The sequence below is a fragment of the Paenibacillus sp. JT22N15 genome (assembly GCF_059383755.1).
This window is the reverse complement of the sequence record NZ_JBXENV010000015.1, coordinates 115,343-198,604: the sequence shown is the minus strand read 5'-3', so window position 1 is coordinate 198,604 and position 83,262 is coordinate 115,343. Positions and strand designations below refer to the sequence as shown.

The window sequence follows — 83,262 nt, the reverse complement described above, 5'->3', positions numbered from 1 at the left end:
ACCGAAAACGTTCAAACAGCACGCTTGGCTACATGTCACCCTTGCGTTTCGAACAGCTTTATTACGAAAAAATAGCATAATGGGCGTGTCTACTCTATTGACAGAAGAGCACAGGAGCAGCTAATGCGATGCCACTAGCCATTTTGACGACAAAATGAGGACGATAGCGGATTTCCTGTCCGCTTATGGCTTGAAATGGATTGAAAAGCCAAAATAGCGGAATCTCAGTCCTCAAAAAAGAAATGAGCGCCCCGCCCCGAGCTCTCAAGCACCCGAGCACCCGAGCTCTCAAGCACCCGAGCACCCGAGCTCTCAAGCACCCGAGCACCCGAGCTCTCAAGCACCCGAGCACCCGAGCTCTCAAGCACCCGAGCACCCGAGCTCCCGAACTCCCGAACTCTCAAGCTCCCAAGCTATGAGGTCTTAGCAACAATGGTCTTAGCAACAAGAGTCACAGAGCTACAGGGGGTCTCAGTAGCAATCGCATGCTTCGGTTCTCAGGCCCACGGTTCTCAGGCTTCGAATCGCCAGATGGGATTGGCCACGATTAAGCTCTGAACAAGGAGTGGCAGAGCTGCTCAGATTTACATACACACCCTAGCATCCAACAGCTAATAGCCAGATTTGGGCCAGTGAGCATCCGCGGGCTGCGGTTATGCTGCTGGCTCCGTTTTTATCCAAGCGTATGGTATACTTACGGGAGTATACAGACTAGAAGGATGACTATAACAGAGCAAGGATTGAAGGATAGAGATGACTACGACGAAGGTATGGCGCATGACGGATGAATATGCGGAGGCGTCTATCGCGGAAGCAGCAGAACTGCTTCGCGGTGGAGAGCTTGTAGCTTTCCCGACGGAGACGGTATACGGGCTTGGTGCCGATGCTCGCAGCTCGGAGGCGGTGGCGCAGATTTTTCAGGCCAAAGGCCGCCCCTCCGATAATCCGCTTATTGTTCACATCGCAACGATTTCGCAGCTTGATGAGCTGGTGCTGCCTTACTCGGCACTTGCGAAGCAATTGATGGAGCAGCTGTGGCCAGGACCGCTTACGCTTGTGCTTCCCGTTCAGCCGGGAGCGGTGTCGCCGCTTGTAACGGCTGGCTTATCCACTGTTGGCGTTCGGATGCCTTCCCATCCGGTGGCGCTGCGCCTCCTTGCAGCTGCGGGCTGTCCGGTTGCCGCGCCAAGCGCTAATCGTTCGGGCAGGCCAAGCCCTACGCTCGCCGAGCATGTGGCTGAAGACCTCAGCGGCCGGATCAGCGGCATTGTCGACGGCGGCGCTACAGGCATCGGCCTTGAATCGACCGTCATTGAACTGACGGGCGAACAGGCGCTTCGCATTTTGCGCCCAGGCGGCGTAACGGTGGAGCAGCTGTGCAAAGCGGCGCCGCAAGCGGAAATTGACGCACCTGCGGAAGCTGAGTCGGCCGTGGAGGAGCTATCTGCGCCACGTTCGCCAGGCATGAAATATACGCATTATGCACCGAAGGGCGAGCTAAGCGTCGTACAAGGAAGCTCAGCCGCCAAGCGTGTTGCTTATATGCAGGAGCAGGTGTCGCAAGCCGTGAACGCCGGACTGAAAGCAGGCGTTCTTGTATTCGATGAGCAGGCCGCTGTTATGGAGGACGGCTCCGCTCTCGTGCTGACCTACGGGAGCGGGCAGCAGCTGGAGCAGGCTGCGCACCGCCTGTATGCAGCATTGCGGCAGTTTGATGCTGCTGGCGTTCAGCGAATTTGGGCAGAAGGCTGCGAGCCAGATGGTATCGGAGCCGCACTTATGAATCGGCTGCTCAAGGCAGCCGGTCATCGCACCCATCAGGTATAAGACAAGACCAGCTTAAGCCGGCGAACTATTTTTTCACTAGTAAAATTAAGCTCGTGCCGGTTATACCGATCGTGCCTGTCATGCGATTTTTTGACTCAAGTTTTGCGGTTTGCCTGGCGCTTTACAAGGGTAAGAATATCTCCAAGACCGATTAAACAAGCTATAGTATGTTTGTCCCCATTGCCGCATATGTTGGGTTAAGAGTGTTTGCGGACGTGGGGGGAGATCATTTTGTGGAGTAGCCATATGCTTGGAGGGCAATTTATTACACTGCTGCTTATGGCGGTTGCGCTTGGCATGGATGCTTTTTCGCTAGGAATTGGAATCGGGCTGCGTGGCATTCGCTGGCTCCATATAATAAGATTAAGTGCTATTATCGGTATATTTCATATTATTATGCCGCTCGGGGGCATGTACGCTGGGAGCTTCGTCAGCGGCTTGCTTGGTCATGTAGCGACTGCGGCTGCTGGCGTACTGCTGGTGCTGCTCGGCGGGCATATGATTTATAGCTCCTTGCGGGGAGAAGATGTGCAAGCCTTTGATTACCGCACCATTTGGGGAACGGTGCTGTTCGCGCTGGGCGTCAGCGCTGATTCTTTTTCCGTTGGCGTTACGCTCGGCATGTTCGCAGCTGATTTGATGCTGACGGTGCTGCTGTTCGGTTTTTTTGGCAGCTTGATGTCGATTATGGGACTGCTGCTTGGAAGAAGAGTCAGCCATAAGCTAGGCGGCTACGGCGAAGCATGCGGCGGTGCGGTGCTGCTGGTGTTCGGTATAATGTTTATTTTCTGAAAATATAAGAATTTATAAGTTTACATGTATAAATAGGCTTATATTTCATCGCGAAACGGAAGCTTTGCCATCAAAGGATGGCATCAGCCGTTTACGCTTGATACACATAGAAAGGGGCATGCGGCGTGAAGCACATTTTGTTCATTTGTACGGGAAATACTTGTCGTTCTCCGATGGCGGAGGCGATGCTCAAAAATATGGCGGGCCAGCAGGGTGTAGCAGTAGAAGTGCGTTCGGCAGGCATCTCGACCATTGACGGTTTGGCCGTTTCCGGCCATGCGACAGAGGTGCTGCGCGGTTATGGCATTGAACATCAGAGCTCTTCGTGCGCGCTGACAGCAGAAGCGGTAAAATGGGCTGACCTCGTACTGACGATGACCGCCAGCCACAAAAGAGGACTGCTCCAATGGTTCCCAGAAGCCGTTGATAAAGCGCACACGCTCAAAGAGTATGTCAATCAAGATACGGGCGTACTGGCAGACATTAAGGAACTGGAGCGGCTGTATACGGAGCTGCACATGAAGCAGACGCTGGGACAGCAGCTGACGGATGGCGAACGCAATCGTCTGCTGGAGTTGGAGCGCCGTATACCAAGCTTTGATATTATAGACCCGTTTGGCGGAACACTCGGTAATTACAAAAGCTGCGCCGAGGAAATTCGTAGCTGCTTGCAGCAGCTGCTCTTGCGGTTAAAGCAGGAATAAGCGAATGGTTGTGGCAGCGCAAATGTAAAAGCGCGAATTTAGGCGCGGAACCGATTGATTTTTCACAAAAATTCGGCTATGATGAGTACAGATATACGGTTTCCGATGTGACTGGCGACGGAAGTGGGTAACCACGGTGGAGCATCGGAACATACGGCCGGTCGCCTGGGCAAAGAGCAGCATGCTGAAGAGCATGTCATGCTCTTTTTTCGTCTTTTAGGACAAATTTAGGTATAATAAAAGCGCCGAATTGCGGAAGCGGAGTTCATGTGCCGAGCGCCGCAAGTATCATTGCAAGTGCAGCATCGTCATACTGTGGAGGAGGTTTATACGTGAAAATTGCCATTGGCGCCGATCATGCCGGCTACCGGCTGAAGGACGAAATTGTACCATTTCTGCTATCGCTTGGTCACGAAATTGAAGATTTCGGTTGCGACTGCAATCAATCGGTCGATTACCCGGATTATGCACTGCCTGTAGCAGAAAAGGTGGCAAACGGGGAAGTGGATCGCGGTATTCTCATTTGTGGAACAGGCATTGGCATGTCGATTGCCGCTAATAAGGTTAAAGGCATCCGCTGCGCGCTGGTGCACGATTTATTTTCCGCCAAAGCGACGCGCGAGCATAATGATACGAATGTGATTGCACTGGGCGAGCGGGTCATTGGACCGGGGGTTGCACAGGAAATTCTTCGTATTTGGCTGGACACGCCATTCTCCGGCGGCGAGCGTCATGCGGGACGCATTCATAAAGTAGGCCAAATCGAGCAAAAATATAACGCTTAAGCTAAATCAACAAGTAAGAAGGCTTTGTTCCATGCTTGCATGGATACGGTTAGTTAGACAAGGAGGCCGCCTGCTATGGAAGCAAACGAGGAAACGATAGCGATAACAAGCGCAGTAGAGACGGTCGTTCGCGAGCTTGCGGCAGCGGGCAGCCTGCGGGCTGGACAGCTTCTCGTCATCGGCACGAGTACGAGCGAGGTGCTGGGCCATCGCATCGGGACGTCAGGCACGCTGGAAGCTGCTGCGGAAATTTTCGCTGGAGTGGAGGCTGTGCGCCGCGATATTGGTTTTTATCCGGTGTATCAATGCTGCGAGCATTTGAACCGCGCGCTCGTTATCGAGCGTGCAGCGGCTGAACGTTACGGACTAGAGCAGGTTGCGGCGATTCCCGTTCCGAAGGCGGGCGGCTCTATGGCGGCTTATGCGTATCGGCATATCAGCGATGCCTGTCTCGTTGAGACGGTAGCCGCGCATGCTGGAATAGATATCGGCGATACTTTCATCGGTATGCATTTGCGCAGAGTGGCGGTTCCGGTGCGGCCTTCGATTCGCAGCATTGGCGAGGCGCATGTCACGATGGCGGTTACGCGGCCAAAGCTTATTGGCGGTGTACGAGCGGTGTATGAGCTGGACGGTGTGGCAGCCAGCCGTGATGCTGTTGTCTTGTCTCCGGAGCAATCAGCTGGGACATGCGATTAATCGCAAGCATTCTATAAAGATTTTATTATTGGCGGATGGAGCATGTAACCCGTAGAACAAATATCTGACGAGTCTATCATGCTTAATCCTTATCTATATAACAAGCACACACAACTAAGGAGGCATTTATAATGGAAAATCTACGTAAACAAGATCCGGAAGTTTTGAAAGCAATGGGACTGGAATTGCAGCGTCAACGCGATAACATCGAGCTAATCGCATCGGAAAATATCGTAAGCGAAGCTGTGCTTGAAGCATTGGGTTCTGCTTTGACGAACAAATATGCAGAAGGCTACCCAGGCAAACGTTTCTACGGCGGCTGTGAGCATGTCGACATCGTGGAAGATATCGCACGCGATCGTGCAAAAGAACTGTTTGGCGCAGACCATGCCAACGTACAACCGCATTCCGGCGCACAAGCGAACATGGCTGTTTATTTGGCGGCGCTTAAGCCTGGCGACACGGTACTGGGCATGAATTTGGCTCATGGCGGCCACTTGACGCACGGCAGCCCGGTTAACGCTTCCGGCTTGCTTTACAATTTTGTAGCTTACGGCGTAAATGAAGATTCCTTCACGATTGATTATGAAGAAGTTCGCAAAGCGGCCTTCAAGCACCGCCCTCGCATGATCGTAGCTGGTGCATCTGCGTACCCGCGCATTATTGATTTCGAAAAAATGGCTAAAATCGCCAACGATGTAGGCGCCCTATTTTTCGTAGATATGGCTCATATTGCAGGTCTTGTAGCTGCTGGTCTTCACCCGAGCCCAGTGCCTCATGCGCATTTCGTTACAACGACAACGCACAAAACGCTTCGCGGTCCTCGCGGCGGCTTGATTCTTTGCCGTAAAGAGTGGGCAGCTGCGATCGACAAAGCGGTATTCCCAGGCACACAAGGCGGTCCTTTGATGCACGTTATTGCTGCTAAAGCAGTGGCACTGGGCGAAGCTTTGCAGCCATCGTTCAAGACGTATGCGCAAAATGTTGTGAAAAATGCGGCGGTTCTTTCCGATACACTCGTTGCAGCAGGCATTAACATCGTATCCGGCGGCACAGACAACCACCTGATGCTGATCGACACGCGTTCCCTGAACATCACAGGCAAAGAGGCGGAGCACGTACTGGATTCAATCGGTATTACAGCTAACAAAAACGCGATTCCTTTCGATCCAACTAGCCCGTTCATTACTAGCGGTATCCGTCTTGGAACACCTGCAGCGACATCGCGCGGCATGGATGAGAAAGCGATGAAAGTGATCGGCGAAGTGATCGCTGTAACGCTGAAAAATCCAAAGGATGAGGCGACGCTTGAAAAATCCCGTCAAATCGTTCGCGATCTGACTGCGCAATATCCGCTTTATCCAGAATTGAAATACTAATTTTTAACTTTTGAAAAATGCCGCATGGGGCCTCGGCCTCTATGCGGTATTTTTGCGTGTAAACAAGCGTTTGAAGGCTGTCGTCACGTTATTAAAAGGAATTTTTATTCATTTATGGTAGATATAATATGCAGAAAATCCATTCGGCATGCTACAATAGTACAGACTATGCTAATTGGAGGGTGATGGTACAACCATGAGCAATACGATTCTTGTCGTTCTGATTTTTGTTGTATTCCTGGTAATCATAAGCATAACTCAATCCAATCGTTCGCGAAAAAGAAATGATACTAGCCATTCGCCGGGCAAGCGAAGCTTGTCGTTAGCTTCATGGCCGTCTGAGGAGCCGCCGCTTGCATTAGGCGTGCCTTACGAGCATCCTGCCCGTCCAGTTGCTGAACGTCTTGAGGCCGCCCTTACGAGTGACTTTGAAAGCCGGATTAAGGATCGCGTGCTCAAGCAGCTGCCGAGTCTGTCCGATAAGGAATGGAAATGGACCTTCTTCGAGCTGAAGCGCTTCTTCCTAATGTGCGGCCTGCTGCGCGGCGTGCCGATGTATAGCAGCAGGGCCGATGTCATTTGGCATGAAATGCTCATGTTTACACGGGAGTACGAGCAGTTTTGCACTGCCTTCTGCGGCGGGCTGATTCATCATGCTCCGCATGCCGAAAATGAGCGCCCAAATGTCGATGGCCGGGCCTGGTTTGACTGGGTATACGGCGAGCTTTTCCAGCAAACGCCGGCAAGCGGACGGGTGTGGGGCGCATTTTTCAAGACGCCGCTTCCTCGCGATTGGGCGGATGAGTTTGCCGGGCAATCCGAGCAGGCATTGACGGAAAAATGGTTTAATGCCAAAGCCGCGGGAGCCTATCCCGATATGCAGAAGACGATCGATTATTTGCTGTGGCGCTTGAAATCGCAGCTTCATAATAGCGATGATGAGCAAGTTAAGCCTTATCCGGTAGGCGCCTCTTCCTCCTGGAAGGGCGGCTATGATCCTGTAATCGGAGCGACGGGCATGCTGTCCGGCATGCTCATTTTCCACTCCATCTCCGCTTCATCTCCTAATGATTTTGCCGAGCAGATGAATGCAGCGCAGACAAAGGCCCAGAGAGAAGCGAATGGCAGCGGGTCCTCGACATACGGCTGTGACGGCTTGGGCTCCACACATGACCGTCATGATTCTGACGGGGGTCATGATAGCGGTGGCCATGATAGTGGCAGCGATTCATCCAGCTCCTGCGGAGGCTCCAGTGGAGGAGACGGCGGTGGAGGCTGTGGCGGTGGCTGCAGCAGCTAAAAACGGACGATTTTTCAAAGAGAAAAATCACAGGATGCAACAGGCCTTTTACAATGCTATAATATACGGGATTGTGTCTACTGATACAGAAATAAGTTATCACACAGGAGGAATAACGCTCCATGAGCAAATTGGTCATCTGCGACCATCCGTTAATCCAGCATAAGCTGACCTTTATTCGGAATAAAGATACGAATACGAAAGATTTTCGGGAACTGGTTGATGAAGTAGCAACATTAATGGCATATGAGATTACAAGGGACATCCCGCTTGAAACGATTACCGTACAGACGCCGGTTGCTGAGACGCCATCGAAGGTCGTATCGGGACGCATGCTGGGGCTTGTTCCCATTTTGCGCGCCGGCCTTGGCATGGTAGAAGGCATTTTGAAGCTGATTCCTGCTGCGAAGGTTGGCCATATCGGCTTGTTCCGCGATCATGAAACGCTCCAGCCAACGGAATATTATATCAACCTGCCAACGGATGCTCCGAATCGTCTGCTCGTTGTTGTAGACCCGATGCTGGCAACTGGCGGCTCCGCAATCGCGGCTATTACTGCGCTCAAAAAACGCGACTGCGAGCATATTAAGCTGATGTGTCTAATTGCCGCGCCTGAAGGCGTGAAGGCAGTACAGGAAGCGCACCCGGACATCGATATTTATATTGCTGCGCTTGATGAGTGTCTGAACGAGAAGGGCTATATTGTTCCAGGTCTTGGCGACGCGGGCGACCGCATGTTCGGCACCAATTAGCGCCTGCCTGGCGCAAGCAGATTATAGGAGTGAATTGTTTTGTCCAAATTAAAAGTAATGACTATTTTCGGTACGCGCCCGGAGGCAGTTAAGATGGCGCCGCTTGTTCTCGAACTGAACAAGCACTCGGACGATATTGAATCCATCGTCTGCGTAACTGCGCAGCACCGTCATATGCTCGATCAGGTGCTAGATTTTTTTGAAATCCAGCCAAATTATGATTTGAATGTGATGAAGGACCGCCAGACGCTAACGGAAACGACTGTGCGCGTTTTGGAGGGCCTTGATCCGATTTTGACGGAAGCGAAGCCGGATATCGTGCTTGTCCATGGCGACACGCAGACGACGTTCCTTGCCAGCTACGCGGCTTTCCTGAAGCAAATTCAGGTTGGCCATGTGGAAGCGGGCCTTCGGACTTGGAATAAGCTGTCCCCGTACCCGGAAGAGATGAACCGCCAGCTTGCAGGCGTGTTGTCCGATGTGCATTTTGCTCCAACCTCTTGGTCGGCAAGCAATTTGCTCAAGGAGAACAAGTCGGAATCGACCATTTATGTTACGGGCAATACGGCAACGGACGTATTCCAGTACACGGTTGATCCTTCCTTTGCTCATCCGGTTATCGACTGGGCGAAAGGCAAACGGATGATTTTGATGACGGCGCATCGCCGCGAGTCGCTGGGCGAGCCTCATCGCAATATTTTCCGTGCGGTAAAACGCATTGCCGATGAGCATGAAGATATTGCCATTGTGTATGCCGTTCACCCGAATCCAGCCGTCAAAGAACCGGCAACGGAAATTCTCGGCGGACATCCGCGTATTCAGCTTATCGATCCGCTGGATGTGTTCGAATTCCACAATTTTTATCCACATGCCTACATGATTTTGACCGATTCCGGCGGCCTGCAGGAGGAAGCTCCTTCGTTTGGAGTGCCAACGCTGGTGCTGCGCGATACAACAGAGCGTCCTGAGGGCATTGAGGCGGGTACACTTGAGCTTGTAGGTACGGATGAAGAGGTTGTTTACAGCCGGGCCAGCGCCTTGCTGAACGATGCTTCCTTGTATGAAAAGATGAGCCATGCGGCAAATCCATACGGTGATGGACAAGCTTCGACACGTATCGTGCAAGCTTTGCTGCATCATTTTGGAAGAAATTCTGAGCGTCCCGATCCGTTCACACAACGTTCATAGTTTACACATGGTCTTATAAATAGCGGCGCAATGCACAGCATACAGTTGTACTGTATGGTTTTGTCGGCTCTGAGGGCTTGATTTGACTGGCTTTTGGGCAATCTGTACAGTAAAACTATACAGGATTATCAATTGACAAACCTTGCGCCGCTTGGATAAAATAAATGAGGATTGACAGGGGTATGGGCCATGGATAAAAAGAACAGAAGAGACAATCCGCTGTTTGCCGCAGGTCTTGTCGGCGGACTCGGACTGCAAGTCGCTATTTGTATCTTTTTAGGGTACTTTCTCGGATCGTCGCTCGGTAAACGCTTTGGCGGAGGTTCGGGTTGGACGGTTGGAGGCATACTGGTCGGTCTGGCTGTCGGTCTTCTCTCAGGCATTCTGCTTGTGAAGAAGGTAATGGAGGATGCCGATGGATAAAATAATGAACACTGCAGTAAGGTCACTGCTCTTCGTGATGGGTGTATGTCTGCTTGTCTGGGCGTTTATGCCGAACTTGCGAACAGCCGCACTCGGTCTTCTACTGGGTCTTGCAGCGAGTTTCATGAATGCGTTTTTACTGAGGCGCAGAGTGGAAATGATTACGCTTAAAGCAGCAGGAGGAACCTCTCGCAGAATGGGTATGGGACTTGGAAGCCGCATCGCTATGGTGCTGCTGGTTGCCATGGTTGCTTATCGCTTTCCGGAAGACTTCAGCATGCCAGCCGCATTAATTGGCTGTATGGTTATGCCTTTTATTCTTCTGGTAGCAGCTTATATTCATAATAGAAATAAACTTTAGTGGAAAGGGGTGAGAATTTTACATGCATGAATTTCCGGTGTGGCAGCTCGGATCGCTACAGATCGACATTTCAACGTTTATTGCGATAACGGTTTCCGCCATCATCACCTTTGTTGTGGCGAGACTTGCTGTGCGCAATTTATCGGTGGACAACCCTTCCAAGATGCAAAACTTTTTGGAATGGGTCGTCGAATTTGTTCACAATCTGATTTCCAGCGCAATGCCGCTTAACCGCGTCAAGCCTTTCATTTCCTTGGGTATGACGTTGATTATGTTTATTTTCATCTCCAACCTGCTTGGTTTGCCTTTCGGTATCGTGACGGATGTCCATCACGCTTACCCGGCACTAGGTATTACAGAGGAGCTGCTTCAGGAGAAGGGTGGACATTTGGAGCTGGCTTGGTGGAAATCGCCAACGGCTGACCTTTCCGTAACGGCTGGTCTGGCGCTGATCGTATTCATCCTCGTGCATTATCTGGGCGTGAGATTGAACAGCAAGCATTACGTGAAACACTATTTCCATCCGTTCCCAATTTTTCTGCCGATCAACTTGATCGAGACAATCTCGAAGCCAGTAACTTTGGCACTACGGCTATTCGCCAACATTTATGCGGGCGAAGTGCTGATCTCGACCATATTGATGCTGGGAGTTATCGGAACTCCGTTCCTCGCTGCTTGGCAAGCATTTAGTATCTTTGTCGGTGCGATTCAGGCTTTCTTGTTCACTATGCTTACGATGGTGTACATTTCACAGGCTGCAATTCACGAGGAAGACCATTAATTTAAGCTTTATGCCTAGGATTTAATTACCCCCTAGGTCAGCAATACAAAACCAAAACGAGATATTATTGAGGAGGATTTTTAAAATGGAAGTATTGGCAGCAGCATTGGCAGTTGGTTTGGCCGCAATTGGCGCAGGTGTAGGTAACGGTATGATCGTCAGCAAAACAGTTGAAGGTATCGCTCGTCAGCCTGAGCTTCAAGGCAAATTGCAAACAACAATGTTTATCGGTGTAGGTATCGTCGAAGTTGTGCCGATTATCGGCGTAGTTATCGGCTTCCTTGCATTCTTTAAATAATTCAAAACACGCATCTGGCGGGGAAGGCCTAGCCCTCTTCGCCTTCGTTGTGATTTAGACAATTTTGTGGTAGGAAAGGAGTGTCTTTAATGGGATGGCATTGGGAATCGACAGTATATGCGATAGTAGCTTTTCTAGTATTGTACTGGTTGCTGAACAAGTACGCATTCGGTCCGCTGCTCAGCGTTATGGAGAAACGGAGACAACTCGTGCTTGAACAGATGAATACAGCTGAATCCAGCCGTAAGCAAGCTGAGCAGCAAATGGTTGAGCAGAAAGCGGCTCTTGAGCAGGCTCGTAAAGAGGCTTATGAAATTATTGAGCAATCAAGAGTTACAAGCAGCAAGCAAGCCGATGAGATCGTGAACACTGCTAAGACAGAAGCGTCGCGCTTGAAAGATGATGCTCTTAAAGACATCGAAAGTGAGAAAAACAAGGCAATTGCAGCACTTCGTTCTGAAGTTGGCGGTATTTCCGTTCAAATCGCTTCGAAAATCATTGAGAAGCAAGTTGACGAGAAATCGCAAGAGCAGCTTGTTAATCAATACCTGAAAGAAGTAAGCGGCAAATGAGCCGGGACGCAGCGGTAGCGAAGCGCTACGCCAAAGCGTTGTTCGAGCTTGCACAGCAAGGCGGCATTATTTCTGAGGTAGAGCAGCAGCTGCAAGCTATTGCACAAACGCTTGGAGAAGATTTGGAAATCCGTAAATTTCTAAGCTATCCGAATATTGATGCTTCGAAGAAGCTGGCTGTTCTTAAAGCCGCTTTCGGCGGAAGCATTTCCGAATTGCTGCTGAATACGCTGGAGCTGGTTTTTGTGCGCGGGCGTCAGGAGCTAATTGTGGAAATCTACGAAGCATTTACAAAAATCGCAGGCGATGTGCTTAAGCAAGCGCATGCGACGGTATATACAGCTCGTCTTTTGAATGACGCGGAACTGGCAGAGGTTGCAGCACAGTTTGGCGGATTGACAGGCAAAACTATTATTGCTGAGCAAGTCGTAGAGCCTGCCCTACTGGGTGGAGTGAAGGTCCGCATTGGCGACCGCCTTTACGATGGAAGCTTGTCTGGCAAGCTTGAACGGTTAGAAAAACAGTTAAAATCTAAAGCACTGTAGATAGGGGTGAGCGAATTGAGTATCAGACCTGATGAAATCAGCACGCTGATTAAGCAGCAGATCGAACAATATAAATCCGAAATTCAAGTCGTGGATGTTGGCACCGTTATTAGCATCGGTGACGGTATCGCTCGCGTTCACGGTTTGGAAAATGCGATGCAAGGCGAATTGCTCGAATTCTCCAACGGTGTTGTCGGCATGGCATTGAACCTTGAAGAAAGCAACGTCGGTGTCGTTATTCTCGGTCCTTACAAGGACATTCGTGAAGGCGATCAAGTAAAACGTACAGGCCGTATCATGGAAGTTCCAGTTGGCGAAGAGCTGCTGGGCCGCGTCGTGAACCCGCTTGGACAGCCGCTTGACGGCAAGGGTCCAATCAACACGAAGCATTCCCGTCCGGTTGAATCTCCAGCTCCAGGCGTTATCGACCGTAAATCGGTTCATGAGCCTATGCAAACAGGTATTAAAGCGATCGACGCAATGGTTCCAGTTGGCCGTGGCCAACGTGAGCTTATTATCGGCGACCGTCAAACAGGTAAAACAGCTATCGCAATTGATGCGATCATCAACCAAAAAGGCAATGGCGTAAAATGTATTTATGTCGCTGTCGGACAAAAGCAATCCACTGTTGCTAACGTTGTAGAAACGCTTCGCCGTCATGGCGCTTTGGAATATACAATCGTTGTAACTGCGGGCGCTTCCGAGCCAGCTCCACTCTTGTTCCTGGCTCCTTATGCAGGCTGCTCGATGGGCGAATACTTCATGTACAAAGGCGAGCATGTACTCGTTATTTACGATGACTTGTCGAAACAAGCGGCAGCATACCGTGAGCTTTCCTTGCTGCTTCGCCGTCCACCGGGTCGGGAAGCTTACCCAGGTGACGTATTCTATCTTCACTCCCGTTTGCTTGAGCGCGCAGCTAAGCTGAGCGATGCAAGAGGCGGCGGTTCCTTGACTGCCCTGCCTTTCATCGAGACTCAAGCTTCTGACGTATCGGCTTACATCCCGACGAACGTTATTTCGATTACTGACGGTCAAATCTTCCTGGAAGCAGACCTGTTCTACTCCGGTCAACGTCCAGCGGTTAACGTTGGTATCTCGGTATCCCGTGTCGGCGGTTCTGCACAAATTAAAGCGATGAAAAAAGTTGCCGGTACGCTCCGTCTTGACCTTGCGGCTTACCGTGAGCTTCAAGCGTTCTCGCAATTCGGTTCCGACCTTGATAAATCAACGCTTGCCCGTCTAAACCGTGGTGCTCGCACAATGGAAATTCTGAAACAAGGCGTTAACCAGCCGATGCCGGTTGAGAAGCAAGTAATCTCGATCTACTCTGCGGTTAAAGGTCATCTGGATGAAATTCCGGTTGCCGACATTTTGCGCTTTGAGAAAGAATTCCTGGCGTTCCTCGATTCCAATCACCCGGAAATCGGCAATTCGATCCGCGATACGAAGGATCTGGTTGCTGATAACGAGAAAGCCCTTGTTGATGCGATCAACAAATTTAAGAAAAGCTTTGCCGTATCGGCTTAATTTTGGAGCTTGAGAGGAACGATAGGTTCCTCTAAGTTCTTATATATGCTGCTCGTACCAATCATTAGGCTTCGCAGCCATCCCTTATAGCTTGTGCGGCTCTATCCGGGCTTGCGTACAGGAGAGCTGCGAGGCAACAAAGGCGGGTGAAACCAAATGGCTAAAGGTATGCGCGATATTAAACGCGAAATCAAGAGCAAACAAAATACGAAGCAGATTACGAAGGCGATGGAAATGGTCGCGGCTTCCAGGCTGAGAAGAGCGCAGGAAGCTGCACAGGCATCCCGCCCGTATTCAGAAAAGCTGAAGGAAGTTGTGGCAAGCATCGCTGCTGGCACGAAAGACGTTAAACACCCGATGCTGGAAACCCGTCCGATCAAAAAGACAGGTTATCTTGTCATCACGTCTGATCGCGGTCTGGCAGGCGGCTACAACGCCAACGTGCTTCGTAAGGTAACGGACACGATTCGCAGCAAGCATAAGTCGAACGATGATTTCGTATTGTTCGTCATCGGCAAGAAGGGCCGGGATTATTTCCGCCGTCGCAATATGCCGATCGTAGAAGAAGTAACGGGTCTTCCGGATGCTCCTACGTTTGCAGATATCAAGATCGTAGCTTCAACAGCAGTTCAGAAATTTGCCGACGGCACTTTTGACGAGCTGTATGTGTATTACAATAAATTCGTTAATGCCATTACCCAAATTCCTACGGAAATGCGCCTGCTGCCGCTTGAATCGGTAGACGGAAGCGCAGCTTCAACAGCAGCGTACGAATACGAGCCATCGCCGGAAGGCGTGCTGGAGGCATTGCTGCCTAAATATGCGGAGACGCTTATTTACAGCGCATTGCTGGACGGCAAGGCAAGTGAGTTCGGCGCCCGGATGACGGCTATGGGCAGTGCGACGAAAAATGCGACGAAGATGATCAGCAATTTGACGCTTACGTACAACCGTGCTCGTCAAGCGGCAATCACACAGGAAATTTCCGAGATCGTTGCAGGAGCAAATGCTCAATCTTAGGTAACACACTACGCCGCCAGAAGCCTGAGAGAGGCTGCTCTGCCGGCTAGTAACAAGAAGGAACCAGGAGGGAATACCATGAAAAAAGGACGCGTTGTATCCGTCATGGGTCCGGTCGTCGATCTAGAGTTCGAACGCGGCAACCTGCCGGAAATTTTGAACGCTGTCAAAATCGAGAAGAAGGGCGAAAATGGCGGTGTAGATATTAATCTGACGCTTGAAGTCGCTGTTCACCTCGGTGACAATAAAGTTCGTGCTGTAGCAATGAGCACAACGGACGGTCTTGTACGCGGTACTGAAGCCATTGATACTGGCGCTCCAATCACGATTCCAGTTGGCGCTCCAACACTCGGCCGTGTATTTAACGTACTAGGACAACCGATCGATGAAGCTGGCGATGCTACTTCTTCAATCAATCTTCCTATTCACCGTGAAGCTCCTGCTTTCGACGAATTGTCGACACAATCGGAAATTCTCGAAACAGGAATTAAAGTTATCGACTTGCTGGCACCATACGCAAAAGGCGGTAAAATCGGTCTCTTCGGCGGCGCGGGCGTAGGTAAAACGGTAACGATTCAAGAGCTGATCAACAACATCGCACAAGAGCACGGCGGTATTTCCGTATTCGCAGGTGTTGGTGAGCGTACGCGTGAGGGTAATGACTTGTACCACGAGATGAAAGACTCCGGCGTACTTAGCAAAACAGCAATGGTATTCGGACAAATGAACGAGCCGCCAGGCGCACGTCAGCGTGTAGCTCTAACGGGTCTGACAATGGCTGAATATTTCCGTGATGAGGAAGGCAAAGACGTGCTTCTGTTCGTCGATAACATCTTCCGTTTCACACAAGCAGGCTCCGAGGTTTCGGCCCTTCTAGGCCGTATGCCTTCCGCAGTAGGTTACCAGCCAACGCTGGCAACTGAAATGGGTCAACTGCAAGAGCGTATTACTTCAACGAAAAAAGGCTCGGTTACATCGATCCAAGCGATCTACGTACCTGCCGATGACTATACGGATCCAGCTCCAGCTACGACGTTTGCCCACTTGGATGCAACGACTAACCTTGAGCGTAAAATTTCCGAGATGGGTATTTTCCCAGCGGTAGATCCACTTGCTTCATCTTCCCGTATCCTTAGCCCGGATATTCTTGGCGAAGAGCATTACAATGTAGCTCAAGGCGTTAAGAAAATTCTTCAGCGTTATAAAGAGCTTCAAGATATTATCGCGATTCTTGGTATGGATGAGCTGTCCGAGGAAGATAAATTGACCGTTGCTCGCGCACGTAAAATTCAACTCTTCTTGTCCCAGCCGTTCCACGTTGCCGAGCCTTTCACAGGCATTAAAGGTAAATATGTACCAGTTAAAGAATCCGTGCGCAGCTTCAAAGAAATTCTCGAGGGCAAACATGACGACCTTCCGGAAGAAGCTTTCCGGTATGTAGGTGTGATTGAAGAGGCCGTGGAGAAAGCCAAAACGCTGTAGTAGCGAAAGGCGGGAGGAATCCACATGAGTACCTTTTTGGTAGAAGTCGTTACTCCTGAGCGTAAAGTGTACGCGGAGAATGCGAATATGATTAGTGTAAAAGGTGTTGAAGGTGAGCTTGGCATATTGCCAAACCACATTCCACTCGTAACACAGCTTCGTATTGCACCAGTTGTAATCAAGCGCGATGGAAAAGTTGATGTAATTGCTGTAAATGGTGGTTTTATCGAGGTTCGTAAAGATAAAATCGTTATTTTGGCGGAAAGTGCCGAGCTTGCGACCGATATTGATGTTGATCGTGCGAAGGCAGCGAAAGCACGCGCGGAGCAGCTTCTGTCTGCCAAACGCGATGAGATCGATTTCCGCCGTGCGGAGCTTGCTTTGCAGCGTGCAATGAACCGTATTGGCATAGCGCATAAATAATATTTGATACCCAAACACCGTTAATGTCCTGTAAGAGGCGTTAGCGGTGTTTTTTGTAAATAAAACAGCAGGAGAGGAGCCCCCCACTATGATTGATATTCATACACATATTCTTCCCGGTATTGATGATGGTGCGGCCCGCCTGGAGGATTCGCTTGCGCTGGCAAGAGCGGCTGCTGCCGAGGGAATCAGAACCATTATCGCTACCCCCCATCACCATAACGGTCGTTATGTGAATCCGGCTCAAGTTGTAGAAGAGCTGACCCGTACGCTCAATAAGCAACTTCAGGAGCTGAATATTCCGATTGTCGTACATGCCGGTCAGGAGGTTCGGCTGCACCGGGAGCTGCTCGACCACTTTCAGGAAGGAAGCTTGCTGACGCTAGCGGGTTCATCCTACATGCTGCTGGAGCTGCCATCCTCCCATATTCCGAAAAATACGGAGCAGACCGTCTATGAGCTTGGACTGCTTGGCATTCATGTGGTTATCGCTCATCCAGAGCGGAACGCAGCCATCATTCAGCAGCCTGAGCGGCTGGCAGAGCTTGTTCGTTTGGGGGCATTTGGCCAAGTGACGAGCCATTCCTTGCTTGGCGCTTTCGGCAAGACGGTAGAGCGGGCTTCATGGAAGCTGTGTGAAGCGGGCCTCATTCATCTTGTGTCCTCTGATGCGCATCATGTGGAGCGCAGAGGATTTAGGTTGAAGGAAGCTTATGACCGGATACAGAAAGTTATGGGCACGGAGTGGTCGGACTATTTTCAGCAAAATGCTGCTTCGCTGTTAAGGGGCGATGCTCTTGCTGATGCACCAGAGTGGCAAGGCGGGGCAGTGGCAAACCGCTGGCAAGCTTTGAAAGCTTTTTTCAAGAAATAAGCGGATTTTCGTTTATCCATATCAAATGAGCCTTTTGAACTAATCATTCAATTTAATGAGTAAACCAATCAATTGTACGGAATTCGTACAGATGATTGGTTTTTTTCACTCATATCACATTTAAATCAACATTTTTGGTTATAAAAGCTAACATTCTCCTAGGAAAACGGTTCAAATGTATGTTAATATACTTTACATACAAGAAAATTAAGGAAGGGCATAGGGGGAGTGCGTATGTTTGATTGGCTAGGTACAAGGACGGGGTTTCCACTGTGGGTATCATGGAAGCTCAATTCTGGCATTAAGGAAGATGTCGAGCACATTTTCGAAGGTGTTGCAGATACTCGCAAAGAGCTGCTGCTGCAATGGGCGGATGAGTATTGGGGGCATATGGAGCGCCTGTCGAATCAATTATCGGATGGCCTATCCGCATTGCAAGCTGCTGCATTCTCTAAAGAACAGCAGAAGTGGATAGCTCCTTTGCTCGAACGATCCTATGCGAGGGGTATGGATTTTACGGAGCTGTTCCTCCTAGACAACCACAATCATGTAGCTCACTCCACCTATCCCACACATATAGGCACACATTATGGAGAGGGCAGCGCGCTGTCTCCGGGCATGCAGTTTTCCCAAAAAGGCGATTCAGCAGGCAAACGCTGTTTTTTTGGTCCTTACGAAGACGGAATTACACTCAAGCTAGGGGCCCGAACCTCCTCTTTTCACGACAAAATGACAATTATGTTCATGCAGCCGCTGCTTGTGAATGGCAGCCGTGTCGGCACCTTATGCGGGAGAGTGCCTAATGATGTGCTGGGCGATTTGATCCAGCGCGAGTCAGGACATGTATATCCGGATTCGGGCGATAATTATTTGTTTATGGCCGAGCCTAGTTTGCAGCGTAATATCGTACCCGGTACAGCGTTATCCCGCAGCCGCTTTGAGGACCGTACGTTCACCCATGGCGAAAATTTAAAGGATGGCGTAACGACAGACTGGGGTACCGTGTCGATTAAGGAGCATACCGAGTTGGAAATTGTTTTTACCGATCCAGCAACGGGAGAGCTGCATCCTGGCGTCGCAGGAACCATTCGCAATGGCAGCAATTTGTTCGTTCAGTTTCCTGGCTACTCGGACTATCGCCATATTGCCGTCATCGGCAAAGGCGTCACCTTCCGAATGCCGCATTGCCCTGATCTATGGGGGATGATGTGCGAGGGCGATCTGGAAGAGGTGTATCGGCTGCGCAGTATTGGCTGGCGGCAGCGCAAGCTGCAAATGTATGCAGCGCTGCTGCAAAGCGTTCTAACGTTTCTGCTTGCTTCTCTAGTCATCGGTTATATGCCGCTATGGGGAGCAGCAGCTGTGCTTGGCGGATTTAATTTGCTGTTCGGTGTTTTGTTTGCGATGTCGGTGCAGCGCAAGGAATCGCAGCGGGTAACTGGGCATCTAGAGCGGATCAACCGATTTATTCGCATTAATGCCGAGGGGAAAGGTGATTTGACCCAGCGGCTGTCGACGAAAGAGTTCGATTGCGACGAGACGCAGGAGCTGGCAAAATGGATTAACAATATGATCGATTCACTCGAAGGCATTATGCTGCAGGTGAAGCTCACCGCTGCCGAGGTGCTGAGCAGCCAGTCCGTCATGAATGAGTCGTCTGCCCATACCGCCTTGTCAACGGAGCGTGTAGGCAGCAAGGTGGGCCATATGATTGGCAGCATTCGTCACCAGTTGAAGGATATCGACAAGGCAAAAAATGCTGCGGGTGAAATGCGCGATACGCTATCTGTACTGGAGCGCCAAGCGGCCGAGCAAATTGCGGTGGCGCAAAGCGAGGTTGGCCGCATTGGGGAGAAGATGCAGCATATTTCCACCAAGGTAGAAGATACGAACGGTACGATTCGCAAGTTCATGAAGACGGTTGAAGAAATTCGCGATGTGCTTCAAGTGATTGAGGAGATATCGTCGCAAACCAATTTGCTGGCACTTAATGCTTCTATTGAAGCGGCGCGTGTTGGTGAGCAGGGCCGAGGCTTCGCGGTCGTTGCTTCCGAAATCCGCAAGCTGGCGGAGTTGACGAAGAAATCGACAGAGGAAGTGCACGGCATTACGCGGCAAATTTATTCAGAAGCCGAGCAGGCTTATCATTCAATGGACGAGGGTACGAAGGTTGTAGAAGAGGGTACTGATCTCGTTGCTGCAGCAGCCCGCACACTTCAATCGGCGCAGGCGGACGATCAGCGCAAAACGCAGGTTGTAGAGGAAGTGGTAAAACTGATGGAGCAAATTGCCGAAGTCAGCTTGCAAAACCGCTCGGTTTCCTCTGATGTGGAAGGACAAGTGCAGGAGTTGATTGTGGAGATGGACAACGTTCGCCATACCTCAACGAATGTCGAATCTATTACAATGCTGCTTCAACAGCTCGTGGGCCAATTCAAATTAACAGAGTCTAGAGTCAGATAGTGGCCCAGAGCGTCCCAATAACAGAATAGTAGAGTGGAAAAAGGCTTGCGAATCGCGGTTTCCAGCGGTTTGGCAGGCCTTTTTGCTAGGGGTGCACCTAAAACTCCATCATAGACGGTAGTGGGAGCATTTGTTATAATTGTAACTATTATTAGATTAGAAAAGCAGCAAAATTCAACCCTTTTTCATCGGATAGTTGAAGGTGACGCCAAAGGGACGATAACGCCAGGTTAAGCAGGCATGCATTGGCGAGGCAAATCCCTTTTTTTACAAGGACCGACGCTTATGATTAGCTCGGTCCTTTTGTGTTAAACTTAGGAGAGGGAGAGTGCGGTTCATTGTTTAATGGATGGTTTACGGCAGAAACAACCGCGTTCTTCCTTTATTCGGCCCTTGTTGTGACGGGCTCTATCATTATGATTCATGCCAGAATGCTGCCTAGGCTGGCTCTGGGCGTAGTGTTGACGATTATTGGAAATTCAGGGCTGCTCGTCCGGCTGGATGCCGGTCTGATTGCGCTTTTTCAGGCACTTCTATATGTGGGAACAATGGGAATTTTGCTAGGGTCAGAAATTAGGAGGCATTCGGAAATAGGCCGGCATAACCGGTCGATTGGAATCGCTTCCCGGGAAATGGCAGCTGCTGCAGGCATTCCGTTTTTGCTCGCTATTCTGATGTGTGTCATTGTTAAGATGCCCTATTCTGGCGAAGAAATGCCGCTGCTCCCTGCCCATTTGATGACGGCGGCGACGCTGATGGCTATTGGTGTGTACGGGGCAATTGTCAAAAGAAATTCATTGGTGGCCTTGTTGTGTGTAAGTATCATTTTATGCGGAGCCCAGTTGAACATTGCTGCTTTAAGCTTATATGTGCAAGGAATAGCAGAAGGGCTTCGAACGCTTCCTTTGGTAGTTTTTTTCGCGCAGGCTTCAATTGGAGCGGCCGTATTAATTGTATTATACAAACGAGACTCCACCACCTCTAATCATGAATAATAGTTAAACAGGAGGTGATCGTAGCAGATGCAAATGTATGCTGAGGCTGCTTTTCTTATTCCGCTGCTGCCGCTAGCTTCTTTTTTGATCCTGCTGGCGCTTGGCCGAGGGTCTCATTCTGCTGGCGCCTGGGTTGGAACAGGAGGCGCTGCTGCCTCGCTGCTGTTGTCGCTTCTGGTATGGATTGAGCGATTCCGCTATAGGGCAGTCGATTATAATGATAGCTTTAACTGGATTTCGATAGATCGCCTTACGCTGCGAATTGGATTTGAGGTTACCAGTATGAGCGCACTGCTGCTGGTAGGTGTCAGCTTGCTGAGCGTATTGGTTCATATTTATGCCGCTGGTTATATGAAGAAGGATGAACGCTTGACGGTGTTCTACAGTTATATGTCCTTATTCACCTTCTCGCTGCTGGCACTAACTCTCGCAGATAACGTACTGGCGTTTTATTTGTTCTGGGAGCTTGCCTCCGTTAGTCTATTTTTATTGTTTGGTTTCTGGTACGCGAAGAGCGCGGCGCGTGCGGCTGCCAAGAAAGCTTTTATAATGATGCGTTTAGCGAGTGCGGGATTGCTGCTTGCAACGCTGATGCTGTTCTGGTTTATGCCGGAGCATGCGCTTGATTTTGCTGCTATACATAACGTATTTGAAGGGCAATCTGGTGCGATTGCGAAAAATATAACGGCATTGATCGCAAGCTTGCTGCTGCTTGCGGCGGCAGGAATGGCTGCGCAGTTTCCGCTCTACGCTTGGCTGAGCAGTGCTGAGCAGGCTCCTGCTCCAGCGAGCGCGCTGCTGCAAGGAGCAGGCATGATGACAGGAGCGCTGCTTCTGTCCAAAACGACAGAAATCTTCCAATCGGCTCCAGCCGTAACGGACGCAGCGCTCTATATTGGCGCTGCGACAGCGCTCTATGCTGCTGCAAGGGCGCTAATGGAGCGGAATGTGAAGAAAATATTGATCTATTCGACGATCAGCCAGCTAGGTATCGTTCAGCTTTCGCTCGCCCTAGGGGCCGCCACAAGCAGCATGCTTTATGTGCTGGTCCATGCAATTTGCAAAACGCTGCTTGTACTGGCAGCAGGTCAACTATTGAAGGCAGTTGGAACAGCGGATATAGGGAGCATGGGTGGTTTGCGCAAGCAAATGCCGCTTGCAGCGTGGACGTTTTTCATTGGCGGCCTGGCTTTATGCGGCATTCCCCCGCTCACGGGCTTTTGGCTGCAGCAGTCGATTTGGGCGGAAGCATCAGAGCGGCATCTATTGTGGCTGGCTGCGATGATGCTTGTACTGCTTTTGACCGCGGCTTACATGTCCCGCATGTATTTTCTTATATTTGAAGGGAAGCCGCGTTCAACTGCAACGGCCGTGCTTGATCAAGGCCATAAGCGTTCGCGCCTTATGAGCTATTCGGTAATTGCGCTTGCCGCGATCGTTGTCCTTTCAAGCTTCTTTCAATTGGTCTGGGGCAGCTTGCCTGAACGATGGCTCGATGGGGAAGCGGTTGGCGCGCAAGGCAATATGTCCTTAGGATTAATGCTGGCCGCTACTGCAATCCTTATAGGCGGCGCTTGGCTCGGATGGCTGAAAAACAAACGTGAGGCGAGCGCGATGCGCTCTGACCCAAATCAGCTGAAGGATGCTTCTGCTGGATGGGCAGCAGGCAAAGCGAGTGCGATCAAGCAGCCGTTTGCCGCTGCTGGTGAGGCATTAGCGGCGATTGAACATGCGATGGGCATGCCGCTCCAGCTGGCGGCTCGACTGTTGTATGCGATGGGGAGGCTGGCTGTTAGCTGGAGCCTTCGCAGTACGATTCGAGGAATGGGACTAGCGATCATTTTTGGACTGGTCATCACGATCATCATCATGGCTGCAAAGGGGGAGTGGTAAAATGGCATTTTTGACAGAGCTGCCGCTTTTGTCTTTAATGTGGCTGGCCCCTGCTGCCGGCATGCTGCTTATCCTGCTCACGCCATCCGGTCAAGGAAGAGCGATGCAGACGCTTGCCGTGCTTGCGGCACTGCTTCCGCTGCTTTTCGCCGCTTTTTTATATGCGACATTTAATCAACAGCAAGGGGGCGGCGCTTATACGGAGCAGTATCCGTGGATTGAGGTCCCGCTCCCTTTTGCTTCAACTGTGGGACAAGTATATAGCGAAGCAAAATTATCCTTTTCCTACACGGTTGCGGTAGACGGGCTCTCGCTGCCGTTGCTGCTTGCCGCCGCGCTGGTGACGGGGCTCGCTGCTGTAACTGCTGTTCAGCTTAGGAAGCGGCGCAAAGCGTTTTATTTTTGGCTGCTGTGGCTGGAAGCTTCACTGCTGGGGCTTTTTATCGCCAGGGATGTTTTGCTGTTTATCGTATTTTTACAGGCCGCGCTGGTCGCGCTTTATTTTCTGCTGGGCATATGGGGCAATCCGGACGGTGAGCGGACGGCGAATCGGCTATTGGCTGGGGCAGGGCTAGGTTCTATGCTGTTGCTTGTCGTATTTCTCATTTTGACCTGTACGGCGGGCCTTCGTGTTGAAAAGGCTGGCGAGCAGCTCCAGGCGGTATACAGCGGAGGATACGGCGGAATCGCCCGTGGACTGCTTGCAGGAGAGATGGCAATGAGCCAAGAGGTGCCGGATGTGAGAGCGGCTGCCGCAGCGCCATTGTCCGAAGGTGTGAAGATGGCGCTGTTTATTTTGCAGCTCATCGGCTTCGGGTTGTTTATGCCGCTTCTGCCATTTCATACATGGCTGATGAAAGCGCAGGCCAGCGCACCAATACCGGTCGTGATGATTATTTCGGGTCTGCTTCCGGCTGCCGGGGCGTATGGACTGCTGCGCTATGGCGTATTTTTGTTTCCAGAGCAAGCGGAGAAAATGGCCCCGGCTCTCGCTGTTCTCGGTATTATTCAGCTTCTGTACGGAGCTTTGCTGGCTCTGCGCCAGACGGATATGAGGCAGCTGCTTGCTTATGCCTCACTTAGCCAAATGGGATTGATTTGGCTTGGCATTGCCGCCTTTAATGAGACAGGGCTGCAGGGGACGATCTTTCAGCTCATGGCGGGCAGCTTATGCTTTGCCCTGTTATGGCTCGTTGTCGGCAGCTTGCAGGAGCGAGCTAAAACAACGGCAATTTCCGAGCTTGGCGGCTTGGCCCGCTCGCTTCCGTTTATTTGCGGCATACTCATGGCCGCGGGGTTGTCGCTTATCGGCATTCCCGGCTTGGCTGGCTTTCCCGGGATTTTACTGTCGCTGCTCGGCTTATTCGATTCGCTGCCATGGCTCGCTGCTGCCGCAATACCGGGAATCGTACTCACTGCCGCTTATATGCTGCGAGGCCTGCTGAGCGTAAGCTTCGGGCCGATTGATGAGCGGCATGCGGCTTTCAAGGATGCCCGCCTTATTGAGGCGGCACCGATGATTATATTGCTTGCTTTTATCGTGCTGCTCGGCTGCTTTCCGTCATTTTTGACCGATACGGTGCAGCAAAGCATTACGGGGCTTTATAGTCAATTGCTGGCAGGCAGGATGGAGGGATGAGCTCATGACAAATAGAGAAGCGCTGGGATCGCAGTTTTGGTTAGGTACGGTGCAGCTAATTCCTGAGCTGCTCCTCCTTTTGCTGCTGATTACACTTGCTGCTGGCCTCCGGTTTCGCTTGTGGCACCAAGCGGGATTGGCGTCAGGCTGGTTGACACTGCCATGGCTGGTCGTCGTATTTACAGCGGCCTTATGGCGGATGGCAGCGAACGGCACAGAAGCGGCGATAGCGATTGCCAAGGGCAGACAGTCAGGCGGAGTCGCGGGAATCCCCTATCTGGGCTTGAATGCGGAAAGCTTCATGTTTTTGCTGGCAATTGCGGGAGCTATCGTAGTGGTGCTGCTCAGTCTGGGAGAAGAGCGGGAGCAGCGTATTAACGATTATTTATATATTCCTGCTGCGCTGCTTGGCATACGTTTGCTGCTTGCGCCTTCCAATCTTATTACGCTCTATATGGGAATTGAGCTATTTAGTTTGGCGGCATTGAGCCTGGTTTTGACTACGTTGAACAAGCGGCATAAGCATTTGTCTCGGCCTGAGCGCCCGGCAGTGCGCTTCTCGGCCCGTTCTGGCGTTGGAACTGCCCTGCTGCTGTTCGGCATGTCTTATATTTATGGCTTGACTGGCGATATGGACTTAGCTGCTATTCGGGCATCCATTTCTGATATGCAGTCGTATGCTTCGCTTGTATACTTGGCCATTTTGCTAATGGCATGCGGTTTGGGCGTAAAAGTGGCGGCTCTGCCATTTAGCATTTGGATGTCCAACGAGAATGGTAAAAACACGGGCTTTCCTTATACGGCTGGCGCGATGTTTCTGGTGGTAGCAGGCCAAGGCGCAGCCGCGGCTGCATTGTATCATCTGCTCCATGAAACGGAGATAGTCCAGCTATTGGGTTTAAACAGCGCCTATATCGGCTTGCAGGCGATTGCGGCCTGCCAAATTGCTTGGGGCACAGTCGCGATGCTGAGGCAAAAGCAGGCTGCTAACCTATTAGGCTGGGCGAGCGTCATCAACAGCGGCTATTTGCTTGTTCCGGTCGCACTTAGTCTTGCACCCGCTCATAGCAGTTTATTCGCACCGCTCGGCTATCAATTCGCTGTGTATATGCTGGCGATGTTTGGAGCTGCAGCTATTTTGGCAGCTGTTCGGGAAGCGACAGGGCATGGAAAGCTCAGCGGACTGGCTGGTTTGTATCATCGGTCGCCTTGGCTTGCGGCAGCGATGGCTGTTTTCGTGCTGTCGCTTGCAGGCCTGCCGCTAACGGGTGGCTTTTTTGCCAAAGTGTATATATGGCTGGGCAGCGCTGCGGCAGAGGCATATTGGCTGCTGGGCGTCATGGCCGCATGCAGCCTCGTTGCCGCGTATGCTTATTTCGGCTTCATCCGGCAAATGTTCATGAGAACGGGCAGCAACGAGCGTGCGCTTTCGCTTCCGCTTGCTGCATCTTTAGGCATTGCTATTTGCGCCGTCGGACTTGTCGTGTTGGGCTTGTTCCCAGGCTTGCTGATGAAGTAAACACCACCCTGATTGGAAGGAACCCAATAGGGTAAGAAAACAATATGGCATCAGAAAGCTGGGCCTTTGGTCGCTATCTTATGCCGGAACAAGGACAAGCCTGCTCCAAGCGCGAAAGTTAATGGGAGAGTTAGCAGATACAACGGTATGCGAATGAGAGAGTTAGCAGATACAATGGCAAGCGACAGAATAAGGTACGAGGGAATATGAAGCCAAGTGATGATGTAGGTAGGGATAAGTAAACGGAATTAAGTACGAATGTAAGTGCGGAAGTTAAGTGCGGATGTAAATGCGAGAATTACACGAATGGTAATTACGAATGCCAAGTGCAGATGATAAGGTACAAATGTTAAGTACGAATGTAAAGCAAGAATAAAAAGCTCTAGAAAAATACGAATGCAAAGGCAGAATAAATAACATGAAGTTTAATCATGGTAGGTTCCGCAGTTTGCGCCGCCAGCTTGCTGCGCTGCTGGCGGTTATGTTGCTCTGCGGCGTTGTATCCGCCGCAGAGCCTTGGGCGGCGGAGCGTATTGACGCCGCCCCAAGTGCAAAAGAGGAGCCGCCGCAAAGCTGGCTCCTCAAATGGAGCGACCCCGCGCAAGCAGCTGAGCTGCGCGGGACGCTCGTGATCCGCCGCCAGGCTGAGGCGGCGGTCGATGTCGTACGTCCGGCCGAAGCATCGGCGGACGTCGAAGCATGGCTGCGCCGGCTGCGAAGCACGCCGGGCGTCGAATACGTGTACCCGAATGGACGGGTACACGCCTTAGAGCTGTCCGCCGCACAGCAGGCGGACGACAGCCCTCCAGCCGAGGCTGCCTACGGCGAGGCCTCAGCCCTCACAGCCGCCGCCGCGAAGGCAGCGGCGGCCAGCGATCCCGAGCTTGCGAAGCAAAGCTATCTCAAGCAGATTGGCGCGCTAGCCGCTTGGAAAACCGTGCGCGAGCAAACCGCGCTGACGATCGCGATTGTCGATACGGGCATCGATCTCGACCATCCCGATCTCAAAAAAAATCTAGTCCCCGGCATCAACTTGATCGACACGGATACGCCGCCTGAGGACAATAACGGCCACGGGACAAGCGTGGCCGGAGTAATTGCCGCTTCCGGCAACAATGGCATTGGCGTATCCGGCATTTTGTGGAAGGCGAAGCTGATGCCGATTAAAGCGCTTGATCATAATGGCGATGGGACAGAGCAGGATTTGGGCGAAGCGATTTTGTACGCGGTGCGCAAGCAGGCCAAGATCGTCGTGCTCTCTGTGGGATTATATCGTTATTCTCCTTATATGCAGGACATTGTAAATTATGCAGAGAGCAAAGGGGTGCTGCTGGTAGCAGCAGCGGGCAATGATGGACAGACGCTCGGAAGTATGGCAGCTGTAAAATACCCCGCCGCCTATTCGACGGTGCTGGCAGTTGGCGGCGTAAAAGCGGACAGTTCGCCAGATTTGCGTTCGAATCCCGGTACGGAGCTGGATTTGTCAGCAGCTTGGAACGTTTATACGACAGCGCTAGGCGGTAGCTACAAGAAGGAAGAGGGCACGTCGATGGCCGCACCTCAGGTAGCAGCAGCGGCGGCACTCATCTGGGCCCGTTATCCGAAGCTCAAAACGTATCAAGTCAGGGAGCTGCTGCGCCAAACGACGCGCAACATTGGCGAGTCGGGCTTCGATAATCGCACAGGCTATGGGCTGCTGCAAATCGATAAAGCGCTGAGCACACCTCTTATAGCAGATGGTTTTGAGCCGAATGATACGAGGGGCACAGCTGCCTTTCTCCCCTTGAATAAGCAAATATCTGCCGTACTCAATACGGGCAAGGATATCGACTGGTATACCGTGGAGGCGCCATATGACGGCAAGCTCACGATGAAGTACCAATCACTGACTGAATCAGGGGCTGCTCTTCCCCCTATTCGGCTGCTGCATTATGTGAACGGTGTCCAGAAAAATACTTATACGACGAAGCTTGCCAGCGGCAATGCCGAGTTCACGGTAAAGAAAGGGACGCAAAAAATAGGCGTCCAGTTCATGAACAGCGATAACGGGACCCGTCAGCCCTATTTGCTGGACTCCTCTTTTATTATGAAACCTGATGCTTATGAATCGAATAACCAGACATACGAAGCGTTCGCTTTGTCGCCGCGCAGCCAGACGGTAGTGGGCAATTTCCATCAGAAGGCGGATCGCGACTGGTATGCGATTACCTTCAAGCAAAGCGGCACGCTGCGGCTTGCCTTGGAGGGGAATACGGCGCGAATCGACCCGGGCCTTGCCGTTCAGCGGGCCGGACAGTCGCTTCGAACCTATGATGAGGAGTCGGAGGGCCAGGCAGAAATATCGCCAACATTGACAGTAACACCCGGGAAATATTATATTCGTGTGCATAATGCTATTTCGTCTGAGGCCAGCCCCGTCATTGGGCAATATACGCTGAAAATCAATTATGTGCCGAAATACGATGATCCCAATGAGCCGAATAATCAATATTACGAAGGCTTGAGCATACGCAGCGGCACAGAATATGTAGGGGTCATTGACAGCAGCACCGATGTCGATTGGTTCCAGCTGCGCCTCACCCGAGCGAGCCAAATTGATTTGCAAGTGTTTAATGTTCCTTCAGGAAAGGTAATGCAAGTCATAGCATACGATAAAAAGCAGCAGCAGCTTTTTACACAGAAAACAGGCAGCACAGGCAAGCTGGATGTGAAAAACAAGCGGCTTCCTGCGGGTGTTTATTATTTTAAACTGACAGCCAATGAGCCCTTCGACAAGCAATATTACCGTTTCAAGGTAACGGTCAAAACGGCCTTTGCCAGCGCTCCTGGGATTGCAGAGCAACAGCTTCCGGCCAGCGAAGCGGGAGGCAATGAAGCACGCCGCATGTTTAAAGTGGAGGACCCTGCCGTGGAAAGCAGTGGAGAGCCATTTGCAAAAGAGCGGCTGCTCGTGCAGTAGTTGAGTAAATGAGCAATCAAGCGGCATACCGGAACTTAAGGCGAAAAAAAGGAGGCAGCTGGAGCACAGATGGGTTTGACTCAGGATATGTTGAACAATATGCAGACAGCCACAGGAGTAACGGGGCTGTTCTCCATCGTTGTAACGCTCGTTAGCATTGTACTTATATGGTTTATTATGCAGGAGATAAAATGGGAAGCGTTTTTTGCGTTTCCCCGCAGCCCCAAGGCTCGCATGTTTCAGGCGGTTCTTGCGATCATACTTGGGCACGCTTTTGCCAGCTTCATTTTGGATTACTGGTCTTGGACGACAATGCTGAAGAGTTTTGTCGAATAACGAGAGCGGAATATGTTAACAATGGGTAGTACATGACGGACTTAAAATCCCGCCTGCTTCCGAACGCTATACAAGTGCGGGAATTTTGTTCCAGTATCAGGCAGGGCAACACCTAAAAGCATCGTTCAGCATAGGATGTTAGGGTCAGGATCGGGCTGCTTTAAATGCTGCGGTTACATGGAAATTTAAAGCTTGTCGATTAGTGTAGATAAGTGTTAATATGGAGTTTGGATTAAGACGGGAATTTTTCACTTTTAAACAATAATTTTAAAGCGAGAGACAGAAATTCAGTTCGCGGAGGGAACCATAAGATGACCAAAATTATCGTCCGCGGAGGCAAGCGTTTATCGGGAACGGTACGTGTCAGCGGTGCAAAAAATGCAGTACTCCCCATTCTAGCAGCCTCTTTACTTGCGACGGAAGGAGACAGCGTCATCTGTGACGTTCCCCTCCTCGACGATGTCATGACTATACAGAAGGTATTGGCATCATTAGGCGCAACGATATCGTATCAAGATACAACAATGAGAATTTCGGCGGGAACGATTGCTTCTTACGAGGCGCCTTATGAGCTGATTCGCAAAATGCGTGCTTCCTTCCTTGTTATGGGACCACTGCTTGCACGGATTGGCAAGGTGCGTATTTCGCTTCCGGGCGGCTGCGCGATTGGAACACGTCCGATTGATCAGCATTTGAAAGGCTTCGAAGCGATGGGAGCGGAAATTACGCTCGGACACGGCTTCATTGAAGCAAGCACAAGCACGCGTCTCAAGGGCGCAAAAATATATCTCGATGTAGCAAGCGTAGGCGCTACTGAGAACATTATGATGGCTGCTGCACTCGCAGAAGGCACAACACTGCTTGAAAATGCTGCAAAGGAACCGGAAATCGTCGACCTCGCTAATTATTTGAATGCGATGGGCGCGAAGGTTCGCGGCGCAGGCACAGGCCTCATTCGCATCGAAGGCGTTGAAAGCTTGCACGGTGTGACGCATCATGTTATTCCTGACCGTGTAGAAGCGGGCACTTATATGATTGCTGCAGCGATTACAGGCGGCGACGTGTTTGTAGAAGGAGCAATTGGCGATCATTTGACACCGGTCATTTCCAAGCTGCAAGAGATGGGCGTGGAGGTGCTGGAGTCGGATAACGGCATTCGGGTTAAAGCGGACCATCCGCTGAAATCGGTAGACGTGAAGACGTTGCCGCACCCGGGCTTCCCGACGGATATGCAATCGCAAATGATGGCGCTGCTGCTCGTATCCGAGGGTACGTCGGTCGTAACCGAAACGGTATTTGAGAATCGCTTCATGCATGTGGAAGAATTCCAGAAGATGAATGCACATATTAAGATCGAAGGCCGTTCCGCTATCGTTAGCGGAAATATGCCGCTAACTGGCGCGAAAGTATGTGCGACGGACCTGCGTGCAGGAGCAGCCTTGATCTGTGCAGCATTGCGTGCTGATGGCGAGACGGAAGTAACGGGTATCCACCACGTAGATCGCGGTTATGTAGATATTACAGGCAAACTGGCTTCGCTTGGAGCGCTTATTCACCGCGTTGAAGCGGAGGAGGAAGAGAAGCAGGCGGCTGTTGTGGAAAATGTACTTCAAGCTAAAGTGGTCGCTGCTGTAGAACAAGCGAAGGAAACGGCCGCTGTTATCGCAGCAGTTGAGCTGGATTCGGCTTCAAGCTTCAAGCGTGAGAAGGAAGCAACGGTTTTGAAGGTTCAGCCTACTTGGGCGTAACCATTTTAATAAGCATAAGAGCAGAGCTGTTTGCAGACGCGCCGGATGGGGCGATGTGAACGGCTCTTTTTTTGAAATTAAAGCCTTATAAGCTGCTCTTTTGTACCCGCGTTTCTATTTTCTCCGTTATACGAGCGTTGCCATCCATAACGGGCAGCGCCGTTTGCATTTTAAATATAAAGATTGTTTTCGTGTGGTATGATGAAAGCATAATTTGTAAGCGTATAACTTTCTGGATAATGAGAAGGAGATTTTATGGCTACTATTCATGATGTCGCGAAGAAGGCGAAAGTATCGGTTACGACGGTCTCCCGCGTATTAAACAACAGGGGGTATATTAGCGAGACGACTCGCAATAAGGTGTTCCAGACGATGAAGGAGCTGAATTATCAGCCGAACGAGCTGGCGCGTTCTTTGCTGCGCAAGCAGTCCAATGTGATCGGGCTCATTATTCCAAATGTGGCGCATCCTTTCTTCGCTGAGCTGGCCAGCTATGTTGAACGTTATGCCTACGAGAACGGCTATAAAATTATGCTCTGCAACTCGCATCTTGATCCTGTGAAGGAGAAGGAATACATCGATATGCTCAAGCGCAACCGGGTAGACGGCATTATTATGGGCAGCCATACGCTTGAGGTTAAGGAGTACAAGGAGCTGCATTCCCCGATTGTGACGATAGACCGGCAGATTAGCGAGGAAATCCCGTTTATTTCATCGGACAATTACGAGGGTGGCAGGCTCGCGGCACAGCTGCTTGTAGACAAAGGGTGCAGAAAAATTGCGCATATTTGCGGGAATTTAGAGCTTCAGCTGCTGGCGAACCAGCGAACGGCTGCCTTTCGTGACGTGATGGCGGAAAATGAGATTGAGCCAATTATCATCCAGACGGATATGAACGTATTCGACGAGCAGCAGTACGAGCAGATTATGAGCCGTCTGTTCGCGGAGCATCCTGATATCGATGGTTTGTTTGCGACAAGCGATATTATCGCTTCCTTCGCGGTGAAGGAATGCCGCAAGGCGGACAAGTCTATTCCGGAGCAGATCAAAATAGTAGGCTATGATGATGTGAGCGCGGCCAATTGGATAACGCCGGCGCTAACGACGATTCGCCAGCCGATTGCCGAAATCGGGCGGATCGCGGTTGATTCAATCATCCGGCAAATGAACGATGAGCCGCTGGAGCACCGGTATGTTTTGGATGTCGAGCTGGTGGAGCGCCTGACGACTTAGGAACAGCTGAAATCCCTTATACAGCAAGGGATTTTTATTTTTATTATTGAATGTCAATCGTTTGACATGTCAAACGATTGACATATTTTTTGACACCGACTATAATACGTTATGAAAGCGGTTTATAAATCGGTTCCAGCATAGAATATTTATCATTTAGAATCGGGGGACGAACGAATGAAATCTTGGAAAAGCTTGCAGGCTCTGCTCGTATCTTTAGTGATGGTTATGGTCGTAACAGCGTGCGGAGGAAATGCCGGCTCAACACCTGCAGATTCATCCACAGCTGAAGGCAGCGCAAATAGTGGAAGTGCTTCAGGAGAGGTGAAAATTACGCTGCTGAATTCCAAAGGGGAAATTCAAACGCAGCTTGAAGATGCAGCGAAAGCGTTTAAAGAGGATTATCCGAATATTACGCTGGAAATCATTCCGGTTCCGGCAGGACAGTCGCCATTCGAGAAAGCATCCGCGCTGTATGCGGCGAACAGCCCGTCGACGATTACGATGCTGGATACAGGGGATGTCGAGAAGTTCAAAGATCGCCTCCTCGATCTGAGCGGGGAAAAATGGATGTCCGACAAGGTCGACGGCAGCACGGATCTGACAACCTTCGATGGCAAAAACTATGCGTTCCCGCTTTCAATTGAAGGCTACGGTTTTATTTACAACAAAGCGGTCGTAGACAAAGCGGTTGGTGGCAGCTTCGATCCGGCAACCATTACGACGACACAGGCACTGGAAGATTTGTTTAAAAAGATCGAAGCCTCCGGTACTGGCGCGCTCATCGTCTCGCCAATGGATTGGTCGCTTGCAGCCCACTACCTTCCGCTCGCTTATGCTGGACAATCAGCAGATAAAGCGGTGGTAAACCAGTTTATTACTGATCTGAAGGCTGGCAGCGTAGATCTTTCGTCCAACAGCGTATTTAACGGCCTCATGGATACGTTCGACATCATGAAGGAGCATAACATCGATAAAGCTTCGCCGCTCGCAGGCACCTATGAGAAGGGTCCTGAGGTGCTGGGCAAAGGCGAGGTTGGCATCTGGTTCCAGGGCAACTGGGCTTGGCCGCAAATCAGCAGCTTTGATACGGCGAGCGGCGCATATGGCTTCCTGCCAGTGCCGATCAGCAATAACCCGGATGATTTCGGCAATACGCAAATTTCCGCAGCTGTCTCGAAACGCCTTGTTCTAGACAAAGAGAAAAGTACGCCAGAGCAGCAGTCGGCAGCAAAAACGTTCCTGGAGTGGATGGTCTACAAAGAGAAAGGCCAAGACTTCCTGATCAATAAAGCGAACATCGTGCCTGCGTTCAAAAACATTACACTGGAGCCGCAAGACCCGCTCGCTAAGTCGATTGGGGCCTATATCACTGGAGGTAAAATCGAGGAATCGATGAGTGCGCTCCCGGCGGATCACTGGAGCAAGGTAGGCGCTTCGATGCAAAAATATTTGGCTGGAGCAGCTGACCGCGCCACGCTTGCCAAGGAAATTCAGGAATACTGGACGACTGTAAAGTAGCGTGAACTAGACGACAAACAACAGCTTAGAAGAGGATGCGATGGACAGGCCTGCATGACTTGTCCATCGCTTCGCTTCCATGAAACGTTAGTGAGGGATTACGATGATATCGGAAAAAGGACTTTGGAGCCGTCTTCGGCTGCGGCTATTGTTCACCGGGCCTACTCTGTTTGCTTTTGCCACCGTCATGATAGTACCGTTTTTGTACGGGATTTATTTAACCTTTACGAATTGGGATGGCATTTCCACGACGAGTACGATGGTCGGTTTCGAAAACTATGCCTACGTATGGAAAGACGCGGTATTTTGGAAGTCATTTTATTTGACGCTTAAATATGTGTTTATCAGTGTGGCGCTCGTCAATGTGGTGGCCTTTTTGCTAGCCTATTTTTTATCAAGCGGCTTGAAGGGCCAGAGCTTTTTTCGGGCCGGATTTTTCATTCCAAATTTGGTCGGCGGCATTGTGCTTGGATTTGTATGGCAATTTATTTTCTCGAACGTACTTGTATCGATTGGACAAAAAGCAGGCATCTCCGTATTCGGCACGTCCTGGCTCGCTGATCCGGATAAAGCATTTTTGGCGCTTATAATTGTAACGGTGTGGCAATATGCTGGTTATATGATGGTTATTTATGTGGCGGGTCTCATGAATGTGCCGAAGGACATTATGGAGGCGGCCAGCATTGATGGGGCAACGGCATTCCGCAAGCTGCGGACGATGATTTTGCCGCTGATGGTGCCATCTTTTATCGTATGTGTATTTTTATCGCTGCAGCGCACGTTTATGGTTTACGATTTGAACCTGACGCTGACAAAGGGCGGACCGTTCAAAAGCACGGAAATGGTCTCGATGCATGTGTATGAGAAAGCGTTCCTCTCAAGAGATTATGGGGTAGGGCAGGCGGAAGCGCTTGTACTGTTCCTGCTCGTAGCGGGCATTACGCTATTGCAAGTGTATTTCAGCAAGAAGCTGGAGGTGGAGGCCTGATGAAGCGCTGGAAAGCCTCTATGGAATGGAGCAAGTTTATTGTTTTGCTGGTTGGCCTTGTGGCCTTCGTCTTTCCATTTATTTTGCTAATCGTCAATTCCTTTAAGGAAAATAAAGCGATCACCGCTTCGCCGCTTTCTCTGCCTGACAGCTTCAATCTGGCGAATTACGAGTCGGCGTTTACGAAAATGAATTATGTATCCGCGTTTACGAACACGGTTATCATTACGGTGTTGAGCGTATTGCTTATCTCGGTGCTTGCGGCCATGACAGCCCATTTCTTTGTGCGAAACCAAAGCAAATTTAATCAATATACGTTTTTCCTGATGGTAGCAGCGATGATTATCCCGTTCCAGGCGATTATGATTCCGCTTGTGAAGGTGTATGGCAATCTGCATTTGCTGGATAACAAGTGGACGCTGATTTATATGTATCTCGGCTTTGGAAGCCCGCTTGCGGTGTTCATTTATCACGGTTTTGTGAAAAGCATTCCGGCGGAGCTGGAGGAGGCCGCAATGATTGATGGCTGCACGCGGACACAGACGTTTTTCCGCATTGTGTTCCCTGTACTCGCACCAACGTCGGTGACAATTGCGATTTTGAATGTATTATGGATCTGGAACGACTTCCTGCTTCCATCGCTTGTGCTGACCTCTTCGGAGCAGCGTACGCTGCCGCTCTCGACCTTTTATTTCTATGGCACTTATACCGTCGATTACGGGCCGCTGATGGCAGGACTGCTGCTAACTATTTTACCGATACTCGTCGTCTATTTGTTCGCACAGAAATTTATTATTCAAGGCGTCATGCAAGGCTCCATTAAATAAACGCGTAAGAATAGGATGATTGATCATGTTGTATACGCTCGACAATGCCGAGCAGTTTGTGGCGGAAAGAAAGCATCTGCTGCGGCCTCAGTACCGTCTTGGCTATCATTTGATGGCGGAGTTTGGCTGGATGAACGATCCGAACGGCTTTATTTTTCATAATGGGCATTATCATTTATTTTATCAATATTATCCGTACCAGCCGGTATGGGGACCGATGCATTGGGGCCATGCGATCAGCCGCGATTTGGTTTCATGGGAGTATGCGCCGGTTGCGCTCGCTCCAGACCAGCCGTATGACAGTGGGGGCTGCTTCTCTGGAAGCGCGATTGTCCATGAAGGCAAGCTTCATCTTATGTATACGGGGCATGTCGTGACAGGGCCGAATGGGGATACGGACTATTATCAGACGCAAAATATAGCGGTATCAGATGATGGCCGGGCATTCGCTAAGCTGGCGAGCAATCCGGTGCTGGGGCTGGAGCAAATTCCGGCTGGAGCGAGCCGCAAAGATTTTCGTGATCCGAAGGTGTTTGAGCGTGACGGCTCCTATTATACAGTCATCGGCTCGAATGATGGTGCAGGGCATGGCTTGATTTTGCTCTACCGTTCACAGAATCTCGTGAATTGGACCTTTGTTGGCGAGATGGCGCGCAGCGATGGACAGATGGGCGACAATTGGGAATGCCCGGATTTGTTCCCGCTAGGGGACTATGATGTACTGATGATGTCGCCGCAGCGGATGCCAGCACAAGGCGACAACTATCGTAATTTGCATTCCACCACTTATATGGTAGGAAAATTAAATACGGAGACAGGGTTATTCTCGTATGACGGCTATGAGCCGATTGATTACGGCTTTGATTTTTATGCGCCGCAGACAGCGCTGGACTCGCAAGGACGGCGCATTGTCATCGGCTGGATGGAAACGTGGGAGCAGGAAATTCCGACCCAGCTCGGACATTATTGGGCCGGGGCGATGACGCTGCCGCGTGAAGCTGTGCTGCGCAGCAGCGATAGAAAGCTGCTGTTTCAGCCGCTGGAAGAGCTGAAGGCGTACCGCCGTGACGGTTTTGAGCTGAGGGAGTTGGAGCTTGCGGGGGAGCAGCTGCTCGCTGTCCGGGGAGATTGCTATGAGCTTGAAGTGGTGCTCCGTATCGGCAGCGCCCGTGAGCTTGGCTTGAAGCTGCGGACGAATGGGGCGGGAGAAGAGACTGTACTTGCTTATCATGCGGAAGAAGGGCTGTTCCGCTTCAATCGGGATTGTTCCGGTATCGGGCAAGGCGGCGAAAGAAGGACGGCCATTGCACTTGCGGAAGGCGGCGAGCTTTCGCTGCGCATTTTCGTCGATCAGTCGTCGGTGGAGGTGTTTCTCCAAGGCGGGGAAAAAGTGATGACCGGACGTATTTACCCGGGCGAAGCCTCGACAGGCATTGCCGCCTTCGCCTCGGGCGGAACGGGTACACTCGTTTCATTTAAAAAATGGGATATTGAACGCCAGCTTTAATGCGGCTTCAATGCCGCTTCCTTATAAGCGAGGGTAACATCGCGGCTAGTTTAGAGCGGCGCTGGAAACGTGAGCGTGACTGGCGCATGCCAGGTTTGAGAACAGGACAGAGGTTGTGTCCTGTTCTCTTTTTTATTTTCAGCAGCAGAAACGATGAATGTTCTTGCAGCGCGGTACTAGCTAGGGCTGATCCTCGGTCAGGCTTGTTCATTCTCCGTTCATTTTTTCATGCTATATTCGTCACGAATATGTCAGTCGGAGGGTGGAATACAGTCGATGAAAAAGTGGAAGCTATGGCTTGGTATTATCCTTGTAGTAGGCGCGGCCGGTGGAGGCGGTGCCTATTATTATTTGAAGATGGGGCAGCCGGCGACGGTGCAGGCAGCAACCTCGCAAACGGTGAAAGCGACGCGGGGCAATATTGAGCTGAAAATAAGCGCGACAGGCAGTGTAGAAGCCAACTCTCGCGAAACCGTAACGTCCGGCGTATCCGGTACGATTGCAAAGCTGAGCTTCAAAGTCGGCGATAAGGTGAAGGCAGGCCAAGTGCTGGCAACGTTTGAATCCGAGAAGGACTACGATAGCCAGATTGAGCAGACGGAGCTTTCGATTAAGAAGCAGCAAGTGCAGATGGAGCAATATCAGACCAAATATAAGGAAGCTGCGGGCACGGAGGATGAACTGGCGACCCAGCAAAGCATCAAAACGGATATGGAAATGCTGGCGCTTGAAATCAAGCAAAACCAAGACAGCCTGACCACGATGAGGGAAGATCAACTGAAGGTGACTGAGGTTGTGGCGACGATTGATGGCGAGGTGACGGAAAGCGAGGTTTCCGTTGGTGACGAGGTTGTAGCGAATACGGTTATTGCGTCTATCGTCAATTACGATTTGCTTGATTTTGTCGTGCAGGTCGATGAGCTGGATATTCCGTCGGTCAAAGTTGGCCAAGTGGTGCAAGTTTATTTGAGCGCCCTGACGGACAAGACGATCGAAGGCAAAGTAGCCAGCTTAGCTCGGGAGGGCACGGCATCGAATGGCGTATCCGCCTATGAGGTGACGATTTCGCTGGATACGATTGATGGCGTGATGACGGGCATGTCGGGGGAAGCGGACATTATTTTGGAGTCCAGAAATGATGTCGTCGTTGTACCGGTAGACGCTGTTATTGAACGTGGCGGCAAATCCTTCGTTCGCGTGCCAACGGGCACGCAAAGTGCGAGCGGGACACAAGGTACAAGCGGGGCAGCAGGGGCACAAGGAAATGCTGGAGCGTCAGGTGGACAAGGCACGGATGGAGCTGCAGGCGCTCAAGGCTCGAACGGTGCGCAAGGTGCTACGGGCACACAAGGTCAAGGCGCACCAGGAGCTCAAGGTGCCGGCGAGACACAAGGCGCTGCCGGTGCTCAAGGTACGAGTGGTGCACAGGGAGCGGCAGGCGCTCAAGGTACAAACGATGCTCAAGGCGGCACGAGTGCACAAGGAACACGCGGAGCACAAGGTGGAATCGGTGGCCAAGCTGCGGGCGGAGCTGTCCAAGGTACAGCTGGCACCCAGGGAACACGTGGAACACAAGGCGCAGCGGGTACTCAAGGTACTGGAGCAGCAGCACAGGGAGCAGCAGGTACGGGCGGAACGGCGCAAGGCACAACAAACATGCAGCGCGGCGGCGCTCAGATGGAAGGGCAGTTAGTCGAAGTAGAAGCGGGAATCAGCGATGAAACGTATGTGGAAATTATTTCGGGGCTGAATGAAGGCGACTCCGTGCTCATTCCAACGCCGCAGGGCACAGTGGGCATGACAACAACGACGACCCAGCAAAATCAAGCGACTATGGGAGGCGGCCTGATGCAAGGTGGCTTCGGCGGTGGAGGTGGCGGATTCGGCGGCGGTGGAGGCGGATTCACTGGCGGCGGCGGAGCAGGCGGTGGTCGCCCATGAGGAACGAGGGCAGCGGCATTCTAATCGACATTAACCATCTCGTCAAAAATTACGTGATGGGCCGGGAAACTGTGACGATTCTTAAAGGCGTATCCTTTCAGGTGGAAAAAGGCGATTTTGTCGCCATTGTCGGGCCTTCCGGCTCGGGAAAATCAACGATGATGAATGTCATCGGCTGTCTGGATACGCCGACCGATGGCAGCTATAAGCTGGACGGCATCGAGGTAAGAGGGATGAGCGAGAATAAGCTGGCGGATATTCGCAACAAGAAGATCGGGTTTATTTTTCAAGGCTTTCACTTGCTGCCACGGCTTACCGCACTTGAAAATTGCGAGCTGCCGCTCATTTATCGAGGGCTGCCTGCGAAGCAGCGCAGAGCTATGGCGATGAAGGCGCTGGAGCAGGTCGGCCTTGGAGAGCGGGTGCATCACCGTCCGAGCGAGCTGTCAGGCGGACAGCAGCAGCGGGTTGCCATCGCTCGGGCGCTGGCGACAAACCCGCCGATTTTGCTGGCGGATGAGCCGACTGGAGCACTCGATATGAAGACGGGGCAGGAAGTGCTGCAGCTCATGGAAGACTTGAATCGGCAGGGCCACACGATTGTGCTGATTACGCATGATATGGAGGTCGCTCATCGGGCAAGCCGTACGGTTATTATGCGGGACGGCGTGCTGACCGAGGAAAGGAGGGAAAGGGATGAAGCTGACGCAAGGGTTCAGGATGGCGATCAAGAGCGTCTTGTCAAGCAAGCTTAGAACAGCCCTCTCCATGCTGGGCATACTGATCGGCGTAGCTACAGTTATCGCGCTAGTCGGTATGGGGCAAGGCTCGACGAAGCAAGTGGAGGAGCAGGTTGCCAGCCTTGGCACCAACTCCTTGTCGGTGACCATAACAGGCCGCGGAACGGCAACCTCCCTTTCACTCGACGATGCGATGGCTTTGGCTGATATTCCGAATGTAGAGGGCGTATCTCCGACGGTCAGTGGCAGTGCAACGGTGAAATATGCGAAAAATAGTACGAGCGTGACGGTAGAGGGCATTACGCCGGATTACGAGCAGGTGAGCGATTTCAGCGTGCAGTCCGGCAGATACATCGCTTCGATGGATGTGAAAAACACCCAGAAGGTTGCATTAATTGGGGTTGATACGGCCACGGAGCTATTTGAAGAAGAGGACCCGATTGGCAAAACGATTCAAGTGAACGGCAGCCGCTTTACGATCGTCGGGCTTTTGGAGGCGAAAGGCAGCTCGCTCACCGGCTCCAACGATGAAAAAATTGCGATTCCAATTACGACGGCGCAAAAGCTTTTTGATAGTGTCGGCGTTCGTACAGTCGCTCTCAAGGTGACCGATCTTGATTTGATGGATATAACCGTTGCAGCGCTTGAGGTCAAGCTGCTGGAAAAATTCAGGGGCGATGACAGCAGCTACCGGGTGTTCAACCAGCAGGATGCGGTAGAGACGCTTAATTCGGTCAACGAGACGATGAATACGATGCTGCTTTATGTGGCAGCTATTACGCTGCTTGTCGGCGGCATTGGAGTCATGAATATTATGCTGGTGTCCGTTACGGAGCGGACGCGGGAAATCGGCATTCGCAAGTCGCTGGGTGCAAAGCGCAGAGATATTTTGTTCCAGTTTCTTGTGGAGGCCGTTGTCATTAGCGGCATGGGCGGCGCGCTTGGCATCGGGTTTGGTTATTTGGGCTCCTATGTCATTGGGGTGGTGAATGGGACGGATACTTCGGTTCCGTTTAATACGGTCATTTTGTCGTTTGCCTTCTCTGCTTTTGTCGGAATCGTGTTCGGCATTTTCCCGGCCAATAAAGCTTCGAGGCTGAAGCCAGTCGACGCGCTGCGCCACGATTAGCTCTCCTTTCTGTTCTACCCTATTAAATCCGCTCATAGAATGGACTATCCAGTTAAGCAGGATGGCATTGCTATAATAAGGTAGCGGAAGGAGCAGGGATGAGACGAAGGAGAATCGAACGCAGAGTGTCAGAAGCGCTGCAGCGCTTGAAGAGCAGCCGCTGGGTGCCTATTTTTTCAATAGGCCTATTGCTTGGCATTACCGTAGCTTTAATGAAAGTTTCCCTCGGAGGTATACCGGCCCGCATGCCCGCGACTCTAGCGAATGCACAGCCAGGAGGGGCAGTGGGGACGGTCTTTGAGCAGCCCGGCACGGGCAGCGGCAGCGGGGCGAATAAAGTCGAAGCGGGCAGCGCTGTTATCGCGCAGCATATGGGCGGGCTGTTGCCCAAAACGACAGGCGCGCTTAACGGGCTCATCGTACGCACTTATATGATGAAGGAACAGCGTACGGAAAGCTTGCCGCTGGAGGAATATGTGCGCGGCGTTATCGCGGCGGAAATGCCAGCCGATTTTGAGCTGGAAGCGCTCAAGGCGCAGGCGATAGCTGCACGCACCTATATCGTACGCCGCCTCGCTTCCGGGGATGACAGCGGCGTGGAAAATATAGAGGCAGATGTAACGGATACGATTGCCCATCAAGCCTATTTGCCGCTCGCGCAGCTGAAGCAGCATTGGCAAGGAGCCAAGCAGACGGCTAATATGAAAAAGCTGAATGAAGCGGTGAAGCAGACGGAGGGACTAATCGTCACGTATAATGGCGAGCCGATCCAAGCCGCTTTCTTTTCCACAAGCAGCGGATATACGGAAAATTCCGAAGACTATTGGTCGGGTGAGATTCCTTATTTGCGCAGCGTCGCGAGTCCATGGGACATCGAGCTGTCGCCGCGATACAAAGAAAGCGTGGAGCTGACGCTGGCGCAATTTTATGAGAAGCTTGGCCTTCAGGGGGAGAGCAGGGTTCAGCCTTCCATTCGGGTATTAGCTGCAACAGCAGGAAAAAGCATCAGCAAAATCGAAATCGCCGGAACGGTATTTACTGGCCGCGAGGTGCGCGAACGATTGGGACTAGCCTCAGCCGCTTTTACATGGCAAATGAACGATAAGGCCATTTCCATTACAACTTATGGGTATGGACATGGCGTCGGCATGAGCCAATGGGGAGCGAACGGAATGGCAAAGCTAGGCTATTCGGCGAAAGATATATTAACCTATTACTATACGGGTGCAAAGGTAGAGCAGGCTTCCAAGTTCTCGGCAGCGCTGCTTGGGCACTCCTAGCGCAGGTAAACACAGGCTTTTTCGAAATCTTAAAGTCTCTATATTTTTATCCATCATTCCATCTACCCTCACGTATAAACCTAGCGAATCTGGCAACAATGGCTAGTGAGGTGATAGAAATGAACAATCAAAACAAACCAAAGCAAGGCTCAGAGGAAACTCCCAAAAATGGACTGGGAGCATCATCTGCCGCGGGTTCAGGCAATGGATTTAAAAGGCTGCTGGCACGCAAATGGGTATCGCCAGCAATATTTATGGCCGCGGCAGCAATTATCGTAACCTTAATGTGGGTCTACCAGGGAGCGGATGACAGCAAGCAAACGACAGCCTCAGAACATCCGGACCAAACGGAAGCCACAGTAGGCGAGGGTACGGTAACACAACCGGAGGGCGCAGTTGATGAAGTCATTCGCGAAGGCGAGCAATTGCAATGGCCGGTTGTGAACAAGGACGCGCTGCAAATCGAGACACCTTTCTATGATGCTAACGCCAGCAGCGATGAGCGGCAGGCAGCTATGGTGCAGATGGGAAATACTTTCTCGCCGCACATGGGTATCGATCTTGTAGACCCGAATGACCAGCCGTTTGATGTGGTAGCCGCTATGTCGGGCAAAGTGAGCCTCGTGCTCAATCATCCGACGAATGGCAGCATTATCGAAATCAACCATGGCGACGGTCTTGTGACCACTTACCAAAGCCTTAGCGACGTGAACGTGGCGGTAGGCGATGAAGTGAAGCAGGGAACGATTATTGCCAAAGCGGCTCGCAACGAGCAGGAAAAGGATTTGGGCGTCCATCTGCACTTTGAAGTGCGTGAAAACGGAAAAGCCGTCAATCCAAGCACCGTAGTCGGCGCGCAATAAACGCTGGCAAAATAGGTCTTCAGGCCTTGCAGGCAGGGGAATATCCCCTGCCTGTTTTGTATTTTTATGAAAATTTTATGACAAACTGGCTTGTCAGGCTTGGCCATAAAGAATATATACCCGCGCCCCTCATATAATGTACCAAACTATCTCGAGTAGGGAGGCGGGAACGTGCACGATTACATCAAAGAGCGAACCATTAAAATAGGCCGTTGCATCGTGGAGACGAAGCACACGGTACGAACGATCGCCAAGGAGTTCGGCGTATCTAAGAGTACGGTCCATAAGGATTTAACCGAACGGCTGCCGGAAATTAACCCCGACCTGGCGGATCAGGTGAAGCACATTTTGGAGTATCACAAGTCAATCCGCCATCTGCGCGGGGGAGAAGCAACGAAAATCAAATATAAGAAAACGAGCACGAAGAAGAGGGAAGTTCTGGCAGCCGGGAAAACATAATTTATTCGCAAATTATTACAAAAGGGTAGAGGATTTTATAGTTTTTTGGCGAATAATGTACGTTAGGGGTTTCTACGTCGTGGGAACTAATTGACCGTAGCGTTTACACTATTCGTTGGAGGACTTACGCCTTATGCTAAGCAAGGACATTGGAATTGATTTGGGAACGGCTAACGTATCTATTCATGTAAAAGGGAGAGGCGTTGTGCTCGATGAGCCGTCTGTCGTCGCGATTGAGAGCGACACGAAGAAGGTGCTTGCCGTTGGTGAGGAAGCTCACCGGATGGTCGGCCGTACGCCAGGAAACATTATTGCAATCCGCCCGTTAAGGGATGGGGTTATTGCTGACTTCGAAATAACGGAAATTATGTTGAAAGCGTTTATTGATCGGGTAGAAGGGCGTAAATGGCTGAGCCGTCCGCGCATCTTGATTTGCGCGCCAACGAATATTACATCCGTTGAGCAGAAGGCGATTCGTGAAGCAGCGGAACGCAGCGGAGCCAAGGAAGTATTTTTGGAAGAGGAAGCTAAAGCTGCCGCTATTGGGGCTGGAATGGACATCTTCCAGCCTAGCGGCAACATGGTTGTAGATATTGGCGGAGGCACGACGGATGTAGCGGTCCTGTCCATGGGCGACGTCGTGACCGCCTCTTCTATTAAAATCGCAGGAGACAAATTCGATGCTGCGATCATGAAGTATATTAAAGATAAGTACAAGCTGCTGATCGGCGAGCGGACAAGCGAGGATATCAAGATCAAAATCGGTAAAGTTTACGAGGACGGACAACGCTCGGAAATGGATATCCGTGGACGCGATATGGTAACGGGCTTGCCGCTGACCATGACGATTCATTCGGAAGAGATTCAAGAAGCGCTTTGGGATTCGGTCATGTCAATCGTGGCTACGGCGAAGTCCGTACTGGAAAAAACGCCGCCTGAGCTGTCGGCAGATATTATTGACAGGGGCGTTATTTTGACCGGTGGCGGTGCATTGCTGAATGGCCTGGATACGCTGCTTGCGGAAGAACTCAAGGTTCCGGTGCTGATTGCGGAAGATCCGATGCATTGCGTCGTTAAAGGTACCGGCATTCTGCTTGATAACTTGGACAAGCTTGGCAAGAAGCCTCGCTTCTAAGAAGTTAGGCAGAAGCAGCGCTTGCATAGCCGTTTGCGCGGGTAGGGCGTTTAAAAGGGGACGCGCCGAGGCGTTAAATTGAGTCAAAGGTCGCATAGGAAGCTATAACTGAAGTCATGCCTATAACCGATATATAAATAGTGGCATATACAGCGAGAGGGAACAGCCTTATACGATCTTCGAGGAGGCAATTGCAATGCTTAGAGGGCTTTACACAGCAGCTGCAGGCTTGACGGCCCAGCAGCGCAGACATGATACCGTAACGAATAATATTTCAAATATAAATACACCGGGCTATAAGCAGACGAATGCGGTCACGCGTTCGTTCCCGGATACGCTGCTTTCCATGACAGGGGTACAGGGCGAGTCAAGCAAGTCCATCGGTCGTCTCGGCATGGGGGTATTTGCAGAGGAGAGCTTGTCGCTGCATGTTCAAGGGGACTTGTCCCAGACGGACAAGCCTACTGACTTCGCACTCGTGTCCAACATTGCGGTGGAGGGTGCGGCGTTTGACGAGTCCGGCAAATACGTCGCTGATGACGGTACGGTGACGTTCCAGCCGCAAGCATTCTTTACGCTGCAGGATGCGCAAGGGGATCTTCGCTATACGCGGGGCGGCTCCTTTACGCTGACAGCGGACGGTTTTCTCGTTAACGGAGACGGCGCCAATGTGCTGGGAGCTGATGGGAATCCTATTCAATTCGCAGCAGGCATTGGGCTTGAGCAGCTGTCGCTGACGAAGGATTTGCGTTTTGTTAATACGCAAACCGGTGTGGATAGTGGCGTACAGCCGCTTCTGGTGACGCGAATAAACGAGCCGAACCAACTCGTACGCGCCGGAGACGGCCAGTTCCGTTTTAATGGAGACGCCGCGCAAGCCGTAGCGCTTCAGGAAACGGATCAGGTGGAGGTGCAGCAAGGCTATGTGGAGCGTTCCAACGTAGATGCGGCACAATCCTCCGTTGATTTAATGGCGGCGCTTCGCGCTTATGAAGCCAACCAGAAGGTTGTACAATTTTATGATCAAAGTCTGGAGAAGGCTGTAACGGAAGTAGGCCGCGTTTAAGACGAAGTCAGCAACGGAACGTGAAGGAGGCAGACGATGAACGGCTCAATGATTAATGCGGTAGTCTCGATGGGTGGACTCCAGCAGAAGCTTGATATGATCGCTGATAATATCGCCAACGTGAATACAGTAGGCTATAAGCGGAAGGAAGCAACCTTTGAGGATTTGTTGACGAATGTCAGCAAGCAGCCAAATGATTTTAAACAGCCGGGCCGTATGACGCCGCTTGATTTTAACCAAGGCTGGGGCTCCCAGCTGACGATGATTAAGCCGAATCTGGAGCAAGGAACGATCGCAACGACAGGTAAGGACACGGACTTTGCTATTGAAGGAAATGCGTTGTTCGAGGTCATTGTGAACGCTAATGGCGACCGTGCATATACGCGTAACGGTGCGTTTCAGTTGACGGTTAATGCAAACGGTGATAACATTTTGGCAACGGCTGAAGGCTATCCTATTGTTTCGACAATGGTAACCCAGCCAGGAAATGTAGTAGTTGAGCAGCCAGTAACTGTTCCAGATGGCTATAAGCTGGTTATTGGCGCTGATGGCAGTGCGCAAGGTGTTGCTGCTGACGGTACAACCATTAATTTAGGCACAATTAAATTGATGCAAGCAACCCGACCTTCTGCTCTTACTCAGCTGGATGACAATTTGTTTGCCGTAGCTGAAGGGCTGAACGTGGGTGATGTAATCCAAGAGGTTACTCCTGACGCGGATAATGCGATCGCGCTGCGCCAAGGCTCTCTTGAGCAATCCAATGTGGATATGAGCAGCGAGATGACTGAGCTGATTAATGTACAACGTGCTTACCAACTGGTAGCTAGGGCATTAACATCAAGCGATTCGATGATGGGGTTGGCGAACGGCTTGCGCAGATAGATAGGGTGATGGTGGTTATGAGTACGACGAATGAACGAGCTGACTTTGCGGATGACAGGCTGGAAGATGAACAAGCAGAACAGACCCGCAGCAGCTCGCGCAGGAAGGGGCAAGGCTCCGCTCCAGAGAAGAAGAAGCGGCCCCTGGTACTGAGAATCATATTATGGATTTTGCGCCGCAGCATTGTGCCTTGCATCATGGTCATTATGCTGATTGCGGGCCTCTATATCGGTTATACGGTGCTGGGCAAGCAATCGGGAGATGATGTGTTTGAGTGGTCAACTTGGCAGCATGTCTATGATCTTGTATTTTCGGATTCGTAGTTCGCACCGTACGATTGGTTAAAGGCGGTATTCGCAGCTTATTGCGGATGCCGCTTTTTTTGCTTCGTCTGCGGGAGAGGTATAAGCAGATAAAAAAAGAACACCGATCCGTTTGTTTAAAATACAAGCGGAAGGTGTTCTTTTTCATAATAATCATAGGCTTATTTAACAGTTACACGCATCGATACCGTTTTGCCGTCAAAGGTAGCTTTAATGGTAGCGGAACCTTTGCTCAGAGCGATAATTTTGCCATTGGATACAGTAGCTACGCTCGCTTTGTTTGTTACCCAAGCTGCGCTCGTTGTTACGTCTACTGGATTGCCTGTCGTATAATTGGCTTGCAGCTTCAGCGAATAAGAAGCGCCTGGGCTAAGCTTAAGCGATTTATCCGAAAGGGTTAGCGATTTAAGCTTAGGTGAAACCGTAATCGGAATTTCCAGCGTTTTTCCTTGATAAGAGCCAGTCAGCTTGCCGCTGCCTACAGCCAGTGCTTTGACGGTGCTGCCATTAACCGTTGCTAAGGTGCTGGAAGAAACGGTCCAGTTCATTTTGGAGCTCAGAACCACTTTCTTGCCGCTCACATAGTAGCCTGTTACTTTAACCGACTTGCTTTTGCCTGGGTAGAGCTCAAGGCTGGATGGTTCTGCTACCAGCTTCTCGATCTCTTCTTCAACGTAAGCTTTGACGGTAGTTGTTTTATTTAAATAGGTTGCTGTTAATGTCACTTTGGAGGCTTCAAGCCCCTTTACTTTGCCATTAACGACAATTGCATTATCCGATGATGCTTTCCACGTTGCTTTGGAGGAAACATCCTCTTCCGATCCATCTTGATTTACAACCGTAATCGTAGGCAGCGCCAAATCCTTGCCGATTACTACGCTAAGTTCTTTGGTGCTTGGGACGAGCTTCACAGGTGTAAGGTGTACATTGAGCTCAAATGTCGCTTTCAGGCCATTAAGCTCGGCTGTTACGACCGTTTTGCCTACAGCATCTGCTGTCCATTTGCCATCTTTAATAGTAGCAATTTTTTCGTCGGCTACCGTCCATTTCACAATTTTGGAAACGTCAGCTGTATCTCCGCCGAAAGTATTGCCGCTCACTTTAGGCAGCGTCTCGCTTTTTTCCGGGAATGTATCGATAGACTCTTTATCGATTGTCAGCTCGGTGACGCTAGGGAAAACCGTAATGTCAATGCTCCGGCTGATGCCTTTGATAGAAGCTGTAATTTTAGTTGTTCCAACCGCTTTCGGCGTTACAAGTCCATTCGTTACTGTAGCGACCAATAGGTTGGAGGATGTCCATTCCGCTTGCGTAGTAACGTTCTCATCATTGCCGGAAAGCTCCTGAACTTCAGCCGTAATTTGCAAGCCAGGGCTGTTCAGCATCATTTGATATTCTTTGGCTGGCGACAGCTTGATCGATTGGTATGGCGTACGAACGACAACATCAATGGTCGAGCTTACTCCTAAATAAGTTGCGGTAATCTTAGTTTGGCCAGTCGCAACTGGAGTTACAACTCCATCCTCGACGGTTGCAACAGCAGCGCTGCTAGTTGTCCAAGTAGCCTTTGCCGTTACCGTTTCTGTCGAGCCGCTCGTCGTTGTAGCTATTGCTTGAATCGTCTGGTCATCGTCGCCCATATCGATTTCAAGCAGCGTCTTTGGCGACAAAGCCAATGATTTATAAGGGGAAGTGACGACGAGCTTTACAGTGTCGGACTTTCCTTTATATTTGGCTGTAATGGTTGTTGTTCCTACGCCTACCAGCGTGACTGTACCATCATCAACTGTCGCGACGGAAGAGCTGGAGGATGTCCAGGTTGCATTGGTAGTAATGTTTTCATTGGAGGCGCCGCTCTTAATCCCGCTTAGCGTAAATACTTGCTCTGCGCCAAGACTTACATCATAGCTTTCTGCGGCGTTGCTGCCATTTTTCAAAATTTGTACAGAATCATATACGTAATCGGATGTAACTTTAATATTTTGCGTGTATCCGCCGTAAGTAGCGCTAATCGTAGCCGTTCCTTTGCCTACAGCCGTCAGGACGCCCTTGTCCACTTTGACGTAGGAGGTGTTGGACGATTTCCAAGTAGCGGAGGCGCTAACGTCCTTCTTGGTGGAAGAGCTTGAAGTGGCAGCCAGCAAGGAGACGATAACGGCATCGTCATCAATAAATACTTCCAGTGATGAAGTGCTGGTATTGTAATCCCAAGAATCATAACTTAGTTCAATGCCTGTTACTGTTTCGTCTGCAGCACTCGCGATGCTGCTGAATGTGGTAGCGATGAGCATGACAGATAGAACGGCGGCGAGCCATCTCCTGATTTCTCTGAGCGACTTGTTCCCGTTTACACTTAAATTCACTACATCCTATCCCTTCGTCTATAGAATAAAAAAACTCTCTATTCTATATAACGGTTTACATATAGAGGAAATGAATAAAGATGTCGTATTTTGTTTGAAAAAAATCATTTGCCGCCGCAATTGTACCTGCAAGTCCCAAGTTTAGCCATACGAGGGCTATGGCAGTTTTATTTTTGATACGGTAGTTGTATAATGGTTTGGAGCCTTAATGCCGCGCCCGCCAAGGGGTAGAATGCTTGCCATTCTGCACTTGCGTGCCACCAGGGAGTCCATAGGGATTCGCGGTAAAATGAAAGAAGCTTGGCCGCAGACGCTTCGGGTCCGCACAGCCAAGCCCTCTATCTCAACCTTCACAAACTGCAGCTTCATGAAGGATATCTATAGTTTCAGTAAAAATTGCATTTTTTATACCCTCGACAACAAGGAAGGAGCTTAATTCATGCTCGATATTAATCAAATTCAGGAAATTATCCCTCATCGCCCGCCTTTTTTGCTCATTGACCGTATTTTGGAGGTAGAGCCGGGTGTCAGAGCGGTTGGCCTGAAAAATGTAACGATGAACGAACCTTATTTTGTAGGACATTTTCCGGCTTATCCTGTTATGCCTGGCGTGCTTATCGTTGAGGCACTGGCGCAGGTCGGCACTGTAGCGATGCTTATGCTGGAGGCCAACAAAGGCAAATTAGGCTTTTTTGCAGGCATTGATGGCGTTCGGTTCCGCGGTCAGGTGAAGCCTGGCGATACGCTTACGCTGGAGGTCGTCATTACCAGATTGAAAGGCAGCATCGGCAAAGGACAAGCTACTGCAAAAGTGGGAGATCAAGTTGTTGCTGAAGGCGAGCTTATGTTTGCCCTGTCCGATCCGTCTTAAATTTATTAAAATATAAGAATTTATAAGTTTGATCTTTATCAAACGGCTTATATTTCACACGCGAAACGGTAGCTTTGCCGCCATAGGGCGGTGACAGCCGTTTACGCTAGTTTCATTTATATATAAGGGAGAGATCCGTATGAGTCAAAATGAAGTGGCAATGCAGCGTTACAATGCTTGGTTAAATGATCCATTGATTGATGAAGCGACCAAAGAGGAGCTTCGCGGCATCGCAGGCGATGAGAAGGAGATTACAGACCGTTTCTATCGCGATCTGGAATTCGGTACAGGCGGACTGCGCGGCGTTATGGGCGCGGGCACGAACCGTCTTAATACGTATACCGTCGGCAAAGCGACGCAAGGGCTGGCGAACTGGCTGCTGGGACAAGCTTCGGGCGATGCGCCTTCGATGGTTATTGCTCACGACTCCCGCAACTATTCACCGGAATTTGCGCTGGATTCAGCGCTTGTGCTGGCGGCAAACGGCGTGAAAACTTATTTGTTCCAATCGCTGCGCGCAACGCCACAGCTGTCGTATGCTGTTCGCTCGCTTAAAGCTTCCAGCGGTATTGTGATTACGGCAAGCCATAATCCGCCTGAATATAATGGCTATAAGGCGTATGGGGCTGACGGCTGCCAGCTCATTCCTGAGGATGCGGAGCAGGTTATCGCTTCCATTCAGCAGGTGACGGGTTTTGATCAGGTGAAGCGTCTGAGCCGTGAAGAAGCAGAGGCGCAAGGCCTGCTCGTCTGGCTGGGCGAGGATGCCGATGAATCCTACATTAATACGGTGGTCGCGCAAAGCTTGAATGTGGAGCTTCTTCGCAGCGGTGTTGGCGAGCAGTTCAGCGTTGTATTCACCCCTCTTCATGGAACAGGCAATTTGCCGGTTCGCGAGGTGCTTGCGAAAGTCGGATTTAGCAATGTACATATTGTCGCGGAGCAGGAGCAGCCGGATGGCTACTTTAGCACGGTCAAATCTCCTAACCCGGAAGAACGCGAGGCGTTTACGCTAGCGATCAAGCTGGCGCAGCAGGTCAATGCCGATATTATTATCGGAACAGACCCAGATGCAGACCGGATGGGCGCAGTTGTGAAAAACAATAACGGCGAATATGTCGTGCTGACCGGCAACCAGTCGGGCGCCTTGATGGTGAATTATGTGCTCAGCCAGCTCACGGAGCGCGGACAATTGCCGGATAATGGCGTTGTTATCAAAACGATTGTTACGAGCGAGATGGGTGCGGATATTGCCCGCTCTTACGGTGTAGCTGTTGAGAATACGCTCACTGGCTTTAAATATATCGGCGAGAAAATGACAGGCTATGAAAAAACGGGCGAGCGCTCGTTCCTTTTCGGCTATGAAGAAAGCTACGGTTATTTGACTGGAACTTACGCACGGGATAAGGATGCTATCGTAGCGGCTTTGCTGATTTGTGAAGCAGCAGCATATTATAGAAGCTTAGGTAAAACACTATATGATGTATTGCTTGAGCTGTATGAGAAGCATGGCGTTTATTTGGAAGGTTTGGAATCGCGGACGCTGAAGGGTCTTGACGGCGTACAAAAAATTGCTGGCATTATGGACAGCTGGCGCAATCAGCCGCCTGTTGATATTAACGGCGTGAAGGTAGAGCAGGTGCTCGATTACAAGCTCGGATTGGACGGTCTCCGTCCGGAAAACGTGCTGAAATATATGCTTGCCGATGGCTCATGGTTCTGTCTTCGTCCATCGGGTACCGAGCCGAAGATTAAGGTTTATTTTGCGGTTCGCGGTGAATCGACAGTGCAAGCTGAAGAAGCGCTGAATGCTTTGCGCCAGGCGGTTATGGCAAGAGTAGACGGGTAAGGATTATTTGGCTTTAACCGTGGGCAACCGCTCGACAATAGAGCAGTAGGAAGCGGAATGACAAGGATCGATGAACGGAGGATTTTCGTGCTTCAAAACTGGCTGCAATGGAATCGCAGAGCTAAGCAGTGGCTCTGGATCATTACGCTAATTGGCGTGATGGCGGCACTTCCTATTGGTTATAACCGTATGAATACGGAGTCGACGTCTAAGCAAGTGGAATATGTGTTTGATTATCGCGACTTGATTGAAATTGCGGAATATTCAGCAAAACCGCAGGATTTTATATCGCAGCATCTTATTTTTATGAAAGATGCCGGCATTTCGACCATGGCTGTCTATGAAAGCTCGCTTCGCGAGCTGATGCAGGCGGGCAGATTGACCTACTACAACTCCAAGGAGGCGGCTTTGCTCCAAGGCAAGCTGGAGATGCCGGGTCAAAATTTCACTTATATTTTGTATTCCGGCAGTGCTGAGAAGGAGCAGATTGGACCGATTGTTCGCGCAGCATTTGACCGGGCGGGCATCGTCTATCGGGACTGGTCCTTCGATGGCCGCGATGGCCTTGTGGTGGAGCTGCCGCTGCAAAATTCGCTGCTTCAACCGCTTGGCTTTGATCCGATGTCACTCGAAAGGATCAAAGCAGCAGGCTTCCGTGTTTTGCCTCGTTTGACCGACCGGGTTCTTCCGTATTCACAGGAGGAAGCAGAGGCGACTCTTGCTCAGTTGAAGAATTATGGCGTTACACGGATTTTGTTCGACGGCGATAAAGTAAAAGGCTACACCGACAACGCCGAGGAGAAGAGCTTGCGCGCATTTGCCGAGCTGCTTAACAAATATCAAATCGGAGTAACGACCATTGAGAATTTGAAAAAAGAGCAATCGGGCATGACAACACTCGCCTATCTGACGGACTATAATATTGTACGTCTTTATTCGTTGTCCCCTACGGACGCGATGAGAATGAAGCCGGAAGATATTGCTGACCGCTTCCTGCTTGCGGCGAAGGATCGCAACATTCGGATGTTTTTCCTGAATGGTGCGCCTGCATCGAGCCAGGAGAAATCGGCGGTTATTAATCCGCTGGACAACCTCTACCTGTCCCTTAAAGGGGAGGATGGAAACAAAGGCACGATTCAGCGTTTGGCTGATGCCGGATTTGCTCCGGGTACAGCGGAGCCCTTTGATCGGGAATATCCTTCATGGGTTAAAATGCTGAAAGGAATCGTCGTCATTGGCGCTATCGCCTTGATTGCGCTGTTAATTAATGCTTTTCTGCCAGGTACGCTTATTGCGGTATTCCTGCTCGGTATTGCCGGAAGTGCCGGCTTGTATGTGCTGAGCAGCTCCGTGTTAGAGCAGGCTCTTGCGCTTGGGGCGGGCATTAGTGCGCCAACGCTTGCGCTAATCTGGGTTATGAACCGGATTTATAGCAGGACGGAAGGGAACCAGCGTTTTGTTGGTGGAGCGGATTGGACTTTCCGCAGCAAAGAAAAAGGACAAGGCGTCGTTATTCCGCTGAGCAGCTCTGGTGACGCGGGAAGCAAGTGGGTATTTGAAGGTTTGCCGGCACGCCGCCGTCTGGGACTTGCTATTAGCTGGTTTATTGTAGTAGCGCTGATGTCGCTTATTGCAGTGCCTTATGTGTTCGGTTTGCTGAACAATATAACGTATATGCTTGTGCTTCAACAATTCCGTGGAGTTAGCCTGCTGCACCTCGCGCCGATTGCGCTTGTTGCGATCTACGTTGTGTTTTACACAGGACATGCTCCAATTGCCCGCATTCGCAAAATGCTGTCAACACCGATTAACGTGCTCATGGTTGTCGTTGGCTTAATTGTGGTAGCTGCGGGTATGTATTATTTATCACGTACAGGTAATGAGGGGCAGACGCTGCCATTTGAGCGTCCTTTCCGCGAATGGCTGGAAGGCACGTTTGGCGTCCGTCCGAGAAATAAAGAGTTTTTGCTGGCGCATCCGCTGCTGCTAGTGGGATTGTTCGCCGCGCTGCGTTACCGCGCAGCTTGGCTGTTCGTAATTATTGGCTCCATTGGCCAGCTTTCGATGGTCGACACATTTGCGCACATTCATACGCCGCTGCATATTTCCATCATCCGCGTATTCCTTGGCCTTGGTCTTGGTGCGGCAGTCGGATTTATACTCATCGGAGTGTGGCAGCTGCTGGAAGGAGTCTGGTCTAAATGGTCGCCGGCCCTCAAACGCATATTCGCCGAATAGCGATTTCTGGCTACTACGGCTTTCAGAATAGCGGCGACGAGGCTGTGCTGCGTTCTATTTTGCTGGCGCTTGCCGAGCAGAGCAAGGCGCATGGGCTGGAGCTGCAGCCGGTCGTGCTGTCGGCCGACCCGGCTTGGACGAAGGCGATGTACGGCGTAGAGGCCGTACATCGGATGCGCCCCGCGGACCTGTGGGGCGCGCTGCGCAGCTGCGATGGGCTGATCAGCGGCGGCGGAAGCCTGCTGCAGGATGCCACAGGCACGAAGACGATTCCGTATTATACGGGAATCGTGAAGCTTGCCCAATTGCTGGGCAAGCCGACATTCATTTATTCGCAGGGCATCGGGCCGGTGAACCGCCGGTGGATGGACCCGATGATCCGCCACGTTATGCGGCGGAGCGCTTATGTTTCGGTGCGGGACGATCAATCCGCCGCTTTGCTGGGGCGGATGGGCGTGCCGCATGACCGGATCGAGGTTGTACCCGATCCGGTGATGGGCTTGCCGCTGCCGCTAGGCGCAGCGGCGGCCGGGGCGCCAGGCGGCGAAGCAACCGCGGCGGCTGCGCCTGGCGGTGCGGGGACCGCGAAGGCCGGCAGCGAAGCTATGCCGGTCGTCGGCGTGTCCCTGCGCCGCTGGCGCGAAGACGGCGCGGATCTTGCGCGCGCCGCCGATGCGCTAATCGCGCTGACGCGCCGCCGCCAGGTGCGGCTGCGCTTTCTCCCGTTCCATACCCCGGATGATGTGGAAACATCGAAGCAGGTCATGGAACGGCTGCAAGGGCAGCTCGCCAGCGGAAGCATCGCTGAGCTGGCGACGCCGGGCGACGACCCGCAGCAAATGCTGCTTGAAGTGAGCCATTGCGATATTTTGTTCGGAATGCGGCTGCATGCGTTAATTTATGCAGCAAATCAGATGGTGCCCATGCTTGGCTTATCCTATGATCCGAAAATCGATCAATTTCTGAAACGGATCCATCTGCAGCCAATTGGCTCAACAGAGCTGCTTGATGCAGAAGCTTTTGCCGATGAGGCGGAGCGGATGCTGGAGAACGGCGATAGCTGGCGCAGATCGCATCAGGATGCTATATCAAAGTTGAAGCAACAAGCGCAGCAGCCTGCTGAGCAAATTATGAAGCTGCTGCTCCATCCCATATCGAGGTGATATTCGTTTGTCGAACCATGTTCCAACCGTATCTATTTACGGCATACCCTTCTCTAAAATGACAATGGATGAGACGGTCAGCTACTTAGTGAAAGCAATTGAGGAGAAGCGTCAAACGCATGTCATTACAGCTAATCCGATTATGGTGATGTCTGCTCTGGAGAGTCCTGATTATTACCGGATGATGACGAAGGCAGAGCTTATTGTTCCTGACGGCGCAGGCGTTGTATGGGCCGCCAATTATGTGGGCACGCCTGTAGCCGAGCGAGTTGCCGGCTTTGACCTGATGCACCGTTTAATGCGCGAAGGCGAGCAGCGCAAATGGACGGCTTATCTGCTTGGAACATCCCAGGAGGTTATTGAAGCGGCAGCCGAAAAGCTGCAGCTCCAATATCCGCAGGTACGAATTGTTGGATACCGCAACGGATATTTTGGTCCCGATCAGGATCAGGAAGTTGTGGATGAGATCCGCCAGGCAGCTCCGCATATTTTGCTCGTTGCCAGGGGAGCCGAAACGCAGGAGCCTTGGATTGCGAAGTATAAGCATCAGCTGGGCGTCCCTTATATTATGGGCATTGGCGGCAGCTTCGATATTATTGCGGGCAAGCTGAAGCGCGCGCCGATGATTTTTCAAAAGCTGCGCTTAGAGTGGTTTTATCGTCTGCTTCAAGAGCCCAAAAGGCTGCCAAGAATGCTCGTTTTGCCGAAATTCGTTGTGAAAGTGATGCGCGACAAAGAAAACGTAACAAAACCTGGGCCATTATCGTAAAAACTCGTGAAAACCGTTGAAATTGAATGAAAACGGGATTGGAGTTTCTTTTTCGATCGGAGTATAATTCACTTCGGTAGAAACAAAAGGGGAGCTGCATTACATGCCAGAAGGCTTATTGTATTCGATTGGTTTTATTCTTGCTCTGACGTTAGCGCTTGTCATGACACCGCTTGTAAAGAAATTCGCTTTTTTCGTCGGTGCTATTGATAAGCCGAATCATCGGAAGGTTCATACCCGCATTATGCCACGCATGGGTGGTTTGGCAATTTATGCTGCATTTGTTGCAGGTTTTTTATTGCTTTTCCCGTTCATTCCTGATGGAATGCTGACAGATGCAAATATGAATATGATTAAAGCGCTGCTTGTAGGCGGCACGATTATTATTTTAATAGGCGCCTTGGATGACCGTTTTGAGCTGTCCGCCAAAGTGAAGCTGCTGGGCCAGCTGGCTGCGGCAAGCGTAGTCGTATTTGGCTTTGGCATTAAAATCGATCTGGTTAACATTCCGTTTGGAGATGCTATGCAGCCGATTGCAGGCTGGATCGCTGTTCCGATTACGATTCTCTGGATTGTTGGCGTGACCAATGCAATTAATTTGATTGATGGCTTGGATGGGCTCGCGGCTGGTGTTTCTGGCATCGCGATCTCTACTATTTTGATCATGGCGATTATTATGGGCAATATCCCCATTATTCTGCTCTGCAGCTTGCTGCTCGGCGGCATCGTCGGATTTTTATTCTTCAACTTTCATCCTGCGAAAATTTTTATGGGCGACTCAGGCTCGCTGTTCCTTGGATTCAGCCTTGCCACATTGTCCATGATTGGCTTTAAGCAGGTTACGATTGTTTCGTTCGTTACACCGTTGCTGATTATTGGCGTTCCGCTTTCGGATACCTTCTTTGCAATCGTCCGCCGCTGGGTGAATAAGCGCCCGATTTTCGCGCCGGATAAAGGGCACTTGCATCATTGCTTGCAGGAGCTTGGCTTTAGCCATCGCCGTACCGTTCTGATTATCTGGGGTGTAGCGGCGATATTCGGAGGGTTTGCGATTTTGCAATCTACTGTCATACAGTCTACCGCAGCGAATTGGGTTACGTTCTCCGTCATTTGTTTGCTGATGTTCAGCCTGCAAATTGGCGCCGAACTTATTGGTATCGTTGACAAGACGCGCCGCCCAGTAATTAACTTCTTTAATCGCGTGCTGCTGCGGACAAAGGTAGATGCGCAATCGCGTTCGAAATAATTTCGGATTCCCGCTATTATTTATTAATAGGATTTTATGACGAAGCTCCACAGCCTTTGCAAAGGCTGTGGAGCTTTTTTTGCGTAACTTTCCCAAATAGACTAAAAATATAGGCCGGAATAACCGATAACAACAGTACGGAACTTTTCTTGGGTCTTTGCGTCTAATTGTAACAATCAATGGCAAACATTCACTCAAGAGGGAGAAGGAGGAAAGTTTATAGAATAGAGAATGATAAGCTCTTTTGTACGATATCAACGTTTGTCTATACAGCAAGATCATAAACCATTTTTATGACGAACAGGTATCGGCTATTGAGATATTTGTTCAAAAGCAATGCATATAAGGAGGAACCAGTGTGATGAGAAAGTGGAAACAAATGTTAAGCTTATTTTTATCAATTGCTTTGATTGTAACGTTGGCTCCGCTCCAACCGGCGAAAGCTGCGTCATTGTATTTCCAGTTCACCGACTTTAGCACAATTGAGTCAAGCCCGACTATTGTAAATACAAACACGGTTAACCTGCGCGGTTCATTCGCGGATGTATCGCCAAACTCCATTACGTTTAAAGTAGAGCGATTGGTGAATGGTTCGGTTGTAGCCTCTTCAAACGGCGCGCTTACCCCATCCATTATCGGCAATACCTTCTTATTCGCAGGGGTACAGCTTTATGATGGACTTAACAAAATTACAGTTATGGGTACAAGCACCGGCACTAGCGGCAGCGTAGTTGAAGGAACAAGCTATGTTACATATGGCAATGTTCCTGTTATTACTAGCGTTCAGCTTGCCAATGGTACTGCTCTTTTAGAAGGACAGCCTGTTATTGTAACAAATGCTAATACTTCATTTATTGTAAAAGCTAACAATGCTACTGATGTATTGATTAACGGTGTTGCCATGTTTAATGGTGGCGCGGGTACATTTGTAATGTCGTCGCTTACTATGGATGCAGGTTTGAATTATCTTACTATTGTCTCTAAAAACGGTGATAAAAGCTTTACGCTTGAACGCCAGGTAGTTTATTTTCCAGCCAATACAGCTACACCTTTTAATGTAATAGCTTCTCCGTCTAATACTTTGCTTGATGGCGATCCTGTTATTGCGCAAATCTCGGCCAATACAATTAGCGGTAAGCTATTGTTCAAAACACCTACAACGACGATTGCTGATCCTACCGTTACGTTAGAGCTTTATAATGAAACTGGTGTTTTGGAAAATACACTCACCACCACGGTTACAAAAGAATCAACAAGTACTGATTTTACGCAATTTTCTTTCCAGTCCATAGGAACATTTAGTACGGGAACGAATGGAAAGTATACACTTTATGTTAAAAGTACGCCATACAATGGTCTGACAGCAAATTTCCCAATGCCATTTACCGTTCGTAATGCTAGTACACCTTATATTACAGCAATTAAGCAGTATTATGAGATCACGCCAACTAGTCCGGCAATTGATGCTGCTGTTACTGCTGGGGCCCAAACTAATTTTGTTGATAACAGCGCGGTAAGCCAACTTCCTTTATGGCTTGCAATTGATGCTGGACAATTCGACCTAGGTGCTGGGGGCACAGCTACTCTTACAGCAAAGGTCAATGGAGCTGCAGTAAACAGTTCAACATTTGATTACTCGATTTATAGAACAGCGGATTCCAAACAGCGTGTCTTTAAAATCAATGCCTTGCCTCAAGGTGATATTGAACTGACTTTTAAAGTCAGCAACGCTTTCGGAAATGATACGGTAACCAGAAAGTTTACTTATAATCCGATATCATCGATTCAGGTTACGAACACATTTAATGGTGCCATCTATTATGACGATGCTCCGTTACTGGCTTTGAAGGGTAAACTATTGAACTTCAAGCTGCCAGCAGATAAGTCCACCCTTACTTATACACTTAACGGTGTTACAACAACGATTGCTGCTGGTTATGTCACTGATAGCACTGGGGAATTTAATATTCCTCTTACTGCTAATAGCTTAGTTTATGGAAGCAACATCATTGAATTGGCAGGTCGTGCAAATGGAGTTGCTGTTGCTACAACGTTAACGATCTATCGTTTCTCGGATAAACGTCCACAAGTAACGAAGATTATTCCTGTTCCTTTTACAACTAGTCCTAAGACAAATCCTGCTGGTCAACGCTATGACTCTGATACAGATAAAAGATTTGTTGCTGGCACATCGGCTAACGCTTATACAACAACATTGAAGCAAGTAGATTTACTATTTAATGTAACGAATTTAGCTAATCTTATTATTAATGTAGACGGACAATCTTATACTACGGCGTCGGTTGATAGTGCAACCGGTGTTATGACAATTGATGATAATAAATTATTTTTTGAACCTACTACAAATATTACAGGACGCTTTTATTCCCTTCGCTTATTTGGAGTAGAACTTCCCGTTACTGGTTCAAAGAGCATTACAGTAATTTCACAAGTTGGTACGGAGAGTGTAAGCCAGACTATTACGATTACACGCGAGTTGCCTGCTTTTGAGATACTTTCTCCAAAATTACCTGAGGAAGCTGTTATTAATCAGAACTTCATTAATGTCAGTATCCTTGCAGAAGGCGCTGACCGAGTAGTAATTGGTAAAATAGATATGAACAAAAGTGCTGTGGATGATATTTTCCGCTACGAGCAAACAGGTCTTAAAGCCGGTGTGAATAAAATTAAATTTACAGTTTATAGAGGTAGCGAGAAGCTTAATGGCGAATTCTCAGTCAATTATGCAGCGGATAACTCCATTGGTGCACAATACAAAACTGTAATTACAAAAGCAGGAAAAGCTAGTGTGTTTAAAGGAGAATTGGCACTCAGCTTCCCTAAAAACACTTTTTTACGCCCGGCAAATAAGGTTCCAGGTAGTGATATAACGACTATTGACATGTTTGATTCTCAACAAGTATTGTTCGGCATTGCTGATCGTACAGATGGCAGAACACTAAAGCTCTATAATGCAGTAGGGGAATATACGCCGACCGCTCCAATTGTGGCGCGTGATGGTACTATTTTAAATATCTCTAATACGGATACAGGTGCGTCGTTGCTGCGTCCGAATGCTCACTTTGGTTATGCATCCAATCTGTTTTGGATGGATGCAGGCTATGTGGATGGATTGAAAACGACAGAGTATAAATTTACGCAAGGTAAGCATCCTTATGCATTAGGTAATGAATTCTATCAAAGGCCTTTAGACAGATGGCTAGAAACAACTAATTATGGAAATCTTACAATTAAGTATGACTCTCAGATTCGGAACACAGTTGCCAATACATTAAGCATCTGGCGTTATTATGATGGCAGATGGAGTAACATTGGGGGGAAAGTGAACACAGGAAGTAAAACTATAACAGCCCCTATTAATGGTTTTGGTTATTATGTGGTTATGCAAATGCGATATAGTTTTAGTGATATGATTGGTCATGCATATGCTCGTAATTCACTAGAATTAATGTATTCTCGTGGTGTAATGAATCCTAAGAGCAATAACGAATTCGGCGTTTATGATAATATTAGCCGCGGTGAGTTTGCCCAACTTTTGGTGAAAATGTTCCAAATCCCACTCGACTATAACCCTAATGACATGACCTTTGATGATGTTGTGCCTATACTGGGAATCAGCGAGCTGTGGGACTATCGTTATATTGAAACAGCTGTACGTAAAGGTATTATTAGAGGCAAAGGACCGAGACAATTCCTTCCAAATGAGGCTTTGACGCGTGAGGAAGCAGCTGTAATGATAGCTCGCGCAGCTAACCTAGTCAAGGATGGCAAGGAGGATCAGGTGAAGGATCGTGCAGCACTCCAGAAGGCTTTCACCGATGCAAGCTCGATGGATGGCTATGCATTAAGCTCTATCCTTGCAGTAGTGAAAGCTAAATTCCTAGAGGGCTTGCCTAACACAACTTCAGGAACAGGAAAAGCTACGTATCGTTTTGATCCGAAAGCTAATCTAAACCGTGCGGATGCTTCAATCATTGCAGAACGTGTAATGCGTAAGAACAAACTGCTATAAGGCTGATTTATTAAAGGTTAGAAGGGTTGGCCAGTGGCTAGCCCTTTCTATACCTTGAAAATGCGTAAGATTATCCATGGAAAATCTTTTGCATCGACGTACTACAGGTAGCCAAGCTATACTAAACAAGTAATAAAACATAGAAGTGCATTTAGAACCAAAGCGACCGTTTTCTTAAAGATCGCATGCAGTTGTTTCGATGCTACATAGCGAGGATAAAACTTTTTTGAAATTATTTTTCGGTGGGCGCAACTTTTTTGAAGCCTGTGCGTCTAATTAAGTGGTGTTACATCAATCGCCAAAAAAATCATTCTTTAGACTTGCCTAATATCAGAGTTAGTTGGAATGAATTCTCAACTTTCTCTTTACGATAAGGGTATGCCATTGTATAATGTTATAGTGGTATAAAGGTCTAGCAATTTTCTGCGTGTTTACGAGTTTCTGCGACATGTTATTACATAGGGTTAAACATGGCGACAGACATTATTTATACTAAATACTGCTCAACTCTGGGAAGGGGGTGACACACACATGAGGGAAACGAGCAATTCATTTTCTAAACAAAACTCTCAACAACCGAAGCAATTTAGAGGAGGAGAAAAAAAGGTTATGAAGAAAAGTTTATTGGCATCCGTGCTATCTCTCTCCCTTGCTATGGCCGTAGCAGTTCCAGCATTTGCTGCAACCCCTACTGATGTAGCAGGCGTGAAAGAACAAAGTGCAATTGAGGAGCTTGTAGCTCTTGGAATTATCAATGGTTATACTGACGGTACATTCAAACCAGGCAACAGCATTACTCGTGCTGAGCTTGCTAAAATTATCGTTATCGCAACAGGTAGCGAGCAAGCTGCTACTGCTCTGCAAAACGTTAAATCTCAGTTCAAAGACGTTAAAACAAACGAATGGTACACTGGTTACATCAACGTAGCAACTGGTAAAGGTTTGCTGCTTGGTGACAAAGGTACTAAAAACTTCCGCCCGAACGCTAACATCAAGTTCGAAGAAGTTGCTGCAATCGTGGTTCGTGCTCTTGGTTACCAAGATGCTAACCTGACTGGTTCGTGGCCTTATAACGTCACTTTGAAAGCTGAAGAAGTTGGCGTATTCAAAAAAGTTGATCTAGCTCTTGGTACTGCAGCAACTCGTGGTGTTGTAGCTCAACAAGTTAGCAACGCACTTGGTACTGACCTGGTTCAATGGATTGCTGATGCTAAAGTTTACAGCAGCACTGGCAAAAAATTGATCTCCCGTCTGGGAACAACAACTGAAGAAGTTGTTACTTCTGCAGTTCTTGATGACAATGGTCGTCTTTCGTTGAACGGTCTTTCCAAAACTTTGGCACCTAACTTCATTATCACTGGTGGAGTGAAACTGGTTGACCTGCTTGCTCACAACGTAACTGTTTTGGCTGATACTGATGGTCGCGTTCGCGCTATCACTGACAACCAAAATGAAAACAACGTAGTAACAGGTAAACTGAATGTTGATCTTGGCACTGCACAACAAGTTGAAGTTAAAAACGGTACTGCTGTTACTAAATACAATACTGTAGGAAACTCGGTTTACTACTTCAACAGTGATTCTGTTGCTGGTACTGACTCGAACCTGAAAAAAGATGCTGATGTGTCTGTTTACCTGTTCGATAACAATACTACTAACGTTAACGCTGGAGTAGTTGGTAAAGTTCGCGCAGTAGTTGTTTCCAAAGCTAACGGTGCTAACAAGTTGCTTGATTCTTATATCGCTGCAACTACATCCGCAAAAGCTCGTCTTCTAACTCAAGACAACCTTTCTGTATCGCTTAACGATTCCACTTCCATCGTTCTGAACGGTGAAGCTAAAGCTGCAACTGATCTTGCTAAAAACGATGTTCTTGACATTGTTTATAACAAAGACAGAGTAGCAGTTAAAGTTGTTGCGACTCGTAACGTTGTTGAAGGTAAAGTAACAAATGTAACTGTTCAAGCTGATGGTACTTCTGTATACACTGTAGATGGTAAAACATACACAACTACAAAAGAAGCTAACCTGACTGGTTCGAAAGAAGTTACTAAAGATGCAACTTACAAACTGTTCTTGAATGTTGACGGTAAAGTTGCTGGTGCTGAATTGTTGACTGGCGGAAGCGTAGACGCTAAGTATGGCGTTATCCTTAACGCTGCTAACAACGTAGCTCCAACAAGCGCGTTTACTGATGCTAAAGACGTATTCAAGTACTATTCGATTAAAGAAAACAAAAACATTGAAGTAAGCTTGGATGCAGCTACTTGGTATGGTGGCGCTACAGTAGCCGGAGCACAAACTACTGTACGTCTGGGTGATGCAGCTCCTTATGGTTCTGCTTCGTTCGATAACTCCCAAGCGGTATTTGTTACTTGGAAACTGAAAAATTCCGATAGCAGTGTTAACGGAATTGACAGCCTGACTCCACTTACAACTACTTGGGCTGTTAAAGAAAAATCAGACACAGCATTGAAAGTAAATAACACTGCTGGTACAGTAGTTAACTACGAAATCAATGCTAACACTGTAGTTCTTGATGCTAATACTTACAATAAAGGCATTGCTGATGCTGGTGATCGTGAAGTTAAAGCTAGCACACTTGCTAACCTTGTAGTAGGTAACAAAGTAACTGTAATCCCTGATGGTACATCTACTTTTGCTAAGTATGTAATCATCACTGAGAAAACTGCTGACAGTGCAAAAGAAGCTAAATACGGCTTGTTCGTTGGTGCTTCTAAGTCTGGCGATGACTACTCTGTAACAATCAATGTTAAGGGTACTAACGAAACAATCGCTTTGACTTCCGATGAGGGCGCTGCTATCTACAACACTGTTGTAAATGGTCTGTCTGCTGGTAACTCGACTTACAAAGAGTCTTCCAGAACTCTAGTTGCTGTTAAAGACGTAACTAATGGTGCTTCTGGCGAACTTGCTAAAGCAAGCAACGCTTATGACACTGTAGAGTTCCTTAACGCAACTGGTAAGCTTACAGCTGTAAGCAACTCCGATTCCACAATTACTGTTGCTGGTACTCAGTACTATGTAAACAGTGCAACTGCAATCTACGTTTACGATCAAGCATCTGATTCCCTTGTAACTGATGGTATCTTTGCTGATGTAACTGCTCACCTGGGCGAAGCTGCTTATGGCGAAGTTGGTGCTAAGTATGGTGTTGCTGTAGTTGGCGATGCTAACTATGGATCGTTTACACTTGCTAAAGCAATCGTAGTTGTTAAATTGAAATAATTTCTCTTTAACACAAGGAAACCGATGAGATCTTCTCATCGGTTTCTTTTTTTGCGTTCACACTTGATTCATAAAAGTTTGTTATAATTAAAGTAGAAAAAAATGCTCTGAAGGGGTGAATTGCTCGGCATTACAGCGAAACTTTTTGTTGGGTATGAACGTCTATATAAAAAAAGATGTGGAGTGATATTTTAATGCAGACAGTTGTTTCTGGAAGCTCAAGATTGAAGTGGCGTTTTTATGTAGCCATGTTGTTGGTTGCAGCATTGCTCTTTCCTGCATTGCCAAGCAGTAGTGAGGCGGCCTCTAATGCGAGTAGCATTAAACCTGTGTACATAAACAGTAATTCATATGTGAAGCTGGATAGTGCGGATATACTGTCGACAAGCAAAGGGAAAACAGCGAGCTTTACAATCACGCTTTATAATGGAGGCAGCAAGGCTATTAACCTCCAAGACTATTGGTTCCGTTTAGCTTCCACTAGTGGTACTAAATATACATTGTATATGCTGGATAGCGATAAAACGAAAAAAACCGTTCAAGCAAATTCGAATGTTACTTTAACTTTTTATAGCGAGCTGCCATCAAGCATGACCTTGCCTAAGCTCATTTTCAAAGTCGTAAAATTTGATTTCAGTGTCGCCGGTTATGAGAAGACATTGGGACAATTTAAGTTTCCAGCAGATTATTCTACAGATGTTAAAGCAGGTGGCTATACTTCTGTGAAGTTGAATAGCACTCCTGTAAATATTAGAATCAGCAAATCTACCATGTCCACAAGCACAGATAATAATACGGTTAATATTGAACTCGCTATGCGTAATACGAGCAGCTCTGAACTGTCGCTTGCTAACCTGCAGTTTCTAGCTCAGTCGGCAGCTGGAGGCATGTACAAGATGAAAGTCACTTCGACTACCTCAGGTACAGCAGATGCTATCGTCTTGCGTCCAAAGATTCTTGAAACGATTAAATTAAGCATTACCCTTCCTAAATCTGTTTCTACTAAAGGACAGAAGCTTGTTATTACACAAGGTATTAGCTCTGGCTCAGGAGAAGGGGCATCAACCTTATCTTTGCCTGTTTCTAAAATAGGGTATAACCTGAAAACAGCTAATACCACAACAGCAACAAATTATGAATATATTAAAGATGATTACACTTATAAAATGAATGTTGCTTCTATTCAAAGAAATACATGGGGCGGCGAAGACAGTCTGATCGGCAAGCTAGTTATTACAAACACTAGCTCAAAAACAGCTCCAATCCCAGCAGTGGAAGGTTCATTGTATCTTGGGGATAATGCAGCTGTGAAAACAACAATTATTCCATTTACCAACCCTGTAGCTATTCCTGCGAAAAGTTCAATAACGATTTATTATACGGGTACGGTTCCTACAACTACATCGTTAACTGATCTAAAGCTCAAGCTATTTGAGAAGTCCGGTGAATCACAAACAGAATTGGCCGCATTAAAAACACCGGCTGCTATCGTACCGAAATCTGTTGCTATTGGCAGTGAAAACAATGTTAATGATATCGGTGAAAACTTCACAGTGAATGTTATGAAAACACAATTGCTTGAAGGTAATTCTAACAATCTTTATGCAGTTTACATGGATATTACGAATAAGCAATCACGTGCAATTGCAACTTCCAAGCTTGTAGGCTACCTGAAAACAGCCGATGGGGATAAATATGATATTAAATTGTTGAAAACAAGCAATTTGATCAATCCTGGCAAGAAGGAGCAAATCATTGTAACTACAGAAGTGCCAAAACAGCTTGATTTAAATGGCGCAACGGTTGTACTGGGTAGTGCTTTTAATGCTCAGGGCATTGTTAAGAAAGATGATGCTGAAATTTCAGGTTTTGTTAATCCAGTGAGCTATGCATTGCCACAGTATAGCCAGACTGTTACATCCGAGTTTAATAAGGTTCAGGTCGGTCCTTATACGATTAATATTGATAACATTATCACTTATTTGACAGATGATAAAATTGATGTGGATTTCTCTGGTCAAGTAACAAAGGATCTTAGCTATGAAGGCTTTAGCGCTAAAAAGTTCACTTTTGCCATCGAGGATCAATCTACTAATCTTTCGATGATTAATGCTCCATTTGAACTCGAAGGTGCAGCAGGTGCTGCAGGTCAATATGTTTGGAAGGTTGGCAACAACTATACGAACATTGTCCAAAGCGTGACAGATAAGCTAGTTGCTAAAACGATTCAGCTTACTATCTATGAGGAAATTAATGGATATAAAACGAAGCTGGTATCCAAAAATATTAAATGGTCGGCATACTTGAACTGGGCTGACCCAAACAATAAGGAATTTTAATTTTGAAGTAGATTATTAAAATTTTGTAGTTAATTTTTAAAAAATCAGGTATCTTAATAGGATACCTGATTTTTTTTCTGAGAGGAGTAATAGAGTTGAAGAAAACGACAATGAAAGTGGCTATTGGTGCAGCACTCCTATTGGTAGGTTTCGGCATTGGCATTCTCAATCCGAAAGCAATCGAAGCAGATGGCGTATCAACAACTCCAGGCTCTATTGACGATCCTGTTATTACAAAAAGTTATTTAGATGAGCAGCTTGCTAAAGTATCTGGTGGCAGCAGCGGAGCGGGTACTGGCTCAACTGGCACGTCCAACGCTCAGGCTTCACTGCAAGTCGTAAGTGTGCCTAGTGGCAAAGTGCTGCTTGGTGATGAAGGAACAGAAATCATTCTTCGTGTAGGCAAAGCAGTAGCTTACAGCTCAGATAGCAGTGGTATTGTAGATATAACGGATGGCAAGGATCTGGTTAAAGGTAATTCCGTAGCCAGCAATCATCTTTTACTAATGCCTCGCTCGGGCAGGGGAGTTACGGCTGCGGCAGGTTACACTAAATCATTAACGGTATTAGTTCGTGGTGGATATAAGCTGCAATCCGTTAACTGAGTTAGAATAATTTGTGTAAGTTGACAATAGATTATACGCTTGAACAAATTTCCGAAGGTTAAAATAAGAGCATGCTCCCATCATCCAACAGTGAGGTGTTCTTATTATGAGTCGTTCTAATAAAGTAGCCGTTCCACTTAGTAAAGCAGCGCTGCAGCAAATGAAATATGAAATCGCTGAAGAATTTGGGCTATACTCCTATCATTCCCAGTCAAACGGTGATGATACGGAGTTTGCGGGTGAACTGGGATCAGTACCACAAACTACTGGCTCAGTCCATTGGTCACAGCTTTCGACAAGACAAGCTGGATCCGTTGGTGGGGAAATGACCAAACGCCTTGTAGCGCAAGCAGAGTCCGTTTTAAACGGTTATATTTAAAATATAGGAAAGGATATGATTTAGCCATCCATTCTCTATATTTCTTGGACTGAAACGCGCCACGCCGCCAGAGGACGGCGACAGCCGTTTCACCTTAACCTTTACTGAAAATTAATTCTTATCGGGATAGTATCCATTGACAGGAAGCGACATTTTCGGTAACATACTTTATTAGAGAGTTGTAAAACAGCCTTTTCCATAAGGAAAAGGTTCGTTTTTTGTTTATAAGTTCTGAACTTATTTATATTAAAGCTGTAGGAGGTTGATACAGGTGTCAATTAAAGGTCGTCATTTGTTTACATCAGAATCAGTAACGGAAGGTCATCCGGATAAGATTTGTGACCAAATTTCCGATGCAGTATTGGATGCATTCCTGGAGTCAGATCCTTATGCGCGTGTAGCGTGTGAAGTATCTGTAGCGACAGGTCTTGTTCTCGTTATTGGTGAAATTAGCAGCCGTGCGGACTATGTCGATATTTCGGCTATCGCACGTCGTACAATTAAAGAAATTGGGTACACTAGAGCTAAGTTTGGTTTCGATTCCAGCACTTGTGCAGTTCTGACTTCGCTTAATGAGCAGTCTGCTGATATTGCTCAAGGCGTTAATGCTGCCCTTGAAACACGTGATGGCAAAGATATTCAACAAGAGAACGAAGATATTGGTGCTGGTGACCAAGGCTTGATGTTTGGTTTTGCAACCAATGAGACACCAGAGCTTATGCCTCTTCCGATCGCGCTATCGCACCGTATTGCACGTCGCTTGTCCGAAGTGCGTAAAAACGGTACGCTTGAATATCTTCGTCCTGATGGCAAAACTCAAGTTACAATTGAGTATGTCGATGGTAAGCCGGTACGTGTTGATGCAATCGTTGTATCTACACAGCATGCTGAGGAAATTAGCCTAGAGCAAATTCAAAGCGATATTCTTGAGCACGTTATTAAACCAGTTGTGCCAGTTGAGTGGCTGGACGCTGAAACAAAATATTACATTAACCCGACAGGCCGTTTCGTTATTGGTGGTCCTCAAGGTGATGCAGGTCTTACTGGCCGTAAAATTATCGTTGATACTTACGGCGGTTACGCACGTCACGGCGGCGGCGCATTCTCCGGTAAGGATCCTACAAAAGTTGACCGTTCTGCGGCGTATGCGGCTCGTTATGTAGCTAAAAACATCGTTGCAGCTGGACTAGCTGATAAATGTGAAATTCAGCTTGCTTACGCTATTGGCGTGGCAAATCCAGTTTCTATCAGTGTGGACACATACGGAACAGGTAAAGTGGATGAAGAGAAGCTGGTTGAAGTTATCAGCAGCAACTTTGACCTTCGTCCTGCAGGCATTATTAAAATGTTGGATCTGCGTCGCCCAATCTACCGTCAAACAGCTGCTTATGGTCACTTCGGCCGTACAGATGTGGATCTTCCTTGGGAACGCGTTGACAAAGCGGATAAGCTGAAAGCAGATGCTTTGGCTTAATAGCCAATTTTGATGCGATTATGATACTGTAATGATATAGTTATAAAAATGAACACCCCTAGAATAATAATTGGGATGCCTACGTGCGGCTCAATTTATTCAAGGGGTGTTTTTATATGGAATAGTGCTTTTCGATTCAAATGATAAGTAATTCATGAAACATTATTCCTTTTTGATTCCAAAAAAGCCCTTGATAAGGTTATATAATATGGTTTAAACTTCTTGACTAATTAATATAAAATCGTATACTATTCAATTACATACTTTAATAGAGGATAATATTTATATATTTCCTTATTTGGATTGTGAATTTGACTAGGGAGTGGAATTAACTTGAAAACAAGTGGAATAGGCAAGAAATTAGTAGTGGCTGCTTTAGCATCAACAATGTTTTTATCAGGTGTCACTTTGCCTAATGTAATTAAGGGCGACTTTAACACGGCCAAAATCGCGGCGCATGGAGAAAGAATAACCTTACAGGGTCCTGATGGTTTGAGTTATGTTGTAGCATTCGTAAATGAGCATTTATGGCTTCTAAGAGATGGATCTACGACTTGGATTCAACAAGCAACACCACAAAAGCCATCAGGGTATGATTATAGGGATGGCTATTTAGTTGGTGCCAGCTTTAATGGGAATAATATAGTGGCGACAGTTAGATGGTCAGGTATATCCACATTGTATACTTCAACTTTTAACAATGTACCATCCATTCCTGATCGTGTAGTCATACAAGCAGAATTTTTGGATTCAGCACGTGCTTTAGCATATATTAGTGTTCCGGAGATTGGGAATATTTCAAGATTTGAATATTATTATCAACTAGGGGATCAAGGAGCTTGGAACAAAATTGAGAAAATTTCAATTGGAATAAATGGGCCGCAAAGGCTAGGTGGCTTTAGCGTAGACCATAATGTGAAGATCAATGTAAGGGTTGATTCAATTACAACTGGTCAAACCGTAGCTAACGGATCTTATAATCTAACCACAGTGCAAGTACGTGGCAAAAATATTACTGGGCCTGATGGCAAGTTGTATAAGCTTTCCATTTTAAATAACAAAACAATTGAGATAAGAAACCTTCAAAATATAGTAATTACTTCTTATAGTATTCCTAATCCAGTAGTTGGCAACCTCAACTCATATTTTGCTTTGGATTATATGCAATTTATTTATTGGGAGGGCAACGATTTAGTTGTGACTGCTTTTGTTCGTCAATTATCAACGCAGCAGGGCAGCTTTGTTACAGCAAGATTTAACAATCTGATTGCTCTGAATCCATAATAGAAATAAGTTTTTTTGCAGGATTAAAATTAAATCTAAAATGTAGGGGACGTTACGAGAGATCGTAGCGTCTTTTTATTTTATGGTGAAAAAGGCAGCAGATGATATTTAATTCATTGGAAATTATCCGGAAAACCTACATTTTTGGCACTCAGAAGCCGACAAATAAGGTACGAGTGTAAATTTTTGGGGAGTGAATGAAATGAGTCGTTACAAAATTAGTATTCTTCTAGTATTCGTACTCTTGCTACAAATTGCATTGCCGCCAAGTAGCAGCCTTTTGACCAACGAAGTGTATGCGGCAGTCAACGGTCCTATTATTACAAGCAAATCACCAGCTAATACTTTTGGAAATGTCGGACTCGGTGCGCCTCTTTCCTTTACTTTTGATGAAAGTGTAGTAAAAGGAACAGGACCTGCTTCAATTACGATCTACAATTATTCGAATAATACTCAATTTGAGACGTTTAATGTTGCGACAAGTAATCGAGTTGCCATTGATGCTACCGGTAGAACGGTTACGATACAGCCAAGTACTTCTTTTGCTGTAGGCACCGAATATTATGTATTCATTGACCAGGGCGCATTTGTAAATGCATCCAATGGTGCGAATTTTAGCGGCATTTCCAATGCTGCGGATTGGAATTTCAGAACAGTAAGTCAGGTTGACAGTACACCTCCAGACTTACGGTCTGCGGTGTCGCCCGCTCCTGAATCGGGCGGGGCGCTCATTACAACTACAATAACGATCCCATTTAATGAAAATGTATATACGACATATGGGGCGATTACGCTGGTATCTGCTCCAAGCGCAACAGCTTATGACTCTAGAGAAATAGCGGTCAATTCCGCTCAGGTAGTGGGCAGTGGCACTTCCACTCTGACGATTAAACCTTCTGAAGCGCTCTATCCGAATACGACCTATACAATTACGATTCCTAGTCATGTTATTCAAGACAGCTCGGGCAATCGCTATGCCGGAACGACATGGCGTTTTACAACTGCGCCAGCGCCAGTTAATGCAACCGGCTTAACCCCTGGAAATTCCGCCACTTCTGTCGGAGTAAGCAGTTCTTTCAGCATGAGCTTTGATAAAAATGTGAAAGCGAATGCTGGGAAATACATAAGTCTCGTGCGCGTAAATGATAATTATGCGGATCGCTATCAGGCTACAGATACGTCCCGTGTCAGCGTTAGCGGAAATACCGTTACCTTTACGCCTCCGAAGCTGCTCGCAAATACCCGCTATTATATATTAATCGATGCAGGAGCCTTCGCAGACAGTACGACTGGGGACTGGTTCCAAGGTATATCCAATGCTGCTACGTGGAGCTTTACGACGAGTCCTGGTGACGAGACTGATCCACCACGGATTCAGAGTACTTATCCTGCCCACACGGCAGCAATCGGAACGCTTAACTCCAGCATTGAAATAAACTTTACGGAGCCGGTTTATCCGAGCGCAGGCAATATAGAAATTCGCAACTCGAACAATACCATTTTTGCCACTATTCCCGTGACCTCAAGCTATGTAACGGGTGGCGGAACGAGCAAAATTACGATTAACCCGAATAAGACCTTTATTAACAATTCGCAGTATTATGTGGTTATTGGGAGCAGTGCTTTCCGTGATGCCGCGGGGAACTATTTCGCCGGACTTTTAGCGAACAACTGGACGTTCCGGGTAACTCAAGATACCGTAAGGCCAACGATTGAGTCACAAAATGCCGTTAATAATACGCAAAATGTACTGACAGATGCGTATTTCTCCGCTATTTTTAGCGAGACAATTGTAAAAGGCACGGGTACTATCACGATTAGACCGGTCACTCCGGCGACTGGCGTAGTCGACATTCCGGCTAATTTCTACATTAATCCAAACAATAGCCGAGAAATAGTTATCACGCTCCCAACAGGCACAACAATGGCTCCAAACACGAATTATTATATCGAAATTAGCCCAACGGCAATCTATGATTTGTCGGATAATGCGTTTCTCGGAATCCAGAATGCTTATCAATGGGCTTTTAAAACAATAGGTATTGATACGACGCCTCCTGCTGTTAGCAAGATGGAAGTCAAAGGCTCTACTATCGTCATGACCTTTAACGAGGATCTTAAAGCAAGCTCTGTCCCGGCCTTAAGCAGCTTCTATATTACGGTTAATGGCGAGCGGCGTGAATTGCTGTCGGCTGCTGTATCTGGAAGTACCGTTACGCTGACGTTAGCGGGAACGCTCGTTAATATCCAGACGGTCAAGCTTTCCTATTCTAAGCCAACAACGACAACTGGGGGTATACAGGATCTCGTTGGCAATCAAGCGCTAAGCATTGCGAATCAGGACGTGGCATTTGCAGTAGATGCTACAGCGCCAACGCTTTCCAGCGGAACGGCAACAGGCAGCGTTGTAACGCTCACATTCAATAAAGCGCTAGCTTCCGTCAATAATTTGGCGTATCAGCAATTCCGTGTCAATATTGGTGGTGCCTCCTATACACCGACGGCTATTAGTATTAATGGCTCGGTTGTCACGATGAGTGTAAATGCGACGATTGCCAATCAGTCCGTTTACGTCTCTTACACACCAGGCAGCTATCCGCTTAAAAGTACGGATGGAGCCAATGTGGCCGCTTTTAGCAGCTACTACATTACAAATACGGTTGATGTAACAGCTCCAACGCTGCAAGGTGTATATGCAAATGGCAGCATCATTACGCTTAGTTATAACGAGACGCTGAGCACGAGCGCTATTCCGCCTGTGAGCAGCTATACAGTCAGCGTAAATGGCAGCCTCCGTTCGATCGTGCAAATATCGGTGTCCGGCAGCCAAGTACTGCTTACACTAAGCTCGGCTATCAGTTCAAGCGATACGATTTATGTATCGTATAATATGTCTTCACCAAGAGTGGTGGATCCGGCCGGAAATGCGGCAGCAAGCTTCTCGACTCAAAAAGCATCTATGGGATCTGCAAATAGCTCGCTTTACTCAGCAGTCATTAAAGGAAATTCGCTTGTGCTTACATTTGGAGAAACGATGAATAGCTCCTACGTGCCATATACAACGCAATTTTCCGTTATGGCGGGCAGCTCGACGGCTTCGGTTACAGGCGTATCGATTAGCGGTTCTACAGTTACGCTTACGCTCGCAACGGCGATTGCTTCGACGAGTTCGGTGACCTTTAGCTATTATGCTTCAGGAACGACGCTTCGTACTTCATCGGGCAAAATCATTGAGAACATTTTGAGCCAGTCTGTCACGAACAGCTCGTCAATCATTGATTTGATTCCAGGAGAGTTCACCCAATCGTCCGATGGCGGTGTTCTCATGACAAGCGGTGCTTTTACAAAGACGTCGTATCAGACCGCTTCAGGCAGATCGTCAGTGAAATATTCCATTTCAGCGGAAAAACTAGCTCCTGCCTATCAGGCGGCAAGAACGGCCGGCCTTACGAGATCGCGAATTATTGTAGAGATTCCGAATTCTGAAAATGCGGCTGTCGTAGCAGTGCCACTGTCCACACTGCTCAATGCGAGTTCTATCAATACGAATCCGTTTTTTGTTGTAAAATACAATGGCACATCGTATGAAATTCCGCTCGGTGCCTTAAATTATTCCAAGCTTACAAGCTCTGTGGGGACAACGGGCGAGCTATTAATTGAGCTTGAGCTTGGCACCACATCGCTAACGTCGGCATTGACGAATAGGCTGAATCTATCAACGATCTCACTATTATCGGGAATTGTTCATTTTCAGCTCTATGCAGTTAGTGGTACAATGAAAAGCGAGATTACAGAGCTTAACAGCTATGCGACTTTAAGCGTGGATACATCGTTGGCTGTGACGAGAAAAAATACAGCAATCGTGCGGGTTGACCCTGTTGCGGGTGCATTGACCTACGTACCGACGATATTTTCCACGTTGAATAACAAGACGGTTGCTACTTTTAGAAGTAAAAGCATCGGCGCTTTTGCATTAGTTAGCAATTCTGTCAGCCTTATTGATATTAGCAGTCATTGGGCTGGGCCAACGGCGCAGTCGCTTGCCAACAAAAATATTGTTGCAGCGCGCACAGGCAACCAATTCGTTCCAGACAAGCCTATTACCCGCGGTGAGTTCGCAACTTATATTGCGAAGGGACTAGGGCTTTCAGGCAATAAGGCAGCAGCGGCCAAATATTCGGACGTTAATATAGGCACTGAGCTTGCCGCCTACATTGGAGCAGCATCGGAAGCAGGCATCGTGCTTGGCTATACGGACGGAACATTCAAAGCAGATAAATATATTCAACGCCAGGAGATGTCGGCAATGATGACGCGCGCAGCAAGTGCAGCTGGCGCCACCATTCAACTGCCATCTTCAGCCTCTACGTATTTGCAGCCATTTACTGATCGCAACAGCATCAGCTCATGGGCGCGTACGGATGCGGCAAAAGCGATTTATACCGGCGTAATTGGCGGTAAAACGACTAAAACCTTTAGTCCTTTGACGAATGCAACCCGGGCAGAAGCAGTCGTCATGATCAAGCGCTTGTTAGAACATATTCAATTTCTAAACACGTAGTAAATTGGTACCAGCCCCGGGACACCTTGCATAAAGGTTGTACGGGGCTTTTTTTAATAACCTCTTACAAATTTGGAATTTCATTCGCTTGAGAGAGGACTGATGCCGCAGCGACAGGCGCTCACAGCAAGAAGCAGGATCAGAGACGAACGCTGTTGCCATACGACAAAATTCGCAAAAATCGGAAGATTAGCGGAACTTTTTGCACCTCTTTATAGTCTATATTTAATAGGCTTAGTAGATTAGGCTGCTGCTGTCATCCCTTTTTCATATTTTCGACAAGGATGGAGCGAGCCTGAGATGGGAGAGTTGCAAAAATAATGCGCAAGTTAGTAAGAGGATACGACCAAGGTAACCGCGGAATAGGCAAAAAGGTAGCTATTGTTATAATCGGAGGAGCGTTGCTCCTGCATCCAATTTCAGAGCTTGCTCCGGCAAGCTGGAAGATGCTAAAAATAGAAACGGCCGCAGCTGCGAGCAGCGGAACGCTTAAAGAGCTGCAGCAGTCCAACGTGACATCAGGCGCCAAACGAATCGATTATCTTTGGACGACAACACGCAGCGGCAAAACGGCGCAAGCGAACGTCCATGTCATTGAAGTGGATCTCACGAATAAATATGTGCAATTGAATGCGCTGAGCGGCAAAAACAATACGATCGGCGATCGCGATACGATTTTGAATATGGCGAAAACGAGTGGAGCGGTAGCTGGCATTAACGGCGACGTCTATGTGACAACGGGCGAAGGCTCGCCGATGGGAGCGCAGATTACTAGCGGAACGCTCATGACGACGCCAATGCAAATTAAGGGCATGTATGCTTTTGGAGTTACGAAGGACCGTCAGCCGAAAATCGACAGCTACAGCTTCAGCGGCACGGTTACGTCTGCAAGTGGAGCGACTTTCACCCTTTCAGGCATTAATCAGTCATCTTATACGCCGGAGAGCGGAGACTCTACTTACAGCCACGCCAATACGATGTATATCTATACAAGTGCGTGGGCTGGCTCGGAGCGTCCGAAAAATTCCGCTGCATTGCCGACCGAAGTTCTTGTTCGCAATGGCGTTGTCGAGCAGATTTCCGACGGAACTGCACTTACGATGGCTGCGCCTAAAGACGGATATATTTTACGTGCCAACGGTACAGCCGCTAAATTCATTCGCGCCGAAATCAAGGTCGGAGACAAACTGAAATCGGACTACTCGTTAGTTTCCCAAACGACTGGGAGCAAAGTAGATCCGAATCAATTCGAAATGATGGTTAGCGGGCATACGATTCTGGTTAATAATGGGGCAGCATCGGCATTCTCGCGCAGCATCACAGGTGTTAGCGGAGCGGCATACCTTTCCCGTTCAGCCGTAGGCTATTCGAAGGACGGTACGAAGGTATATCTGATTACCAGCGAACAGTACGGAGACAGCAAGGGCGTGAATTTGGCGGAGCTGCAGCAGATTATGGTGAAGCTTGGCGTCTACAAAGGCATGAATTTGGACGGCGGCGGTTCAACAACGATGATCGAGCGCCCGCTTGGGCAGTTTGCTCTGCAATCGGCTCATTCCACGACGTATGGAACGACGATGCGCAGCGTCGCGAGTGGGATTGGCGTATTTACGACGGCGCCTAAAGGTGATGTCAAGGGCATTACAGTAGGCGGCACGAATGTATTGCTGATTGGGCAGCAGGCGACTTTTACGGTAAAAGGGTACGATACGTATTACAACCCGGTAGCAGTTGATGGTACCAATGCCAAATGGAGCAGCTCCTCATCGGTTGGAACATTTAAGGGCGCGGACTTTACGGCGACAAAAGCAGGCTCCACGACCATTAGCGTCAAATCGGGCTCGGCGAGTGCTACATACAAGGTAGATGTTGTCGGACAGGATCAAATTGCTTCGATGACAATTGATAGCGCAGCGGGCATGCTTTCCAAAGGAGCAACCGTTTCGGTACCCCTAACAATGACCTTGAAAAACGGCAAAAGCTATAAGCTGAGCGGCGATTCGCTTAAATGGGAGTTTGTAGGCTTCACTGGCAAAGTATCGGGCGATACGCTTACCGTGCAATCGGTCAATGAGGGCGCAACGACAGGCTATGCCATCGGTCGATATGACGGCTATCCAACGATGCTCCCGCTTACGCAGGGAGGCTCGGAGAAGGCGCTTGAGGATTTTGAAAATGTGAACTATGGCATATCGACGCAGCTAACTCCGTCCGCGACGACTAAGGGCAGCGTCAAGCTGACCAGCGATCTGGCAGGCCAGACATCGGCTAAAGCTTTGCAGCTGACGTATGATTTTAGCGCAGGAACAGGGACGAAGGCCGTCTATGCTGTGTTTAACGGAGCTTCTGGTAAATCGATTGAAGGCTCGCCAACTGCCATGACGCTTGATGTTTATAGCGATAAGAGCCTCAACTGGCTGCGGGCGGAGTTCACCGATGCTGATGGCAAATCGCATCTGGTAGACGTGGCGAAGCAGCTCAATTGGAGCGGCTGGAAGACGGTAAAGGCGGATTTGTCGTCGTATGGCATGAAATATCCGATCAAGCTGAAGCGGGTCTACGTCGTTACAATCGCGGAGGGCGCAGATGAGCGTGCGGCAACCGGCACGATTGGCATTGACAATATGAAGCTGCAATATCCAGGTGAAGTCGTATCTTCTCAAGCGAAAAACATTGTCATGACGATTGGCAGCAAAGCGGCTTCCATCGGAGGCAAGGCGACAACGCTTGACGTGACGCCAATTACACTAAAGGGAACAACCTACGTTCCAATCCGTTTCGTATCCGAAGCGCTTGGAGCCAATCTGCAATGGGACAATAAGCTGAACCGGGTGACGGTATTTGATGGCGCCCATTTGCTGGAGATGGTTATTGGTAAAAAAGAGATCGTGGCGAATGGCAAGCGTTCCACGACAGAGGTTGCGCCTATTGTGCGGAACAATCGGACGCTCATTCCTATTCGACTATTTTCGGAGCAGCTGGGACTTAAGGTAGGCTTTGATAATAGCACGAAGAAAATCACCATTAACTAGGGAAGAGTTCTAAACCGGGATTGCAGGAGCGAGAGCGGATAAAATAGGAGATTTCGCCCGGAGTGAATGGGTAATTCTTCCTCTATTCCCTCCCGTTCCCGCAGCATCTGGCAGCTAGAGTTCAAGGCCAAGGAGGCGGCGGACTATGCAATTGTGTTATGATAGTCTAAAAGAACCTTCTATTGGAAAGGTTGCCGAATTTTTATGGATCAACATATTTTAGATATTAACCGTGTCATTACGAATGCGACGCAGGTCATGGAAGACAGCAAATTTCAGATTTTTGAAATTTGCGAGGCTGCTCGCGCTGAATTGGAATCACTTGAGCAGGAGCTCGAAGTGGTTATTCAGGAAACGGTAAAGACGATTGAAAGAGTCGATCAGCTTGAGCTGGATTATCGGCAGGCGAGAATCCGTCTAACGGAAGTTAGCCGTGATTTCGTCAGATATAAGGAAGAGGATATTAAATCGGCGTATGAGAAAGCGACGCAGATCCAGCTGGATTTAATGGTTTGCCGCGAGAAGGAAACATATTTAAAATCGAGACGCGATGATTTGCAAAAGCGCGTGCGCAATGTAGAATCCTCGATTGAGCGTGCAGAGATGATCGCTTCCCAAATTAATGTCGTATTGGAATATTTGTCGGGCGACCTCAATCAGGTCACGCGTATTTTAGAATCTGCTAAAACAAGGCAGCTGATTGGCCTGAAGATTATTTTAGCCCAAGAGGAAGAGCGCAAGCGTATAGCCCGTGAGATCCATGACGGACCGGCGCAGTCCCTTGCAAATATTGTCATGCGTACGGAAATTGCAGAAAGAATGTTTTTAAAGAAGGAATTTCAGCTAGTACAGGACGAATTAGTAGATTTAAAGGGTCAGGTTCGTCTAGGACTCGAGGAAATTCGCAAAATTATTTTTAATCTGCGTCCAATGGCGCTTGATGATTTGGGACTTGTACCCACGCTGCGCAAATTTGTACAGGACTTTGAAGAGAAAACAAAAATACATACTGTATTTGATCTTACGGGCAGAGAGATACGGATGCCTTCCGCCATGGAAGCTGCTATTTACCGTTTGGTCCAAGAAGCCTACTCCAATGCGCTTAAGCATGCTAATGCCTCTTACGTTACTCTAGACATGGTTTATACCTCAGATTCAGTTACAATCACCGTATTCGACAATGGTAGTGGATTCCAACAAGAGCTTATCCAGGTGCATAACGGAGACAACTCGCATTTTGGGTTAGTTGGCATGCAGGAAAGGATTGATCTCTTGGAAGGGAAGATGGATATAGACTCAAATTTAGGAAAAGGCACGAAGATTATATTTAAAATCCCTATTACAGCGGAGAATAGAAAGGAGTAAGATGACGAATGAACCAAAGCGCACCTAATCATAAACGTAAAATTAAAATTTTGCTTGCTGACGATCATCAGCTTTTTCGTGAAGGATTGAAACGTATCTTGAATATGGAGGAGGACCTGGAGGTCATTGGCGAATGCGGTGACGGTATTCAGGTGCTCGAATTTTGCAATCATACGATTCCAGAAATCGTCCTGATGGACATCAATATGCCGATTGAAAATGGGGTCGTAACGACCGAGAGGCTTAAGACGATTTTCCCAGATGTGAAGGTTATCATTTTGTCGATTCATGATGATGAAAGTTATGTGTTCGAGACGCTTCGCAAAGGAGCGACTGGCTACCTGCTGAAAGATATGGAGGCAGAGGCCCTCATTAATGCTATACGCTCCGTAGTTAACGGACATGCTTACATACATCCTAAAGTCACAGGCAAGCTGATCAACCAGCTGCGTCGCATGACGTATTTGGATGAAATGGGTGTCGTATCTGGCGCGGCAGCAGCGAAAGAGCCAGGCGTGAAATTTGTCGCTGGCGATGACAACCCATTAACGCGTCGTGAGGCTGAAGTATTACGCCTGATGGCTGAGGGCAAAAGTAACAAGCTCATCGGTGAATTTCTATTCATCAGCGAAAAAACGGTTAAAAACCATGTTAGCAGCATTTTGCAAAAAATGGAAGTGGATGATCGTACGCAAGCCGTTATCAACTCCATTAAGTTTGGGTGGGTTACGCTGTAGCCGTTTAAGCCTAAAGCGAGCGAATGTGTGCTGCATAGTGCCGCAAAAGGTGTCCGAAGGACCAAGCTTTGCGAAGCTGGCAGTAGCTTATTAAATAGATGATTCTAGTATCAGAAGCGAATGATGATACAAGGGAAAAATAAATAGGCAGAAAAGAAGAGCTCCCGGGACCATAGTCATATGGCCGGGAGCTTTTTTTATGGCGTAAAGGGGTTTGCACAGGGAATTATTTTTTTTAGCCAAGAGCTATGCGCTTGTCCGCTAATGGTGGAACCACTAGGCGCCCGCAAGCATATAATGCAGAACAAGACAGGTTAGGGCAGCAGAGCATCTGCTGGGGCGCCCGGATGGCCTGAGAAGTGAGCCTAGGGCGGCAAAAATGGCTGTCAAGGAAGCAGAAGCTTAGAGCGACGGATTATTGGAATACAGGCATGGGTAGGTGCCGAGAAAGGTGTAAAAATGATGGGCTTATTTTATAGGGAAATCGGCTCGTTATGCCAGGTATTCCTTTGGAGACGCACATAGGAAAAAGGAAACAAGCATTGAATTATTTTCAGGAGGTGCGGTGCCATGATCAACATTTTTTTAATAGTCGTGGGCTGCTATGTGCTGGCGGGCTTCCTGGTACATGCAGTTTACCGCTGGAAACGCCATAAACGGCGTTCTGCCAGACATTATGTGCTGCTTGCAAATCCCCAGCATTCTAATATGGAACGGATGATCCGATCCTTCTTCTCGTTCTCGCGCTGGATGGGCGTAGATGTTCAGTTGACTGTCGTAGACGCTGGACTCAGTGAGCAAACAAGGGAAATTATACAGCGGTTGAACCGAGCAGATGGAGGAATCAACCTATACGTGGATCGCTATAATGAAGTTGAATCGACCTCTATGATTTCAGAGGAAGGGCGAGCAGGTGTGAGTAGAATACAGCATTTAAGTGAGCATGGATTAGAGGAAAAGGAACTTGGCGTTGAAACGGAAAACCGGCTGTTGGAGCAGGACACAGATCCCAAGCTAAAGCCGGATTATGCGACTAAGCGTAAGCTGAACAATCCGCAAAGCAAATCGAAACGAACAGCATCCAGTTTATTGTGGAGAATGCAGGCAGACGGAGTCATAACGAAAAATGAATACCCTGTCGTCATTGATTTGCAAAATCCAGAGGATTTATCCAAAATTCCTTTTTGAAGGGAAAGGGAAAGGTCGTTGATAAAAGGCTGGAAATCTATTATAGTAATAAAAATAGAATTTGATTTATAGCTTGTTCATGCCTGAGTATATTTAGATACTTTGACATGACTTCTATAAGTATTTCAGTTGGAATAATGAAGATGAAGCACATCTTTGATAGCGCTTAGGCGTTGTTGAGGTGTGCTTTTTTTGTGTTTCACTTGGGAAGGAGATGAGTTAAATGAAAGCTTATATCTATCTTATGCTGAAATCCGCGCGTTGGTCATGTCGAGTAACTATGAAGCCTGAGGTGGATGCCTCCTTCTGGCACGATGCGGAGAGATTGCTTTTATGGGAAATGTCGCTTCCTCTCGGTATAGCTTTGGATGTCGCTGAGCGTTTTAATGAAGCGGGATCAGATGCAATGAATGTAGACAAAGGAGAAGTGTGGGGAGGGGGGAGGACAGCAAGGAGCAGTACCGGATATTCTATGTTTAATATTTTTAGAACATGGCTGGGTGAAGGCAGAATACATCTGAGGAACAGGGGAAGGGAGAGGACTGGCATAAGCAGTGGGGCTGTTGGTGAGAGGTGGGGTGAGAGCTTAGGAGATACGAGTGAACAGTTGGCGTTAAGCCGCTTGGGAGAAATAATTAGTCAAGCTGCTGGTTTGATGCTTGGGCGGGAGGGGCTGGCGGAGCGAATGCCCGCCATGGACATGCGCGAAGCGCTCGCTGCGGATAGCCGCGAGCGGGACGGAATGGCGCGCGGAGTGGAACGCGCGCCAATGCAGGCGCTTGCCGCCGCCGCACAGCAGGCGGCAGCGGCGCTGCAAGGCCGTGCGCTGCTGCGCGGCGAAGCGCACGCACTGCTTGAAGGGACAGCGCCTGCGGCAGCTGTCCCTGCCGTGGAGAAGGACGCTGCGCTGCAGCTAGCGTCCTTGCTGGGCTTGATACAGCTGCGCAGCGCTGTATCAATGAGGGCCAGCCGCGAAGCAGGCTGGCCACAGCGCGCACAGCGCGGGCTTCGCTGCCTGCGTTGCGGCAGCGGAGAAGAGCAGCTGCACAAGGCGCCCTGTGCAGCTTGTGGGCGGGAGGCATGCGCGTATTGCACCGCATGCCTCACAATGGGGCGCAGCCGCGAATGCGAGCTGCTTATATTAGGCGGAGCTGGCGCCGCCAGCAGCTCCGCTTCCAAGCTTTCGCCCCCAAAGCAGCGACTCGCGCGCTGGGGGCTAAGCCCTGCCCAAGCAGCGGCGGCAGAGGCCGCGCTTCATTTTATAGAGCGTCCTGATCCAAGCCGCTCATCTTCTGAATCGTCTCACGATGCTCTAACCCGCACGCCGGACGCCCAT

63 protein-coding genes and 1 riboswitch (1 of these 64 running past the window's edge) are annotated in these 83,262 nt (G+C 48.8%); of the genes, 62 read left to right on the top strand and 1 reads right to left on the bottom strand.

Annotated features, from left to right (window positions below):
• Positions 1-753: 753 nt before the first annotated feature.
• The 43 genes from AC50X8_RS26120 (at position 754) to AC50X8_RS25910 (ending at position 47,181) form a co-directional block, all read left to right on the top strand.
• On the top strand, positions 754-1,827 hold the full coding sequence (locus AC50X8_RS26120; protein ID WP_056036748.1) for an L-threonylcarbamoyladenylate synthase: 1,074 nt from the start codon (positions 754-756) through the stop codon (positions 1,825-1,827).
• A gap of 246 nt (positions 1,828-2,073) precedes the next feature.
• Positions 2,074-2,619, top strand: coding sequence for a manganese efflux pump MntP (locus tag AC50X8_RS26115; RefSeq protein ID WP_494882415.1), 546 nt, complete (start codon positions 2,074-2,076; stop codon positions 2,617-2,619).
• Between the two features lie 125 nt (positions 2,620-2,744).
• Positions 2,745-3,323: a low molecular weight protein arginine phosphatase gene (locus tag AC50X8_RS26110; RefSeq protein WP_056036752.1), complete on the top strand. Its 579-nt coding sequence runs from the start codon at positions 2,745-2,747 to the stop codon at positions 3,321-3,323.
• Between the two features lie 97 nt (positions 3,324-3,420).
• Positions 3,421-3,501, top strand: a riboswitch (ZMP/ZTP riboswitch).
• A 154-nt stretch (positions 3,502-3,655) separates the two neighbouring features.
• Positions 3,656-4,108 (top strand): ribose 5-phosphate isomerase B, encoded by a 453-nt coding sequence (gene rpiB / locus AC50X8_RS26105; protein ID WP_056036754.1) that lies wholly within the window; start codon positions 3,656-3,658, stop codon positions 4,106-4,108.
• A gap of 75 nt (positions 4,109-4,183) precedes the next feature.
• Positions 4,184-4,807 (top strand): TIGR01440 family protein, encoded by a 624-nt coding sequence (locus AC50X8_RS26100; protein ID WP_494882405.1) that lies wholly within the window; start codon positions 4,184-4,186, stop codon positions 4,805-4,807.
• A gap of 131 nt (positions 4,808-4,938) precedes the next feature.
• The gene (gene glyA / locus AC50X8_RS26095) at positions 4,939-6,186 is read left to right on the top strand and encodes a serine hydroxymethyltransferase (RefSeq protein WP_172455458.1); all 1,248 of its coding nucleotides are present in this window, start codon (positions 4,939-4,941) and stop codon (positions 6,184-6,186) included.
• Positions 6,187-6,382: 196 nt separating this feature from the next.
• Positions 6,383-7,486 (top strand): UCP032817 domain-containing protein, encoded by a 1,104-nt coding sequence (locus tag AC50X8_RS26090; RefSeq protein WP_494882403.1) that lies wholly within the window; start codon positions 6,383-6,385, stop codon positions 7,484-7,486.
• 122 nt (positions 7,487-7,608) lie between these two features.
• A complete protein-coding gene (gene upp, locus AC50X8_RS26085; RefSeq protein ID WP_046231319.1) occupies positions 7,609-8,238 on the top strand; it encodes a uracil phosphoribosyltransferase in 630 nt (209 codons plus the stop codon).
• Between the two features lie 39 nt (positions 8,239-8,277).
• A complete protein-coding gene (gene wecB / locus AC50X8_RS26080) occupies positions 8,278-9,426 on the top strand; it encodes a non-hydrolyzing UDP-N-acetylglucosamine 2-epimerase (protein ID WP_056036762.1) in 1,149 nt (382 codons plus the stop codon).
• A 189-nt stretch (positions 9,427-9,615) separates the two neighbouring features.
• Positions 9,616-9,849, top strand: a complete 234-nt coding sequence (locus AC50X8_RS26075) for an AtpZ/AtpI family protein (RefSeq protein WP_494860962.1) — start codon at positions 9,616-9,618, stop codon at positions 9,847-9,849.
• Positions 9,842-10,210 (top strand): ATP synthase subunit I, encoded by a 369-nt coding sequence (locus tag AC50X8_RS26070; protein ID WP_056036765.1) that lies wholly within the window; start codon positions 9,842-9,844, stop codon positions 10,208-10,210. The genes AC50X8_RS26075 and AC50X8_RS26070 overlap by 8 nt, the downstream gene beginning before the upstream one ends.
• Positions 10,211-10,232: 22 nt before the next feature.
• Positions 10,233-10,991, top strand: a complete 759-nt coding sequence (gene atpB / locus AC50X8_RS26065) for a F0F1 ATP synthase subunit A (protein ID WP_056036768.1) — start codon at positions 10,233-10,235, stop codon at positions 10,989-10,991.
• Positions 10,992-11,076: 85 nt separating this feature from the next.
• Positions 11,077-11,289 carry a F0F1 ATP synthase subunit C gene (atpE, locus tag AC50X8_RS26060; RefSeq protein WP_056036771.1) on the top strand — a complete coding sequence of 71 codons (213 nt, stop codon included), beginning with the start codon at positions 11,077-11,079 and terminating at the stop codon, positions 11,287-11,289.
• A gap of 89 nt (positions 11,290-11,378) precedes the next feature.
• Complete coding sequence (atpF, locus tag AC50X8_RS26055) at positions 11,379-11,861, top strand: F0F1 ATP synthase subunit B (RefSeq protein ID WP_056036774.1); 483 nt, start codon at positions 11,379-11,381, stop codon at positions 11,859-11,861.
• Complete coding sequence (locus AC50X8_RS26050) at positions 11,858-12,406, top strand: F0F1 ATP synthase subunit delta (protein WP_056036780.1); 549 nt, start codon at positions 11,858-11,860, stop codon at positions 12,404-12,406. Before atpF ends, AC50X8_RS26050 begins: the two co-directional genes overlap by 4 nt.
• Positions 12,407-12,421: 15 nt before the next feature.
• On the top strand, positions 12,422-13,936 hold the full coding sequence (gene atpA / locus AC50X8_RS26045) for a F0F1 ATP synthase subunit alpha (protein ID WP_056036781.1): 1,515 nt from the start codon (positions 12,422-12,424) through the stop codon (positions 13,934-13,936).
• A 156-nt stretch (positions 13,937-14,092) separates the two neighbouring features.
• Complete coding sequence (gene atpG / locus AC50X8_RS26040; RefSeq protein ID WP_056036784.1) at positions 14,093-14,956, top strand: ATP synthase F1 subunit gamma; 864 nt, start codon at positions 14,093-14,095, stop codon at positions 14,954-14,956.
• Between the two features lie 78 nt (positions 14,957-15,034).
• Positions 15,035-16,438, top strand: a complete 1,404-nt coding sequence (gene atpD / locus AC50X8_RS26035; protein WP_046231329.1) for a F0F1 ATP synthase subunit beta — start codon at positions 15,035-15,037, stop codon at positions 16,436-16,438.
• Between the two features lie 24 nt (positions 16,439-16,462).
• Complete coding sequence (locus tag AC50X8_RS26030; RefSeq protein ID WP_099518194.1) at positions 16,463-16,861, top strand: F0F1 ATP synthase subunit epsilon; 399 nt, start codon at positions 16,463-16,465, stop codon at positions 16,859-16,861.
• An 88-nt stretch (positions 16,862-16,949) separates the two neighbouring features.
• Positions 16,950-17,735 carry a tyrosine-protein phosphatase gene (locus AC50X8_RS26025; RefSeq protein WP_056036787.1) on the top strand — a complete coding sequence of 262 codons (786 nt, stop codon included), beginning with the start codon at positions 16,950-16,952 and terminating at the stop codon, positions 17,733-17,735.
• Between the two features lie 234 nt (positions 17,736-17,969).
• On the top strand, positions 17,970-20,198 hold the full coding sequence (locus AC50X8_RS26020) for a methyl-accepting chemotaxis protein (protein WP_494882400.1): 2,229 nt from the start codon (positions 17,970-17,972) through the stop codon (positions 20,196-20,198).
• A gap of 338 nt (positions 20,199-20,536) precedes the next feature.
• Complete coding sequence (locus tag AC50X8_RS26015; RefSeq protein ID WP_056036794.1) at positions 20,537-21,193, top strand: NADH-quinone oxidoreductase subunit K; 657 nt, start codon at positions 20,537-20,539, stop codon at positions 21,191-21,193.
• Positions 21,194-21,220: 27 nt separating this feature from the next.
• Positions 21,221-23,086: an NADH-quinone oxidoreductase subunit 5 family protein gene (locus AC50X8_RS26010; RefSeq protein ID WP_056036797.1), complete on the top strand. Its 1,866-nt coding sequence runs from the start codon at positions 21,221-21,223 to the stop codon at positions 23,084-23,086.
• A 1-nt stretch (position 23,087) separates the two neighbouring features.
• A complete protein-coding gene (locus AC50X8_RS26005) occupies positions 23,088-24,725 on the top strand; it encodes a complex I subunit 4 family protein (protein ID WP_494882398.1) in 1,638 nt (545 codons plus the stop codon).
• Positions 24,726-24,729: 4 nt separating this feature from the next.
• On the top strand, positions 24,730-26,244 hold the full coding sequence (locus AC50X8_RS26000; RefSeq protein WP_494882396.1) for an NADH-quinone oxidoreductase subunit N: 1,515 nt from the start codon (positions 24,730-24,732) through the stop codon (positions 26,242-26,244).
• Between the two features lie 418 nt (positions 26,245-26,662).
• On the top strand, positions 26,663-29,203 hold the full coding sequence (locus AC50X8_RS25995) for a S8 family peptidase (protein WP_494882394.1): 2,541 nt from the start codon (positions 26,663-26,665) through the stop codon (positions 29,201-29,203).
• Between the two features lie 69 nt (positions 29,204-29,272).
• On the top strand, positions 29,273-29,539 hold the full coding sequence (locus AC50X8_RS25990; protein WP_494882392.1) for a DUF1146 domain-containing protein: 267 nt from the start codon (positions 29,273-29,275) through the stop codon (positions 29,537-29,539).
• Between the two features lie 311 nt (positions 29,540-29,850).
• The gene (murA, locus tag AC50X8_RS25985) at positions 29,851-31,287 is read left to right on the top strand and encodes a UDP-N-acetylglucosamine 1-carboxyvinyltransferase (protein WP_056036811.1); all 1,437 of its coding nucleotides are present in this window, start codon (positions 29,851-29,853) and stop codon (positions 31,285-31,287) included.
• Between the two features lie 255 nt (positions 31,288-31,542).
• Complete coding sequence (locus AC50X8_RS25980) at positions 31,543-32,520, top strand: LacI family DNA-binding transcriptional regulator (protein WP_056036814.1); 978 nt, start codon at positions 31,543-31,545, stop codon at positions 32,518-32,520.
• Positions 32,521-32,697: 177 nt separating this feature from the next.
• Positions 32,698-34,041 carry an ABC transporter substrate-binding protein gene (locus AC50X8_RS25975; protein WP_056036816.1) on the top strand — a complete coding sequence of 448 codons (1,344 nt, stop codon included), beginning with the start codon at positions 32,698-32,700 and terminating at the stop codon, positions 34,039-34,041.
• Between the two features lie 103 nt (positions 34,042-34,144).
• A complete protein-coding gene (locus tag AC50X8_RS25970) occupies positions 34,145-35,029 on the top strand; it encodes a carbohydrate ABC transporter permease (protein WP_056036819.1) in 885 nt (294 codons plus the stop codon).
• Complete coding sequence (locus tag AC50X8_RS25965) at positions 35,029-35,856, top strand: carbohydrate ABC transporter permease (protein WP_056036821.1); 828 nt, start codon at positions 35,029-35,031, stop codon at positions 35,854-35,856. Before AC50X8_RS25970 ends, AC50X8_RS25965 begins: the two co-directional genes overlap by 1 nt.
• Before the next feature lie 25 nt (positions 35,857-35,881).
• Positions 35,882-37,363, top strand: coding sequence for a glycoside hydrolase family 32 protein (locus AC50X8_RS25960; protein ID WP_081418856.1), 1,482 nt, complete (start codon positions 35,882-35,884; stop codon positions 37,361-37,363).
• Positions 37,364-37,639: 276 nt separating this feature from the next.
• Positions 37,640-39,304, top strand: coding sequence for an efflux RND transporter periplasmic adaptor subunit (locus AC50X8_RS25955; protein ID WP_494882390.1), 1,665 nt, complete (start codon positions 37,640-37,642; stop codon positions 39,302-39,304).
• Positions 39,301-40,059 (top strand): ABC transporter ATP-binding protein, encoded by a 759-nt coding sequence (locus tag AC50X8_RS25950; protein WP_056036827.1) that lies wholly within the window; start codon positions 39,301-39,303, stop codon positions 40,057-40,059. Before AC50X8_RS25955 ends, AC50X8_RS25950 begins: the two co-directional genes overlap by 4 nt.
• Complete coding sequence (locus tag AC50X8_RS25945; protein WP_494882388.1) at positions 40,001-41,173, top strand: ABC transporter permease; 1,173 nt, start codon at positions 40,001-40,003, stop codon at positions 41,171-41,173. The genes AC50X8_RS25950 and AC50X8_RS25945 overlap by 59 nt, the downstream gene beginning before the upstream one ends.
• A gap of 98 nt (positions 41,174-41,271) precedes the next feature.
• Positions 41,272-42,453, top strand: a complete 1,182-nt coding sequence (spoIID, locus tag AC50X8_RS25940; protein ID WP_494882386.1) for a stage II sporulation protein D — start codon at positions 41,272-41,274, stop codon at positions 42,451-42,453.
• A gap of 119 nt (positions 42,454-42,572) precedes the next feature.
• A complete protein-coding gene (locus AC50X8_RS25935; protein WP_056036834.1) occupies positions 42,573-43,316 on the top strand; it encodes a M23 family metallopeptidase in 744 nt (247 codons plus the stop codon).
• Between the two features lie 171 nt (positions 43,317-43,487).
• Complete coding sequence (gene spoIIID, locus AC50X8_RS25930) at positions 43,488-43,775, top strand: sporulation transcriptional regulator SpoIIID (protein ID WP_046231346.1); 288 nt, start codon at positions 43,488-43,490, stop codon at positions 43,773-43,775.
• A 133-nt stretch (positions 43,776-43,908) separates the two neighbouring features.
• Positions 43,909-44,910, top strand: a complete 1,002-nt coding sequence (locus AC50X8_RS25925) for a rod shape-determining protein (protein ID WP_056036837.1) — start codon at positions 43,909-43,911, stop codon at positions 44,908-44,910.
• Between the two features lie 196 nt (positions 44,911-45,106).
• On the top strand, positions 45,107-45,976 hold the full coding sequence (locus tag AC50X8_RS25920) for a flagellar hook-basal body protein (RefSeq protein WP_056036841.1): 870 nt from the start codon (positions 45,107-45,109) through the stop codon (positions 45,974-45,976).
• Between the two features lie 36 nt (positions 45,977-46,012).
• Positions 46,013-46,858 (top strand): flagellar hook-basal body protein, encoded by an 846-nt coding sequence (locus AC50X8_RS25915; protein ID WP_056036844.1) that lies wholly within the window; start codon positions 46,013-46,015, stop codon positions 46,856-46,858.
• 17 nt (positions 46,859-46,875) lie between these two features.
• On the top strand, positions 46,876-47,181 hold the full coding sequence (locus AC50X8_RS25910) for a DNA-directed RNA polymerase subunit beta (RefSeq protein ID WP_056036847.1): 306 nt from the start codon (positions 46,876-46,878) through the stop codon (positions 47,179-47,181).
• Between the two features lie 161 nt (positions 47,182-47,342).
• Here AC50X8_RS25910 and AC50X8_RS25905 read toward each other — a convergent pair whose 3' ends face one another.
• On the bottom strand, positions 47,343-49,544 hold the full coding sequence (locus tag AC50X8_RS25905) for an Ig-like domain-containing protein (protein ID WP_155973211.1): 2,202 nt from the start codon (positions 49,542-49,544) through the stop codon (positions 47,343-47,345).
• A 439-nt stretch (positions 49,545-49,983) separates the two neighbouring features.
• Between AC50X8_RS25905 and fabZ the strand changes: the two genes are divergently transcribed.
• The 19 genes from fabZ to AC50X8_RS25810 form a co-directional block, all read left to right on the top strand.
• A complete protein-coding gene (gene fabZ, locus AC50X8_RS25900; protein ID WP_056036855.1) occupies positions 49,984-50,415 on the top strand; it encodes a 3-hydroxyacyl-ACP dehydratase FabZ in 432 nt (143 codons plus the stop codon).
• Positions 50,416-50,554: 139 nt separating this feature from the next.
• The gene (locus tag AC50X8_RS25895) at positions 50,555-52,264 is read left to right on the top strand and encodes a phospho-sugar mutase (protein WP_494882379.1); all 1,710 of its coding nucleotides are present in this window, start codon (positions 50,555-50,557) and stop codon (positions 52,262-52,264) included.
• A gap of 87 nt (positions 52,265-52,351) precedes the next feature.
• Positions 52,352-54,502, top strand: a complete 2,151-nt coding sequence (locus AC50X8_RS25890; RefSeq protein ID WP_494882373.1) for a DUF5693 family protein — start codon at positions 52,352-52,354, stop codon at positions 54,500-54,502.
• The gene (gene csaB, locus AC50X8_RS25885) at positions 54,466-55,665 is read left to right on the top strand and encodes a polysaccharide pyruvyl transferase CsaB (RefSeq protein ID WP_494882371.1); all 1,200 of its coding nucleotides are present in this window, start codon (positions 54,466-54,468) and stop codon (positions 55,663-55,665) included. The genes AC50X8_RS25890 and csaB overlap by 37 nt, the downstream gene beginning before the upstream one ends.
• A 7-nt stretch (positions 55,666-55,672) precedes the next feature.
• A complete protein-coding gene (locus AC50X8_RS25880; RefSeq protein WP_494882369.1) occupies positions 55,673-56,434 on the top strand; it encodes a WecB/TagA/CpsF family glycosyltransferase in 762 nt (253 codons plus the stop codon).
• A 103-nt stretch (positions 56,435-56,537) separates the two neighbouring features.
• Entirely contained in the window at positions 56,538-57,680 is a 1,143-nt protein-coding gene (locus AC50X8_RS25875; protein ID WP_494860924.1) for a glycosyltransferase family 4 protein, read from the top strand.
• 361 nt (positions 57,681-58,041) lie between these two features.
• Complete coding sequence (locus AC50X8_RS25870; RefSeq protein ID WP_494882367.1) at positions 58,042-61,713, top strand: S-layer homology domain-containing protein; 3,672 nt, start codon at positions 58,042-58,044, stop codon at positions 61,711-61,713.
• 531 nt (positions 61,714-62,244) lie between these two features.
• A complete protein-coding gene (locus AC50X8_RS25865) occupies positions 62,245-64,962 on the top strand; it encodes an S-layer homology domain-containing protein (RefSeq protein WP_494882365.1) in 2,718 nt (905 codons plus the stop codon).
• A gap of 194 nt (positions 64,963-65,156) precedes the next feature.
• Complete coding sequence (locus tag AC50X8_RS25860; protein WP_494882363.1) at positions 65,157-67,301, top strand: hypothetical protein; 2,145 nt, start codon at positions 65,157-65,159, stop codon at positions 67,299-67,301.
• Positions 67,302-67,396: 95 nt separating this feature from the next.
• Positions 67,397-67,906, top strand: coding sequence for a hypothetical protein (locus AC50X8_RS25855; protein WP_056036879.1), 510 nt, complete (start codon positions 67,397-67,399; stop codon positions 67,904-67,906).
• Between the two features lie 106 nt (positions 67,907-68,012).
• Positions 68,013-68,285 (top strand): alpha/beta-type small acid-soluble spore protein, encoded by a 273-nt coding sequence (locus AC50X8_RS25850; protein ID WP_056036882.1) that lies wholly within the window; start codon positions 68,013-68,015, stop codon positions 68,283-68,285.
• A gap of 271 nt (positions 68,286-68,556) precedes the next feature.
• Positions 68,557-69,759, top strand: a complete 1,203-nt coding sequence (gene metK / locus AC50X8_RS25845; protein ID WP_494882360.1) for a methionine adenosyltransferase — start codon at positions 68,557-68,559, stop codon at positions 69,757-69,759.
• A gap of 333 nt (positions 69,760-70,092) precedes the next feature.
• On the top strand, positions 70,093-71,043 hold the full coding sequence (locus AC50X8_RS25840) for a hypothetical protein (protein ID WP_494860915.1): 951 nt from the start codon (positions 70,093-70,095) through the stop codon (positions 71,041-71,043).
• A 202-nt stretch (positions 71,044-71,245) separates the two neighbouring features.
• Complete coding sequence (locus AC50X8_RS25835) at positions 71,246-75,604, top strand: Ig-like domain-containing protein (RefSeq protein WP_494882358.1); 4,359 nt, start codon at positions 71,246-71,248, stop codon at positions 75,602-75,604.
• A gap of 320 nt (positions 75,605-75,924) precedes the next feature.
• Positions 75,925-78,636: a stalk domain-containing protein gene (locus tag AC50X8_RS25830; protein WP_494882356.1), complete on the top strand. Its 2,712-nt coding sequence runs from the start codon at positions 75,925-75,927 to the stop codon at positions 78,634-78,636.
• A gap of 204 nt (positions 78,637-78,840) precedes the next feature.
• Complete coding sequence (locus tag AC50X8_RS25825) at positions 78,841-80,001, top strand: sensor histidine kinase (RefSeq protein WP_056036892.1); 1,161 nt, start codon at positions 78,841-78,843, stop codon at positions 79,999-80,001.
• Between the two features lie 8 nt (positions 80,002-80,009).
• The gene (locus AC50X8_RS25820; RefSeq protein WP_056036894.1) at positions 80,010-80,738 is read left to right on the top strand and encodes a response regulator; all 729 of its coding nucleotides are present in this window, start codon (positions 80,010-80,012) and stop codon (positions 80,736-80,738) included.
• Positions 80,739-81,308: 570 nt separating this feature from the next.
• Complete coding sequence (locus AC50X8_RS25815) at positions 81,309-81,926, top strand: hypothetical protein (RefSeq protein ID WP_494860909.1); 618 nt, start codon at positions 81,309-81,311, stop codon at positions 81,924-81,926.
• Positions 81,927-82,149: 223 nt separating this feature from the next.
• A protein-coding gene (locus tag AC50X8_RS25810) for an ATP-dependent helicase ComFA (protein WP_494882354.1) crosses the window boundary here: on the top strand, positions 82,150-83,262 show its 5' portion. The gene runs 984 nt beyond the window's last position; the window shows 1,113 of its 2,097 coding nt (coding positions 1-1,113); it begins with the start codon at positions 82,150-82,152; its stop codon lies beyond the right edge, outside the window.

Coding starts and splice junctions, on each gene's coding strand:
- murA (WP_056036811.1), top strand. CDS start 29,851: ATGACCAAAATTATCGTCCGCGGAGGCAAGCGTTTATCGGGAACGGTA.
- spoIID (WP_494882386.1), top strand. CDS start 41,272: ATGAGACGAAGGAGAATCGAACGCAGAGTGTCAGAAGCGCTGCAGCGC.
- AC50X8_RS26020 (WP_494882400.1), top strand. CDS start 17,970: ATGTTTGATTGGCTAGGTACAAGGACGGGGTTTCCACTGTGGGTATCA.
- AC50X8_RS25920 (WP_056036841.1), top strand. CDS start 45,107: ATGCTTAGAGGGCTTTACACAGCAGCTGCAGGCTTGACGGCCCAGCAG.
- AC50X8_RS25970 (WP_056036819.1), top strand. CDS start 34,145: ATGATATCGGAAAAAGGACTTTGGAGCCGTCTTCGGCTGCGGCTATTG.
- AC50X8_RS26050 (WP_056036780.1), top strand. CDS start 11,858: ATGAGCCGGGACGCAGCGGTAGCGAAGCGCTACGCCAAAGCGTTGTTC.
- atpE (WP_056036771.1), top strand. CDS start 11,077: ATGGAAGTATTGGCAGCAGCATTGGCAGTTGGTTTGGCCGCAATTGGC.
- AC50X8_RS25870 (WP_494882367.1), top strand. CDS start 58,042: ATGAGAAAGTGGAAACAAATGTTAAGCTTATTTTTATCAATTGCTTTG.
- AC50X8_RS26100 (WP_494882405.1), top strand. CDS start 4,184: ATGGAAGCAAACGAGGAAACGATAGCGATAACAAGCGCAGTAGAGACG.
- AC50X8_RS26090 (WP_494882403.1), top strand. CDS start 6,383: ATGAGCAATACGATTCTTGTCGTTCTGATTTTTGTTGTATTCCTGGTA.
- AC50X8_RS26115 (WP_494882415.1), top strand. CDS start 2,074: ATGCTTGGAGGGCAATTTATTACACTGCTGCTTATGGCGGTTGCGCTT.
- AC50X8_RS25995 (WP_494882394.1), top strand. CDS start 26,663: ATGAAGTTTAATCATGGTAGGTTCCGCAGTTTGCGCCGCCAGCTTGCT.
- AC50X8_RS25960 (WP_081418856.1), top strand. CDS start 35,882: ATGTTGTATACGCTCGACAATGCCGAGCAGTTTGTGGCGGAAAGAAAG.
- AC50X8_RS26025 (WP_056036787.1), top strand. CDS start 16,950: ATGATTGATATTCATACACATATTCTTCCCGGTATTGATGATGGTGCG.
- AC50X8_RS25865 (WP_494882365.1), top strand. CDS start 62,245: ATGAGGGAAACGAGCAATTCATTTTCTAAACAAAACTCTCAACAACCG.
- AC50X8_RS25860 (WP_494882363.1), top strand. CDS start 65,157: ATGCAGACAGTTGTTTCTGGAAGCTCAAGATTGAAGTGGCGTTTTTAT.
- AC50X8_RS26075 (WP_494860962.1), top strand. CDS start 9,616: ATGGATAAAAAGAACAGAAGAGACAATCCGCTGTTTGCCGCAGGTCTT.
- AC50X8_RS25815 (WP_494860909.1), top strand. CDS start 81,309: ATGATCAACATTTTTTTAATAGTCGTGGGCTGCTATGTGCTGGCGGGC.
- fabZ (WP_056036855.1), top strand. CDS start 49,984: ATGCTCGATATTAATCAAATTCAGGAAATTATCCCTCATCGCCCGCCT.
- AC50X8_RS25835 (WP_494882358.1), top strand. CDS start 71,246: ATGAGTCGTTACAAAATTAGTATTCTTCTAGTATTCGTACTCTTGCTA.
- AC50X8_RS25925 (WP_056036837.1), top strand. CDS start 43,909: ATGCTAAGCAAGGACATTGGAATTGATTTGGGAACGGCTAACGTATCT.
- AC50X8_RS25935 (WP_056036834.1), top strand. CDS start 42,573: ATGAACAATCAAAACAAACCAAAGCAAGGCTCAGAGGAAACTCCCAAA.
- AC50X8_RS26005 (WP_494882398.1), top strand. CDS start 23,088: ATGGCATTTTTGACAGAGCTGCCGCTTTTGTCTTTAATGTGGCTGGCC.
- atpD (WP_046231329.1), top strand. CDS start 15,035: ATGAAAAAAGGACGCGTTGTATCCGTCATGGGTCCGGTCGTCGATCTA.
- AC50X8_RS26000 (WP_494882396.1), top strand. CDS start 24,730: ATGACAAATAGAGAAGCGCTGGGATCGCAGTTTTGGTTAGGTACGGTG.
- AC50X8_RS26010 (WP_056036797.1), top strand. CDS start 21,221: ATGCAAATGTATGCTGAGGCTGCTTTTCTTATTCCGCTGCTGCCGCTA.
- glyA (WP_172455458.1), top strand. CDS start 4,939: ATGGAAAATCTACGTAAACAAGATCCGGAAGTTTTGAAAGCAATGGGA.
- AC50X8_RS26070 (WP_056036765.1), top strand. CDS start 9,842: ATGGATAAAATAATGAACACTGCAGTAAGGTCACTGCTCTTCGTGATG.
- AC50X8_RS25965 (WP_056036821.1), top strand. CDS start 35,029: ATGAAGCGCTGGAAAGCCTCTATGGAATGGAGCAAGTTTATTGTTTTG.
- AC50X8_RS25955 (WP_494882390.1), top strand. CDS start 37,640: ATGAAAAAGTGGAAGCTATGGCTTGGTATTATCCTTGTAGTAGGCGCG.
- AC50X8_RS25850 (WP_056036882.1), top strand. CDS start 68,013: ATGAGTCGTTCTAATAAAGTAGCCGTTCCACTTAGTAAAGCAGCGCTG.
- AC50X8_RS25950 (WP_056036827.1), top strand. CDS start 39,301: ATGAGGAACGAGGGCAGCGGCATTCTAATCGACATTAACCATCTCGTC.
- AC50X8_RS25915 (WP_056036844.1), top strand. CDS start 46,013: ATGAACGGCTCAATGATTAATGCGGTAGTCTCGATGGGTGGACTCCAG.
- atpB (WP_056036768.1), top strand. CDS start 10,233: ATGCATGAATTTCCGGTGTGGCAGCTCGGATCGCTACAGATCGACATT.
- AC50X8_RS25910 (WP_056036847.1), top strand. CDS start 46,876: ATGAGTACGACGAATGAACGAGCTGACTTTGCGGATGACAGGCTGGAA.
- atpF (WP_056036774.1), top strand. CDS start 11,379: ATGGGATGGCATTGGGAATCGACAGTATATGCGATAGTAGCTTTTCTA.
- AC50X8_RS25990 (WP_494882392.1), top strand. CDS start 29,273: ATGGGTTTGACTCAGGATATGTTGAACAATATGCAGACAGCCACAGGA.
- atpG (WP_056036784.1), top strand. CDS start 14,093: ATGGCTAAAGGTATGCGCGATATTAAACGCGAAATCAAGAGCAAACAA.
- csaB (WP_494882371.1), top strand. CDS start 54,466: ATGGTCGCCGGCCCTCAAACGCATATTCGCCGAATAGCGATTTCTGGC.
- AC50X8_RS25945 (WP_494882388.1), top strand. CDS start 40,001: ATGAAGCTGACGCAAGGGTTCAGGATGGCGATCAAGAGCGTCTTGTCA.
- AC50X8_RS26120 (WP_056036748.1), top strand. CDS start 754: ATGACTACGACGAAGGTATGGCGCATGACGGATGAATATGCGGAGGCG.
- AC50X8_RS25830 (WP_494882356.1), top strand. CDS start 75,925: ATGCGCAAGTTAGTAAGAGGATACGACCAAGGTAACCGCGGAATAGGC.
- AC50X8_RS25980 (WP_056036814.1), top strand. CDS start 31,543: ATGGCTACTATTCATGATGTCGCGAAGAAGGCGAAAGTATCGGTTACG.
- AC50X8_RS26030 (WP_099518194.1), top strand. CDS start 16,463: ATGAGTACCTTTTTGGTAGAAGTCGTTACTCCTGAGCGTAAAGTGTAC.
- upp (WP_046231319.1), top strand. CDS start 7,609: ATGAGCAAATTGGTCATCTGCGACCATCCGTTAATCCAGCATAAGCTG.
- AC50X8_RS25895 (WP_494882379.1), top strand. CDS start 50,555: ATGAGTCAAAATGAAGTGGCAATGCAGCGTTACAATGCTTGGTTAAAT.
- AC50X8_RS25825 (WP_056036892.1), top strand. CDS start 78,841: ATGGATCAACATATTTTAGATATTAACCGTGTCATTACGAATGCGACG.
- AC50X8_RS25820 (WP_056036894.1), top strand. CDS start 80,010: ATGAACCAAAGCGCACCTAATCATAAACGTAAAATTAAAATTTTGCTT.
- AC50X8_RS25975 (WP_056036816.1), top strand. CDS start 32,698: ATGAAATCTTGGAAAAGCTTGCAGGCTCTGCTCGTATCTTTAGTGATG.
- AC50X8_RS25875 (WP_494860924.1), top strand. CDS start 56,538: ATGCCAGAAGGCTTATTGTATTCGATTGGTTTTATTCTTGCTCTGACG.